This is a genomic window from Nocardiopsis sp. MG754419, from assembly GCF_018207095.1.
Lineage (GTDB): Bacteria > Actinomycetota > Actinomycetes > Streptosporangiales > Streptosporangiaceae > Nocardiopsis.
On the sequence record NZ_QOCZ01000005.1, the window covers coordinates 1 to 103,284 of the forward strand.

General features: G+C 70.7%; 82 protein-coding genes and 3 tRNA genes. 57 read left to right on the forward strand and 28 right to left on the reverse strand.

Going from position 1 to position 103,284, the window contains the following annotated elements:
* The first annotated feature begins 697 nt into the window (after nucleotides 1-697).
* From DSY14_RS01765 to DSY14_RS01780, 4 genes are read left to right on the forward strand one after another with little or no spacing between them, the layout of a single operon-like run.
* A complete protein-coding gene (locus DSY14_RS01765; protein WP_211714630.1) occupies nucleotides 698-3,016 on the forward strand; it encodes a type IV secretion system protein in 2,319 nt (772 codons plus the stop codon).
* Nucleotides 3,017-3,049: 33 nt separating this feature from the next.
* A complete protein-coding gene (locus DSY14_RS01770) occupies nucleotides 3,050-3,718 on the forward strand; it encodes a hypothetical protein (RefSeq protein WP_211714631.1) in 669 nt (222 codons plus the stop codon).
* A gap of 4 nt (nucleotides 3,719-3,722) precedes the next feature.
* The gene (locus tag DSY14_RS01775; protein ID WP_211714632.1) at nucleotides 3,723-4,889 is read left to right on the forward strand and encodes a bifunctional lytic transglycosylase/C40 family peptidase; all 1,167 of its coding nucleotides are present in this window, start codon (nucleotides 3,723-3,725) and stop codon (nucleotides 4,887-4,889) included.
* Nucleotides 4,890-4,891: 2 nt separating this feature from the next.
* A complete protein-coding gene (locus tag DSY14_RS01780) occupies nucleotides 4,892-5,674 on the forward strand; it encodes a hypothetical protein (RefSeq protein WP_211714633.1) in 783 nt (260 codons plus the stop codon).
* An 18-nt stretch (nucleotides 5,675-5,692) separates the two neighbouring features.
* Here the strand turns inward: DSY14_RS01780 and DSY14_RS01785 are convergent, their stop codons facing one another.
* Nucleotides 5,693-6,244: a thymidine kinase gene (locus DSY14_RS01785; protein WP_211714634.1), complete on the reverse strand. Its 552-nt coding sequence runs from the start codon at nucleotides 6,242-6,244 to the stop codon at nucleotides 5,693-5,695.
* A gap of 518 nt (nucleotides 6,245-6,762) precedes the next feature.
* Between DSY14_RS01785 and DSY14_RS01790 the strand changes: the two genes are divergently transcribed.
* The 3 genes from DSY14_RS01790 (at nucleotide 6,763) to DSY14_RS01800 (ending at nucleotide 10,219) form a co-directional block, all read left to right on the forward strand.
* Nucleotides 6,763-7,626, forward strand: coding sequence for an ion transporter (locus tag DSY14_RS01790; RefSeq protein ID WP_374223970.1), 864 nt, complete (start codon nucleotides 6,763-6,765; stop codon nucleotides 7,624-7,626).
* A 557-nt stretch (nucleotides 7,627-8,183) separates the two neighbouring features.
* The gene (locus DSY14_RS01795; protein WP_211714636.1) at nucleotides 8,184-9,467 is read left to right on the forward strand and encodes an MFS transporter; all 1,284 of its coding nucleotides are present in this window, start codon (nucleotides 8,184-8,186) and stop codon (nucleotides 9,465-9,467) included.
* Nucleotides 9,468-9,799: 332 nt separating this feature from the next.
* Nucleotides 9,800-10,219, forward strand: coding sequence for a YciI family protein (locus DSY14_RS01800; RefSeq protein ID WP_211714637.1), 420 nt, complete (start codon nucleotides 9,800-9,802; stop codon nucleotides 10,217-10,219).
* A 312-nt stretch (nucleotides 10,220-10,531) separates the two neighbouring features.
* Here the strand turns inward: DSY14_RS01800 and DSY14_RS01805 are convergent, their stop codons facing one another.
* Nucleotides 10,532-12,520, reverse strand: a complete 1,989-nt coding sequence (locus tag DSY14_RS01805) for a tetratricopeptide repeat protein (RefSeq protein WP_374223971.1) — start codon at nucleotides 12,518-12,520, stop codon at nucleotides 10,532-10,534.
* A gap of 503 nt (nucleotides 12,521-13,023) precedes the next feature.
* On the opposite strand from DSY14_RS01805, the gene DSY14_RS01810 reads away from it, so the two are divergent.
* Nucleotides 13,024-14,079, forward strand: coding sequence for a zeta toxin family protein (locus DSY14_RS01810; protein ID WP_211714639.1), 1,056 nt, complete (start codon nucleotides 13,024-13,026; stop codon nucleotides 14,077-14,079).
* 151 nt (nucleotides 14,080-14,230) lie between these two features.
* On the opposite strand, the gene DSY14_RS01815 is transcribed toward DSY14_RS01810, so the two are convergent.
* Both DSY14_RS01815 and DSY14_RS01820 read right to left on the reverse strand, forming a co-directional pair.
* Nucleotides 14,231-15,199 (reverse strand): hypothetical protein, encoded by a 969-nt coding sequence (locus tag DSY14_RS01815; protein WP_211714702.1) that lies wholly within the window; start codon nucleotides 15,197-15,199, stop codon nucleotides 14,231-14,233.
* Between the two features lie 97 nt (nucleotides 15,200-15,296).
* Entirely contained in the window at nucleotides 15,297-16,490 is a 1,194-nt protein-coding gene (locus DSY14_RS01820) for a DUF695 domain-containing protein (protein ID WP_211714640.1), read from the reverse strand.
* Nucleotides 16,491-16,556: 66 nt separating this feature from the next.
* On the opposite strand from DSY14_RS01820, the gene mnmA reads away from it, so the two are divergent.
* From mnmA to gatA, 8 genes are all read left to right on the forward strand, one after another.
* Nucleotides 16,557-17,654, forward strand: a complete 1,098-nt coding sequence (gene mnmA / locus DSY14_RS01825) for a tRNA 2-thiouridine(34) synthase MnmA (protein WP_249187174.1) — start codon at nucleotides 16,557-16,559, stop codon at nucleotides 17,652-17,654.
* Between the two features lie 114 nt (nucleotides 17,655-17,768).
* Nucleotides 17,769-18,302, forward strand: coding sequence for a DedA family protein (locus DSY14_RS01830; RefSeq protein WP_211714641.1), 534 nt, complete (start codon nucleotides 17,769-17,771; stop codon nucleotides 18,300-18,302).
* 76 nt (nucleotides 18,303-18,378) lie between these two features.
* Nucleotides 18,379-19,029 (forward strand): HAD family hydrolase, encoded by a 651-nt coding sequence (locus tag DSY14_RS01835; RefSeq protein WP_211714642.1) that lies wholly within the window; start codon nucleotides 18,379-18,381, stop codon nucleotides 19,027-19,029.
* An 18-nt stretch (nucleotides 19,030-19,047) separates the two neighbouring features.
* Complete coding sequence (locus tag DSY14_RS01840; protein ID WP_211714643.1) at nucleotides 19,048-20,082, forward strand: methionine synthase; 1,035 nt, start codon at nucleotides 19,048-19,050, stop codon at nucleotides 20,080-20,082.
* Between the two features lie 53 nt (nucleotides 20,083-20,135).
* The gene (ligA, locus tag DSY14_RS01845) at nucleotides 20,136-22,370 is read left to right on the forward strand and encodes an NAD-dependent DNA ligase LigA (protein ID WP_211714644.1); all 2,235 of its coding nucleotides are present in this window, start codon (nucleotides 20,136-20,138) and stop codon (nucleotides 22,368-22,370) included.
* Between the two features lie 115 nt (nucleotides 22,371-22,485).
* Complete coding sequence (locus tag DSY14_RS01850) at nucleotides 22,486-24,531, forward strand: bifunctional diguanylate cyclase/phosphodiesterase (protein ID WP_211714645.1); 2,046 nt, start codon at nucleotides 22,486-22,488, stop codon at nucleotides 24,529-24,531.
* Nucleotides 24,532-24,646: 115 nt separating this feature from the next.
* On the forward strand, nucleotides 24,647-24,946 hold the full coding sequence (gatC, locus tag DSY14_RS01855; protein WP_211714646.1) for an Asp-tRNA(Asn)/Glu-tRNA(Gln) amidotransferase subunit GatC: 300 nt from the start codon (nucleotides 24,647-24,649) through the stop codon (nucleotides 24,944-24,946).
* On the forward strand, nucleotides 24,947-26,443 hold the full coding sequence (gene gatA, locus DSY14_RS01860; RefSeq protein ID WP_211714647.1) for an Asp-tRNA(Asn)/Glu-tRNA(Gln) amidotransferase subunit GatA: 1,497 nt from the start codon (nucleotides 24,947-24,949) through the stop codon (nucleotides 26,441-26,443).
* A 325-nt stretch (nucleotides 26,444-26,768) separates the two neighbouring features.
* Here gatA and DSY14_RS01865 read toward each other — a convergent pair whose 3' ends face one another.
* From DSY14_RS01865 to DSY14_RS01880, 4 genes are all read right to left on the reverse strand, one after another.
* Nucleotides 26,769-27,932 carry a thioester domain-containing protein gene (locus DSY14_RS01865; RefSeq protein ID WP_307851100.1) on the reverse strand — a complete coding sequence of 388 codons (1,164 nt, stop codon included), beginning with the start codon at nucleotides 27,930-27,932 and terminating at the stop codon, nucleotides 26,769-26,771.
* A 274-nt stretch (nucleotides 27,933-28,206) separates the two neighbouring features.
* Nucleotides 28,207-29,421, reverse strand: coding sequence for a thioester domain-containing protein (locus DSY14_RS01870; RefSeq protein WP_307851101.1), 1,215 nt, complete (start codon nucleotides 29,419-29,421; stop codon nucleotides 28,207-28,209).
* A gap of 415 nt (nucleotides 29,422-29,836) precedes the next feature.
* Nucleotides 29,837-31,048, reverse strand: a complete 1,212-nt coding sequence (locus DSY14_RS01875) for a thioester domain-containing protein (RefSeq protein WP_211714649.1) — start codon at nucleotides 31,046-31,048, stop codon at nucleotides 29,837-29,839.
* 365 nt (nucleotides 31,049-31,413) lie between these two features.
* Nucleotides 31,414-32,577, reverse strand: a complete 1,164-nt coding sequence (locus tag DSY14_RS01880) for a Cys-Gln thioester bond-forming surface protein (RefSeq protein ID WP_211714650.1) — start codon at nucleotides 32,575-32,577, stop codon at nucleotides 31,414-31,416.
* A gap of 248 nt (nucleotides 32,578-32,825) precedes the next feature.
* On the opposite strand from DSY14_RS01880, the gene gatB reads away from it, so the two are divergent.
* The 14 genes from gatB (at nucleotide 32,826) to DSY14_RS01950 (ending at nucleotide 55,184) form a co-directional block, all read left to right on the forward strand.
* Entirely contained in the window at nucleotides 32,826-34,337 is a 1,512-nt protein-coding gene (gene gatB, locus DSY14_RS01885) for an Asp-tRNA(Asn)/Glu-tRNA(Gln) amidotransferase subunit GatB (protein WP_211714651.1), read from the forward strand.
* A gap of 340 nt (nucleotides 34,338-34,677) precedes the next feature.
* Nucleotides 34,678-37,383: a GGDEF domain-containing phosphodiesterase gene (locus tag DSY14_RS01890; protein WP_211714652.1), complete on the forward strand. Its 2,706-nt coding sequence runs from the start codon at nucleotides 34,678-34,680 to the stop codon at nucleotides 37,381-37,383.
* A gap of 599 nt (nucleotides 37,384-37,982) precedes the next feature.
* Nucleotides 37,983-39,743 carry an acetolactate synthase large subunit gene (locus DSY14_RS01895; RefSeq protein WP_211714653.1) on the forward strand — a complete coding sequence of 587 codons (1,761 nt, stop codon included), beginning with the start codon at nucleotides 37,983-37,985 and terminating at the stop codon, nucleotides 39,741-39,743.
* A gap of 17 nt (nucleotides 39,744-39,760) precedes the next feature.
* Nucleotides 39,761-40,285 (forward strand): acetolactate synthase small subunit, encoded by a 525-nt coding sequence (gene ilvN / locus DSY14_RS01900; protein ID WP_211714654.1) that lies wholly within the window; start codon nucleotides 39,761-39,763, stop codon nucleotides 40,283-40,285.
* 35 nt (nucleotides 40,286-40,320) lie between these two features.
* Nucleotides 40,321-41,316 (forward strand): ketol-acid reductoisomerase, encoded by a 996-nt coding sequence (gene ilvC / locus DSY14_RS01905; RefSeq protein ID WP_211714655.1) that lies wholly within the window; start codon nucleotides 40,321-40,323, stop codon nucleotides 41,314-41,316.
* A gap of 242 nt (nucleotides 41,317-41,558) precedes the next feature.
* A complete protein-coding gene (gene serA / locus DSY14_RS01910; protein ID WP_211714656.1) occupies nucleotides 41,559-43,148 on the forward strand; it encodes a phosphoglycerate dehydrogenase in 1,590 nt (529 codons plus the stop codon).
* Between the two features lie 458 nt (nucleotides 43,149-43,606).
* Complete coding sequence (locus tag DSY14_RS01915) at nucleotides 43,607-45,598, forward strand: glycosyltransferase family 2 protein (RefSeq protein ID WP_211714657.1); 1,992 nt, start codon at nucleotides 43,607-43,609, stop codon at nucleotides 45,596-45,598.
* The gene (locus DSY14_RS01920; protein WP_211714658.1) at nucleotides 45,595-46,239 is read left to right on the forward strand and encodes a hypothetical protein; all 645 of its coding nucleotides are present in this window, start codon (nucleotides 45,595-45,597) and stop codon (nucleotides 46,237-46,239) included. The genes DSY14_RS01915 and DSY14_RS01920 overlap by 4 nt, the downstream gene beginning before the upstream one ends.
* A 761-nt stretch (nucleotides 46,240-47,000) precedes the next feature.
* Complete coding sequence (locus tag DSY14_RS01925; protein WP_211714659.1) at nucleotides 47,001-48,065, forward strand: 3-isopropylmalate dehydrogenase; 1,065 nt, start codon at nucleotides 47,001-47,003, stop codon at nucleotides 48,063-48,065.
* A gap of 220 nt (nucleotides 48,066-48,285) precedes the next feature.
* Nucleotides 48,286-49,401, forward strand: a complete 1,116-nt coding sequence (locus tag DSY14_RS01930; protein WP_211714660.1) for a branched-chain amino acid aminotransferase — start codon at nucleotides 48,286-48,288, stop codon at nucleotides 49,399-49,401.
* 572 nt (nucleotides 49,402-49,973) lie between these two features.
* Nucleotides 49,974-51,584, forward strand: a complete 1,611-nt coding sequence (gene cimA / locus DSY14_RS01935) for a citramalate synthase (protein ID WP_211714661.1) — start codon at nucleotides 49,974-49,976, stop codon at nucleotides 51,582-51,584.
* A gap of 325 nt (nucleotides 51,585-51,909) precedes the next feature.
* Entirely contained in the window at nucleotides 51,910-52,857 is a 948-nt protein-coding gene (locus tag DSY14_RS01940) for a carbohydrate ABC transporter permease (protein ID WP_211714662.1), read from the forward strand.
* Entirely contained in the window at nucleotides 52,854-53,747 is an 894-nt protein-coding gene (locus DSY14_RS01945; RefSeq protein WP_211714663.1) for a carbohydrate ABC transporter permease, read from the forward strand. Before DSY14_RS01940 ends, DSY14_RS01945 begins: the two co-directional genes overlap by 4 nt.
* Nucleotides 53,748-53,777: 30 nt before the next feature.
* Nucleotides 53,778-55,184 (forward strand): ABC transporter substrate-binding protein, encoded by a 1,407-nt coding sequence (locus tag DSY14_RS01950; protein WP_211714664.1) that lies wholly within the window; start codon nucleotides 53,778-53,780, stop codon nucleotides 55,182-55,184.
* Between the two features lie 132 nt (nucleotides 55,185-55,316).
* On the opposite strand, the gene DSY14_RS01955 is transcribed toward DSY14_RS01950, so the two are convergent.
* Both DSY14_RS01955 and DSY14_RS01960 read right to left on the reverse strand, forming a co-directional pair.
* Nucleotides 55,317-55,781 (reverse strand): Rieske (2Fe-2S) protein, encoded by a 465-nt coding sequence (locus DSY14_RS01955; RefSeq protein WP_211714665.1) that lies wholly within the window; start codon nucleotides 55,779-55,781, stop codon nucleotides 55,317-55,319.
* Between the two features lie 105 nt (nucleotides 55,782-55,886).
* Nucleotides 55,887-56,651 carry a DUF3152 domain-containing protein gene (locus DSY14_RS01960; RefSeq protein ID WP_211714666.1) on the reverse strand — a complete coding sequence of 255 codons (765 nt, stop codon included), beginning with the start codon at nucleotides 56,649-56,651 and terminating at the stop codon, nucleotides 55,887-55,889.
* A 197-nt stretch (nucleotides 56,652-56,848) separates the two neighbouring features.
* Between DSY14_RS01960 and DSY14_RS01965 the strand changes: the two genes are divergently transcribed.
* The 6 genes from DSY14_RS01965 to DSY14_RS01990 all read left to right on the forward strand — a co-directional run bounded on the left by DSY14_RS01965 (nucleotide 56,849) and on the right by DSY14_RS01990 (nucleotide 60,669).
* Complete coding sequence (locus DSY14_RS01965; protein WP_211714667.1) at nucleotides 56,849-57,649, forward strand: fumarylacetoacetate hydrolase family protein; 801 nt, start codon at nucleotides 56,849-56,851, stop codon at nucleotides 57,647-57,649.
* 85 nt (nucleotides 57,650-57,734) lie between these two features.
* A complete protein-coding gene (locus tag DSY14_RS01970) occupies nucleotides 57,735-58,640 on the forward strand; it encodes a GDSL-type esterase/lipase family protein (RefSeq protein WP_211714668.1) in 906 nt (301 codons plus the stop codon).
* Between the two features lie 61 nt (nucleotides 58,641-58,701).
* Nucleotides 58,702-60,150 (forward strand): glutamate--tRNA ligase, encoded by a 1,449-nt coding sequence (gene gltX / locus DSY14_RS01975; RefSeq protein ID WP_211714669.1) that lies wholly within the window; start codon nucleotides 58,702-58,704, stop codon nucleotides 60,148-60,150.
* A 133-nt stretch (nucleotides 60,151-60,283) separates the two neighbouring features.
* Nucleotides 60,284-60,355, forward strand: a tRNA-Gln gene (locus DSY14_RS01980).
* A gap of 50 nt (nucleotides 60,356-60,405) precedes the next feature.
* A tRNA-Glu gene (locus tag DSY14_RS01985) sits at nucleotides 60,406-60,481 on the forward strand.
* Between the two features lie 112 nt (nucleotides 60,482-60,593).
* Nucleotides 60,594-60,669: transfer RNA gene (locus DSY14_RS01990), tRNA-Glu, on the forward strand.
* Between the two features lie 46 nt (nucleotides 60,670-60,715).
* Here DSY14_RS01990 and DSY14_RS01995 read toward each other — a convergent pair.
* The 3 genes from DSY14_RS01995 to DSY14_RS02005 all read right to left on the reverse strand — a co-directional run bounded on the left by DSY14_RS01995 (nucleotide 60,716) and on the right by DSY14_RS02005 (nucleotide 64,442).
* The gene (locus DSY14_RS01995) at nucleotides 60,716-61,318 is read right to left on the reverse strand and encodes a TetR/AcrR family transcriptional regulator (RefSeq protein ID WP_211714705.1); all 603 of its coding nucleotides are present in this window, start codon (nucleotides 61,316-61,318) and stop codon (nucleotides 60,716-60,718) included.
* A 264-nt stretch (nucleotides 61,319-61,582) separates the two neighbouring features.
* The gene (locus tag DSY14_RS02000) at nucleotides 61,583-63,316 is read right to left on the reverse strand and encodes an SDR family oxidoreductase (RefSeq protein WP_211714670.1); all 1,734 of its coding nucleotides are present in this window, start codon (nucleotides 63,314-63,316) and stop codon (nucleotides 61,583-61,585) included.
* A gap of 439 nt (nucleotides 63,317-63,755) precedes the next feature.
* Nucleotides 63,756-64,442: an IclR family transcriptional regulator gene (locus DSY14_RS02005; protein WP_283091572.1), complete on the reverse strand. Its 687-nt coding sequence runs from the start codon at nucleotides 64,440-64,442 to the stop codon at nucleotides 63,756-63,758.
* A 172-nt stretch (nucleotides 64,443-64,614) separates the two neighbouring features.
* Here DSY14_RS02005 and leuC point away from each other — a divergent pair, with 172 nt between their 5' ends.
* From leuC to DSY14_RS02020, 3 genes are all read left to right on the forward strand, one after another.
* The gene (leuC, locus tag DSY14_RS02010) at nucleotides 64,615-66,012 is read left to right on the forward strand and encodes a 3-isopropylmalate dehydratase large subunit (RefSeq protein ID WP_211714672.1); all 1,398 of its coding nucleotides are present in this window, start codon (nucleotides 64,615-64,617) and stop codon (nucleotides 66,010-66,012) included.
* A 29-nt stretch (nucleotides 66,013-66,041) separates the two neighbouring features.
* Nucleotides 66,042-66,638 (forward strand): 3-isopropylmalate dehydratase small subunit, encoded by a 597-nt coding sequence (gene leuD / locus DSY14_RS02015; RefSeq protein ID WP_211714673.1) that lies wholly within the window; start codon nucleotides 66,042-66,044, stop codon nucleotides 66,636-66,638.
* A 359-nt stretch (nucleotides 66,639-66,997) separates the two neighbouring features.
* Nucleotides 66,998-67,279 carry an HU family DNA-binding protein gene (locus DSY14_RS02020; protein WP_014910144.1) on the forward strand — a complete coding sequence of 94 codons (282 nt, stop codon included), beginning with the start codon at nucleotides 66,998-67,000 and terminating at the stop codon, nucleotides 67,277-67,279.
* Between the two features lie 130 nt (nucleotides 67,280-67,409).
* On the opposite strand, the gene cofC is transcribed toward DSY14_RS02020, so the two are convergent.
* Nucleotides 67,410-68,057: a 2-phospho-L-lactate guanylyltransferase gene (gene cofC, locus DSY14_RS02025; RefSeq protein ID WP_211714674.1), complete on the reverse strand. Its 648-nt coding sequence runs from the start codon at nucleotides 68,055-68,057 to the stop codon at nucleotides 67,410-67,412.
* A gap of 152 nt (nucleotides 68,058-68,209) precedes the next feature.
* Between cofC and DSY14_RS02030 the strand changes: the two genes are divergently transcribed.
* Genes DSY14_RS02030 through DSY14_RS02045 form a run of 4 tightly spaced genes read left to right on the forward strand, consistent with a single transcriptional unit; the run spans nucleotide 68,210 to nucleotide 72,525 of the window.
* Nucleotides 68,210-69,052 (forward strand): 1-acyl-sn-glycerol-3-phosphate acyltransferase, encoded by an 843-nt coding sequence (locus DSY14_RS02030; protein ID WP_211714675.1) that lies wholly within the window; start codon nucleotides 68,210-68,212, stop codon nucleotides 69,050-69,052.
* Nucleotides 69,049-70,113 (forward strand): NAD(P)H-dependent glycerol-3-phosphate dehydrogenase, encoded by a 1,065-nt coding sequence (locus DSY14_RS02035; RefSeq protein WP_374223972.1) that lies wholly within the window; start codon nucleotides 69,049-69,051, stop codon nucleotides 70,111-70,113. Before DSY14_RS02030 ends, DSY14_RS02035 begins: the two co-directional genes overlap by 4 nt.
* A gap of 11 nt (nucleotides 70,114-70,124) precedes the next feature.
* Complete coding sequence (locus DSY14_RS02040; RefSeq protein ID WP_211714677.1) at nucleotides 70,125-71,342, forward strand: PLP-dependent aspartate aminotransferase family protein; 1,218 nt, start codon at nucleotides 70,125-70,127, stop codon at nucleotides 71,340-71,342.
* Between the two features lie 58 nt (nucleotides 71,343-71,400).
* Nucleotides 71,401-72,525 (forward strand): D-alanine--D-alanine ligase family protein, encoded by a 1,125-nt coding sequence (locus DSY14_RS02045; RefSeq protein WP_211714678.1) that lies wholly within the window; start codon nucleotides 71,401-71,403, stop codon nucleotides 72,523-72,525.
* Between the two features lie 153 nt (nucleotides 72,526-72,678).
* Here the strand turns inward: DSY14_RS02045 and DSY14_RS02050 are convergent, their stop codons facing one another.
* From DSY14_RS02050 to DSY14_RS02075, 6 genes are all read right to left on the reverse strand, one after another.
* Nucleotides 72,679-73,488 carry an EI24 domain-containing protein gene (locus DSY14_RS02050; RefSeq protein WP_211714679.1) on the reverse strand — a complete coding sequence of 270 codons (810 nt, stop codon included), beginning with the start codon at nucleotides 73,486-73,488 and terminating at the stop codon, nucleotides 72,679-72,681.
* A gap of 10 nt (nucleotides 73,489-73,498) precedes the next feature.
* Nucleotides 73,499-75,298, reverse strand: coding sequence for a thiol reductant ABC exporter subunit CydC (gene cydC / locus DSY14_RS02055; RefSeq protein WP_211714680.1), 1,800 nt, complete (start codon nucleotides 75,296-75,298; stop codon nucleotides 73,499-73,501).
* Nucleotides 75,295-77,022, reverse strand: coding sequence for a thiol reductant ABC exporter subunit CydD (gene cydD / locus DSY14_RS02060; protein WP_211714681.1), 1,728 nt, complete (start codon nucleotides 77,020-77,022; stop codon nucleotides 75,295-75,297). The genes cydC and cydD overlap by 4 nt, the downstream gene beginning before the upstream one ends.
* Before the next feature lie 178 nt (nucleotides 77,023-77,200).
* Nucleotides 77,201-78,238 (reverse strand): cytochrome d ubiquinol oxidase subunit II, encoded by a 1,038-nt coding sequence (cydB, locus tag DSY14_RS02065; protein WP_211714682.1) that lies wholly within the window; start codon nucleotides 78,236-78,238, stop codon nucleotides 77,201-77,203.
* Nucleotides 78,239-78,250: 12 nt separating this feature from the next.
* The gene (locus DSY14_RS02070) at nucleotides 78,251-79,696 is read right to left on the reverse strand and encodes a cytochrome ubiquinol oxidase subunit I (RefSeq protein WP_211714683.1); all 1,446 of its coding nucleotides are present in this window, start codon (nucleotides 79,694-79,696) and stop codon (nucleotides 78,251-78,253) included.
* A gap of 231 nt (nucleotides 79,697-79,927) precedes the next feature.
* Nucleotides 79,928-80,650, reverse strand: coding sequence for a DUF305 domain-containing protein (locus DSY14_RS02075; protein ID WP_211714684.1), 723 nt, complete (start codon nucleotides 80,648-80,650; stop codon nucleotides 79,928-79,930).
* A gap of 89 nt (nucleotides 80,651-80,739) precedes the next feature.
* Here DSY14_RS02075 and DSY14_RS02080 point away from each other — a divergent pair, with 89 nt between their 5' ends.
* A complete protein-coding gene (locus DSY14_RS02080; RefSeq protein ID WP_211714685.1) occupies nucleotides 80,740-81,510 on the forward strand; it encodes a DUF3105 domain-containing protein in 771 nt (256 codons plus the stop codon).
* A gap of 91 nt (nucleotides 81,511-81,601) precedes the next feature.
* On the opposite strand, the gene DSY14_RS02085 is transcribed toward DSY14_RS02080, so the two are convergent.
* Complete coding sequence (locus DSY14_RS02085; RefSeq protein ID WP_211714706.1) at nucleotides 81,602-82,060, reverse strand: DUF3515 domain-containing protein; 459 nt, start codon at nucleotides 82,058-82,060, stop codon at nucleotides 81,602-81,604.
* Nucleotides 82,061-82,092: 32 nt separating this feature from the next.
* Complete coding sequence (locus tag DSY14_RS02090) at nucleotides 82,093-82,326, reverse strand: Lrp/AsnC family transcriptional regulator (RefSeq protein ID WP_211714686.1); 234 nt, start codon at nucleotides 82,324-82,326, stop codon at nucleotides 82,093-82,095.
* 160 nt (nucleotides 82,327-82,486) lie between these two features.
* On the opposite strand from DSY14_RS02090, the gene DSY14_RS02095 reads away from it, so the two are divergent.
* The gene (locus DSY14_RS02095; RefSeq protein ID WP_211714687.1) at nucleotides 82,487-83,473 is read left to right on the forward strand and encodes a thiamine-phosphate kinase; all 987 of its coding nucleotides are present in this window, start codon (nucleotides 82,487-82,489) and stop codon (nucleotides 83,471-83,473) included.
* Between the two features lie 140 nt (nucleotides 83,474-83,613).
* Entirely contained in the window at nucleotides 83,614-84,264 is a 651-nt protein-coding gene (locus tag DSY14_RS02100; RefSeq protein ID WP_211714688.1) for a cellulose binding domain-containing protein, read from the forward strand.
* 185 nt (nucleotides 84,265-84,449) lie between these two features.
* Here DSY14_RS02100 and rpmB read toward each other — a convergent pair whose 3' ends face one another.
* Nucleotides 84,450-84,635 carry a 50S ribosomal protein L28 gene (gene rpmB / locus DSY14_RS02105; RefSeq protein WP_013151263.1) on the reverse strand — a complete coding sequence of 62 codons (186 nt, stop codon included), beginning with the start codon at nucleotides 84,633-84,635 and terminating at the stop codon, nucleotides 84,450-84,452.
* A gap of 406 nt (nucleotides 84,636-85,041) precedes the next feature.
* Between rpmB and recG the strand changes: the two genes are divergently transcribed.
* From recG to DSY14_RS02160, 11 genes are all read left to right on the forward strand, one after another.
* The gene (gene recG, locus DSY14_RS02110; RefSeq protein ID WP_211714689.1) at nucleotides 85,042-87,261 is read left to right on the forward strand and encodes an ATP-dependent DNA helicase RecG; all 2,220 of its coding nucleotides are present in this window, start codon (nucleotides 85,042-85,044) and stop codon (nucleotides 87,259-87,261) included.
* A gap of 224 nt (nucleotides 87,262-87,485) precedes the next feature.
* On the forward strand, nucleotides 87,486-88,055 hold the full coding sequence (gene rsmD / locus DSY14_RS02115) for a 16S rRNA (guanine(966)-N(2))-methyltransferase RsmD (protein ID WP_211714690.1): 570 nt from the start codon (nucleotides 87,486-87,488) through the stop codon (nucleotides 88,053-88,055).
* A 135-nt stretch (nucleotides 88,056-88,190) separates the two neighbouring features.
* Nucleotides 88,191-88,667 carry a pantetheine-phosphate adenylyltransferase gene (coaD, locus tag DSY14_RS02120; RefSeq protein WP_211714707.1) on the forward strand — a complete coding sequence of 159 codons (477 nt, stop codon included), beginning with the start codon at nucleotides 88,191-88,193 and terminating at the stop codon, nucleotides 88,665-88,667.
* A gap of 278 nt (nucleotides 88,668-88,945) precedes the next feature.
* Nucleotides 88,946-89,494 carry a DUF177 domain-containing protein gene (locus DSY14_RS02125; RefSeq protein WP_211714691.1) on the forward strand — a complete coding sequence of 183 codons (549 nt, stop codon included), beginning with the start codon at nucleotides 88,946-88,948 and terminating at the stop codon, nucleotides 89,492-89,494.
* Nucleotides 89,495-89,624: 130 nt separating this feature from the next.
* Nucleotides 89,625-89,801, forward strand: a complete 177-nt coding sequence (gene rpmF / locus DSY14_RS02130) for a 50S ribosomal protein L32 (RefSeq protein ID WP_013151268.1) — start codon at nucleotides 89,625-89,627, stop codon at nucleotides 89,799-89,801.
* A 347-nt stretch (nucleotides 89,802-90,148) separates the two neighbouring features.
* A complete protein-coding gene (gene rnc, locus DSY14_RS02135; RefSeq protein ID WP_211714692.1) occupies nucleotides 90,149-90,940 on the forward strand; it encodes a ribonuclease III in 792 nt (263 codons plus the stop codon).
* A 3-nt stretch (nucleotides 90,941-90,943) separates the two neighbouring features.
* Nucleotides 90,944-91,795 carry a bifunctional DNA-formamidopyrimidine glycosylase/DNA-(apurinic or apyrimidinic site) lyase gene (mutM, locus tag DSY14_RS02140; RefSeq protein WP_211714693.1) on the forward strand — a complete coding sequence of 284 codons (852 nt, stop codon included), beginning with the start codon at nucleotides 90,944-90,946 and terminating at the stop codon, nucleotides 91,793-91,795.
* 160 nt (nucleotides 91,796-91,955) lie between these two features.
* Complete coding sequence (locus DSY14_RS02145) at nucleotides 91,956-92,243, forward strand: acylphosphatase (RefSeq protein ID WP_211714694.1); 288 nt, start codon at nucleotides 91,956-91,958, stop codon at nucleotides 92,241-92,243.
* A gap of 354 nt (nucleotides 92,244-92,597) precedes the next feature.
* On the forward strand, nucleotides 92,598-92,789 hold the full coding sequence (locus tag DSY14_RS02150; RefSeq protein ID WP_211714695.1) for a hypothetical protein: 192 nt from the start codon (nucleotides 92,598-92,600) through the stop codon (nucleotides 92,787-92,789).
* Nucleotides 92,790-93,165: 376 nt separating this feature from the next.
* Nucleotides 93,166-96,711 (forward strand): chromosome segregation protein SMC, encoded by a 3,546-nt coding sequence (smc, locus tag DSY14_RS02155; protein WP_211714696.1) that lies wholly within the window; start codon nucleotides 93,166-93,168, stop codon nucleotides 96,709-96,711.
* 127 nt (nucleotides 96,712-96,838) lie between these two features.
* Nucleotides 96,839-97,225 (forward strand): hypothetical protein, encoded by a 387-nt coding sequence (locus DSY14_RS02160; RefSeq protein ID WP_211714697.1) that lies wholly within the window; start codon nucleotides 96,839-96,841, stop codon nucleotides 97,223-97,225.
* A 42-nt stretch (nucleotides 97,226-97,267) separates the two neighbouring features.
* On the opposite strand, the gene DSY14_RS02165 is transcribed toward DSY14_RS02160, so the two are convergent.
* The 5 genes from DSY14_RS02165 to DSY14_RS02185 all read right to left on the reverse strand — a co-directional run.
* Nucleotides 97,268-98,269 carry a glycine betaine ABC transporter substrate-binding protein gene (locus DSY14_RS02165; protein ID WP_249187176.1) on the reverse strand — a complete coding sequence of 334 codons (1,002 nt, stop codon included), beginning with the start codon at nucleotides 98,267-98,269 and terminating at the stop codon, nucleotides 97,268-97,270.
* Between the two features lie 29 nt (nucleotides 98,270-98,298).
* On the reverse strand, nucleotides 98,299-99,093 hold the full coding sequence (locus DSY14_RS02170; RefSeq protein WP_211714698.1) for an ABC transporter permease: 795 nt from the start codon (nucleotides 99,091-99,093) through the stop codon (nucleotides 98,299-98,301).
* The gene (locus DSY14_RS02175; RefSeq protein WP_211714699.1) at nucleotides 99,090-100,256 is read right to left on the reverse strand and encodes an ABC transporter ATP-binding protein; all 1,167 of its coding nucleotides are present in this window, start codon (nucleotides 100,254-100,256) and stop codon (nucleotides 99,090-99,092) included. Before DSY14_RS02175 ends, DSY14_RS02170 begins: the two co-directional genes overlap by 4 nt.
* Complete coding sequence (locus tag DSY14_RS02180; RefSeq protein WP_211714700.1) at nucleotides 100,249-100,899, reverse strand: ABC transporter permease; 651 nt, start codon at nucleotides 100,897-100,899, stop codon at nucleotides 100,249-100,251. Before DSY14_RS02180 ends, DSY14_RS02175 begins: the two co-directional genes overlap by 8 nt.
* A 357-nt stretch (nucleotides 100,900-101,256) precedes the next feature.
* Nucleotides 101,257-103,284 (reverse strand): S8 family serine peptidase (locus DSY14_RS02185; RefSeq protein ID WP_211714701.1); only part of this gene is annotated, 2,028 nt, incomplete at its 5' end.

Below are 103,284 nucleotides of genomic sequence, written 5' to 3' on the forward strand. Positions count from 1 at the left end.
GTCCGTGGCGTGAGCGGCCCTCAGAGCGCGCAGAGGTGCCAGAGAGGCCATTCCGCCCGTGCCCCGTCGACGGGGTCGTGTGCGTCGATGTGGCGCCGTGGAGAGGAGTCGTCGTGCGACGCCCTGCCACTCCGTGCGGTCGCCCGAGTCTCGTGGAAGGTGCGGCTGGAGGTCCCTCGGGGCTCATCGTGTTCGGAGGGAGCACTGAGACCGCGGAGGAACGGCGGGGCCCTGGGGGCGCGGAACCGTTTCGGCCCAACGTCAATATGGGCTGAGGATCTCTCGGAAGGGCGGATAGGGACGCGGTACCAGTCCGATAGGTTGCGCTATGTCCACTTTCCCTCTCAAAAGGGGGTGTGACGCGTCTCATATGCCTCGACGGGTCAGCAAATTGTGGCCTTGCGGTTTTGGGGAGTTCCGGATGTCCGTTCGGCGTCCTTACCTGCGCAAACGTCCCCGAATCGGTGAATCGTCCACTGGCGGTGGAGTGGTCCTGAGGTGTCACGGAGAAAACGACTCGCGTTGCACCCGACTCACGGCCCCGTGATGACGCACCATAGAGGATGGGGTAAAGACATGCGGGGGCCTTGTGGTCGTGGCGGGCCGCGTGCCGAACGGTGCGTAGGCGTGTGTGCGGCGTGAGGCCTTCTGGTCTGCCATCGACCCCGGACGAACACACGACGCAGGAGCTCAGCAGATGACGCATCAGCACGTCCACCGGCGGGGATGGCGACGCCTCCTGATGACGTTCCTGATGCTCAGCGGGTTCATCCTCCTCCCACTGACCAGCGCGACCGCGAACCCCCTGTGCCCCGGGCAGCCGGCCCCGGTGCCGGAGTCGGCCGATAGTGGGTCCGATGGCTTGTTGGTGCCGCCCAGGTCTCAGTCGGCCATCGAAGGGGCGCCGGACGGTCTGCCACCTGATGCCAGCATGTACGGCCAGTACGGGACGGCCGGGCAGCAGTGGCACATGATCACCGAGTCCTGCGTCGACGGGATCGCGAACGGTGCCCAGGCAACTCTGGCGAACTCCGCCTGGGACCTTTCGAAGACCATCAACCAGTCGACCATCACCGTGTACCAGGCGGCGACCTCCGACGGCCTGCTCGCCAGTTTCACGGAGACCGTCGAGAGCGTCGTCATCGCTCTACGGGAAGGCGTGTGGCGTCCGCTGATTCCGACCATCGTCATTCTGGGGGCGATCTGGCTCGGGTGGTTCGGTCTGATCCGTAAGCGGATGACGCTCACCATTGAGTCCACCATCTGGATGGTGGCGGCGACGACGCTCGGGATGTGGATCCTCATCAACCCCGCACAGGTGATGGGGTTGGGCAGCAGTTTGGTGAACTCGGGTACTCAACTGGTGACCAGTGTCGTCGGTCAGGTGCCTTACGGCGGAGGTTCTGGCACCTGTCCTGCCGGAGCTGAGCCGCCGGAGCGGGCCGACTGGGAGTCCGAGTCCGACTTCCAGGTGCGCCGAAACGCTGACATGATGTGGTCGAGTCTGGTCTGTCAGCCCTGGGTCGCGGGTCAATTCGGAAGCGGAAGTCTTGCGGAGGACGTTGCGATCGACCATTCGATGGACCTGATCGCGGCCCAAGGGGTCAGTCGAATCGAGCAGCAACAGATTCTAGACGAGGAACTTGATGCCGCTTCGCTTTTCACGGAAAAGCAAGAGGCTTATCAGGCTATCTCCTCTGATATCGAGTCAACGTATCCGAGCGTTTATCCCGTGTTCTCTGGCGAGGATCAGGCAAGTCGCATCGGTGTCGCGACCCTGGCCCTCTTCGCCTCGCTCTTTGCAGGCGGATTGATTCTTGCCGGTTCGGTGGCGCTTATTGTTCTGAAAATCGGATTCATGTTGCTCTTCATGCTATCTCCGATTTTCCTGCTCATCGGTATTCATCCTGGCTATGGGCGTATGGTCTTGCTGCGATGGGTCGAGCTGATGGTGGGCTTCCTGCTCAAGCAGATCTTCGTGGTCCTGCTCATCGCCTTGCTGGTGATGAGCTACGGCATCGTCATGTCGACGAGTCTGGGATGGGGGCTGCAGATGATCCTGCTGGCCCTCTTCACTCTGGCGCTCTTCATCTACCGGAAGACCTTCGTCTACCTGTTCGCCTCGGTGAACGCGAACACCTTCACCTCGCGGATCGTCAACGACGCGGCGCGCAGCCAGGCGCTCGGAGGTAGCGCGGCCGTGCTGCCCCCGGTCGCCTACCTCAAGGCACAGAACTGGGGCCGTCGCAATGCCGGGTTGGTCGCGGGTGCCGCGGCGGGTGTCCCCGCCAATGGGACCCCCGCTCCCGGCGCGACCACCGACGCCCGGGCCACGGAGGACGCCCCGGGAGAGGTGGGGGAGCCCGTCCGAGCGCGGGGCGCGGGTGGCTACGGTCGGGTGCGGGGCAACGAGACCGCGCCTCCCCTCAACGTCAACCGGCGCGGTGCCCCGGCCACGAGTCGGACTACGAGTGGTGGCCGTACGTCGGACCAGGCCCCCAGCCTCTCCGGTAACGCGAACTCGGGGAATGGGAACATACCTCCTCGGCCCACGGGCGGATACACCGGCACCGGGGACAGCGGCTGGGCCGCGGTCTTCGGCCCCGGGGGCAGGAACGACGCCCCGGCTCGCAACCAGTCCGGTGGTTCGGGCGGGGGCGGAGGGTTCGGTGGTGTCGCCGGAAACTCCCGGGCCGCCGGTGCCGAGCGTTCTGAGCCGAGTACCGGGCGGGGCATCTTCAACGGCCGCGAGGACACCCCGGCACAGGGCAATATCGGGAGCCGTGGTTCACGGTGGGGCAGCCCCAGGGAGAAGCGGGAACGGCCGGCGCCCCAGCGTCCGTCCCGTCCGGCCCCGCCGCCCGCGGGTGGTGGCCGAGGCGACCGCGAAGGTGGTTGGCTGTCCGGGTCCGACCGGCGCCGCGACAGTGCTCCCATCACCCCGTTCTGGGGCGAGGGCGGCAACTCCACGCGGGACCGCAAACGCGATGTGCCCTTCTGGCTGAACGACGACTAGTCCTCCGAGTAGACGACAAGGCAACGGACGACCATGCCCAACCCTCTCCCCGAACGCGCACAGCGGTGGATCGTGATCGGTCTCATCGTGGCCTTGGCCGGGTTCGGGATCTACTTCAGTCTCGGCGGATTCGGCGGGGAGGACCAGGAGGCCTCGGAACTTCCCCGGGAGACCGCTCCCTCAGTGGAAGAGGGAGACGCGCCCGGCACCCCCGGCGGACTGGCCACGGTGCCACCGAGCCCCATTCCGACCACCGACGTCGACGACCAGGACGTGCTCGGCTGGTTCCCATTCACCGAGGCGGAGTTCCAGGCCGCCGGGGCGACGGCCACGGCCTTCACCGAGGCCTACGGCACCATCGACTACTCCGGATCGCCGGAGACCTACTACGCGTCGATGGAGGCACTGGCCACCGACGAGTACGCGGAGGTGCTCTCGGACGCGAACCGGGTCGGGGCCTTCTGGGAGGAGATGAGCGAGGCGGAGGCGGTCGCCCAGGGGCGGGCCGAGGTGGAGTCCGTTCGCACCTTCGGCGCCGACTCCCTCACGTTCGTGGTCACCGCCCAGTCCATCACCGAGACGGGTGACGCGGGGTTCGACGAGGACTTGGGCGAGTTCGCCGTCACCGTGCTCAAGGACGGCGGATCCTGGGCGGTCTTCGACTTCCAGCCCGCCGACGCGGGCCAGTTCGGAGAGGAGTAGCCACGTGCTCTGGCAGCGGCAAGCCCCATTCCCTGAGGCGAACGGTTCGTGCCTGGCCCGCGCGGGGGTGATCGCGGCGGTCGGTGTCGCCGGTCTGGTCTTCCTGACGTTGATGGTGGTTCCGGCGATCACCAACAACGACGTCGGATCCTGGCTCGCGTCCGGAGTGGTCTGTGGCCCCAACGCCGACGCCGACCAGCCGGACAGCAGTGAGTACGCCATGGACTCGATCCCCGAGAACTACCTGGAGCTCTACCGTGAGGCGGGTGAGGATCGCGGGGTTCCGTGGAACATCCTCGCCGGGGTCGGTCAAGTCGAGTCCCATCATGGGCGTTGGGACGGACCAGGGATCACCGAAGGGCACAACGACTGGGGCGCCTCGGGCCCGATGCAGTTCGGATCCCTGGACGGCTCCGCGGCGGGCAACAGTTGGGGCGGCGAGCCGATCCAGGCCGTGGAGGATCGCCCGGAGCAGGGATACGGCGTGGACGGCAACGGTGACGGGATCGTCAGTGTCTACGACCCGGCCGACGCGATCCCCGCCGCGGCCGACTACCTCCTGGCCCACGGGCTCGAGGACGACGTGCGCCGCGCGATCTACGGCTACAACCACGCCTGGTGGTACGTGGACGATGTCCTGGAGTGGGCCGACCGCTACGCCGAGGGCGACTTCGACACCACCGACTCCATTCGTTCGGCGGTGCTCTGTCAATTGGACGAAGAGGGGGCGCCCATCGGACGTGCCCCCGACGAGCTGACCCAGGCCGTGGTCGACTGGGCTCTGGACCAGCGCGGAAAGCCCTACATCTGGGGTGGTACCGGTCCCGCCGGCTACGATTGCTCCGGGTTGACGATGAAGGCCTACGAGAGCATCGGGGTGACGGTGCCCCGGGTCTCGCAGGACCAGTGGAGTTTCGGCCCGGAAGTGCCGATGGGCGAAGAACAACCCGGGGACCTGGTCTTCTTCGATGTGACGCGGCCAGGTGAGCCTCCGGGCCCGGGGCACATGGCGATGGTGATCGGCGATGGCCTGATGGTCGAGGCGTGGTGCACCAACTGTGGACCGATCGCGGTGCGCGAGTACGATGACCCCAATCGCGCGGACATCGTGGGTTTCACCCGTCCGCTCGAACACCCCGAAGTGAAGGCCCAGCTGGAAGCGCAGGCTTAACCGTGTCGGATACGGCGACTGAAGACCCCTCCGAGCGCGAGGCACCGGCCACAAAGGGACTGCACGGTTGGAAGGCCGCTGCGGCGATCTTCGGCTGTGGCTCGATCGCCGCCTTCGGTGTTTTCGGAGTGATCGTGGGTGTGCTCAGCCTGTTGATCAATAGCGCGTCTTCTGGATTCTCGGGATCGGAAGAAAGTGCACTGACCGGGACGCAGTCAGCTCAACCCAGGGAAGAGTTGGCGCCAGGGGCGATGAACCTTTGTGATGACTATCTGCCGAGTATTTCTGAGATCAGCATCAATGAGACCTGGAATAGTAGCCACTTCGATGAGGCTGAAGACGCCTCCTATGAACCCTCCCAGGGGAGAATGGTTTCGGGCGAGTGTCGCTTTACGATCGCACCGCAATATGGCAGTACCGCACTCTGGGATTTCGAATTCGAGTTTGATGCGGTGATCCAGAGTGCTGATTCGGGCAGGGATCAGGCTGCATCTGATAATTTTGCAGATAAAATATCTTCAGTAAGCGAAGAATTTCAGAGTTTGCAGAATCAGGATTCTCATGACTGGACTCAAGATGTCCAGTCCTTCTACGGGACAGATGAGTCCGGCGCGTCTCAGTATCTCGTTGTCGCGCAGACGCGCAGTGCGACGTACGAAATTCGGTTCACGGGAGACACCAGCGGCGTCGAGGCTGGAGAGGTGCCGGAGTTCGACTTCGAGCGTCAGGCACGCGACTTGGTGAACAGGCTGGATGGCAGGCTCTACAGGGTCATCCCTGCCTGAAGTCAAATCGAAGCCCGGTCAGGCGACGCCGGCCATGAAGTGGTGGCGGCACAGGGTCGTGTACGACTCGTTGCCGCCGATGTGGACCTGTTCGCCCACGTACACCATCACGCCGTCCACGACCCTCGCGTTGTGCGTGGCGCGGTTGCCGCACCAGCAGCGCGCGTAGACCGGCAGGATCTCTATCTTGTCGGCGAGCTCCACCAGACGTTGTGAGCCCGGGAACAGCTGCCCCTGGAAGTCCGTGAGGATGCCGTAGCAGTAGACGTCGATCCCCATGCCGTCGACCACGCCCGCGAGCTGGCCGACCTGCTTGTACGACAGGAACTGTGCCTCGTCGCAGATGACGTACGGGGCCTTGCGGTCGGCGATGTCGTCGTACAGGTCGAGGGTGTCCCCGACCTCGACCGCGGGGGACTTCAGGCCCAGGCGGGACGAGATGATGCCGGAACCGGCCCGGTCCTGCTTCGTGTACAGAACGCCTTCGCCGCCGCGCGAGTGGTGTTCCTGGAGCGCCATCGTGCTCTTGCCCGAGTTCATCGAACCGGTGAAGTACTTCAGCTCCGCCATGTCTCTTCCTCGGCCGGGGGCGCTGGGCAGGGGCGCCCCGGTACTTCGCCGAGGCCAGAGGTGAACATACCAGCGGCGCACCCCGCCCACTCCACCCGATCCGCGCCCTCGCGCGACCGCGCTCGGGTCGCTGTGGGGCCCGTGGGCCGCACGCGTCGTGCGGGGTCCCGTGGCTGGGCGGTTTCACCTCGGGCGAGGGGCAGTGAGGGGCCGAAGTCGCGTCCGCGGTGTGGTGCACGGCACCTGTGGGGGCGGTGGCGGGTGATCCGTTCGAGACGCGTTCGTCGCCGGTCCGTCGTACCTTCCGGGGGTGCTGTCGGTCGCCGGGACGGGGACCCTCGCACCCGTGATGGGATGGGTGTTCTTCGTAAGGGGAGAGGCACCGCGAAGCGCGAACAACTGCTTCGATATGTTTGGTGCACCTTGTCCCAATTCAAGGGCTCAGCGTCGAGGGGGATGCGACATTGCGGCGTGGTCAGGTCACACGAATAGTGGAGAGCCGTTGGTTCTCGAATGCCATGTTCATGGTGATTCTGGTCAATGCCGTGATATTGGGATGGGCGACTTACGGGGGTTCGGTGCTTCCGTATCTCCTCGTCGCCGAGCGGTTCATCATCGGCCTGTTCGTCGTCGAGATGCTCCTCAAGCTCTACGCCTGGCGGGGGAGCTTCTGGAAGGACGGCTGGAACTGGTTCGACTTCGCCGTGGTCCTCGTGTCGCTGATCCCGGCGGCCGGGCCGTTCGCGGTGCTGCGGATCCTCCGCGTACTGCGCATCCTGCGCCTCATCACCGCGGTGCCGCAGATGCGGCAGATCATCGGCGCGCTCTTCCGGGCGGTTCCCGGGATGGGCACGGTGATCGGGTTGCTGCTCATCGTCATCTACGTGTCGGCGATCCTGGGCCAGCAGCTGTTCGGTGAGGCGGTGCCCGAGTTCTTCGGTGACCTCGGCACCACGCTGTACACGATGTTCCTGCTCATGACCACGGAGAACTGGCCGGACGTCTCGGACGCGGTGCTCGAACACCACCCGCAGGGGTGGCTCTTCTTCGTGCTGTACATCGTGCTCACCGCGTTCATCATGCTCAACCTGGTCATCGGTGTCATCGTCACCGCGATGGAGCAGGAGTTCAGCAAGAGCCGTTGGGAGGAGGACCAGCAGTTGGAGCTGGTCCAGCACAACGCGGTGATGACCCGGCTGGCGGAACTGAGCGCCCAGGTGCGTCATCTCGAGGATCGGATCGCGACCGGCTCGCCGCACCCCGACGGTTCCGCGTCCACCGAGTCCGTCGCCGCGCACGGCGACCACGGGGTGCCCTCCGGGTCGCCGGGGGACGGCGCTGGTCCCGAGGCCGAAACCGGGGAACGCGACGCGTCCGGCTGAGAAATGCCGCCGCGAAAAGGTGCAGGAAAAGGGGCCCACCGGGAAAACGAGTAGTGAAACCCCGGTGGGCCGTCCCTACCCTCGCTAGGAATTATGGACGACCGGAGGGGGTGTGCGCGAGGGTTTGATGGAACCCTTGTGGGTTTTCCTTCCTGGGATCGCCCGAACGGGGGCGAAGGAGACAAGTCTCCGTTCGCGCACCCTGGGAGGATCGGTGTCGAATGTCGGGGCCGTGACCCCTCGGATCCCGTGCCTCCGCCTTACCCGCGGTGACGCACATCGGGACCTCCGTCCCGAACGGGGTCGGGTTCCTGTTTCTCGGAGTCTCGGGACCATGGTCGAGATCCGCGCGCGTTGCTCGGTTCGACGGTCGCGAGGACCCGTGCGGCCGATCCCGGATCGTGAGACGTGAGAGGCGCGCCGCCGTTCTCACCGGCCTCGACAACAGTGGCCGAGCCGTGATCGGGCCTTGACCGGAGGCGACGGGGAACCGGCCACCATGAGTCCGGGCCGGATCCCACGGCCCTCACCCCCCTCACGTCCCGAAAGGCCCCCTCGTGCAGAAGGCCACCCCCGCTCGCGGCCCCGGTCTCGGGCGGAACTTCCACCGGTTCTGGCTGGGAAGCCTGGCCGGCAACCTCGGGGACGGGATGATGCTGATCGCCCTGCCCCTCGCCGCCGCCCTGATCACCGACGACCCTCTGCTGGTCTCCGGGCTGATCGCCTCCCGCTACCTGCCCTTTCTGCTGTTCGGCCTCGCGGCGGGGGTGATCGTGGACCGGGTCGACCGCGTGCGGCTCATGGTGGCCGCCAACCTCGTGCGGACCGGTGCGCTCGTCGCCCTGGCGGTGGGCATCGCCACCGGCCACGCCGGCCTCTGGGTGCTGTACGCGGTCATGTTCATCGTGATGACCGGTGAGGTGTTCCACGACCTCGCCGGCCGGGCCCTCATGCCGGATCTCGCACCGGCCGGCACCATCGACCGGGCCAACGGGCGGATCGAGGGCGGTCGCACCGTCACCCAGGACTTCGCGGGGGGACCGCTCGCCGGTTTCCTCTTCGCGATCGCCGCGTTCGCGCCCATCGCGGTCAACGCCGGTGCCTACGCCCTCGGTGCCCTGGTCCTGCTCGGCCTGCCCCTGGCGGTCCGCCGTGTCCCCGGCCACGAGGAGCCTGGCACCGTGCGGGCCTCGCCCCTGGCCGACCTGCGGGAGGGGTTCGCGTTCGTCTTCCGGGGCAGCTCCCTCGGCCCGATCCTCCTGTTCAATCTCGCGCTCAACACGGCGTTCACCGCGTTGATGGCCGTCATGGTGCTGATCGCCCAGGATCACTTCGGTGTTCCCGCCGCCCTGTACGGGGTGTTCCTGGGGTCCTCCGCCGTGGGCGCGCTCCTGGGCGCGACCACCGTCGGCCTTCTCGTCGCCCGTGTCGGCCGGTTCCGCCTGGAGCTGGTCCTCATCAGCGCCACCGGGCTGTGCTTCCTCGCCTTCGGGGCGGCCCCCGACGCCTACGTCGCCATGGCGGCCTGGATGCTCCTGGGTTACGTGATCACCTCCTCCAACATCGTGATGCTCGGCGCCATCCAGCTCATCGTCCCGGGCCACCGGCTCGGCCGGGTGATGTCGTTCGTCCAGGTGTCGGGAACCGCCTTCGGCCCGGTGGCGGCCCTGCTCGCCGGTGCTCTGGGCCGGGTGGAGCTCCACTACGTGCCCCTCGCCTCGGGTGTCCTGGTGCTGGTCTCCCTGGCCTTGGCCGCCCCCGCGCTGCGCCGCGTGGTCACCGAGGCCGACCGGATCGAGACCGCACGGATCGCCGACGGCGCCGACCGACACGAGGGGTGACCACTCCCGGCCGGCCTGTTCGCGCCTTCGACGCCTCCCGCGCCGGGGGTGGGAGCGTTCCGAGGGGTGGCCGGCGGACACCGACCGAGCCCTCGGGGAGCCCCGAGTGGCGGACGCCGCCGGCCGACCAGGACCGGGCCGGCGTGTGGTGGGCGCTTCCCCACACGCCGGCCCGGGTTCCGCGCGGCGCGCACCGGTCCACCGGCACACGGCCCGGGGCGACACGGAGCGCTCACGGAGCGACCGCCGGAGCCGCGTCGATCGGTGCCGTGCCCGTGCGAGCCGGGCGTGAGAGGGCCGGAACGGGCCCGAGAGACACAGGGAGATCGACCATGAAGTACATGCTGATCATGCGGGCCACCGAGAAGGGCTACGCGCGGATGAGCGAGTTCGACTTCGACGAGATGCTGGAGACGATGGGCCGGTTCAACGAGGAACTCGCCGAGGCCGGTGTGCTGCTCGCCGCGGAGGGCCTGCGGGGGCCCGAGGAAGGTGCCGTGGTCGACTACGCCTCCGAGCCGCCGACGGTGACCGACGGTCCCTATGGCGGGGCCAAGGAGCTGTTCGGTGGCTTCTACCTGTTGAACGTCGCCTCCAAGGAGGAGGCGGTCGACTGGGCCCGGCGGATGCCCGCTGCCGGTTCGGGGTTCAAGACCGAGATCCGTCGGGTGAGCACCATCGACGAGTTCCCGCAGGACAACCCGTGGATCAAGAAGGAACGGGAGTGGCGCGAGGCGCACGGTCAGCTCTGACCGGTCGCCGCGGCGGGGCGGCGAGTGAATCCACCCTTCGGGAGGTCGACGCCTCGGACCGGTGGAGGACCCGGACCGAGGGATCCGGGGTCGGGTGACCGTTCGGCGAGGTCACGCGGCCCCGGAGCCCGGCCGGCCGTCGCCGCGGGCCACGCGACCGTCCCGTACCGGAGCGCGGGATCGACGCGGCGGTCCGCGCGGACACCGATCCGGGAAACGTCGATACGCCACCGCGTCCCGCCGGCCGCGCCGCCGGGCCCGCGCTCTCCACGTCCCGGCGGGGCCGCCCGCGCCGGGGCGACCCCCGCCGGCTCAGCCGCGCAGACGTTCGGCGGACCGGGGCCCGGTCGGCTCGTCGCCGGGGAGGCCTCCATGGTCGTCCTCGGCGCCGGCGCCCACGGAGGTCGGTGCGCCACCGGTTCCGGTGGACCCGACCCCGTGCCGCTCTTCCTCGGCGCGGATCCGACGCTCACGGAGCAGCCTCTCCCATCGACGCCGCGTCGCCACCGTGTCCGGGTGGTCGGGGCCCAGCACCCGGCGACGGTCCCGCCACACGAGTTCCAGCTCCCGCGCCGCCCGTGCGGGCTCGCCGGCCCGCGCCCGTCGGCACGCGAGGTCGTGTCGACAGCGCAAGGTCGCGGGGTCGTCGGCGCCCGACACCTCCGCGTGGACGCCCGCCAACCGCTCCAGGTCCTCGACGGCGCCGCGCGCGTCACCGGCCGCTCCGCGCCAGTGAGCGAGATTGTGCAGGGTGATGAGCGTGCTCGGGTGGTCGGGGCCCAGCCGCGCGCGTTGCTCCTCGAGCAGCCGTCGCGCGTCGGCGGCGGCTCCGATCGGATCGCCGGCGTCGGCGCGGCACAGGGTCAGGGCACCGCGGACGCAGAGGACCTCCGGCCGGTCCGCGCCCGGCCACCGACGCAGGTCGTGCAGCAGGTGTCGGAAGCGGACCGTGGCACCCGTCAGGTCTCCGGCCCACGCCCGTAGGTAGGCCAGCGAGTACCGGGCGCGCAGGGTGGTCGGCCCGTCGGGGCCCTCCACCACCAGGTGCCGTTCGTAGGTCTCCTCCAGCGCTCTGTGGGACCCCTCCAGGCACATCTCGCGGTAGGGGAGCGGGCCCTCCGCCGCGCCCGCCCACAGGGGCGTGCGCGTACGGAACAGCAGGGGGTGCGGCTCGACGTCCCACAGTGAACCCTCCGGGGCCCGGGCGCGCAGGGTCTCGGTACTGGCGAGGAGCCGCCACTCCAGGGGCGCGCCCCGGCAGGTGTCCGGCCACACGGTCATGAGCCCGTCGGCCGCGGTGCGCACGCTCTCCTGCCCGGGTGGGACGTGGGGGTGGTCGTGGGCGGCGATCACCAACGGGGTGTCCCGGGTGATCAGGTGCAGGCGTTCCAGGGACGCCAACGCCAGCCGGACCTCGTGTTCGGCCAGCCGGCGCGGTGGGTAGACGCGCCGCCCGAGGTGGGTGCGGAACGGGCGGGACACCAGGACCTGCTCGGGCGCGGCCAACGGGCTCAGCAGGGAGATCAGGCCCATGAGGGGGCGGGCCACGCCGATCGGCCGGTGGCGGTCGGCGCGGGCGAGGGCGGGTTCGCGAGCGTCCCGTGAGTCGGCGATCAGCTCCAGGTAGGCGGCGCAGGAGGTGCGTCGGTCCGCCATGTACGCCACGGCCTGGCCCAGAGCGAGCGGGTGCCGGTCGAGGACCTCCGCGAGAGCGGTGAGCTCGGTGAGCGTGTGCGGGACACGGGCCTCGGTGAGGGCGGCGCGCAGGTACCCGCGGGCCTCGGCCTCGGTGAAGGGGCCCACCTCGACCACGGGTCGGTGGCCCGGCGAGAGGTCCGCGCGGGAGAGGCGGGTCGTGACGATCATCCGGCCCCGGTCGTGCCCGGTGGCCGGCCACAGGTCGGCGCACGCGTCCGGGTCGGTGAGGTGGTCCCACACCACCAGTCGGCGCCGTTCCACGCCCTGCGGTGGCTCGCTCCACCAGGACAGGAACCGTCCGGCGGCCAGTTCGGGGTCGTCGGGGCAACGGTCGAGCAGACGACGGGCCGCGTGGGCGTAGGCGAAGACGACCCCGTCCCGGGACGTGGCGTCGGCCCAGACCACCAGGGCGTCCGGAGCGGCGGACAGCAGGGCGCGGGCGTGGTGGGCCGCCGCCTGGGTCTTGCCCGTCCCGGCCGACCCCGTGAGCACCTGCTCCTCGTCGAGCGGCGGATGGTGCTCGCGCGGTTGGAAGTGCGCGACCGGTTCGGGGATGGGAACGGGTCCGTTCTTGTCGCCGTGTCGGGGAGCCAACAGCCACACCCTTCCCAGGGTTAGGGGGTTTCGGTCGATCCAGTTCCCCTCACGCAGGGGAGTCAATCCCATCGTTTTTGTTAGCCCAGGTCGCCGAGTCGGCGTGCCCGAAACGTGACCGAAAACGGACGGGAGGGGCGATCGAGCACCCCGAAGCCGGGACATCCGCGCGTCCCCCTCCGTGTGGCCCCGTCCGCGTCCCTGCGTCGCGCGGTCCACGCCCCGGTTCCGGTCGGTGCCGTCATGCCCGTGCGGCCGGTGCGTGGCCCTGGGGACGGGCCGGCGCGCGCCGACGGCCGTGTTCGCCGCCGGGGGAGGGGTTCCGTGGCGGTCCACGGCGTCGACGCCGACCCACGGGACGGCCGGGCACGGGCGAGCGCGCCGAACCGCGCGGGGGCGCACGACCGGGCGGCCCGGCCCCGGGCGGTCGGTCGCCGCCTGACCGCACCCGGCCACGCCGAGCCACGCCGGGGCTCTGGTCCCCCGACCTCACCCCGGAGTAAGAAAGGCGCATGACCGTCCAACGGGAGCGCCGGGAGCGCCTTCTCGGTGCCATCCGGCTCGTCCGCGTGCTCTACCAACAACTCGCGGCGACCGCCGAGGACGGCTCACCCGAGCAGGCCGACTACGAACGCGGCGTGCTCTTCTACGTCGATGTCGAACGCCGCGCCCACCTGTTCGGTGAGGAGGCCCGGGACGTGGTGCTGCGCGAGTATCCGCTCCTGGCCGAGGAGTTGTCCGTACTGCTGCGCCGACGCGGCGAGCGCGCTCTGAGCACACGTGAACGGGAACTCGTCGTTCGCCGCCGCCGGATCGCGCTGACCCCGGTCGCGCCGCGACGGCGGGAGCCGGGAGAACACCCCCGGGTGTGGTTCCTGGGCGGCCAGCCGGGCGCGGGCAAGGCCTCACTGCGGGAGGTGCTGCGCGACCGGTCGGGGGCTCCCGGCACCGTGGTGTACGACCCGGTCGACGACGTCGAGGCCCACCCGCTGTTCGCGCAGATCTTCGCCGACGACCACCTCGCCGCGGCGCGTGTGGCCGCCGACGACCTGGACCCCGCGCTCGCGCGCGCGTGTCTGGAGCACATCCGTTCCGGCCCCTATGACGCCGTGGTGGTGGACCCGCTCGGCGACCTCGACGGCGCGCGTCGGCTCGTCCGTCCCTTCGCGGAGGCCGGTTACCGCGTGGGCGTGGTCCTGGTGGCGGTCCACGACTCGGTCAGTCTCCTGGGACTGGCACGGAGGTTCCAGCGCGGGTTGGCGGAGCAGGGGTTCGCCCGCTGGGTGGATCCGGAGGAGCACCATCGCGCGTACACGGCCCTGCCCGCGGTGGTGCGGGGCCTGGAGGAGGATCCGGCGGTGCACGCCGTTTGCGTCGTCGACCGGGACGCGAGCGTCGTCCACCGTAACCACCGTGCGGCCGACGGGGCGTGGGCGTACCCGCCCGGCGCGGCGGAGGCCCTGATCGCCGAACGGGATCGACCCCCCACCGAGGCGGAGACGGCCCGTTTCCACGCGGAGTTGACCGCGCTGCGGTCCCCCTCCGATGACGGCGGCCCCGAAGGCTGAACGGCGCGTCCGCGGGAACCCGGGTTCACGACGGGATGCGCCCCGCTCCGCCTCAGGCGCACGATCTCGGAGAGCGGTCCGATCCGCCGCCCCGGGGCGTTCCGAAGGGCGTACGCGGCCGTCCCGTCGCGGCCGGGCCGACGGCGCCCCCTCACTCCCTGACGATGGTCTGGGCGAGGTCCCGGCGTTCGTCGGGGTACTCCAGGCGCAGCGCCTCGGCCACGATGCGCAGGTCCCGCTCACCGGTGGTGCCCAGCGGCTGCACGGAGGCGATGGCCCCGTCCGACAGCCGCGCGCGCACCTCCGCCGGGGCGCCGCGCCGGGGTTCCCGCGCGCCACGGTGCACCCACACCAACCCACTCTCCTCCAGACACTCCACGCCCGTGAAGTCGCAGTCGGCGAGCACGCCCCGTCGGTTCTGTTCACTGGACCAGCTGATCACGTGCACGCCCCCGGAGTCCTCACCTCCGCGCACGTAGGTGACCCGCAGTCCCTCACGCACCTCGTGCACCCGCACCGGCGACCATCCGCGATGGTCCAGGACGGCGATCCGGTACTGGAAGTCCTGGACCTGGGCGAGCGAACGCTGGTCCGCGTACTTGTCCCGCATCACCTCGGAGGCCAGGGGCAGCATCGCCAGGGCCGCCACCGCCACGGCCAGACCGGGAAGCACACCCGGTCGCCAGGGGGCCGGAGTCCGGAACGTGAGCGTGCAGGCGCCCATGGCGACGGTGGTCACCAGCGCGGTGACCGCCGCGGAGTTCGCGGCGATACCGCCGGGCAGCGGGGTGAACGAGGGGGCGAGCAGCGCCAGCGTCACCGGCACGGCCAAGGCCGTGCCGACCACCAGCGCCGCCGTCGCCGTGGCGTACGCGAAGCCCGTACGCGCCAGCCATCGACGGGCCAGCGACCACATGATCAGGATGCCGCCGACCGCGACCGGGGTGAGCACCAGGGCCCCGAGGCTCACGCCGCTCAGGGACAGGGCGCGCTGGATGTTCCAGACCCCGATGGGGAACAGCGCCATGGTCGGGGCCGCCACCAGGCACAGCACGAGGATCGAACCGACCGCGGCGATCCGAGATCGGTCCGTGTTCGCGCGTGGTGGGACACCATTCATCAAACCCGGACCATCCTCCTGGCGGAAGGGCCACGTTACGCCTCTTGGTGCCGGGGCGCCAGATGAGCCGCCCGGGGATCGGCCGAGACCGCGTCTCTCAGCGGCCCAAACGCCGCACGTAGGGGCGGCGGGCCGCGTCGAACTGCGCCCACTTGGGGTCGAGCTGGGTGCGCAGTTGGATCTTCCCCTCGGGCCAGTCCATGAGCGCGGTCTCGAACTCGGGCAGCACCCCGGACTCCGGGTCGAGGTAGTAGACGTACATCCGTTGCCCGGAGCCGGTCTGCTGCATGAACAGGGCGCCGTTGTCGCCGAGGATCCCGGCGATCCGGGCCTCCAGTTCGGCGAGGGCCGTGGTGGAGGTGTCCTGGGGCAGCCGGTCCGCGTCGGCGTGCGTGTAGGGCGCCAGTACCTGCACGAACAGCGACAGCGCGGGGAAGTCGCGACGGGTCACGGGGTGGCGGAGCAGGATCTCCACCGCGCCCTGCAACGGCAACCGGCCGTGCAGGGTCACCCACCCGTCGGTGCCGCCGAGCAGGTCGCCCATCTGCTTGGCGACGGCCGGCATGGAGGTGGGCGAGAGCGGGTCCAGGGGGCGTTCGTCGAGGGGGGCGACCCGGCCCACCCAGCGCACCACCTCGTCCTCGCCCAACGCCAGCAGGGTGACGTGGTCGGCCAGGGCCTGTCGGGTCTCCGTCGACAGGAACATGTTGTCGGGGTGGTACACGCCCACGTCGATCCTGCCGTTGCCCTGGTCGACGCGCATCGACACGGACACGTGCGACAGGTCGAGTTCGTGGTCGTCCCAGCGCACCGTGGTCGAGAGCCGGTCATGGTCGGCCGGAAGGACCGGCCGGAAGATCCACTGGGCGTCCTCGGGGGCCGAACGGGACCATCTCTCGGACAGGACGCGCGCGTCCTCGGAGGCTCCCGGGCGGAGCGTCATCGCGTAGGCGGGCGCGTTCGTGAACCTGGAGGGGTCGTCCAGCGCGGCGAGCTGTTCCAGCAGCTTGGCGGGGTCGATGTCGGTCGACAGGTCCATGTCGTCGAGTCCGCCGCTCTGGGGCTCGGGGGCCTTGCCGACCTCCCAGTCCAGGTCCGGATGGATCGCTCGGAGCAGCGTGGTGACCTTCTCGGACACCTCGGCCGGGACGGGCGTGTCGGAGTCCACGGACTCGGCCAGCGCCGAGCGCACGGAGGACCATGCGTCCCAGAACGCGGTCACCGCGGCGGTGGCCGCGGAGGCTGCGGAGTCGGTGGAGTCGTTGGAGCGGCGACGACGGAACAGAGCCATGTGTCGATTTTCGCAGAAACCGACGAGTACCTCCGCCGTCCCCGTGCGCATACCCTGGACACCACTATGACTTTGCGTGTACTGGCCGCCATGTCCGGCGGGGTCGACTCCGCGGTCGCCGCCGCCCGCGTGGCCGAGGCGGGATACGACGTCACCGGCGTCCACCTGGCCCTTTCCAAGAACCCACAGTCCTACCGCACCGGCGCCCGTGGCTGCTGCACGGTGGAGGACTCCCACGACGCCCGCCGCGCGGCGGACGTCATCGGCATCCCCTTCTACGTATGGGACATGTCGGAGGAGTTCGACCGGGAGGTGGTGCAGGACTTCGTCGCCGAGTACGAGGCCGGCAACACCCCCAATCCGTGCCTGCGCTGCAACGAGAAGATCAAGTTCGAGGCCGTGCTGGACCGCGCGGTCGCGCTGGGCTTCGACGCCGTGGCCACCGGCCACCACGTGCGCAAGCTCGACGGACGTCTGGTGCGCAGCGTGGACGAGGCCAAGGACCAGTCGTACGTGTTGGGCGTGCTCGACGCGGAGCAGCTGGAACACGCGATGTTTCCGCTGGGCGACTGCACCAAGGAGGAGGTGCGCGCGGAGGCGGAACGGCGCGGGCTGTCGGTGGCGGACAAGCCCGACAGCCACGACATCTGCTTCATCGCCGACGGTGACACCGCCGGGTTCCTCAACCGTCGGCTGGGGGAGAAGCCCGGGCCGATCCAGGACGAGGAAGGCAACGTGGTCGGCTCTCACCGTGGATCGCACGCCTTCACCATCGGCCAGCGCAAGGGCCTGGGGCTGGGCGGGGCTCCGGACCCGCGCTACGTGCTCTCCATCGAGCCGGTGAACAACACGGTGACCGTGGGCCCGCGTGCGTCGCTGCGGGTGGACGAGATCGTGGGACGCCGGCCGATCTGGAGTGGTGGCGCGCCGCTCACCGCGCCGACCGAGTGCCACGTGCAGTTGCGTGCGCACGGAGAGGTCTACCCGGCCACGGTGTGGCAGCGGGAGACGGACGAGGGGCCCGAGCTCCTGGTCCGCTTGGCCGAGCCCGCCCAGGGTGTGGCCTCCGGCCAGGCCGTGGTGGTCTACGACGGCGACACGGTGCTGGGGTCGGCGACCATCGCCGCCACGTCGCGCGCCGACGCCCGACCGGTCGACGTCTGACGTCGCGTCGGTCACGTCGAGGCCACCAATCGGGTTCTGCGACCTTCGCCTCTTGCCGAACTTAGGTTAGGCAATGCAAAGTTGGTGGGGTCGAGGTCAGTAAGGGGTCGTTCCATGCCGCAGTTCGCGTTCCTTGAGGGTCAACCCTTCTGGGTCGTCTACGTCACCCTGCTCGTGGTGATCCTCCTGCGCGCCCCCGCCACCTACCTGCTCGGCCGCGGCATCGGCGCGGGGGTCAACCGGGGGCGGATCGGCGCACGCCTGGGCCCCAGACTGGACGCGGCCAAGGCGCGCATCGACCGCTACGGCGCCCCGGTGGTCACGCTCGGCTTCTTCACCGTGGGCATGCAGACCGCCATCAACTTCTCCGCCGGGGCGGTGCGCATGCGCTTCCCCGTCTACTTCGCCGCGGTGTTCGTCGGCGGGTTGGCCTGGGCGGGCCTGTGGGGCACGGTCATCTCCGGGCTCGTCGGCACCTGGTTGGTGCTGTTCCTCAACTCGCCCTGGACCGCGATGGGCGTCGCGGTCCTCGCCCTGCTGGTCGTCACCGTCCTGGTCCTGCGCCACCGCCGACAGCGGGCCGGGGCCGACGAGGACGACGCACCCGCCTCCGCGCGGGAGGAGCAGGCCCCCGCCGAGGCCGCCTGAGCCGCCGTCGTCGTCCGGGCGGCGACCACCCCGGCCCGTGGCCCGACGGTCGTCGAGCGACCCCTACGGTGGTGCCATGCGTATTGCGACGGACGCGGTCCTGTTCGACATCGACGGCACACTCGTGGACTCCACCCCCGCGGTGGAGCGCACCTGGCGCCTGTGGGCGGAGGCCCACGGCGTCGACCCCGACGCGGTCCTGGCGGTCTCCCACGGTCGACGCTCGGAGGACACCATCGCCCTGTTCCTGCCCGACGACCGGGTCCAGGACGCCGCCGACGAGCTGGAGGAACTCGAACTCGCCGACGTGGACGGGGTGGTGGCCCTGCCGGCCACCGGGGAGTTCCTCGGCGCCCTGCCCGACCACCGTTGGGCGGCCGTGACCTCCGGCGGACGCCGGCTCATGCGCACGCGCCTGGCCACCGCCGGTCTGCCCGTCCCCGGAGTCCTCGTCGCCGCCGAGGACGTGAGCGTCGGCAAGCCCGACCCCCAGGGCTACCTCAAGGCCGCCGCCGCGCTCGGATACGCCCCCGAACGCTGCCTGGTGGTGGAGGACGCGCCCGCCGGGATCCGGGCGGGAGTGGCCTCCGGAGCCACCGTCCTGGCCGTGGCCACATCGCACGAACGGTCCGCGCTGGAGGGCCTGGGCGCCGTCGCTGTCGTCGACGACCTCACCTCCTGCGCACTGGAGACCACCCCCGACGGCGCGGTGCTCACCCTGCGCTGAACCCGTGTTGCTCTAACCTTGGGCAACGTGAGTCAACAGCAGCCCTACCCCTGGCCCTCCGCGTCCGCCACCGGCGTCGGTTCCTGGCCCGGTGAGGACCCCGACGAGGCCATGCGCACCGTCCTCGGCGAACTCCCGGACCTGCCGCACCTGCCCGAACTCCCCGGGCGGGGCGCCGGCGCCGACATGATCGGCCGCACCGCCGGACTCCTGGTCGAACTCCCGGTGGAGGTCCAACCCACCGGATGGCGGGTGGCGGACACCCCCGGCCGTGACCTGGCCCGCGCGGGCGGTTTCCTCGCCTACGACCTCGACGCCCTCACCGAGCACGCCCACACCTACGAGGGATCGCTGAAGATCCAGGTGGCGGGGCCGTGGACCATGGCGGCGTCGGTGGAACTGCGCAACGGTCAGCGGCTGGTCTCCGACCCCGGAGCCGCACGCGACCTCGTCGAGTCGCACCTGGAGGGGGTGCTCGCGCACCTCGCCGACGTGCGCACCCGTGCGCCCCACGCCCGCGTGATCGTGCAGGTCGACGAGCCGTCGCTGCCCGCGGTGCTGGTGGGGTCGCTGCCCACCGCCAGTGGGTACGGATTGCTGCCCGCCGTCGACCGGGTCCGGGTGGAGACGGTGCTGCGCTCCCTGTTCGCCGCGCTCACCGAGGCGGGCGCGGTGCCCGCCGTGCACTGCTGCGCCCCGTCGGTCCCCGTCGACCTGCTGCGCCGCAGCGGCGCCGGCGCCATCGGCCTGGACGCGCACGTGATCGGCCGCGACCACGACGAGATGATCGGCACCGCGGTGGAGGACGGCGTGGGCTTCATGCTCGGCGTCGTGCCCTCCGTGGACGGCCCGGAAATGTCGGACCCGGCGCGTAACGTCGACCCCGTACGCGAGCTCTGGAACCGGTTGGGGTTCGGACCCGACCTGCTGTCCCGCGCGGTGGTCGCCACGCCCTCCTGCGGGTTGGCGGGCGCCTCGCCCCGGCACGCCAGAGCGGCCCTTCGCGCCGTCCGAGACGGGGCCCGCGTCCTGCGGGACGAGCCTCGCACGTAGCCCGACCTCCCCTGGACACCACACCCCCCACGAGAACAACCAGAAAGGCTGCAGTGAGCGCGCCCGACAACACCACCGTCCCTGACGAGGAACGCGCCCGGCACGCCGAGTTGTGTCGTGAGCTGGACGACCACAGCTACCGGTACTACATGGGCGCACCGATCATCTCCGACGCCGAGTACGACACGCTCATGCTCGAACTCCGCGACATCGAGGACCGGCATCCGATCCTCATCACCCAGGACTCGCCCACCCAGAAGGTCGGGGCGCCGATCAGCGTCGACTTCGCCGAGGTCGAGCACCTGGTGCGGATGGAGAGCCTGGCCAACGCCTTCGACTTCGAGGAGCTCGACGCCTGGGCCGATCGAGCGTCGGCCGAGGTACCCGTCGACGCCTACCTGTGCGAGCTGAAGATCGACGGACTGGCCGTGGACCTGGTCTACGAACAGGGCCGCCTGGTGCGGGCCGCCACCCGCGGCGACGGCCGGGTGGGTGAGGACATCACCCTCAACGTGCGCACCATCGGTGTGGTCCCCGAGCGCCTCGACGAGAGCGTGCGCCCCGCCCCCGCGCTGCTGGAGGTGCGCGGCGAGGTCTTCCTGCCGGTCGAGGACTTCCAGCGGCTCAACGCGCGCATCGCCGACGAGGGGAGCCACGCGCCGTTCGCCAACCCGCGCAACGCCGCCGCCGGTTCCCTGCGCCAGAAGGACCCGCGGGTGACGGCCACCCGGCCGCTCACCATGATCCTGCACGGGGTGGGCGCCTACACCCCGGCGGCCGACGGTGGCGAGGAGGTCGTCTTCACCAGCCAGTCGCAGGCCTACCGGTTGCTGGGGGAGTGGGGGCTGCCGCTCAGCGACCGCTACAAGGTGCTCGGCACGATGGCCGGGGTCCGCGACTACGTGGCCTTCTACCAGGAACACCGGCACGACCCCGCCTACGAGATCGACGGCATCGTCATCAAGGTGGACGACTTCGCGCTCCAGCGCAGGCTCGGTTCCACCAGCCGGGCACCACGGTGGGCGGTCGCCTACAAGTACCCGCCCGAGGAGGTCACCACCAGGCTGGTCGACATCAAGGTGGGTGTAGGGCGCACCGGGCGGGTCACCCCGTACGGCGTCATGGAACCGGTGGTGGTCGCGGGCTCGGAGGTGGAGTTCGCGACCCTGCACAACGCCCAGGAGGTGGCCCGCAAGGCGGTGCTCATCGGCGACGTCGTGGTGCTGCGCAAGGCCGGCGACGTCATCCCCGAGATCGTCGGTCCGGTCACCGACCGCCGCGACGGCTCCGAACGCGCGTTCGTCATGCCCGAGCACTGCCCCGAGTGCGGCACGAAGCTGGGGCAGCAGAAGGAGGGCGACGTCGACCTGCGCTGCCCCAACGCCCGCTCCTGCCCGGGCCAGCTGCGCGAACGCGTCGCCTTCATCGCCGGACGCAAGGCCCTGGACATCGAGGCCCTGGGGTACGTGGCGGCCACCGCGCTCACCCAGCCGCTGGAACCGTCCGAGCCGCCGCTCCGGGACGAGGGGGACCTGTTCGACCTCACCGTCGAGCAGCTGCTGCCGATCCGCACCCACGTGTTGGACCCGGACACCACCGAACCCAAGACCGACCCCAAGACCGGAGAGCCCAAGGTCGTCTCCTTCTTCGCCAATCTCAAGGGCGAACCGAAGAAGACCGTCGAGAAGCTCTTCGACCAGTTGGAGGAGGCCAAGAAGAAACCGCTGTGGCGGGTGCTCGTCTCGCTGTCCATTCGGCACGTGGGTCCGCGCGCCGCCGAGGACCTGGCCCGGCACTTCCGGTCGATGGACGCGATCCGCGACGCCACCGAGGAGGAGCTCGCGGCGGTGGACGGCGTCGGCCCGACCATCGCCCGGTCCGTGCACGCGTGGTTCCAGGTCGACTGGCACGCCGAGATCGTCCGTAAGTGGGCGGCGGCCGGTGTCCGCATGGAGGACGAGGGCCAGGCCCTCGGGTCGCGCCTGCTCGAAGGGGCGACGGTGGTGGTCACCGGGTCCCTGGAGGGGTTCACCCGTGACGGGGCCAAGGAGGCCATCGCCGAGGAGGGCGGTCGGGCCACGGGCTCGGTCTCCAAGAAGACGTCGTTCGTGGTGGTGGGCGACGCACCCGGCTCCAAATACGACAAGGCCGTGAAGTTGGGCGTTCCGGTGCTGGACGAGGCCGGGTTCCGCATTCTGCTGGAACAGGGCCCCGAAGCGGCCGAGAACGTGCGTATCAACCCGCCGGAGGAGTCGAAGGACGACGTGGCCGACGAACAAATTGGTTAACGCATAGTTCATGCCGTACGACAGTTGGTGACGAAAGCCCGTAAGCTGGGCGCCAACTCCCCGGATACGGACCTGGCCGTATCCGGGTTTACGGTCATGAAGCTCGAGGACACGGATGAAGGATCCCATCGGTACCCGTGACATCGGGCCGCGTGTCGGAACCCCGCTGTGGCTCTACATGGTGGGGGCCACCGCCGCGGGTGCGTTCCTTCTCGGTGTCTCCGTCCTCGGCCTCGGCCCGGACCAGCTGTTCCTGCACGCGCGGGAACCTCTGGTCTGGGTCATGCTGTGCATGGTGGTGCTGGGCGAGCTGAGACCCATCGCCATGCCGGGCCAGGCCCCCGGTTCCGGGGCGCCGACCTCGCTGCCCTTCACCTTCGCCCTCGTCATCTTCTACGGCCTGCCCATCGCCGCGCTCGTCCAGTGCACGGCCACGGTCGTCGCCGGGGTGGTCCGCACCCACGCGGCGCACCGAACCGCCTTCAACGCCGCCCAGTACGTACTGTCCCTGGGGGTGGCCGACGCCGTCCTGCGCCTGGTCATGCCGGGCATCATCACCACCCCCGGGGTGCCGGTCGGCGGCGAGATCGCCGCCGTCGCCCTGGCCGGGGCCGCCTCCTTCACGGTCAACCGCATCCTGGTCCTGTGCGCCGTGGCCATGCACGAGCGGGTGCCGCTGCGCCAGGTGATGTTCAAGGGGCTGCGCCAACAGATCCTCGTCTCGATGGTCCTGCTCAGCCTCGCCCCGCTCATCGTCATCGCGATGACCCACTCGGTGCTGTACGTGCCGCTGTTCGCCTTGCCCCTGGGCGCCCTCTACACCAGCTCCCTGCTGTTGGTGAAACGCGATCACCAGGCCAACCACGACGAACTCACCGGGCTGGCCAACCGTAAGCTCCTCACCGTCCGCTCCCGTCGGGAGATCGTGCGGGCCCACCAGAACGGCGCCCGCGTCGGTCTGCTCCTGCTCGACCTGGACCGTTTCAAGGAGGTCAACGACACCCTCGGCCACCCCACCGGCGACCGACTCCTGCAGACGCTCGCTCACCGGCTCACGCACAGCGTGCGCCCCAACGACCTCGTGTCCCGACTGGGCGGGGACGAGTTCGCGATCCTGCTGCCCCAGGTCCGCGACACCGAGTCCGCGCGCGAGGTGGCCCTGCGCCTACGCGGCGCCCTCGCCGAACCGGTGCGCCTGGACGGCATGGACTTCGACCTCCAGGTCAGCACCGGCATCGCCCTGTACCCCGACGACGCCACCGATTTCGAGTCGCTCATGCAGCGGGCCGACGTCGCGATGTACGTCGCCAAGTCCGACCGCACCGGCGTGGAGAGCTACGACCCCGGCAAGGACCGCAACTCCACCGCACGCCTGAGCATGTACAGCGAACTGCGGCGGGGGCTCGCCGAAGGCGCGCTGGAGATGCGCTACCAACCCAAGATCGGACTGGCCGACGGCCTGCCCGTCGGTTTCGAGGCCCTGGCCCGATGGCGGCATCCGGCCCGCGGCCTGCTCACCCCCGACGAGTTCCTTCCGGTCATCGAGCACTCCAACCTGTTCCGCGCCTTCACCGCCCAGGTACTCGACATCACCCTCGCCCGGTCGGCCCGCTGGCACGCCGAGGGCCTCAGCCTGCCGGTGTCGGTGAACCTGGGGGTGCGCGAACTCCTGTGCCCCGACCTGCCCGAGACCGTCGCCGCGGCCCTGCGCGAGCACGGGGTGGCCGCCGAACGGCTGGTCCTGGAGGTCGGCGAACAGACCCTCATCGCCGACCCCGAGGCCGCGACCGCCGCGGTCGAGCGGCTGCGCGGACTCGGCGTGGGTCTGGCCCTGGACGACTTCGGTACCGGGCACTTCACCCTCGCCCAACTGGTCGGACTGCCCCTGGACGAGGTGAAGATCCACGAATCGTTCACCGCGCGCCTGGCGGACGGCGACTCGCACGGCCACACCGTGGTGCGCGCCTCCATCACCCTGGTCCGGGCCCTCGGCATGCGCGCCACCGCCGAGGGCGTGAGCACCGCACCGTTGGCCGAGGCCGCGCGGGAGAGCGGCTGCCACGCGGCCCAGGGCCACCACTTCGCCGCACCCATGGACCCTCGCGAGGTCCTGCCCTGGTGGTCCGCCCACGGCACCGAGAACTCGACCCGCTCACAGTGATCTCGCAGGCCGAGGTGTCATCGGCCTCAGGTGCCGGGGAACCGGACCGCCTCATGGGTCGGGGCCAATAGGATTGGGCTGATCACCCGTCCGCCGAAGAAACGGTTCTCAACTGATGACCGCCATCACCCGCGATGAGGTCGCGCACCTCGCCCGGTTGTCGCGGCTGGCGCTCGACGAGAGCGAGCTCGACACGCTCGCCGCCCAGCTCGGTGACATCCTCACCGCCGTGGCCAAGGTGCAGGAGGTCGCCCAGGGCGACATCCCGCCGAGCTCGCACGCCCTGCCGCTGACCAACGTCTACCGCCCCGACGAGGCCCGGCCCGGCCTCACCCCCGAGCAGGCCCTGGCCGGAGCGCCCGCGGTGGAGGACCAGCGTTTCCGGGTCCCGCGGATCCTTGGGGAGGAAGAGTAGATGAGCGAGGTCATCGGTCTCGGCGCCGCGGAACTCGGCGCCGCCATCAAGACGGGCGAGGTCTCCTCCGAGGAGGCCACCACCGCCTATCTCGACCGCATCGCGACGGTCGACGGCGACATCCGGGCGTTCCTCCACGTCGGCCGGGAACAGGCCCTGGAGCAGGCCCGCGCCGTGGACGCCCGGCGGGCCGAGGGCGCCGAACTGGGCCCCCTCGCCGGTGTGCCGGTCGCGCACAAGGACGTGTTCACCACCCGGGACATGCCCACCACCGCCGCCTCCAAGATCCTGGAGGGGTGGCGTCCGCCCTACGACGCCACCGTCACCGCGCGTCTGCGCGAGGCCGGGATGGTCATCCTGGGCAAGACCAACATGGACGAGTTCGCCATGGGCTCCTCCACGGAGAATTCGGCCTACCAGGTGACCCGCAACCCCTGGGACACCACACGGATCCCCGGTGGTTCCTCCGGCGGTTCGTCGGCGGCCGTGGCCGCGTTCGAGGCGCCTCTGGCCACCGGTACCGACACCGGCGGCTCCATCCGCCAGCCCGCCGCGGTCTGCGGCCTGGTGGGCGGCAAGCCCACCTACGGCGGTTCCTCCCGCTACGGGATGATCGCCTTCGCCTCCTCCCTGGACACCCCGGGCCCGTTCGCGCGCAACGTGCTGGACGCCGCCCTGCTCCATGAGGCGTTCTCCGGTCACGACCCGCGCGACTCCACCTCCATCGAGGCCGCGGTGCCGCCGGTGGTCGAGGCCGCCCGCAACGGCGACGTCGAGGGTCTGCGCGTCGGCGTCGTCAAGGAGCTGGACAACGACGGCTTCCAGCCGGGTGTGCGACAGCGCTTCCGCGAGACCGTGGAGCTGCTGGAGTCCCTGGGCGCCAAGGTCGTCGAGGTGTCCTGCCCCAGCTTCGACGCCGCCCTGAGCGCCTACTACCTCATCGCGCCCAGCGAGTGCTCGTCCAACCTGGCCCGTTTCGACGCCATGCGGTACGGCCTGCGGGTGGGCGACGACGGCACGCGCAGCGCCGAGGAGGTCATGTCGCTGACCCGTGCCCAGGGCTTCGGCCCCGAGGTCAAGCGTCGGATCATGCTCGGCACCTACGCGCTGTCCAGTGGCTACTACGACGCCTACTACGGCAGCGCCCAGCAGGTCCGCACGCTCATCAAGCGCGACTTCGACGCCGCCTTCGAGAACGTGGACGTGCTGGTCTCGCCGACCACGCCCACCACCGCCTTCCCGATCGGTGAGCGTTCCGAGGACCCGATGGCCATGTACCTGGCCGACCTGTGCACCATCCCGTCGAACCTGGCCGGGAACGCCTCCCTGTCGGTGCCGTGCGGGCTGGCCCCCGAGGACGGCCTGCCGGTCGGTTTCCAGGTCATGGCGCCGCCGCTGGCCGACGACCGCACCTACCGGGTCGCGGCTGCGGTCGAGCGCGCCCTGACCGGTCGGGACGGCGCGCTCATCGCACGCAGCCCCTACGCCGTGGCCTAGCGTCTGTGCATCGCACCACGGCGGGTCCGCAGGGTTCCCGCCGTGCGGTCGGGCGTTCGCACGTCGGCCGCGACGCCGGCGGACGCCCCGCGCGCACGGCCCGGCTCCGATTCCCGGAGCCGCGGCGGTGAACCGTGGCGGGTGCCGAAGGCCGTTGGTGGGGGACCGGCCGGTCCCGTGACCGGCCCGTGCCGCTCCTCGCGGAGCGCCGGACCGACCGTTCGACCGGTCCCGGACCGGCAGGAGCCCGCGCCCCTCGACGGCCCTGTCGTCCCCGACCCGTCCAGGGCAGGGAGAGCCCTGGGGCGCACGGCCTGGATCGGGCCTACTCGGCCGCTCCGGCCCGGCGTCGGCGGGCCAGGTGCAGGGCCGTGCCACCACCGGTGAGCGCCACCGCGGCCGCGGCGGCCAGGGCGACCAGCGTGCCGCCGGTGAACGGCAGACCGTTGTTGGTGGGCACCGAGGCCTGATCGGCGGCCGGCGACGGGTCGGGCTCGGCGGTCGAGGCCATCTCGGGCGGGGTGCCGCCCGCGGCGTCCCAGGCGACCGTGGCGATCTCCCCGATGAGGATCTCGCTGTCCTCCGCCGTGATGAGCGTCTGGGTGGGTTCGTCGTCGTCCTCACCCTTGAACAGACGGCCGGTCTCCACCGCGGCGGTGGTCTCCAGGACGAGGGTGGCCTCGCCCGCGTCCGCGTCCGCCGGAACGGAGAAGGCCACGACGTCGCCGTCGGACACCTTCTCGACGGTCTCGCCGCTGTCGGCGTCGACCAGGACGACCCCGTCCGGTCCCTCGACGGTCACCGGGATGCTCTCCCCACTGGTCTCCACGGTGAACGCGCCGATGGAGTCCCCGGCCAGCCCCGAGTCCACGTCCGGACTGATCGTGAGCGGTGAGGCCGGTTCGTTCGGCAGGTCCACGGCGTTGTCGATCAGGTGGTGGTAGAGGTGCGTGACGTTGCCCGCGTTGACGTTCACGTCCAGTTCGGGCCCCTTTTCGACCCGTTCCAGGTCGACGCCGTTGCTGAAGTGCCAGATGGCGGCCTGGGTGGCCGTGAGCGCCTCGGACTCGGTGAGTCGGGCCACCTCGGCCTGCTTCTGGAGGTCCTCGACGTCCACCACCGGATAGGAGTTCTTGAGGATCCAGTGCACCTTGCCGGGCTCGGCGAAGTCGCCCTGCCCGGGGTAGTTGTCCCACTGGTCCTCGCGGTACCAGGCGTCCTCGACGAGCCCGGTGCGCACGTCGATGCAGTAGGCGGTGAGCTGTTGGTCGCTCTCCTCCAAGTGGACGTTGAAGGTCGCGGTGGTGGTGTAGGGCTCGCCCTCCATGGTGACGGCGTGCCCGTGCTCGGTGACGCCGGTGTAGCGTCCCTCGACCGAGCCTCGGTAGGGGGTGGTCTCCGCGGTGGCCGGTGTGAACGCCATGAGCACGAAGAGTGCGGCGGTCGCGGTCGCGCGGATCGTGAGCGCTGATGAGGTGCGGAGGGACACGGTGTCACGTCGCTTCCTGGAGGTGTGAAGACGGTGAGGTTTTCACAGCGACGCCCCCCGAACAACGAGATTCGGCGAATGTGGCCGCTATCAGCCAGGTAGGACGTGACGGGTAAACCGATCGTCGCGTTGGGTAATGGGTCGTATGCGAAGGATGTCCTTCGAGGCGCCTCCCGACGCGGAGGATGCGGGGACACGACCCCGGAAACGGCGAGGGCCCGCCCCCGTGACCAGGTCACGAGTGCGGGCCCTCGGGCGTGCGCGCGGCTCCGGATCAGACCTCGGAGGCGTCCGCGGCGGCCTTGCGCTTACGGCTCAGGTACAGCGCGGCGCCGCCGGCGCCCAGGGTGGCGATACCGGCCGCGACCAGGCCGGCGAGCGCGCCACCGGTCACGGGCAGCGTGGGCTCGTCATCCTTGCCCGGGGCGGGCTTGGTGTCCTCGGGCTCGTCGGTCGGGGTCGGCTTCCCGCCGGGCTCCTCCGTGTCCGGGGTGGGCTCCGGGGTCGGCTCCGGGTCCGGGGTGGGCTCCGGCTCCGGCTCGGGCTCGGGGCCGTCCACCGCACCCCAGCTCGCGGAGACCGACGCGGTGACGGTGGCCTCGCCGTCGTCGGCGGTGATGAGGGTCTGCGTCTTGGTCCCATCGCCCTGGAAGAGACGACCGGCGAACACGGTGCTGGTTCCGGTGAGGGTGAAGCCGGCGGTGCCGGGCTCGGCGTCCTCGGGAACGGCGAAGCCGAGGACGTCGCCATCGGTGACGGTCTCGACGAGTTCGCCGGTCTCGACGTAGACCAGCGAGACGCCCTCGGGGTTGTCGGCGGACTCGACCAGCTCCAGTGCTTCGGCGTCGGTGGTGACGGTGAACTCACCGACGATCTCGCCGGCGGTGCCCTCGGCCGTTCCCGGGTCGATCTTGAGGGCGGGCTCGGGCTCGGTGAGGTCCTCGGCGTTGTCGACCAGGTGGTCGTACACGGCCCGGATCCGCGGCTCGATGTTGCGGTCACGGGTCCCGTCGAGACCCGTGAACTCGCTGCCGTTGCTGAAGTGCCAGATGGCGGCCTGGGTGCCGGCGATCGCCTCGGCCTCGGTCAGGCGCGGCTGACCGGCGGCGGTGCGCAGGCCGGCCAGGTCGGTCTTGGGGAAGCCCTGCTGGAGAACGGAGAGCACCTTGCCGGACTGGGCGACGAATTCACCCTCGCCCGGGTAGTCCGCCCAGTCCCCCTCGACGTAGGGAACGGAGCCCATGTCCAGGGGGATCGGCGTCTCCAGGTCGATGCAGTAGGTCCGGAGCTTGCCGCCCTCGGCCAGGTTGAGGTCGAACAGCTTGGTGCCGGATACACCTTCTTCGCCGTTCATCTTGATGGAGATGCCGGACTGGCCCTTGTAGTTGTACGTTGCCTTGGTGCGCTCCGCCTCGTCGGCGGCGGCGGGGGCGGCCATGCCGAAGGCGAGAAGCGCGGCGGCCGCGGTCGGCAGGACGGCGCGACGCACTCGGGGGAGAGTGGAAATCTGAGTCAACGTTGATCCCGGTGATCTCGTAGTGAGCCTGAACGGCATCCGCCGGAAATGGGGATCCGTGTCGGACGGGGGTCGGGCGTGGCCGGGGGCCACGGCCGTCAGGCGGGGGTGCGGCTTCCGGCGCGGAGGTGTAGGGACCTCTGGGGCGGCCGGGAAGGGTCCGCACGCATGAGACGGATGATGCGGACGTTCGGATTACAGGTTTCGGACAACTTTTTTGGGGAATCGCGCGAGATTGCGAAGCATCGTCCGCTACCAGCGCTTTTGTCCGATCACGATTCCGTGATCCGAGCGACACGAAGGGCCCGCCACCCCTCGAACGCGATGTTCGAGGCGGAGACGGGCCCTCCTCACGCGGGACTCACCCGCGAGTGTACGGCGAGAACGCTCAGGCGTCGTCGCCCGCGGCCTCGGTCTTGCGCTTGCGGCTCAGGTAGATCGCCGCGCCGCCGGCGCCCAGGGTGGCGATACCGGCCGCGACCAGGCCGGCGAGCGCGCCACCGGTCACGGGCAGGGTCGGCTGCTCCTCCTTGGGCGGAGCGGGCTTCTCCTCGGGCTCGGTCGGCTCGTCGCTCGGGGTCGGCTCGTCGCTCGGCTCGGGGGTCTCGGACGGCTCGTCGGTGGGCGGCGGCGGGGTCTTGCCACCCTCACCCTCGGTCCACTCGACCCGCGCACCGGCCTGGACGGTGACCTCGTCCTCACCGGCGGTGATGAGGGTCTGGGTCTCCTTGCCCTTGCGCTCGTCCTCGCCCTTGAAGAGGCGACCGACCTCGGTCGTGGTGGTGGCGGAGACGGTGAAGCCCGCCTCGCCCGGCTCGGCGTCCTCGGGGACGGCGAAGCCCACCGTGTCGCCGTCGCCGACGGCGTCGACCTTCTCACCGGTCGCGACGTCGACCAGTTCCACGCCCTCGGGCGCGTCGAGGTCGAGTGTGACCTCGCCCGCGTTGGTGGTGACGGTGAACTCACCGACGACCTCGCCGGCGGTGCCCGCGGCGTGGTTGGGCTCGACCTCCAGGGTGGCGTCGGGCTGCTGCTCGACCGGAACGGCCTCCGCGAGGAGGTGGTCGTACAGGGCGCGGACGTTCTCCTCGGACTCACCGTCCTTGGTGCCCTGGAACTCGTAGCCGTTACTGAAGTGCCAGACCGCCGCCTGGGTGGCCGCGACGGCCTCCTTGACCGTCAGACCCTCGATGCCGGTGGCGCCGGCGATGGTCTCCACGTCCACGTGCGGGTAGGAGTTCTGCAGGACCCAGTTGACCTTGGCGGAGTCGAAGTCGCCCTTGCCCGGGTACTCCTCCCAGTCGCCCTCGACGTAGGAGGTCTTGCGGATGCCCGTGTCGTGGTCGATGCAGTACGTGCGCAGGGTGCTGCCGTCCTCGCGCACCAGCTGGTAGACGCGGGTGACGGTGGTGCCTCCGAGGCCCATGTCGACGGGGATGCCGTCCTCGATGTCGCCCTGGTATTCGGCGCGAATGGCGCCCTCGTAGGGTTCCGCCGGTTCGGCGGCCGCGGGGGCGGAAAGGCCGAAGGCGAGAGCCGCGGCGGCGCCGACGGCGAGAACCGCACGGCCGGCGTTTCGGGGGAGAACAGACTGGCTCACATTGTGTCCCGGTTATCTAGGGGTTACCGGATGGCTCACTCGTGCGGCGAGACCACCGGGTGCGGGGGCGGTCGCGATGGCCGGCGACGGGCAGGGGCCGTAAGGGCGGGGACCCACACGGGCGCCTGCCGTTCACTGTGATGGAGCGGGAGCGGCTCCAACACGAAGGGGGTTCGTGTTCGTCGGGGTCGCGATCCGCCCGGCCGATACTAGCGACCCGAACATGGGCTTCCAACCCGGTTGGCGGAAATTGTGGACAGCTGTCGTTCAGATCACGACAAGTCCGCATTACAGAGCATGTGTCGAACTCTGAAGAGAATTCTCGGTCCAATGCCGGTCCCTTTTCGGGATCGCCCCGGTTTCCCCTACCGGCGTTTTCTTCCCAGAACCAGGATGAGCAGGCCGGACACCACGAGTGCGCCCGCGATGACCAGGAGACCGGACAACCAGGTGCCGGTGAACGCCAACCCCTCGTCGGGGTTTCGGTCATCGGTCTCCGGGACTTCCGTCACCGCTTCGGGTTCCTCGGTCGGCTCCGCGTCGAGCGGTGCCGGCTCCTCCGGCGCGACGGTCATCGGCTCGTCGTCGACGTCGCCCGCGGCCGGTTCCTCCGCATGCCAGGTGAACGTCGCCGTGGTGGAACTGGTCGCCATGCCCGGCTCCGCGGTGACGAGCGGTTGGGTCCGCACCCCCTCGCGGCCGGTGAACAGTCGTCCCTCCTCCAAGGGCACCGACGAGCCCCGTGCGTGCAGGGTGACCACCCCGGCCGGCACCGACGGGTCCACGGCGAGGTAGACCTCGTCGCCGTCCGAGGCCAGGGACACCTCCCGGCCCTCGGAGTCGACCAGCCATGACGCGGGCGCGCCGCGTACCGACAGCCGCACCGGCTCCTCGCCCGCGCTGGTGATCGTCAACGGGCCCAGGGGTTCGGCGGGGGCCACGGCCTCCACATGGGTGGGGGACAGTTCCAGCGACCGGGCGGTGGTGCCGCCCTGCGCAGCGGTGCTGCCCTCGACCAGGTGGTCGAACACGCGCAGGACGTCCTCGGGGTTGGCCTCCCGGTCCGGCTCGGCCCCGTCCAGCACGTGCCACAGGGCCGCCTGGGTGGCGGCGATCGCCGTCTGCTCCTCCAGCAGTGGCACCCCCGTGGACAGGCCCAGGGAGAGCAGCGGCAGGTGGGGGTAGGAGTTGCTCACGATCCAGTTCGCCCGGTCGGCCGGGTCCGTGGCCCAGGCCGTGTCCGTCCACTCGGGGCGGTCGGCCCACGCCGACTCCACGTAGGCCGTGCGGGGGCGCACCTCCTCGTCCGCCACCATCGCGTAGGCGCGCACCGAGTCCTCGTCGGCCACGCGCAGGCTGAACAGCGCCGTGTCCGGTTCCCGTCCGTCGTCGAGCACGACGGGAAGACCCGCCACCGGATCGCGGTCCACGCGGGAGAAATCGTCGGCGTGGACGGGCGAAACGGAGAGGGTGCCGATCAGTGCGGTGGCGGAAAGCAACGCGGCGCACCGACGCAAGATGCCGGACATGCTCAGGCGCTCCCGGGCGAAGGACGATCGGGGCGACCCTGCCCCGACCGGCGAATTCGTGTTTCTGGGCAATTAAGACTAACGGTCCGGCACCCTGAGTGACGGTAGATCACCTCTACAGCGGCCCAATCGTGTGCGGGCCGTGACATCCGTCGGTCCCACCACATCCGTGAACGGGCGCGGAGGGGCCCGCGACCTCGGTAGGCTGACCGGGAAGGTATGTCCTCTACTGAAACGGGTTTGCGGCGATGGCCCACGCGGTAACTCCAAGCTTCGAGCAGGCACTGACCAGGTACGAACCGGTGCTCGGCCTGGAGACCCACATCGAGCTGGGCACCGCCTCCAAGATGTTCTGCCCCTGCCCCACCGCCTTCGGCGCCGAGCCCAACACCCAGGTGTGCCCGGTGTGTCTGGCCTTCCCGGGTTCGCTGCCGGTGGTCAACGAGAAGGCCGTGGAGGGAGCGATCCGTCTGGGACTGGCGCTCAACTGCTCCATCGCCCCCTGGGGCCGGTTCGCCCGGAAGAACTACTTCTACCCGGACATGCCGAAGAACTACCAGATCTCCCAGTACGACGAGCCGATCTGCGTCGACGGTCACCTCGACGTCACCGTCGACACCCCCGACGGCCCCCGCGAGTTCCGGATCGAGATCGAGCGCGTGCACATGGAGGAGGACACCGGCAAGTCCTCCCACGTCGGCGGTTCCACCGGGCGGATCCACGGTGCCAGCCACTCCAACGTGGACTACAACCGTGCGGGCATCCCGCTACTGGAGATCGTCACCAAGCCCATCACCGACACCGGTGATCTGGCGCCCATGGTCGCCCGCGCCTACGCCGCGGAGCTCCGTGACCTCGTGCGCTCCCTCGGGATCTCCGACGTGCGCATGGAGGAGGGCTCCATGCGCTGCGACGTGAACGTGTCCGTCAACGCGATCGGAGCCTCGGAGTGGGGCACCCGCAGTGAGACGAAGAACGTCAACTCGCTGCGCTCGGTGGAGCGGGCCGTGCGCTCGGAGATCGAGCGTCAGGCCGGTGTGCTCGACGACGGCGGTCGCGTCGTCCAGGAGACCCGCCACTTCCAGGAGCACCTCGGTCGCAGCACCTCGGGCCGTTCCAAGGAGGAGGCCCAGGACTACCGCTACTTCCCGGACCCCGACCTGGTCCCGGTGGCCCCGTCCGAGCAGTGGATCGAGGAACTGCGCGCCACCCTGCCCGAGCTGCCCGCGGCCCAGCGTGCCCGCGTGAAGGCCGAGTGGGAGCTCACCGACACCGAGCTGCGCGACCTGGTCAACGCCGACGCCATCGGTCTGGTGGAGGACACCGTCGTCCAAGGCGCTCCCTCGGCGGAGGCGCGCAAGCTGTGGCTGAACGAGCTGTCGCGCCGCGCCACCGAGCAGGAGGTGGAGCTGGGCGCGCTGCCCATCACCCCCGCCCAGGTCGCTCGGATCATCGCGCTGGTCGCCGAGGGTACGCTCACCAACAAGCTCGCCCGCCAGGTGGTCGAGGGCGTGCTCGCCGGTGAGGGCGAGCCCGACGCCGTGGTGGAGGCCCGTGGCCTCAAGGTCGTCAGCGACGACGGTGCGTTGGGCACCGCCGTCGACGAGGCGATCGCCGACAACCCCGACGCCGCGGACAAGGTCCGTGGCGGCAAGGTCGCCGCGGCCGGCGCCCTCGTGGGAGCGGTGATGAAGGCGACCCGTGGACAGGCCGACGCGGGGCGGGCCCGTGAGCTCATCCTGGAGAAGCTCACCCAGTAGTCTTCGGTCGCCGGCGGGATCACCGCCGGCGGTGGACGACGGGGCGAAGACCCGACGGCCGATGGCCGATCCGGGTCCCCCCGGCTCCGTGCGGCGTCGTGGGGCCGTAGGGCCCCGCGACGCCGATCCCTTTCGTAGGGCGCAGAAACCCGAAACCGAGATCACCGAGAGTAGTCGTTCCGTCGTCATCTCTCAGCCGGTCCTCAATCGCCGTGTGACCTTGGTTGCGTAGGGTGTCCACGCACGGGGGGTGCGTGCGGTCCACCGCGTCCTGAGTCGAGTGATCACGAGGTGGGTACTCCATGTCCGAGGAGAGAGCCTGGCGCAGGGGAGGCCCCTGATGGGCTTCAAGGCACGCCGCCTGGCGGTGTTCGGGCTCGGGGCGCTCTTTCTCCTCTACCTCCTGGGGACGCTCATCCCCGCGGGGGAGAGCACACTGGCGGACACGCTGGGCCAATGGCCCGGAGCCGTGGTCGCCGGCGCGGCGGGTGCGTCCCTGCTGCTCGCCTCCCGGAGGTGGGCCCGCACCGGGGCCGACCGGGAGGCCCACGTCGACGGCGCCGACGGCTCGGCCGCGCTGCGGTTCCTCGGGTTCGCCGCCCTCGCCTGGTGCGCGGGTGCGCTCACTCACGCCATCACACGGACGTTCAGCGCCGGTTCGGTCTTCTCCCTCACCCTGGGTGATCTCTTCGCGTTGGGCGCGCTGCCACTCTTCGTGATCGGTTTCACGCGGTTCGCACCCTGGCCGGGCGGACTGCGCACGGCCACGCGGCACATCACCGACAGTTACGTGTGCGCCGCCGCGGTCTTCTCCGTCGTGTGGATACTGCTGTTCTCCCCGCTGTACGAGGAGTTGGGCGAGGGCGCGGGGCTGCTCGGGTTCGCGTTGGTGTACCCGGTGGCCGACATCGTGGTCCTGTGCCTGCTCATCCCGCTGGTGTTCATGTCGCCGCACAGCACGCGCCGTGCCGTGTTGGTGGCCATCGGCGCCCTGGTCTTCATCGCCGCCTCCGACATGATCGGCGCGGTCACCCGTCTCACCGGGCCGCCCGTGGCCGGCGGCATCGAACAGCCCGTGCGCTTCCTCGGCTTCGCCCTGCTGGGCGCCCTGCCGTGGCTGGTGGAGCACCGGCCCGGGGCCCGGCCGCGCCGGATCACCGGGCGCGGGCTGTACCGGTTCGCGCCCGAGTTCGCCGCCCTGGGCGCGGTCCTGGTGGCCACGCTCGTGCTCACCGTGGGGTCGCTGCGCCTGCCCGACGTGGCCCCGGTGCTGCCGCTCGCCGCGGGGACCGCCGTGGTCGTGCTGGTGGTGCGCGTGCTGGGGATGCTGGAGGAGAACGCCACCCTCACGCGCATGGTCCGCAACCGGGAGGGGCACTTCAACGAACTGGCCCGCAACAGCGGCGACGTCATCCTGGTGCTCGACCGCGACGGTGGGGTGTTCTACCTGAGTCCGGGCACGGCCGAGGCGTTCGGCTACCGGCTGGACGACGTGCTGGCCGCCCCCGTCACCACGCTCATCCACCCCGAGGACCTGTCCCGGACCAAGGTCGCCTCCGACCTGTTCTACCAGCGCAACGGTCAGGGTGTGCACCTGCGGCTGCGGGTGCGCGCCGCCGACGGCACCTGGCGGCACACCGAGTCGACGGCCTCCCTGTACGAACAGCCCGGAGAACCCGACCGGCTGCTGGTGACCACGCGGGACATCAGCGCGCAGGTGGCGCTGCAGGACCAGGTGGAGCACCTGACCTTCCACGACGGCGTCACGGGCCTTCCCAACCGGGCCTACCTGGAGGAGCGGGCCAGCGACGTCCTGGCGCACCGCGCGATCAACATCGAGCACGCCGGTGACGTCGCGGTGATCTTCCTGGACCTGGACGGCTTCACCGCGGTCAACGACTCGGCCGGGCACGTGCGCGGCGACCACATGCTCGGGCAGGCCGCGCGGCGGTTGCGCGGCGAACTGGACTCCAACGCGACGCTCGCGCGCTGGGGCGGAGACGAGTTCGCGGTCCTGGTCGAGGACGTGCCCAAGGCACAGCGCGTCGTGGACCTGGCCGAACGCCTGGGCCGGGTGATCGCCTCCGAACCCTTCCAGGTGGCGGACCGGGACATCGTGCTGACCGCGAGCATCGGCGTGGCCTTCGCCGAGCCCTCCACCGACAGCGGCGAGCTGCTGCGCAACGCCGACGTGGCGATGACCCGGGCCAAGGAGCGCGGTGCGGGCAACGTCGAGGTGTACGCGGCGCACATGCACGACATGGTCGTCTCCCGGCTCGAACTGCAGATCCGCCTGCGTCAGGCACTGAGCAACGGCGAGTTCCTGCTGGAGTACCAGCCCATCGTCGACCTGGGGACGTCCCAGGTCACGGCGGTGGAGGCGCTGGTGCGCTGGGACCGCGACGGCGAGATCGTCGGTCCGGACGCCTTCATCGGTGCGGCCGAGGAGTCCGGACTGATCGTGCCGCTGGGGGAGTGGATCCTGCGGGAGGCCTGCGAGAAGGTCGCCGTGTGGCGGGTGTCGGACTGGGACATCGGCCTGTCGGTCAACCTGTCCGTCAAGCAGGTGTTGTCGCCCCGCTTCGTGCGGACCGTCGAGGGGGTGCTCGCCGAGACGGGCCTGCCCGCCGAGGTGCTGACCCTGGAGGTGGACGAGGAGGTCCTCCTCAACGACCAGGACGAGGCGGTCCGACGCCTCGGTGAGCTCCGGGACCTGGGTGTGCGGCTGGCCATCGACGACTACGGCATGGGGTACGCGTCCCTGGCCCACCTGCGTGAGCTGAGTGTGGACGCCATCAAGATCGACCCGTCGTTCATCGCCGACCTGGGCCGCGACGACACGGTCACGCTGCTCACGCACACGATCATCCAGCTCGGCCGCGACCTCGGCGTCCAGGTGGTGGCCGAGGGCATCGAACGCCCCGAGCAGTTGGAACAGCTGCGGGTCATGGGCTGCGACCACGGTCAGGGCTTCCTGGTGGCCCGTCCCATGCCCGCGGGCGGTGTGGAGTCCCTCGTGGGCGGCGAGGCCGGCGTGAACCTGTAGGGCGCCCACCGCCGCATGCGGTGTCCGGGGCGCCGGTGGGCCCGGGCGGGCACCCGGAGGCGCCCTCGCCGTGTCTCGGGGCGCGCCCTGGGGTCCGCGTTCGCGTGCCTCCGGGCCCGCGCGGGCCGCGACCCTCGGCCCGCCCGTCGACGCCGGGGTACCGGGGCCCATCGCGCACGCCGGTGAAGAATCGCCCGCTATGGACTGTTCAGTCCCCCTAACGACCGATGTGTCGTTGCCCTGTGACGTGTTCTGCGTTACACCCGGTGCGGGCCGTACGTGTATTCGTGCAGGTCGGAGTGGTTTCGCGGGGAAGGGGGTTGCCGTATGCTGACATCGACGTCTCGAATAGTGAGACATTATTAAGTTCTGGTTGACGGGTGCCCGCTCTTTCGGCCAATGTTGTCAGCGTGCAGAACAACTCCCTGATTCTCGTACTTGGTCGGCGCGCAGCCCACTGAGTTTCTTCTGCTGCGCGCCACCCCTCGACCGCCACCGGGCGGTGGGGGTTTTTTTATTGCCGCACCAGGCCACGAGAACCGGAACCACCACCTCCAGAGCCTCACCGCAGCTCTGGGCCCTCGCTGAAGGATCTTGAGATGACCGAGCAGATGACCGGCGCCCAATCGCTGATCAGGTCGCTGGAGCACGCCGGCGTTGACACTGTCTTCGGGATTCCCGGCGGCGCCATCCTCCCCGCGTACGACCCCCTCTACGACTCCGCCAGGGTGCGTCACATCCTCATGCGGCACGAACAGGGAGCCGGGCACGCGGCCGAGGGCTACGCCTACGCCACCGGACGTCCCGGAGTCTGCATGGCCACCAGTGGACCCGGTGCCACCAACCTCGTCACGCCGCTCGCCGACGCCCACATGGACTCGGTCCCGATGGTCGCCATCACCGGCCAGGTCGCCTCGCCGATGATCGGCACCGACGCCTTCCAGGAAGCCGACATCTGCGGCATCACGATGCCGATCACCAAGCACAACTTCCTGGTCAAGGACGTGCGGGACATCCCGCGCACCGTCGCCGAGGCCTTCCACATCGCCTCCAGCGGACGTCCCGGTCCCGTCCTGGTCGACGTCTCCAAGGACGCGCTCCAGGCCTCCGCCGACTTCGTCTGGCCCGAGCGGCTGGACCTGCCCGGCTACCGCCCGGTCACCAAGCCCCACGGCAAGCAGGTCCGCGAGGCCGCCCGCATGATCGCCGACGCCAAGCGCCCCGTCCTGTACGTGGGCGGCGGTGTCCTGCGCGCCGGCGCCGCGGCCGAGCTGCGGGTCCTGGCCGAACTCACGGGCGTTCCCGTGGTCACCACCCTGATGGCCCGGGGCGTCTTCCCCGACTCCCACCCCCAGCACCTGGGCATGCCCGGCATGCACGGTGACGTCGCCGCCGTCGGCGCACTGCAGAAGGCGGACCTCATCGTCGCCCTGGGCGCTCGCTTCGACGACCGGGTCACCGGCCGGCTGGACAGTTTCGCGCCCGACGCCAAGATCGTCCACGCCGACATCGACCCGGCCGAGATCTCCAAGAACCGGCACGCGGACGTCCCCATCGTCGGTGACTGCCGCGAGGTCCTGGCCGACCTGGTCGTGTCCGTGCGCGCCGACCAGGAGAAGGGCCGCCAGGGTGACTACGAGGCCTGGTGGCACCGGCTCGACCAGCTGCGCACCACCTACCCCAAGGGCTTCGACACCCCCGACGACGGCACCCTGTCGCCGCAGGGCGTCATCCAGCGCCTGGGCCAGGTCGTGGGCCCCGAGGCCACCTACGTCGCCGGTGTCGGTCAGCACCAGATGTGGGCCGCGCAGTTCGTCGACTACGAACGCCCCGGCGCGTTCGTCAACTCCGGTGGTCTCGGCACGATGGGCTTCTCCGTCCCCGCCGCCCTGGGCGCGAAGGTCGGCGACCCCGACCGCGTCGTCTGGTCGATCGACGGCGACGGGTGCTTCCAGATGACCAACCAGGAGCTCGCCACCTGCGCCATCGAGGGCATCCCGATCAAGGTCGCCGTGGTCAACAACGGCAACCTGGGCATGGTCCGCCAGTGGCAGACGCTCTTCTACGAGGGTCGCTACTCCAACACCGACCTGCAGACCGCGCCGCGGGACGAGAAGGTCCGCATTCCGGACTTCGTCCGTCTCTCCGAGGCCTACGGTTGTGTGGGACTGCGGTGCGAGCGCCCCGAGGACATCGACGCCACCATCGAGAAGGCGATGTCCATCAACGACGTCCCCGTGGTCGTCGACTTCAGCGTCAACCACGACGCCATGGTCTGGCCGATGGTCGGTCCCGGTGTCAGCAACGACAACATCCAGTACGCGCGCGACATGGCGCCGAACTGGGAACACCAGGACTAGGAGAAGGCCGAACCACCATGAGCCGTCACACGCTTTCCGTTCTGGTCGAGGACACCCCGGGCATCCTGGCCCGGGCCTCCGCCCTCTTCTCCCGTCGTGGTTTCAACATCGACTCGCTCAGTGTCAGCACGACCGAGTACCCCGGACTGTCCCGCATGACGATCGCGGTCAACTGCGACCTCCACCCTTTGGAGCAGGTGACCAAACAGCTCAACAAGCTGGTGAACGTCGTCAAGATCGTGGAGATGGACACCACCGCGTCGGTGCAGCGCGAGCTGCTCTTGATCAAGGTCAAGGCCGACGCGTCCAGCCGCACCCATGTGCTTCAGACGGCCGAGCTCTTCCGCGCCCACATCGTGGACGTGAGCCCGGACGTCGTCGTCATCGAGGCCACCGGCGACCCCGAGAAGCTCGATGCCCTGGTGAAGAATCTGGAACCCTTCGGAATCAGGGAACTGGTCAAGTCAGGGCTGGTCGCCCTGGGCCGTGGCCCGCGTTCCATCACGGACCGCTCCTTGCGAGCGATCGAACGCAGCGCCTGAGCCCCCGTAACACAGGAATCAAGGAGTAACCCCAAGTGGCAGCAGAGATGTACTACGACGACGCCGCGGACCTCGCGCTCATCCAGGGCAAGAAGGTCGCCGTGATCGGCTACGGCAGCCAGGGGCACGCCCACGCGCTGTCGCTGCGCGACTCGGGCGTGGACGTCCGTATCGGTCTGGCCGAGGGCTCCAAGAGCCGCGCCAAGGCCGAGGAGGAGGGCCTGCGGGTCCTCAGCCCCGCGGAGGCCACCCGCGAGGCCGACGTCATCATGATCCTGGTCCCCGACCACATCCACCGCGACCTGTACGCCCAGGAGATCGCGCCCAACCTGGAGGCCGGCAACGCGCTGTTCTTCGGGCACGGGTTCAGCATCCGTTACGGCCTCATCCAGGCCCCCGAGGGCGTCGACGTCGCCATGGTCGCGCCCAAGGGCCCCGGTCACCTGGTCCGCCGTCAGTACGAGGCCGGGCGCGGTGTGCCCTGCCTCGTCGCGGTCGAGAAGGACGCCAGCGGACAGGCCTGGGACCTGGCCCTGTCCTGGGCCAAGGGCATCGGCGGCACCAAGGCCGGCGTCATCCGGACCACCTTCACCGAGGAGACCGAGACCGACCTGTTCGGTGAGCAGGTCGTGCTCTGCGGCGGTACCGAGGAGCTCGTCAAGGCCGGTTTCTCCACCCTCGTCGAGGCGGGCTACCAGCCGGAGATCGCCTACTTCGAGTGCCTGCACGAGCTCAAGCTCATCGTCGACCTCATGTACGAGGGCGGCATCTCCAAGATGAACTGGTCGGTGTCGGACAACGCCGAGTACGGCGGCTACACCCGCGGTCCGCGTCTGATCACCGAGCAGACCCGCGAGGAGATGCGCAAGGTCCTCGGCGAGATCCAGGACGGCACCTACGCCCAGGAGCTCATGGCCGAGTTCGACGCCGGTCAGCCGACCTTCACCAAGCGCCGTGAGGCCGAGCAGGGCGAGCAGATCGAGAAGGTGGGCGCCGAGCTGCGTCCGCTGATGAGCTGGCTCAAGGCCTGAGAGTGACCGCTTCGGGCCCGCGCCGTGCCGCGGCCCGGGTTCGGGCGCCGGCGGGTGACCGCCGGCGCCCGAACGTACAGCAGGGGGCGGGGGGAAGGGTGACGCATCTTTCCTCCCTCTTTCCGGCCCTCGACCTGAGGGCTTCCCTACCCCGCTAGTAGACTTTGGACCGGCCGTCACACCCGATTCGGGCAGCGCCTCCACCTGCGCGATCGGGTCGCATCACCCGAAAAGGAACCGTTGTGACCAAACCCGTCGTACTCGTCGCGGAAAAGCTCTCGCCCGCCGGAATCGCGCTCCTCGAAGACGACTTCGAAGTGCGCCATGTGGACGGTGCGGACCGGTCCCAACTGCTTCCGGCCCTCACCGGCGTCGACGCCCTGATCGTGCGCAGCGCGACCCAGGTGGACGCCGAGGCCGTCGCCGCGGCCGACCGCCTCCAGGTCGTGGCCCGCGCGGGAGTCGGTCTGGACAACGTCGACGTGGACGCCGCCACCAAGGCCGGCGTGCTCGTCGTCAACGCCCCCACATCCAACATCATCAGCGCCGCCGAGCAGGCCATCAACCTGCTGCTGGCCAGCGCCCGCAACACCGCCCCCGCCCACAACGCGCTCATCAACGGCGCGTGGAAGCGCTCCGAGTACACGGGTGTCGAGCTCTACGAGAAGGTCGTGGGCGTGGTCGGCCTCGGCCGCATCGGCGCCCTGGTCGCCCAGCGTCTGTTGGCGTTCGGCACCAAGGTCATCGCCTACGACCCGTTCGTGCAGCCGGCCCGCGCCGCGCAGATCGGCGTGGAGATGACCACGCTCGACGACCTGCTGGAGCGCGCCGACTTCATCACGATCCACCTGCCCAAGAACAAGGACACCCTGGGTCTCATCGGTGACGAGGCGCTGACGAAGGTCAAGCCCTCGGTGCGGATCATCAACGCCGCGCGCGGTGGCATCCTCGACGAAGGCGCCCTGTACCGGGCCCTCGCGGAGGGCCGCGTGGCGGGTGCGGGCATCGACGTGTTCGCCAAGGAGCCGACCACCGACAGCCCGCTGTTCGAGTTCGAGAACGTCGTGGTCGCCCCGCACCTGGGCGCCAGCACCGCCGAGGCACAGGAGAAGGCCGGTACCCAGGTCGCCCGCTCGGTGAAGCTGGCCCTGTCCGGCGAGTTCGTGCCGGACGCGGTGAACGTGCAGGGCACCGGTGTGGCCGAGGAGATCAAGCCGGGGCTGCCGCTCACCGAGAAGCTGGGCCGGGTGTTCACCTCGCTGGCCGGGGCGCTCGCCGCCCGCATCGACGTCGAGGTGCGCGGTGAGATCGCCCGTCACGACGTCAAGGTGCTGGAGCTGGCCGCCCTCAAGGGCGTGTTCACCGACGTGGTCGAGGACACGGTGACGTTCGTGAACGCGCCCCTGCTCGCCAAGGAGCGCGGCCTGGAGGTCAACCTCGTCACCAGTGACGACAGCACCGACTGGCGCAACCTGATCTCGGTGCACGGTGTGCTGGCCGACGGCACCCGCGTGTCGGTGTCCGGTACGCTCACCGGCCCCCGCCAGGTCGAGAAGCTGGTGGAGATCAACAACTACACGATGGAGATCGGCCTCGACGAGCACATGGTGTTCCTCTCCTACGAGGACCGCCCCGGCATCGTCGGCAAGGTCGGCGCGCTGCTCGGCGACGCCGAGGTCAACATCGCGGGCATGCAGGTCATCCGGGACAAGGAGGGCGGCAAGGCGCTGATCGCGCTCACCGTCGACTCCGCGGTGCCGGACGGGATCCTCGCCTCGATCGCCGCGGAGATCGAGGCGGACATCGTCCGTCAGATCGACCTGGAGGACTGACCCTCCGAGCGGAACGTCCCGATCGCCCCGTGCACGCCCGCTTTGTCGGTAGCCGGGGCGGTGGGGACGACCGCCCCCATCCTGGAGTCATCCGAGGCGTCGGCGCCTCGATGTGGGATGGGGGTACCCGTGCACCGTCGTCGATCGCGTCCGTTTCCGTTCGTGTACGCCGCACTCGGGGTTCTGAGCGCCCTGGGCCGCGGCGTCGTGTTCCCGGGGGTCGGCGACCTCGGTGCCGCCCGGCGCCCGTGGGCCGTGGACGCGGCCACCGTGCCGGCCCGGCGCACACCTCCCGTCCGGGGAAGTCTCCGGGGGCCGTTCCGTCGGCCCGACCGATGGGTGTGCGACCCCGCCGAGGGGCTTCGCGCCGGCGGTGACGCTGTCGCCGGGTGCCCGTCCGGACCGGTGCGGGCGCGCGGTGTCCGGGTACGGGGCGCGGGGTCCCCGCAGGGGCTCTCATGAGCCCGTGGCTCTGCTCCGAGGCGTTGCGCCGCCGTTCCCCCGGACCCGTGCTGTACTGCCACATCGGTGTCGGTTCCGGGGACGTACCGACCGGCCGTGCGCTCGATCGACGTGATCGTGTGATCGACCTCGACCGCCGCCGCGTCGGCGAAGCGGAGGTCGCGCCGGAGGCCGAGGCCGGCGCCGAACGCCCCCGGGTGGGCACGGTCGTGTTGGTCGCCGCCACCCCCACCGACCTGCGTCGGGCGGTGCCCGCCGTCGCGGGTCTGCCCGAGGCGGCGCGCTTCGTGGTGGTGCTCGTCGCCGCGGCCGCGCACCTGGGGCCGCCGGTCCCGGTGGTGCCGGGGAGCGGCGGCTGGGAGGGGCTGCTCGACCTGCGCGTGCGCCGTCTCCCCGACACCGGCTGGGAGACCGAGTTCTTCTTCGCCGATCCGCTGCCGCCCCTGGCCCTACTCCAGACACTCGCCCGAGGGGTGACCGGGGGCCGACCCGGGCCGGCCGTCACCCCCGTGGGCGGGGTCCGCGGCGGGGCGACCGGACTCTGGCGCCCGGGCGACCCGCGCGCGAGCGGCTCCGATCGGGTGGACGTCCTGCTGGACACCGAGGAACCCCCACCGGACGCCCGGGTGCACGAGGACGAACCGGACCTGGTCCGTGAGCGTCGATGGACGCCGGCGCAGACCTCGTGGTCGGCCCTGGAACGACCCGTCGCCCCGGGGGAGCCGCCCCGTCGGTTCGCGGTGGACGACGTGCCGCCGGTGGACGAGCAGACGGTCAACCCGATCGGGTTCGCGCGTCGACCCACCACGGAGACGGGACGCCTGTTCGCCCGCGACGGACGTTGGGTCCTGCGGGCCGCCGGACGGGATCGGTGGGAGGTCCCCGAGGACGGCGCGGTGACCGACACCGTCGTGGAGTCCCTGCGCGACCTGCGCGGGGTCCGGCTGACGTGGGATCGGCACACCGGGCCGCTGGCCGCGGCCCGCGCGGTCGTCGGGCTGGCCGCCGCGGGCGTCCCGTTGTTCGGTGCGGAGCCGCCGGACTGGGCGGGCTGTCTGGGGCCGGAGCTGCGCACGCTGCTGACCTCGGTGACCGCCCCGGACCTGCGTGACTCGTTGCGACGCGAGGAGCACAGCGTCCGGCTGCGTCGCTGCGCGCTGCGCGTCCATGGGACCAGGGCGCGCTGGCGTGCGCTCGGCACCGCCCTGGGTGCGCCCCGCTCACCGGAGCCGAAGGTGTCGGTCCTGCTGTGCACCCGTCGCCCGGAGATGGTCGGCTTCGCTCTGCGACAGGCGGCCCGCCAACGCGACGTCGACCTCGAGGTGGTGCTGGGGCTGCACGGGTTCGGCATGGACCTCGCCGTGGTGCGGGAGGGGGTGGCCGCGTTCCGGGCCACGGGCCGGCACCTGGAGGTGGTCGAGGCCGCCGCCGACCTGCCGCTCGGTACGGTCCTCAACACCGCCGCCGCTCGGGCGTCCGGAGACGTGCTCACGAAGATGGACGACGACGACTGGTACGCCCCCCACCACGTGTCCGACCTGCTGCTGGCCCGCATGTACGCGGGTGCGGACATCGTGGGCAACGCCGTCGAGTACGTCTACCTGGAGGCGCTCGACCTCACGCTGCGCCGGGACGTGTCCGGTGAGTGTCTCGCGCGTCGGACCGCGGGGGGATCGCTCACGTTCGACCGCCGCACATGGGAGGAGGTCGGGGGGTTCCGGCCCACCCCGCGCGCGGTCGACACCCACCTGCTGACCGCCGTCCGGCTCCTGGGCGGGCGGATCTATCGGACGCACGGGCTCAACTACATGATGCGCCGCAAGGCCGGCGGCCACACCTGGACGGTGGGCGCGGGCTACTTCCTCCGGCTCGACGCGGAGCGGCAGGCACCGGGGTGGCGCCCCAGCGCACTGATGGAGGCCGACCCGCGGGATCGCCCGAGCCGGGACGGGCGTGCGCCGACGGACGTCGCGGAGGTGGGGTGGTGAGCGTGCCGGTGGAGGCGTTGGTTCCGGTCGAGGGCGCCGAGAGCGGCCCGGTCGAGGTGACGGTGCGGTCGCTGCTGGCCGGCCGGGGGCACGAGGTGCGTGTGGGCCTGGTCGGCGCCGCCCCGGGCACCGACGCGGCCGGGCCGCGTGCTGGGGACGGGGCGGACGAACACCCCCTGCTCGCGTGGTCGGAGCGCTACCGGGACGAGCCCCGGGTGCGGTGGCTGTCGGAGGGGGAGCGGACACGCGCGGAGCCGAGGTACGTGCTGTGGGTGCGCCCGGGCACGGAGCTGGCCGACGACGCCGTGTACACGATGGTCCGGGTGGCCGAGCGGTACAAGGTGGCGCTGGTCCGATCCGTGCTGCCCGGGGAGGACCCGGACGGGCCGCGGTTGGAGCGGTGCGTCGAGGGTGCGTCGGGTGTGCACTGGGTCGACGGTGCCCTGCTGCTCGCCGCCTCCGACCGACCGGAGGAGGCCGCGGGAGAGAGCGCCGTCCCCGACACGGGGGGCGAGGGCCGCCTGGAGCGGTGGGAACGCGAGTCCGCCGCCCATCGGGCCAGGGCGATGCGACTGGAGCGACGGTATCGGTGGCTGACCCGGACCCGTCCGGGGCGCCTGCTGGTCGGGCTTCTCGGGTGAGTCGGGCCGGACGAGAGGGGAGAGCGCCATGGGGGAGCCGAACGGGCCGGATCCGGACTGGGAGCGTCGGTGTCGCAGAGCGCGACGCGCACGGGACTCCGCGCGGGCGGAGGCGGAACGGTGGGAGCGCCGGATCGCGGCGTTGACGCGGGGACGGTGGACACGTCTGCTGCTGCTCGGGACCGGACGAAGGGGTTGATCACCGGCTCTGACCGGCCATGACACGCAGTCGTCTCGCATAGTGAGAAAGTCTGGTCATATAGTTGGACATCCGATAGTCTGAAGTCCTAGGAGTTAGTGGTCAGGGTTCACGGCCGGGCACCACGATCCGTCCGCCCGTCGCCCACCGCCACTCTCATAGGCCGCCTGCGGCGCACTGTGCGTGCGCCCACTCCCACCCGAGTCCACGCAGGCGACTCCGGCAGGCGATCCCGCCGGGGCGAACTCCTTGTCCCCTTCTTTCTCGTGGACACCGTCGCCCACGCCCGTCCATGGCCATGGCCGCGTCGTACGCACAGGCCATCGCACAGTGCAACCGGAGGATCACATGTACGACATGATCGAGTACCCGTCCGCGCCCGACACCGAGGACGAGATCGCCCGTGCCCTGCAGGACGCCCTCAATCGGCGCGACTGACCGCGTGGCGGGTGGGCGACTGTACCGGTCGGTCGGACCGGTACAGTTGTCTCACCTACTGTTCATCTGATCTCGCCATGTGAGAATCGCGGGCGGGACCACGTCTGAGTTAGAGGCAGTCCGTATGGCAGCGCGCACCGTGAAACTGGCCGTCATCCCCGGCGACGGAATCGGCCCCGAGGTCGTCGGCGAAGGCCTCAAGGTGCTGGGGGTCGCCGCCGCCCAGCACGACCTGGCCATCGAGACCACCGAGTACGAGCTCGGAGCCCGGCTCTGGCACCGCACCGGTGAGACGCTGCCCGACTCCGTGGCCGCCGAACTCAGCGGACACGACGCGATCTACCTCGGCGCCGTCGGCGACCCCACCGTTCCCAGCGGCGTCCTGGAGCGCGGTCTGCTGCTGCGCCTGCGCTTCGACTTCGACCACTACGTCAACCTGCGCCCGGTCCGGCTCTACCCCGGTGTGGACAGCCCCCTGGCGGGTGTGTCCCCCGAGGACATCGACATGCTGGTCGTGCGCGAGGGCACCGAGGGCCCCTACGCCGGCGCCGGCGGTGTGCTGCGCAAGGGCACCCCGCACGAGATCGCCACCCAGGACAGCGTCAACACCCGCTTCGGTGTCGAGCGCGTGGTCCGGTTCGCCTTCGCCAAGGCGGCCGAGCGTCCCCGTCGCAAGCTGACCCTGGTGCACAAGGACAACGTCCTCACCTTCGCCGGCGAGCTGTGGCAGCGCACCGTCAAGGAGGTCGGGGCCGAGTACCCGCAGGTCTCCGTGGACTACTGCCACGTCGACGCCGCCTCGATGTTCTTCGTCAACCAGCCGGGCCGCTTCGACGTGGTCGTCACCGACAACCTCTTCGGCGACATCATCACCGACATCGGTGCCGCCATCACCGGCGGGATCGGCCTCGCCGCCAGCGGCAACATCAACCCGGACAACACCTTCCCCAGCATGTTCGAGCCGGTCCACGGTTCGGCGCCCGACATCGCGGGCCAGGGCAAGGCCGACCCGACGGCCACCGTGCTGTCGGCCGCCACCCTGTTGGAACACCTGGGGGTTCCCGAGGCCGCGCGCCGGATCGAGGCGGCGGTCTCCTCGGACCTGAAGACCCGCGCCCACAGCGACGCGGTCCGGTCCACCTCGCAGATCGGCGACGACCTCGCCGCACGAGTAGCCGAGCAGGGCTGAGGCGAACGCTTCCGGCCCTGCCTCGCGACACCGGGCGCGGCCGAGGAGCTTCAGTCACGTACAGACCCCAGGCCACGGGCGCGTCCGGTGTACACCGGCGCGCCCGTCGTCCGTTCGACCCATGTGGAACCGGTCTGGCACCGGGTGCGTACTTCCGACAGACTAGATTCCAGGTCGGCGGCGCTGCCGACCCGTTGCACCCGAGAGGACCACCGACAACATGAACAACAACACCACCACCACTGGGTTGACGTTCGACATCCGGCTCTCCGACCGGCGGAAGACCCCGCAGGAGCGTGAGGCACTGCTGGAGAACCCCGGGTTCGGCCAGGTGTTCACCGACCACATGGTGAGCATCCGCTACACCGAGGGCACAGGGTGGCACGACGCCAAGCTCGAGCCGTACGGGCCGCTGAGCCTGGACCCGGCCACGTCCGCCCTCCACTACGCACAGGAGATCTTCGAGGGCCTCAAGGCCTACCGTCACCCGGACGGTTCGCTCGCCTCCTTCCGGCCCGAGGCCAACGCCGCCCGGTTCAACCGGAGCGCCGCGCGCATGGCCATGCCGGAGCTGCCCGAGGAGCTCTTTCTCAAGTCCATCGAGCTGCTCCTGGAGCACGACGGGGCGTGGGTTCCGACCAAGGAGTACTTCAGCCTCTACCTGCGCCCGTTCATGATCTCCACGGACGTCGGCTTGGGGGTGAACAACCCCTCCCGCACCTACGTCTACCTGCTCATCGCCTCCCCGGTGGGTTCCTACTTCTCCGGTGGCGTCAAGCCGGTCACGGTCTGGCTGTCCAAGGACTTCACCCGCGCCGCCCCCGGCGGCACGGGCGCGGCGAAGTTCGCCGGTAACTACGCCGCGAGCTTCCTGGCCCAGGCACAGGCCGTCGAGAAGGGCTGTGACCAGGTCGTGTGGCTGGACGCCCGCGAGCACCGCTGGGTCGAGGAGATGGGCGGCATGAACCTGTGGTTCGTGTTCGGGGAGGGTGAGAACGCGCGCCTGCGCACGCCCCCGCTCACCGGCACCCTGCTGCCGGGCATCACCCGTGAGTCGTTGCTGACCCTCGCCCCGGACCTGGGTATCCCCGCCGAGGAGGAGCCGCTGTCCATCGAGGAGTGGAAGGCCGCCGCGGAGTCGGGCGAGATGACCGAGGTGTTCGCCTGCGGCACCGCCGCCGTGATCACGCCCGTCGGCCACGTCAAGAGCGACGACGGCGAGTTCACCATCGGTGACGGCACGCCGGGGCCGATCACCATGCGCCTGCGCGAGGAGTTGGTCGGTCTGCAGACGGGCCTGCGCACCGACAAGCACAACTGGATCACCCGCTTCTAGGTCGTCCTCGGTCACCTGACGGCACGGCGGCGGCCTCCGGCTCCTCCCCGGGTGTGGGGAAGCACGGCCGGCCGACGCGCGAACAGAAGAGCATCACCTGCGTTCCACCGTGCCCGGACGCACCGTGGGCCGCCCGGAGGATCCCGGGCGGCCCACGTCGTTTCCCACCGGCGTCGCCTGCTCCCGTGGTCGCGCCCGTCCCGGCCGACGCGCGCCCTTCCGGCTCGCGCCCCGCGCGTGGACCGCGGTGCGTCGCGGGGTCGTGCCCGGCGACGACACTGGCCCTCGGGCACGCCGTCGAGCGTCGGCCCGAGATGTCCGAACTGAGAAATAATCGTCTCGCAATATGAGATGAACCGGCTCCGAGGTGCATCTCTTCGGGAACCGTGTGGCACACTGGCCTCATGCCGTCCCAGGTCGTGATTATTCCGGGGCGCGCCGGCTGACGACTTCCCGCGATGACGCAGGGAACCACACTCGGACCCTGCCGGCGCGCTGACCTCTCGTGTCCACGAGGGGTCTTTTTTGTTGGCCGGGACCGCCGCACACATCCACCTTCGGGAGTTCCACCCATGAGGGACGACAGTTTCCACGTCTTCGACACCACCCTCCGCGACGGGGCCCAGCGCGAGGGGATCAATCTCCGGGTCTCCGACAAGCTGGCCATCGCGAAGCTGCTGGACGACTTCGGGGTGGCGTTCATCGAGGGCGGTTGGCCGGGATCCAACCCCAAGGACACCGAGTTCTTCCAGAGGGCTTCACAAGAGCTCGATCTGGAACACGCGCGACTCACCGCGTTCGGCGCGACCCGCCGTGCCGGTGTGCGGGCCGCCGACGACCCACAGGTGGCCGCCCTGCGCGACAGCGGCGCGTCGGTCGTCACTCTTGTCGCCAAGAGTGACGACCGCCACGTCGAACGTGCCCTGCGCACGACCCGTGACGAGAACCTCGCCATGGTCGCCGACACCGTCTCCCACCTTCGCGAACACGGACAGCGCGTGTTCGTGGACTGCGAGCACTTCTTCGATGGGTACCACCACGACCCCGCTTACGCCCTGGCCGTGGTGCGCGCCGCGGCCGAGGCCGGCGCCGACGTGGTGGTCCTGTGCGACACCAACGGCGGCATGCTGCCCGGTGACGTCACCCGGGTGGTCACCGAGGTGCTGGAGGCCACCGGCGCCCGCCTGGGCATCCACGCCCAGGACGACACGGGCTGTGCCGTCGCCAACACCCTGGCCGCCGTGGACGCGGGCGCCACCCACGTGCAGTGCACCGCCAACGGTTACGGCGAACGGGTGGGCAACGCCAACCTGTTCTCCGTGGTCGGCGCCCTCTCCCTGAAGTACGGCCGGGACGTGCTGCCCGAGGGCTGCCTCGGCGAGATGACCCGGGTCTCCACGGCGATCGCCGAGATCGTCAACCTGGCCCCCGACACCCACCAGCCCTACGTGGGGGTGTCGGCGTTCGCGCACAAGGCGGGTCTGCACGCGTCGGCGATCAAGGTCGACCCGGACCTGTACCAGCACACCGACCCGGAGCTGGTCGGCAACCGGATGCGCATGCTCGTCTCGGACATGGCCGGGCGCGCGTCGATCGAGCTCAAGGCCCATGAGCTGGGGCTGGACCTGTCCGGGGACCGTGCGCTCTCCGGCCGGGTCGTGGAACGCGTCAAGGGGCTGGAGCTGTCCGGTTACAGCTTCGAGGCGGCCGACGCCTCCCTGGAGCTCCTGCTGCGCGAGGAGATGGGCGAGCCGGTCCGCTACTTCGAGACCGGGTCCTGGCGGGTCATCACCGAGCGCCGTCCGGCCTCGGGCGCCGGCCCGCTGTCCGACGACTACGAGAGCCTCACCGAGGCCACCGTCAAGGTGCGGGTCAAGGGTGAGCGGGTCATCGCCACCGCGGAGGGCAACGGCCCGGTGAACGCGCTGGACCGGGCGCTGCGCAGCTCGATGGAGAGCGCCTACACCGCCTTGGGCGGGTTGGAGCTGACCGACTACAAGGTCCGCATCCTGGAGGGCGCCTCGGGCACGGACGCCATCACCCGCATCCTCATCACCTTCAGCGACGGCGCGGAGGAGTGGACGACGGTGGGTGTGGGGCCCAACGTCGTGGACGCCTCCTGGGTGGCGTTGGAGCAGGCCATCACCTACGGGCTGCTGCGGCAGGGATATCCGCGCGGCTGACGCTCGGGCGGATGACGGAAGCGTCACGTTCTCCGTCATCCGCCCGCGCCCGTCGCCGTTCCCGTGCAGGTCACAGACTTGAAACTTACTTACGGGTAAGAAAGTACTGTCCGTAAGGTCATAGCCAGTGTGTCCTGAGCCACTCGATACTGCGAACTTTCGATGAGTTCGCGATGGACGAGTGGTGATAGATGTCGGACATAACCGTTGTGCGCCTCGCCGTTGGCGTGCTGTTCTCCCTCCCGCGAACCGCAGGTCATCCGTCCCCTGAAGACTGCGGGACGTGTCCTCACCCACGATTCGCACACGGGGTGGAGGTAACGGCGTGACCACCGGCCCGGCGACCGACCGGCCGGTCGTGTCACCGCCATCCCCCAGACCCCCGCGCACACGCGCCCGATCCGGAAGAGACGCTCTCCTCGCCTGGGGCTTCCTCGGCCCCTCCGTGGTGGTCTTCGCGCTCTTCCTCGTCTATCCGTTGGGCCGCACCGTCTACCTGTCCATGCACGGGAACGACATCATCGGCCGCCCCAACCGCTTCGTCGGGCTGAGCCACTTCGCCGAGATGGCGTCGCCCGAGTACGTCCAGGTCCTGGTCACCACCCTGCTCTTCACCGTCGGGGTGGTCCTTCCGGGGGTGGCCGGCGCACTGGTGATCGTCCTCCTGCTGGAGGGGGTCCTGCGCGGACAGAAGTTCCTGCGCGGTGCCTTCGCGCTCCCGTTCGCGTTCTCCGTGGCCAGCGCCTCGGTGATCTTCGCGGTCTTCTACAGTCCCGGCAACAGCGTGCTCAACGGCATCCTGTACCGCCTGGGGCTGGACCAGGTCCCCTGGCTGACCTCCCAGGAGATGGCCCTCTGGTCCATCGTCATCACCACCGTGTGGATGAACCTGGGCTACGGCGTGCTGGTCCTGGCGGCCGGCATCGGATCCATCCCCAAGGAGATCAACGAGGCCGCCCGCATCGACGGCGCCACCGGGCCGCGCCTGGCCTGGGACGTCACCGTCCCGATGCTCGGTCCCCAGCTCTTCTTCCTGATCGTCATCTCCACGATCAACGCGTTGCAGAGCTTCGGGCAGATCCACATCCTCACCGGCGGCGGGCCGGTCGGTTCCACCACGACCCTCGTCTACTCCGTCTACCAGGACGCCTTCGCCTACGGCACGAGCGACTTCGGCCGGGCCAGCGCACAGGCACTCGTCCTGCTGCTGGTGGTGCTGGTGTGCACCGTCGTCCAGTTCGGCGTCATCGAGCGGAAGGTGCACTACTCATGACGACCGTCGTTCGTGACGTCGCCGACGACCCCGTGCGCACCGCGCCCACCCGGAACCGGCACCGGCTCACCGCCGGTGTCGTCACCGGCCGGGTCCTGCTCTACCTGCTGCTGGCGGCCTTCCTCGTCCCCGTGATGTTCCCCGTGTACTACGTCTTCGCGGGCACGTTCATGGAGTCGCGGGACCTGTCGGCCTTCCCGCCCCGGCTGCTGCCCAGCGGCCTCCACCTGGAGAACGTCCGGGGGGCCCTGGACGCCGTCCCGATGCTGCGCATGTACGGCAACTCGCTGGTCATGGCGGGCATCATCACGGCGAGCCAGCTGTTCACCTCGGCCCTGGCCGCGTACGCGTTCGTGTTCCTGCGCTTCCGCGGCAGCGCGGTCGTGTTCGCCCTGTTCCTGTCCACGCTCATGGTCCCGGCCGAGGCGACCTTCATCCCCAACTACCTCACCATCACCGGATGGGGTCTGGGGGACAGTCACGCGGGCCTCGTCCTGCCGTTCCTGGCCTACGCCTTCGGCACGTTCCTGCTGCGTCAGAGCTTCAAGCAGTTCCCGCGGGAGCTCTACGACGCCGCGCGCATGGACGGTATGGGCCACCTGCGGTTCCTGTGGACCATCCTGATGCCGCTGAGCAAGCCGGCACTGACCGCGGTCGGCATGTACGTGTTCATCACCAGCTGGAACATGTACTTCTGGCCGCTCATCATCACCCGCAGCGCCGACATGCAGACCCTGCAGATCGGCCTCAACAGCCTCAAGGTGGGGGAGTACTCCAACCCTGGGCTCCTCCTGGCCGGCGCCGCGCTGTCGGTCCTCCCCACACTCGCCCTCGTGATCTTCGGACAGCGCTTCATCGTCCGGGGTCTCACCGCGGGCGCGGTCAAGTAGGGCGTGAATCACCTAGTGGAGACAACAGAGATGACAACCTTCCCCCGACGGCGAGGCGTCAAGGCCGCCGCCCTGCTCGCGAGCCTGGGCCTGCTGCTCAGCGCGTGTTCCGGAGACGACGGAGCCGGAGGCGGTGGCGGTGACCTCAGCGCCCCCGGTCCGGAGGTCCTGGACGACCTCGACGAGGCGGTCCAGGTCGAGTTCTGGCACAGCATGGACGCCACCAACGGACAGGTCCTCGACGAGCTCATCGAGGGCTTCAACGCCGAGAACGAGGGCCGTGTGCAGGTCACCGGCTCCTTCCAGGGCGACTACGACACCGCCCTGGCCAACCACCGCGCTGCCATCCAGCAGGGCGACACCGCCGAGCTCATCATGATCTACGACCTGGGCACGCAGTTCATGATCGACTCCGGCCAGACCGTGCCGGCACAGTCCTTCATCGACGAGGACGGCTACGACACGGCCGAGGTCGAGGAGGCCCTCCTCAACTACTTCACCGTCGGCGGCGAACTGCGGTCCTTCCCGTTCAACAACTCCACCCCGCTGATGTACATCAACCGGGACGCCTTCGAGGAGGCCGGTCTCGACCCGGACTCCCCGCCCACCGACCTCGCCGAGATCCGTGAGGCCGCCGAGGACCTCACCATCACCGACGACGACGGCACCGTCGTCCAGTACGGGTTCGGCGCCGCCGTCTACGGGTGGTTCATCGAACAGTTCATGGCGCGTGCGGCCGTCCCGTACTGCGACAACTCCAACGGTCGCGACGGACGTGCCACCGAGGTGCTCTTCGACGACCCCAAGATCGTGGAACTGGTCGAGTGGTGGGACGGCATGATCGAGGACGACCTCGCCGTCCAGATCGGCCGCAACACCGACGACGGTGCGGCCGCCTTCACCTCGGGTCGCGCCGCCATGACCCTGGAGTCGACCGGCTCCCTGGGCGGCTACATCGAGCAGTCCGACTTCGAGGTCGGCGCCGGGTACTTCCCGCTGATCGGCGCGGACGACCCCGGCGGCTCGATCATCGGTGGCGCCTCCCTGTGGATCAACGGTGAGGGGCACAGCCCGGAGGAGGTCCGCGGCTCCTGGGAGTTCGTGCAGTACCTGCTGACCCCCGAGTCGCAGTCGGTCTGGCACGCGGGCACCGGTTACCTCGCGGTCAACACCGAGGGCTACAACGGCCCCGAGGCGCAGGAGCGCGCCGAGGAGTTCCCGCAGTTCTCCGTGGCCGCGAACCAGCTCGCCGACTCCGAGATCAACGAGAACACCGCCGGCTGCATGATGGGCGTGATGTCCGAGGCCCGCGTCGCCGCGGAGGAGGGGTGGGAGACCGCCCTGACCAGTGACGCCACCGCGGAGGAGGCCATGGCCGACGCCGCCGGGGGCGTCGGACGCACCATCGAGGAGTACAACGCGTCCGTGGAGGAGTGAGTCACACGGTGCCCGCCCTCCCCGGCGGGCACCGCGTGGTCCCGACGGGTGTCCCGACGCCGTGAGGCCGGGATCCCGCGAGCGCGCGGCGGGGCCGCGGCGTACCGCCGCGGCCCCGTCTCGTGTTCCGGGTCAGGACAGGACGATGTCGTCGCCGTCCACGCGGACCTGTACCTCCTCCAGGGGCGCGTCCGCGGGGCCCTCCGTGGGGGAACCGTCCTCGATGGAGAAGAGGCTGCCGTGGCAGGGGCAGTGGATCTGTCCGTCGACCACCTCGTCCACCGCGCACCCCTGGTGGGTGCAGGTGGTGGAGAAGGCGCGGAAGACGCCCTCCTCGGGCTGGGTCACGACGACCTCGTGCTCGCTGAGGATGGTGCCCTCGCCGACCGGCACCTCGCCGGTGGTGGTGAGCGGCGTGTCGGTGGCGCCGTCGCCCTCGGAGCCGCCACCGCCCGCCGGGGTGTCCTCGGTGGCCTCCTCGCCACCACAGGCCGTCACCACCCCCACCACGGCGCCGCCTCCGGCGACACCGAACACGGATCGTCTGGACACCTCGGGTCGGACGGTCTCGGGGGTGGACTCGCTGCGGTCGCGCATAGTGGCCTCGCTCTCTCGACATCGGACGGCCCTGCGGGGGGCCACGCCCCATGCAACACGGTGGAGGCGGTCCGTGTCAGTAGATCCGTGCGAGGTTCGTGCGGCTCACTCGGCGTCGGGGTCGACCCAGCCGTTGGCCTCGCATCCCTGGAGACCCAGGGTCTGCTGTTGCATCACGGGGGCGTCCTCGCCCTCACCCGGGCAGTCGACGTGACCGTGGCCCAGGGTGTGGCCGACCTCGTGGTTGATGAGGTAGATCCGGTAGGTCTCCAGGTCGTCGTCGAAGTGCTCCACGCCTGAGACCCAGCGGTTCTGGTTGATGATGGCGCGGTTGCCGTTGGCGCAGGAGACGAACCCGTTGGTGCGCAGCGGCGCGCACATGCGGTCCACCGTGTCGGGCGCGGCCAGCAACACCCGGAAGTCGGCGTCGTCGCCGTCCACGCGCTGGAGCGAGCGGTCGCCGCTCTCCCCCCAACTGCGCGGGTCGCCCAGGATCTCCTCGACCGCGTCGACGAAGTCCTCGTTCTCGCCGGGCAGGCCCTCCTCGACCTCGACGGCGAAGGTGGTGAGCGATCCCTCGCCCATGACCTCGCCCTCGCCCTCCATGACCTCGATGTCGCCGTCGGCGGAGTCGACCTCCTCCTCGACCGAGCGCAGCAGGACCGGCGGCTCCTCCTCGGGGGAGGCCGAGGCGCTCGCGGAGGGCGTTCCCGCGGGGTGGCGGCGGCTGCCGTCCGGGTCGCCGTCGCCGACGGGACCCTGCGCGGAGGTCTCCTCCGGAGGGTTCGGGTCGGAGCCGGGGGCGGGCACGCTGACCATCAGTACCGCGGAGGCACCGGAGACCAGGCACAGGCCCAGCGCCAGCCCCATGGGGCTCCTGCGGCGCCGGCGGTGCCGGGCACGGGGGCCACGTGAGCGCACGGTCCTCCACCTCTCGACGATCGACGGATTCCAGCATGCCAGAGTTCCGGCCCGTCACGGAGCAGGCCTGCGGACGCGGCCGATCTTCGGGCGAGGCTACGCTTCACTCGGACAGTGAGTCGTAGAGGGCTGCTTGGAGGAATCAGGTGCGTATCGCGCGTTTCGCGGCCGGTGACGAGGTCGGTTTCGGTCTGGTCGAGACGGACACGGACAGCGGGGAGGACTTCGTCGCCCGGCTGACCGGACACCCGCTGCTGGGGGACATCAAGCTCACCGGTGAGCGCGCCAAGCTCTCCGACGTGCGGTTGCTCTCGCCGGTGCTGCCGACCAAGGTCGTGTGCATCGGTAAGAACTACGCCGAGCACGTCGAGGAGATGAAGGACATCACGGGGGAGACCACCGACGAGCCGGTGGTGTTCCTCAAGCCGTCCACGGCCGTCACCGGGCCCGGGGACCCGATCTTCCACCCGACGGTGACCGAACGCGTGGACTTCGAGGGCGAGATGGCCATCGTCATCTCCCGCCCCTGCCGCGAGGTGCCGCGCGAGCGCGCCAAGGACGTCATCTTCGGTTACACGGTCGCCAACGACGTCACCGCGCGCGACCTGCAGAAGACGGACAAGCAGTGGACGCGCGCCAAGGGGTTCGACTCCTTCTGCCCGATCGGCCCGTGGATCACCACCGGACTGAGCATCGAGGAGGCCGAGAACCTGCGCGTCACCACCACGGTGGACGGAGAGACGCGTCAGGACGGACGCACATCACAGTTCATCCATGACATTCCGGGCATCATCTCCTACGTCACCTCGTTCATGACCCTGCTTCCGGGCGACGTGGTCCTGACCGGTACGCCCGCCGGTGTGGGCCCCGTGCAGGTCGGCCAGGAAGTGGCCGTCACGGTGGAGGGCCTGGGCACCATCGCCAACCGCGTGGTGCACCGGGACTGATCCCGAACGAGCCGTGCGCGGGCGAGGGCCCGCGCACGGTCCACCCCGTCGGGCCGCGTGCCCCGACCGAGCGAAAGGACCCGTCGTGGCCTCCGGAAGCCGTCGTCTCCTGCCTTTCGCCTTCACCGGTGCCCTCACCCTGGTCCTGGCCCTGGTCGGCTCCGGCCTGTGGTTCCTCGTCAGGCCCCTGTCCGACCCCGGGCGCGAGGGCGACGGCGACGAGGATCGGAACGGCCAGGTGCGCCTCATGCTCGCCGGGGACTCCATGACCCACGGCGCCGACGGCGACCGGACCTGGCGCTACCACCTGTGGAACCACCTGGAACCGCACGTGGACGGTCTGGACTTCGTGGGTCCCTACACCGCACCCGCCACCCCCGAACAGATCGTGCCGCCGGAGATGGTGGGGGCCGATCCGAGCGAGGGCGACCCCGACAGCGTCGACTACCGGGATCCCGACTTCGACCAGGACCACAACGCCCGCTGGGGGCGCACCCTGGCCGACGCGACGACCACCATCACCTCGGACGTGGCCGAACACCGGCCGGACGTGCTGTGCGTCATGATCGGGCTCAACGACCTGCTGTACCCCGTCACCGACCGGGAGATGGAGGAGCGCATCCGCGCCTACGTGGAGGGCGCCCGCGAGGCGAACCCGAACATCCGCGTCCTGTTCGCGCAGGCGTTGCCCATCACCATGGCCGAGCGTGACGAGGGCTTCGCGCTGCGCCTCTACGTGTACAACGAACTCGTCCACAAGCTGACCCGGGAGCTGTCCAGCGCGCGTTCGCCGGTGGTGGGCCTCGACCTGGCCGGCGCGGAGTCCTGGAACGTGGAGACCGACACCTACGACGGCACCCACCCCAACGACGCCGGGGAACTCAAGATCGCGGCCGGGTTCGCCGACGCCCTGTCCGACGCGTTCGGCCTGGGTCCGGGCTACCCGCGACCGCTGCCCATCGCCCCCGTGCCGAGCACCGACACCTCCTGAGTAGCCCCACCGATCCCCGAGTCCGCAGCTCCGTGACCGGGCCACCGCTACCCTGGGGCCCGTGACTGAGACTCCGATTCGTACCCGCTTCGCCCCGTCCCCGACCGGCATGTTCCACGTCGGTGGCGCCCGTTCCGCGCTCTTCAACTGGGCGCTCGCACAGCAGCAGCCCGAGGGCCGCATGGTGCTGCGCATCGAGGACACCGACGCCGCCCGCAACCGCCCCGAATGGACCGAGGGCATCATCCGCGCGATGTCCTGGATCGGCATCGACGAGAGCGACCCGCACTTCGAGGGCCCCTACTTCCAGTCGTCCTACGTCGACCAGCACCGCGAGACCGCGCAGGAGCTGTACCGCTCCGGCCGTGCCTACTACTGCGACTGCACCCGCGAACAGGTGCAGGAGCGCCGTGACAACCCGCACCTGGGCTACGACGGCTTCTGCCGCGAGCGCGGCCTGGAGCCGGGCCCCGGTCGGGCCCTGCGCTTCCGTGTGCCCGAGGGCGGCCCCACCGTCGTGAGCGACCGGATCCGCGGTGACGTGGAGTTCGACCACGCCGCCATCGAGGACTTCGTGATCGCCCGCGCCGACGGTTCCCCGCTGTTCGTGCTGGCCAACGTCCTGGACGACGTCGAGATGCGCATCACGCACGTCATCCGCGGCGAGGAGCACCTGTCCAACACCCCCAAGCAGCAGTTGCTGTGGGAGGCGCTGGGGCTCACCCCGCCGGTGTGGGCGCACCTGCCCGTCATCGTCAACGAGCAGCGCAAGAAGCTGTCCAAGCGCCGGGACAAGGTCGCCCTGGAGTCCTACCAGGAGGAGGGCTACCTGGCCGAGGCGATGGTCAACTACCTGATGCTGCTGGGCTGGGCGCCGGGTGACGACCGCGAGATCATGCCGTGGTCGGAGATGATGCCGCTGTTCCGCGTCGAGGACGTCAACAGCTCCAGCGCGTTCTTCGACGAGAAGAAGCTGCGCGCCTTCAACGGCGAGTACATCCGCGCGCTGACCGTCGAGGACTTCGTGGCCCGCTGCCGGCCGTGGCTCACCGGGGAGGACACCCCCTGGGACGCGGACGACTACGACCCCGAGGTGTTCGCCGCGGTGGCCCCGTTGGCGCAGAGCCGCGTGGCCGTGCTCGGCGAGATCGTCCCCAACGTGGACTTCCTGTTCCTGAAGGAGCCCGTGGAGGACGAGAAGAGCTGGAAGAAGGCCATGAAGCCGGGTGTGGGCCGGGAGATGGTGGAGGCCGCCCTGGCGCGCTACGCCGACCCCGAGCTGCCCTGGACCGCCGACGCGCTCAAGACCGCCACCGAGGAGACCGGTGCGACCCTCGGGCTGAAGCTGGGCAAGGCCCAGGCCCCGGTGCGCGTGGCCGTCACGGGCCGGACCGTCGGGCTGCCGCTGTTCGAGTCCCTGGAGCTGCTGGGCCGCGAGCGGGTGCGGGCACGCCTGGAATCCGCCCTGGAGAGGCTGCGCCTGGAGGAGAAGGCGGACCAGGAGAGCTGATCCGGACGGGGTGGTCGGGCCCACAGGCCCACCGCCCCGTTTCCGGTTCGCGAGCACTCGGAATGTCCGCTAGAGTTGTCCACGTCGCCGAGGGGGACAGGGAAGCGAAAGCGACCGGGTCCTCCCAAAGCATTGGCCTATGGTGTAATCGGCAGCACGACTGATTCTGGTTCAGTTAGTCTAGGTTCGAGTCCTGGTAGGCCAGCAACTTCATCGCCTCGGGTGATGAAGGCACGGTCTTCGGACCTGAAGTGCGCCCCCGTCGTCTAGTGGCCTAGGACGCCGCCCTCTCAAGGCGGTAACGGCGGTTCGAATCCGCTCGGGGGTACCAACAGGGAGAGGTTTCCACGCTGTGGGAGCCGTCTTCCTGAGCCGGTGCTTGTCATCGGTGTCCGGTTCGCGCAGGTATCATGGTTTTCGTGATCCACGCGGATCGTGTCCGGGCCCCCGTCGTCTAGTGGCCTAGGACGCCGCCCTCTCAAGGCGGTAACGGCGGTTCGAATCCGCTCGGGGGTACCAGTGAAGGCCCCACCCGGTTCGGGTGGGGCCTTCGTCGTTCCCGGGGTCAGCCCGCGGTGGCGGTCAGCCGCTCCCGCTCCTGCGGGGGACCGCCGGCGGAGCCCACCATGGCCACCAGCTGATCCACCAGCCACCCGGCCAGTTCCCCCCGGTCCATGTCGCGCTCGCGCAGCCACGACAGGACGGCGGTCTCCACCACCGACACCCAGCAGCGCAGGGCCAGCGACAGCCGCGGCGAGGGGTCCACGATCCCGGCCCGACCCAGAATGAGCGCGCGCACGGCCCGGCGGACCCGTTCGATCTCCGCCTCCGTCTCCTCGGTCGCGATGACCGAACCACCGTTGAGCAGGGCGGTGTAGGAGGGGGCGTAGGCCGCCGAGAAGGCGATGAAGGCGTCCAGGGCCGCACGGACCTGTGCCAACGGCGGCAGGTCCGCTGGCGGCTCCAACTCCTCCAGGAGCTCCGACATCGCCCGCGCCAGGGCCGAGCGGCGGAGTTCCGCCATGTTGGGGAAGTACCGGTAGACCAGGGCCCGCGAGACGTCGGCCTCCTGGGCGATCTCCTCGGGGGTGACCTCACCCGGTGGGCGTCGGGCGAACACGCGCAGCGCCGTGCGGATGAGGTCCTCACGGCGTTGCTGCGGCGCCATGCGGCGTGGCCGCCGCCCGGCCTCCGGCCCGTGGGCCGTGACCTCCGTGCCCGTCACCCGCGCCCGGTGACGGTCGGTTCTCGGGGACACCACCGTTGTCGCGCACCTCCTGGAACGCTCCTGGTCCGATGCTTCGAAACTACCGCCCGGTCGCGCCCGCGCCCAGGGCGGAACACGAACGCCCGGCGTCCCGGGACGCACGGGGTGGGTGGTTCCCGTGGCCCGAGGCTTCCCGGGGGAGGGCCCGGAGCGCGGCCGCGGGGCTCAGAACGGCGGAGTCGCCCGCGCGTAGCCGCGCAGGGCGGCGGGGGACAGGCGCGACAGCGCCAGACCGAGGTGCGCCTCGGTGGTGACCGGGACGAGGTCGGGGTCGTGGGCCAGGGCGTCGAGGACGCGGCGGGCGGCGCGCTCGGGGGTGTAGCCGCGCAGCCGGAAGAGCCGACGGAGGCGGACCCTGGTCCGCTCCGGCTCGCCCATCCCCGACAGACGCGCGCGGGCGACGATGTCGGTGTCGACGAGACCGGGACAGACCGCGGTCACGGTCACCCCGCGCCCGGCGAGCTCTCCCCGCAGGGAACGGCTGAGCGCCAGCACCGCGGCCTTCGTGGCGGAGTAGGCGCCGTAGACCCGCGAGGGCATGTAGGCGGCGGCGGAGGCGGTGTTGACGATGCGGCCGCCGCCCCCGGCCGCGACCATCATCGGGGCGAAGGCGCGACAGCCGTGGATCACGCCCCACAGGTTCACGTCGACGACCCGCGCGAGGTCCGCTGTGGTGGCGTCCAGGAACGGCCCGGCCACCCCGACGCCGGCGTTGTTGACCACCAGGTCGGGGACCCCGTACTCCGCGCGCACGTGGGCGGCGAGCGCCTCCATGGCGGGGCCGTCGGTGACGTCCACGCGTCGGGCGCCGGATCCGGGCGTGACCCGCGAGCACAGCTCGGCGGTGCGTTCGGCGGACGGACCGTCGATGTCGACGGCGACGACGCGGGCGCCCCGCGCGGCGAGTTCCAGGGCCAGACCCCGACCGATGCCGCTGCCGGCCCCGGTGATCACGGCGACCTGTCCGGCGAAGGCGCCGCCGCGTCGACGGACCCGGGCCGCTGTGGCGGGCCGGGCCGCTCGCGGCGCCCCCGCCTCGATCTCACCGACGAGGGCGCGGACACGCCGGGCCACCGCCTCGGGAGCCGAACGCAGCGACCAGTGGCCGCCGTGGAAACGGTGGAAGCGGAAGTCCGCCACGCGGCGGCCGGCATCGGACTGGAGTTGTTCGACCACGAACGCGTCGTGGGTGGGGGCCAACACCTGGACGGGCACAGTGGTGCCGACCGCGGTGGGCCTCGCGACCCGGCGCGGCATGTTGGCGCGATACAGCTCCAGCCCGTTGAGGTAGTCGCGGGTGGTGCGCCGGGCCGGGACCCGCGGTCGTCCGCCGAGGCGTTCGAGTCCGGCCAGGGCCGCGCCGCCCACCCCGCTCAGCCAGGTCGCCTCGGGGAGTCCCGGCAGGGTGAAGAACCCGATGTAGCCGGAGCGCGCGAGTTGGCGCAGGACCGTGCGGACACCGTCGGGAGCCTCCCGTGTCCACCGCCCGATGTGGTCCAGGCTCGGGCCGGACACCGAGGAGAAGGAGGCGAACCGGTGCCCGTGCTCCGGCTCCGTGACCGCGTGCCAGCCCTGGATGGAGCCCCAGTCGTGGGCGACCAGGTGGACGGGCCGGTCGGGGCTGACCGCGTCGGCGACGGTGCGCAGATCGTCCGCGAGCCGGTCGAGCAGGTAGCCGGAGCGGTCCTCGGGGGCGGTGGACCGCCCGGCGCCGCGTACGTCGTAGGTGACGACGTGGTGATCGGTGGCCAGGTCGGCCACGAGGGCGTCCCACACGGTCGCGTTGTCCGGGTAACCGTGGACCAGCACCAGCGTGGGTCGGTCGGGTGCGCCGTACGTGTAGACGGCCAGGCGTTGGCCGTCGGGCGTGGTGACGTGGCGGTGGGGCCGGGTGCTCATGGGGTCGTGTCCTCCTCGGTGACGCCGGGGGGCGATCGGAACCGACGCCGGGGACGTCGGTCCGCCGGGCCGGGGACGCTGCCGTGGCCGGGGGTGATGGCGCGGGCCGTCCGGGCGCGGGGGAGCGTCGTCGGGCCGGTCGGCGCTTCGGCGGCGAGGCGCGTCCCCTCGGCCGACCGGGGTCCGTCGTGGGTGCCGACGGGCGTCACCACCGCCTCCGGGGCCGGTGGCGGTCGGGCCGCGGAGCCTCGGGTCCGGGCTCGGCCGGGTCCGGACCCGTGGCCCCGGTCACGCTCTCGTGCGGCATGCCGTCATGTTAGACAGGGTGTCAACAAGTGTCCACGAGCCGGCTCCGGGCGGGTGGAGCGGCGACACGACGAGGGCGGCACCCGCGTCGGGTGCCGCCCTCGTGCCGGGGCGCGTGGTACGAGGGAGGGGGTCAGTGCCCGCCCTCGTAGGTGTGCAGTGACTCGCTGATCTTCTCCGCCGCCGACACCACCGCCTGGGAGTGCATGCGCCCGGGAGAGCGTGTCAGCCGCTCTATCGGGCCGGAGACCGACACCGCGGCGATCACGCGGCCGCCCGGGCCCGCCACCGGCGCCGACACCGAGGCCACGCCCTGTTCGCGTTCGGCCACGCTCTGGGCCCAACGGCGACGGCGTACCTGGGCCAGACTGGCCGCGGTGAAGCGGGCGCCCACCAGGGAACGGCGGATGCGGTCAGAGTCCTCCCAGGCGAGCAGGACCTGGGCGGCCGAACCGGCGTTCATCGGCAGTTCGCTGCCCACGGGCACGGTGTCCCGCAGGCCGCTGCTGCGCTCGGAGGCGGCCACGCACACGCGCAGCTCGCCCTGACGACGGTAGAGCTGCGCGCTCTCACCGGTGAGGTCGCGCAACTGGACCAGGACCGGCGCGGCCACGGCCAGCAGACGGTCCTCGCCGGTGGCGATCGACAACTCGCCCAGGCGCGGCCCGAGGACGAAGCGGCCCTGGCTGTCCCTGGTCACCATGCGATGACGTTCCAGTGCGACGGCGAGACGGTGGGCGGTGGGGCGGGCCAGGCCGGTGATCTGGACCAGTTGGGCCAGGGACGCGGGCCCCGACTCCAGGGCGTCGAGGACGGACATGGTCTTGTCCAGGACACCGACACCGCTGGATGAGCTAGAGTTGTCCATGGCTTGATATTGCCGTCTCGAAATATGGAATGCAAGTCGGGCCGAAGTCCGCGCGACGGTCCCGGGTACGTCAGTGGTACGGCGGGACCGTAGACCCGAGAAGACACGAGAGAGGCGATCTCCCATGGCACGCACGATGGCCGAGAAGGTCTGGGAGGAGCACGTCGTCCGACGTGCCGAAGGCGAGCCGGACCTGCTCTACATCGACCTCCACCTCGTTCACGAGGTGACGAGCCCCCAGGCCTTCGAGGGGCTCCGTCTGGCCGGTCGCCCCGTCCGCCGTCCCGACCTCACCATCGCCACCGAGGACCACAACGTCCCCACGATGGACCTCCTCGCGCCCATCGCGGACCCGGTCTCGCGCAAGCAGGTGGAGACACTCCGCAAGAACTGCTCGGACTTCGGCGTGCGCCTGCACCCCATGGGCGACATCGACCAGGGCGTCGTCCACGTGGTGGGCCCCCAGCTCGGCCTCACCCAGCCGGGGATGACCGTGGTCTGCGGCGACAGCCACACCAGCACCCACGGCGCGTTCGGCGCGCTGGCCTTCGGTATCGGCACCAGCCAGGTCGAGCACGTGCTGGCCACCCAGACGCTGCCGATGCAGCCGTTCAAGACGATGGCGGTCACGGTCGACGGCACGCTCCGGCCCGGGGTCTCCGCCAAGGACATCATCCTGGCCGTCATCGCCAAGATCGGCACCGGCGGTGGCCAGGGCTACGTCATCGAGTACCGGGGCGAGGCCATCGAGGCCCTGTCCATGGAGTCCCGGATGACGGTCTGCAACATGTCGATCGAGGCGGGCGCCCGCGCCGGCATGATCGCCCCGGACCAGACCACCTTCGACTACGTCCAGGGCCGCCCGCACGCGCCGCAGGGCGCCGACTTCGACGCGGCCGTGGAGCACTGGAAGAGCCTGCGCACGGACGAGGGCGCCGAGTTCGACGCCGAGGTGGTCCTGGACGCGAGCGAGCTCAGCCCGTTCGTCACCTGGGGCACGAACCCGGGTCAGGGTGTGCCGCTGGACGCCTCCGTGCCCGACCCCGCCTCCTACGAGGACGCCTCGGCGCGCGCCGCCGCGGAGAAGGCCCTGGCCTACATGGACCTGACCGCCGGCACGCCGATGCGCGAGGTCTCCGTCGACACGGTCTTCCTCGGCTCGTGCACCAACGGGCGGATCGAGGACCTGCGGGCCGCCGCGGACATCATCCGTGGCCGCAAGGTGGCCGACGGCGTGCGCATGCTCGTCGTCCCCGGCTCCATGCGGGTCAAGGAGCAGGCCAACGAGGAGGGCCTGGGCACGGTCTTCGAGGAGGCCGGCGCCGAGTGGCGTGAGGCCGGCTGCTCGATGTGTCTGGGCATGAACCCCGACCAGCTCAAGCCCGGAGAGCGCAGCGCCTCCACCTCCAACCGCAACTTCGAGGGACGCCAGGGCCGCGGTGGCCGTACCCACCTGGTCTCACCGCAGGTCGCCGCGGCCACCGCGGTCCGCGGCACCCTGTCCTCCCCGGCCGACCTGTAGTCGCCCCGACCCGTATAGGAGAGTCCTCCATGGAGAAGTTCGACGTCCACACCGGTCGGGCCGTGCCGCTGCGCGCGAGCAACGTCGACACCGACCAGATCATCCCCGCCGTCTACCTCAAGCGGGTCAGCCGCACCGGTTTCGAGGACGGCCTGTTCGCCGAGTGGCGCCGGTCCGACCCGGACTTCGTCCTCGACCGCCCCGAGCACCAGGGGGCGACCGTGCTGGTGGCCGGTCCCGACTTCGGCACCGGTTCCTCCCGTGAGCACGCCGTGTGGGCCCTGCAGGACCACGGGTTCAAGGCGGTGCTGTCCTCCCGCTTCGCCGACATCTTCCGCGGCAACTCGCTCAAGGGCGGTCTGCTGACGGTTCTCCTGCCCCAGGAGGTCATCGACCGCATCTGGGCGGCCGTGGAGGCCGACCCCACCGTCGAGATCACCGTGGACCTGCTGGAGCGCCGGGTGCGTGTGCCGGCCGCGGAGGTGGAGGAGTCCTTCGAGCTGGACGACTACACCCGCTGGCGGCTGCTGGAGGGTCTGGACGACATCGCGCTGACGCTCCGTCACACCGACGACATCACCGCCTTCGAGGGCACCCGGCCGTCCTGGAAGCCGGTCACGATCTAGTCGCGAACCGGGCCGGAAGGCCCGTCAGGACACGGGATCGAGGGTCGCTGTGACGCAGCGCACCCTCGGTCCCGAATAATTTTACCTTTACTTGACGTGAGCATTCGCTTACCGACTTTGTGTCCTTAAGGCCGGCGACCGGGGAGCCCGGAATCCGGTTATACGTAGGCTTTTGAGGCCCACAGAAGAGGGCAAAAGGGACGCGTTCTCTGCTCCGTCTCCTCTGTCCCTTCCGTTGCGGAGCGTGACATCGCAGGTCGGGAGGGGACCGACACGCCTTCCCCACGGGCGTTTGTATTTGTGTAAGGGGCGCTGCTTCCCCTAATTTCGTGCGAGCAAGGGGGAACCGGAGGAACCTTATGAACAAGCGTGACCTGATCGACGCGATCTCCGACCGTCTCGGAGACAAGAAGACCGCGACCGAAGCGGTCAACGCTGTGCTTGAGACCATTCAGGCCACTGTGGCGTCGGGCGACAAGGTCGCCATCACGGGCTTCGGCGTTTTCGAGAAGTCCGAGCGTGCGGCTCGCACCGCGCGTAACCCCGCCACCGGCGCCACCATCAACGTCCCCGCGAGCTTCGTTCCGAAGTTCCGCGCCGGCGCTGACTTCAAGGCCCTGGTCAACGGCGACAAGAAGTAGTCTCCTCGCCACCGGCGAGAAGACGTACCCGCCCGGGTCCCTTCAAGGGGCCCGGGCGGAGTGCTGTCCAGGGTCGTGCGCGGGGCTCCGCTCCGGCCCCTCCACGGCCCTCAGGGCGCCGTGGGGCGCCTCACAGGGCCCGTTCCGGCGCAAGGGGCACCACACGCCCCGCCAGAGCGCGTGTGCGCGGTCCCAGGCCCAGCATCGCCGCGGCCGTCAGGTCATCGGGGGTGTCCACGTCCCGGCGCACCGATTCCACGTCCGGTGGAGACAACTCCCGCGCCCCGCCGTCCAGGTGTCGGGAGCGCGAGGCCCCCTCGAAGGCCGGTGCGAACGGCCGGCCCGGAGCGGCGGCCAACAGGGTGGTGCCCACCCGTGGCGTGTCCGCCAGGAAGGACCGCTCGTGGTCGGCCGCGATGGCCAGAACACGCTCCAACTCCGCCGTGCGCAACGCCGGCAGGTCCGCCGACAGCGCGCACAGGCCGATCTCGGGGCGGTGCGCCCGCGCGGCCCGCGCCCCGTGCTCCAACGCCGGGTTCAGGCCGCCCTCGGGCTCCCCGGACACCACGACCGCCCCCAGCGCCGCCAACGCGACGTTCGCGCGCGCGTCGTCGGTCACCACGAACACCGTGCCCACGGACGGGCAGGCGCGGGCCGCCGCCACGGTGTCGCAGGCGATCGCGAGCGCCAGGTCCTCGCGCAGGTCGCCGGCGGCCCGGGCCAGTCGACTCTTGGCCAGACCGAGGTGCTTGACTGGGACGATCAGGGACCAGCGCACCCCGGGTCGAGAGGACCCGCCTCGCTCTCCACTGCCGGTCACGGTTCCCCCGGAACTTGATACGGCGACGACAGTGACGAGGGTAGATGTTCGGGGACCGGCGCGGCGCGGACACCCTAGACTGAATCGGTTGTGTCGAAGTGAGGAGTCCCGTGGCCAAGCAACGAGAATCGCGATGGGTCAAGTGGGTCGTGTCCCGGATCGTCCGTATCGTCCTCTGGTTGGTGACCAAACCGGAGTGGAAGGGGACCGAGCACGTCCCCGCCCAGGGCGGCGCGATCATCGCGACCAACCACCTGTCCGTGACCGACCCGCTGACGGTCGCCCACTTCCTCTACATCGGTGCCCGACGCTGGCCCACCTTCACCATGAAGGACGGCGTCATGAAGATCCCCGTGGTCCGCTCGGTCGCCAGGAGCACGGGGCAGATCCCGGTCAAGCGCGGCGGCGCCGACGCCGTGAAGGCGCTGGGCGAGGCGGAGAAGGCCTTGGTCCAGGACGGCTCGTCGGTGATCTTCTACCCCGAGGGCACCTGCACGCGTGACCCGCACCTGTGGCCGATGACCGCCAAGAACGGCGTGGCCCGCCTGGCGTTGTCCACCGGCGTGCCGGTCGTGCCGGTCGCCCACTGGGGCGAGCAGCACATCCTGCCCTACGGCGAGAAGAAGCCCCGCCTGCTGCCGCCGCGCAAGCGCGTGCAGTTCACGGCGGGCCCTCCGGTGGACCTGGCGGAGTTCCGGGACCAGCCGATCACGGCCACCGTGCTGGACGAGGCCACCCGCAGGATCATGGCCGACATCACCGCCCTGCAGGCGGAGATCCGCGGCGAACAGCCGCCTGCCGAGCCCTTCGACTTCAGGAAGGCCCGCAAGGAGCGGGCCGCGGTCGAGCGCGGCGAACCCGCCACGGACGACCAGGGTGCCGCCGCCGAGACCGAGCGGCCCGCGGTCGAGACCACCGACGGCGACAACGGGAAGAACGACACGGGGGCATGAACCACTACATGAGCGATGACAAGGTGAAGGTCGCGGTCCTGGGCGGCGGGTCCTGGGGGACCACGTTCGCCAACGTCGTCGCCGACGCCGCCGACCTCGCCCGTAAGTCGGGGGAGGGGCGCACCGTCGAGGTGGTCCTGTGGGCGCGCCGGAGCTCGATCGTGGACGCGATCAACGAGTCGTCGGAGAACCCCGACTACCACCCCGGTCTCATGCTCAACGCCGGGTTGCGCGCCACCGTCGACGCCACCGAGGCGCTGGCCGGCGCCGACGTCGTGGTGCTGGCCGTTCCCTCCCAGTCCCTGCGCGGCAACCTCACCGCCTGGAAGGACGCCTTCCCCCGCGAGGCCGCGGTGGTGAGTCTCATGAAGGGCGTCGAGCTCGGCACCCTCATGCGGATGAGCGAGGTCATCGGCGAGGTCCTGGAGCTGCCCGCGGAGCAGATCGGCGTGGTCTCCGGCCCCAACCTGGCCCGGGAGATCGCCGAACGCCAGCCCGCCACCGCGGTCGTGGCCTGTCCGCACGAGCCCACGGCCGTGCGCTTGCAGTCGCTGTTCAAGTCGGCCTACTTCCGCCCCTACACCAGCACCGACCTGGTGGGTGTGGAGATCGGCGGCGCCATGAAGAACGTCATCGGCCTGGCGGTGGGCGTGGCCGAGGGCATGGGGTTCGGTGACAACACCAAGGCCTCGCTCATCACCCGCGGCCTGGCCGAGACCACCCGACTCGGCGTGACGCTGGGCGCCGACGAGCACACCCTGTCCGGCCTGGCCGGCATGGGCGACCTCGTCGCGACATGTTCCTCCCCGCTGTCGCGGAACCGGACCTTCGGTGAGAAACTGGGCGCCGGCAAGACCCTCGAACAGGTCGTCGCGGAGACCCGCCAGACGGCCGAGGGGGTCAAGTCCTCCGAGTCGATCCTCGAACTCGGCTGGGCCCACGGGGTCGACATGCCGATCACCGAGGCCGTCGTCAAGATGATGCACCACGACCTGAGCCCGGCCCAGGCGCTCGCGGAGTTCATGTCCCGCAGCACCAAGCCGGAACGGTACGGGGTCTGAGAGCGAGCACGATGTCACACACACCTGGGTCCGGGACCGCCGGCGAGCACACCAGGGCGGTCTCCCTCCCGGAGGCGCCCGTCCCCGCCGAACGCCCGATGCGGATGCCCGTCCACCGCGCCACCACCTACGCGTTCGACACCTCACAGGGGTTCGCCGACGTCCTGGCGGGCGCGCGGGACGGCTACTCCTACGCGCGCATCGACAGCCCCACCGTGGACGCCTTCGCGGACGCGGTCGCGGCCCTGGAGGGCGCCGGTCTCCCGGACCGTGTCCGCGGTCAGGCCTTCGCCTCCGGAATGGCGGCGATCAGCACTGTACTGCTGGCCCTCACCGAGTCGGGGGCGCACGTGGTGGCGTCCCGTTCCATCTACGGCAACACCCACTCGTTGCTGGACCGCCTGCTGCGCCGGTTCGGCGTGCGCACGGACTTCGTCGACATCACCGACCTGGACGCGGTGCGCGCCGTGGTCACCCCGGACACGCGCGTGGTGTTCACCGAGACGCTGTCCAACCCCGCCATGACCGTCTCCGACCTTCCCGGGTTGGCGCGGATCTCCCGTGAGGCCGGTGCCGCCCTGGTGGTGGACTCCACGTTCGCCTCGCCGGCAGTCTGCCGCCCCCTGGAGTTCGGGGCGGACGTCGTCGTGCACTCGGCCACCAAGTACCTGGGCGGGCACAGCGACACCACCGGCGGCGTGGCCGTGGCCTCGCCCGAACTCATCGAGCGGATCCGCTCCGCCCGCATCGATCTGGGCCCGTGCCTGGCCCCGGACGAGGCCTACCTGCTGCACCGTGGACTGGAGACCCTGCCGCTGCGGGTCGCGCGCCAGTGCGCGACCGCGTCGGCGTTCGCCGCCGCGCTGGAGGGCCACCCGTCCGTGGCGCGGGTCGACCACCCCTCCCTGGTCGCGCACCCCGAGCACGACCTGGCGGGCAAGCTGTTCGACGAGGGCCGCTACGGCGCCGTGGTCACGGTGCACCCTCGCGGGGGTCGCGACGACGGCATGGCCTTCGCCGACCGGTTGCGGGTGGCCACCATCGCCGCGTCCTTGGGCGGTACGCACACCCTGGCCGGGCACGTGGCCTCCACCTCGCACCGCAACATGACCGAGGCCGAACTGACGGCCGCGGGCATCTCCCCGGGCGCGGTACGGTTCTCCATCGGCTTGGAGGATCCCCAGGACCTCATCGACGACGCCCTGGCGGCGCTCGACGGGGGAAACTGACACACGGGACATTCCACGTGTTCCGGTTTCATCGGTAGGCGAGATAAGGTCTGGCAGCATGTCGTCCGAGCAGCGCAAGATTCGGGTCGCCGTCGTCTTCGGCGGTCGTAGTTCCGAACACGAGATCTCCTGTGTCACCGCGGGCAGCGTCCTGTCCGTGATCGACACCGACCGTTACGAGGTCGTCCCGGTCGGGATCACCCCGTCCGGTCACTGGGTGCTGACCTCGGGCGATCCCGAGAGCCTGCGCATCGACGCGCAGTCCAAGGCGCTGCCGTCGGTCGCCGAGGGCGGCACGGAGCTGGCGCTGCCCTTCGACGGCCCCGGTCGACTCATGACCGTGTCCCCGGACCAGGGCACCGGCCGGCTGGCCGAGGTGGACGTCGTGCTGCCGCTGCTGCACGGCCCCTTCGGTGAGGACGGCACCATCCAGGGGCTGTTCGAGATGATGGGCGTGCGTTACGCGGGCGCCGGGGTGTTCTCCAGCGCCGCCGCCATGGACAAGGTGTTCATGAAGGCCCTGCTCGTCGGCAACGGCATCCCCACCAGTGACTTCGTCGCCATCACCGGACGCGCCTGGCGCGACGAGCGCAAGAAGGTCCTGGACGACATCGCCGAGCTGGGCGAGACGGTGTTCGTCAAGCCGGCGCGCGCCGGCAGCAGCGTCGGCATCACCCGGGTCAGGGACTCCTCCGACTCCGACGCCGTCATCGCCGCCGTCGAGGCCGCCCGCGAACACGACCCCAAGGTGCTCGTGGAGGCCCAGATCGTCGGCCGCGAGATCGAGTGCGGTGTCCTGGAGGCCGAGGACGGCGGCACGCCGGACGTCTCCCTGCCCGCCGAGGTGCACGTGGCCGAGGGCTTCGACTTCTACGACTTCGAGGCCAAGTACCTGTCCACGAGCAGTCTGACCATCCCCGCCGAGATCCCGGAGGAGGCCGTCGTCCGTCTGCGACGGATGGCCGCCGACGTGTTCGAGGCCATGGGCTGTGAGGGCCTGGCCCGGGTGGACTTCTTCTACACCGAGGACGGCCGCATCCTCGTCAACGAGCTCAACACGATGCCGGGCTTCACCCCGGCCTCGGCGTTCCCGCAGATGTGGGAGGCCACGGGCGTGGACTACGCGACCCTGGTGGAGCGCATGATCACCACGGCCCTGCGTCGCGACCCGGGCCTGCGCTAGGAGCCGGTCGGCGAAGAACGGGGGCGGGCGATCACACGGTCGCCCGCCCCCGTTCCGTGTTCGGCCGATCCTCCACGGGCCGGTGACGGCCCCCGGGACACCTCACGTCCGGGAGGTGTCCCGTCGACGGGCGTGCGCGGTGACTCCGGGTCCTCAGGACACCTCGGGAGGGGCCTGCGGCGCCCCGTGCGGGGACCGCCGCGGAGACTCCGGCTCTTCGGAGAGCAGTTCCCGGGCGAGGAGCGTGCCGCCGGCGGTCGCGGCGGGGAACACCGCCACGGCCACGAACGGGATCGCCAGCAGGAAGTACGTGGGGACGGCGAAGCCCAGCACCCGCCAGCGACGGCGGGCCATGTGACGGCGGCGGTCGCGGATCCGCAGCATCCCCCGGCGGTCGAAGGCGCTCGCGGTGAGTTCGACCCCCAACAACCAACCGCCCGTCACCGCGGTCAGCACGGGACCGACCATCCAGCCGATCAGCGGGATCAGCCCGAGCAGGAACGCGCCGACGGTCACGGTGAGGGAGACCAGCACGATGCCGACCGACTGGCGGACGGAACGCACGGCCGAGGACACCAGGGACTCCTCCGGTGCCTCCGGGGCCCCGCCCAGTTCCTCCTCGACCATCTCGGCGATCTTGTCGTAGATCGGCGCTCCGAGGGCCAGGGTTACGGTCGTGAAGGCCACCACCATCACCAGCACCGACCCGGCCAGCAGGCCGAGTGAGAGCGCGCCGCGCAGTAGCCCGCGCCAGGTGGCGTCCCAGTCGGAGGCGAACGGCGTCGACCACGCCACCAGGTCCTCCAGGTTGAGGACCAGGGTCACCAGCACCGCCACGAACAGCAGTGACGTGATCAGGGCCGGCAGGGCGCCGAGCAGGAACAGGCGTGGTCGGCGCAGGACGATGCCCAGGCCACGGAGCAGGGTGCCGAACCCGGCGAGGGCTTCACGTACGGGATTCACACGCCGAACCCTAGCGCCCGGAGACCGTTCGGTACCATCCGGGCTCGGACAGCAGTTCGGCGTGGGTGCCCGACTGCAACACCCGACCGTCGCGGACCACGTGGATCCGGTCCACCCGGTCCAGCCCGGTGAGGTCGTGGGTGATGAGCAGTGTGGAGAACCCCTCCGTGGCGTCGAGCAGGTCTGCGACCACGGCGTCCCGGGTGTCCGGGTCCAGGTGCGCCGTCGGCTCGTCCAGCACCAGCACCCGGGGCGCGGCCAGCACCGCGCGGGCCAGGGCCAACCGTTGCACCATGCCGCCGCTCAGACCGAGCCCGTGCGACCCGACCCGGGTGTCCAACCCCAGGGGCATCGCCTCGACCTCACCGGCCAGGCGGGCCCGGCGCAGGGCCTCCCACAGCGCGTCGTCGGAGCAGCCGGGCCGCGCCAGGCGCAGGTTCTCGCGCAGGGTCGAGCCGAACACGTGCGGGTCCTGCGGTACCCCGGAGACCACGCACCGCACCTCGTCGGCGGGGAGTGCGGTGATGTCGGCACCGCCGACCTCCACGCGCCCGCCGTCGGGGTCGCGGAAGCGCAGCAGGACCGACGCCAGGGTGCTCTTGCCCGCACCGCTCGGCCCGATCACGGCCACGGTCTCGCCTGCCGCGATCTCCAGGTCGACCCCGTCCAGGGCCCACGGTTCCTCGGGCCCGTACCGCACCCGGAGGTCGCGGACACGGACGGGGACGGCGGCGTCCGGATCGACCACCGGAGCCTCGCGTTCCGAGGACCCCTCACGGTGGGGATCCTCGTCGAGGGACGGCCCGGCCAGAGAGGGCGGTGTGTCCAGGATCCCGAACAGCCGCTCACCCGACGCCCGGATCGAGCCCAGGCGTGCGGCGACGGCCGGCAGGGGTGCGACGATCTCGAAGGCGGCCAGCGTCGTCAGCACCAGCACGGCCAACGCGGTGGGGCCGATCGCGCCGTCCTCCACGGCCGTCACCCCCAGGAACAACGCCCCCCACACGGTCATCCCGGTGATGAGGGCGGTGAACCCGGCGCTCAGCCCCAGGGTGGCGGCGTCGCGGCGAGCCACCCGGGTGAGTTCGGCGTCCGCCTCCATGACCCGGGCCACCTGTTGGTCCATCGCCCCGTAGGCGACCAGGTCGGGTGCGCCCTGGAGGGTGTCCACCAGGGTGGTGGACAGGACACCGCGCGCCGCCGCCTCGCGCCGTCCCGGTCCCCGGCCCAGTGCGGCCGCCATGAGCGGGACCGCCAGACCCGCGAGCAGCAGACCCCCGGCCAGCAGCAGCCCGCCCGGCACGTACACCACGGTCAGGAACAGCACGGTGGCGCCGCCGGTCACCACGGACACCAGCGGCGGGGTGAGCCCGCGCACCAACAGGTCGAGCGTGGTCTCGGTGTCGTTGACCAGACGGGAGACCAGGTCCCCGGAACGGAACCGGCCGAACGGCTCGGTCCGCGCCAGCCGTTCGTAGACCCGCACGCGCACCTGGGCGAGGGTGCGGAACGCGGCGTCGTGGGTCACCAGACGTTCGAGGTAGCGCGTCACGCCCTTGCTCACACCGAGGGCGCGGGTGGCGACCACGGCCACGCTCAACGCGGTGATCGAGGGATGGTTCGCCGCGGTGGCCAGCATCCACGCGGCCACGCCCAGCAGGGCCACCCCGGAGCCGGTGGCGGCGGCCCCCAACAGCACGCCGAGGGCGAAGCGGGCGCTCCGCGGCCGGGCCAGACCGATCATCCGGAGCAGGGGGTCCCGACGCCGTTCGCGCGCGTCGACGGCGACATCGGTGGGCGGGGCGCTCATGGTGCGACCCTCTCGCTGAGCAGGGGCAGGTGGGCGGTGCGCAGGTGGGTCCCGGACACGGAGGCGGCCCAGCCGGTGTCGTGGGCGACGATCACGGCGGTGCGCCCCTCCAACAGCCGGGCCACCGCGGTGCGCACCGCCGCGGCGTTCTCCGGGTCCAGATGGGCGGTGGGCTCGTCCAGCAGCACCAGGGGCGCGTCCCGGCACAGTGCCCTCGCCAGGGCGATGCGTTGGCGCTGACCGGCCGACAACCGTGCTCCGCGTTCACCCAGCCGAGTGTCGTAGCCCTGGGGCAGGGCGCGGATGAACCCGTCGGCCTCGGCGAGCCGCGCGGCCTCCCGGACCCGCGCGAGATCGGCCTCGGGGGCCCCGAGTCGGATGTTGTCGGTCACCGACACGTCGAACAGGTACGGGTGCTGCGGGACCCAGGCGATGCCCGCGCGCCAGTCCTCGACCGGCACGTCCTCGAACGGGGTCCACGCGCCACCGGGGGCGCGCACGGAGATCCGGCCCTCGGTGGGCGTGTTCAGGCGCAGCAGCAGGGACAACAGGGTGGTCTTGCCCGATCCGCTGGGGCCGGTGAGCAGCAGGTGTTCGCCGGCGTGGAGGGTCAGGTCCACTCCGGCCAGGGCGGGGGCGTCCCGTCCGGGGTGGCGCATCCCCACCGCCTCCAGCCGCAGGTCGCCGCCGGCCGCCGGGGAGGCCTCGCCGGTAGGGGGCGGGGCCGGACGGTCGGAGTCGTGGCCGCGCTCGCGTTCCAGCTCGGTGAAGACCTGGTCGGCCGCGGCGATCCCCTCCATGCTGGCGTGGAACCGGGCGCCGACCTCGCGCAGCGGCAGGTACGCCTCGGGGGCCAGGATCAGGACGAGCAGGGCGGTCTGGTAGTCCATGTGGCCGCCCAGCAGGCGCAGCCCGACCTCCACCGCGACCAGGGCGACGGCGAGGGTGGCGAGCAGTTCCAGCGCGAAGGCGGACAGGAACGCGATCCGCAGCGTGCCCATGGTGGCCTTGCGGTGGTCCTCGCCCACCTGACGGATGATCGCGGCCTGGGCCTTGGCCCGGCGGAACACCGCCAGGGTCTGCAGCCCCTCCACCACGTCGAGGAAGTGGCCGCCCAACCGGCTCAGCAGTTTCCACTGACGGTCGGTGCGCTGCTGGGTGTGCATGCCGATCAGCGCCATGAAGACGGGGATGAGCGGCAGCGTGACCAGGATGACGATCCCGGAGATCCAGTCGGCCCAGAACACCACGGCCAGGACGGCCAGCGGCACGATCGCGGAGAGCACCAGCTGGGGAAGGTAGCGGGAGAAGTACTCGTCGAGGGCGTCGAGTCCGCGGGTGGCCAGGGTGACGAGTTCCCCGGCCCTGGGCGCGCCGTCCTCGCGGTCCCCGCCGTCGGCCAACCACACCCTGCCGGAGCCGGTCACGTGGGAGACGAGTCTGCGGCGCAGCTGCGACTTGGTGCGGGCGGCGCTGTGCAGTGCGGAGGTCTCGGCGACGTACGACAACAGCGCGCGGGTGAGGGCGACCGCGGCGACCAGGCCGATCATCGGGCCGAGGACGTCCATGCCCTCCCCGGCCCAGGCGCCCGTGATGACGCGGGCCAGGAGCCAGGCCTGGGCGAGGATCAGGCCGGTGATCAGCACGCCGCCGGCGACGGTGACGGCCAGGTGGACGCGGACCGCGCTCGCGGTGCGGACCAGACGCGGATCGAGCGGTTTCATGCGCGGGAGACCTCGTGTGGACGTCGGGACGGTCCCGTGCGGGCGGGACCGCGATGGCCGGAGAACGCTGGGTCGCGGTACGGGCCCAGTATCGCCCCCGTGGCCCGGACGGCGCCGTACCCCCGGCCTCCGGGGCGATACGGAGGCGGAGGTACGGGGTCGTGGGTGCCGGGCGGGGTCAGGCGGTCTTCTCGGGTGCGCCCTCGCTCTCGACCGTGGCCCCGGTGATCTGTTCACCGGTGACCCGCTTGCGGAACACCCAGTAGCTCCAGGCCTGGTAGCCCAGGACCACCGGCAGGAACACCACGGCCACCCACGTCATGACGGTCAGCGTGTAGTCGCCCGAGGACGCGTTGGCGACCGTCAGGCTGAACGCCGGGTCGGTGGTGGAGGGCAGCACGTTCGGGAAGAGCGATCCGAACAGCGCGGTCACCGCCGTCAGGATGGTCACGGCCGTGGCGAGGAAGGACCATCCCTCCCGACGGAACCAGACCGCCGCGACCCCGCCCACCAGGGCCGCGGCGGCGATGAGGACGAGCGGCAGGGTCCAGGGCGCACCGTGCGCGGACTGGGTCCACAGCAGGAAGCCGGCTCCGGAGGGGACCGCGACGCAGGCGGTGTACATCGCGGCCCGCCGGGCGCGGATCCGGACCGGCCCGTCGGTCTTGAGGGTCAGGAAGACCGCGCCGTGCAGCGTGAACAGCGACAGGGTCGTCAGCCCGCCCAGCAGGGCGTACGGGTTGAACAGGTCGAGCAGGGACGCGGTGACGATCTGGTCGGCGTCCATGGCCACGCCGCGGACGATGTTGGCGAAGGCCACGCCCCACAGGAACGCGGGTGTGGCGCTGCCGAAGAAGATCGCCCGGTCCCACCAGTCCTGCCAGCGGGGGTCGTCGCGCTTGCCCCGGTACTCGAACGCCACACCGCGCAGGATGAGCGCGATGAGGATGAGGAAGAACGGTACGTAGAACCCGCTGAAGAGGGAGGCGTACCAGGCGGGGAAGGCGGCGAACATGGCGCCGCCGGCGGTGATCACCCACACCTCGTTGGCGTCCCAGACCGGGCCGATCGAGTTGATGGCGACCCGACGGTCGGTGGAGTTGCGCCGGCCCATGAAGGGCAGCAGGGTGCCCACCCCGAAGTCGAACCCCTCCAGGACGAAGTAGCCGATCCACAGCACGGCGATGGCGATGAACCAGATGACGGCCAGTTCCATGGTCTACGGCTCCTAGTAGCTGAAGTGCGGGATTCGGGACTCGTCCTCGTCGTTCTCCAGGTCGGGAACGAGGTGGGACGGGCCCTTCTTGACGTACTTCCAGAGCAGTCCGGCCTCCACCACGAACAGGAGCCCGTAGACGGCGGTGAAGATCCCCAGGCTCATCGCGACGGTGCCCAGACTCACGCCGGGGGAGACGCTGTCGGCGGTGAGCAGCTCACCGTGGACGGTCCAGGGCTGGCGGCCCATCTCGGTGAGCACCCACCCGAAGATGTTGGCGAGCAGGGCGGCGGGCAGCGCGATGATCGCGCCGTAGTAGAACCACTTGCTCCGTGGCGTGCGTTCTCGTCCGCGGGTGAGCCACAGGCCCAGCGCGGCCATGCCCACACCGAACATCCCCAGCCCGATCATCAGGCGGAAGGACCAGTAGACGACGAACACGTTGGGGATGTAGTCGCCCGGTCCGTAGAACTCCTCGTAGGCCTCCTGGAGGTTGTTCATGCCGTGCACCTCGCCGTCGAAGTGCCCGGTGGCCAGGAAGCTGAGGACGTTGGGGACGGTGACGTCGATGGGGTTGTAGCGCGCCTCGGTGTCGCCGATCGCGAAGGTGGAGAACGGGGCGCCCTCCTCGGTGTCCCACAGTGCCTCCGCCGCGGCGAGCTTCATGGGTTCGTACTCCGCCGCGAGCTTGGCCTGATGGTCGCCGGAGAAGATCGTGAGCGAGGCGGCCAGGAGGGTGAAGACGAGGCCGACCTTGAGCGTGGACCGGAACAGTGCGAAGTCCCGCGCGGGCGGAGTGACGCCGACGTCACCCGTGTCGTTGTGTCCGATGTTGCGCCAGAGCTTGAAGGCGCTGACCGCGACCACGAACAGTCCGGCGGTGATGAACGCCGCCGAGACGGTGTGGAGGTAGGTGGACCAGGCCTGGTCGTTGCTCAGCACGGCCCAGATGTCGTTGAGCTCGGCGCGGCCGGTCTCCGGGTTGATCTCGAAACCGACCGGGCGGCGCATCCAGGCGTTGGCGGCGAGGATGAAGTAGGCCGACAGGTTGGTGCCGATGGCGACCATCCAGATGCAGGCCAGGTGGACCCCGCGGGGGAGTCGGTGCCAGCCGAAGATCCAGAGGCCGATGAAGGTCGACTCCAGGAAGAAGGCCAGCAGAGCCTCCATCGCCAGGGGCGCCCCGAAGACGTCGCCGACGAAGCGGGAGTACTCGCTCCAGTTCATGCCGAACTGGAACTCCTGCACGATGCCGGTGACCACGCCCATGGCGAAGTTGATGAGGAACAGCTTGCCGAAGAACTGCGTGGCCTGCAGGTACTCGTGTCGTCCGGTCTTGTACCAGAAGGTCTGGAGCACGGCCACGATGAACGACAGGCCGATGGTCAGGGGCACGAACAGGAAGTGGTAGATCGTGGTGACCCCGAACTGCCAACGCGCCAGGTCTAGTGCTTCCATGCCAGCCTCTCTGGTACCGACTGCCGGTAGTACTACAAACTGTAGTGCTACTTGTCGTCGTAATAGAGGCGGGTCCCCTGTGAAACAGGGCTCATCGTGGTCGATCCCGACGCCGTGTCGCGTGTTGTTCACCGTGGAGGTGTCATCGCTGGTGGTGGAGGGTGCGGGGATCCGGAGTCCGTGCGCGGTCCGTGCGCGCCGGTGGCCTTGGCCACACCCGCCGCGTCCGCGTCAGCCGCGCATCTCCAGGAGCCGTTCCATGTTCTCCACCTCGGAGAGCTGGGCGTCGACCATGCCCTGGGCGAAGTCGACGACGAGGTCCTCGCGGCCCAGCTCCACCTCGGCCTCGGCCATCTCGATCCCGCCGAGGTGATGGGCGATCATCAGCTCCAGGAAGAGCACCTCGGCCTCCTCGCCCTCGGCGTCGTCCAGTTCCACCAACTGCTCGCTGGTGGCCAGACCCGGCATGTCCTCGGGCACCTCGCCCTCACCACCGCCGTGGTCGTGCCCCTCCATCCACGTCATCGGCGGCTCGGAGGCGCGGGCGCTCAGACCCCACACGGCCAGCCAGCCCTGCATCATGCCGATCTGCGCCTGCTGGGTGCGGGCCATGTCCGTGGCGATGGTGTGGAGCTCCACGTCCTCGGTCTTGTCGAGGATGACCATCGACATGTCCACGGCCTGCGCGTGGTGTGCGCTCATGTCGCGGAGGAAACCGGCGTCGGCACCGGTGTCCAACGGATAGGAGGGTCGGCCCAGAAGGAAGCCCGCGGCCAGGGCCAGCGCGACCAGGATCACGGTCATCCACAGGGGAGTGGAGCGTCGGGCGCGAGGCGTGGGGTCGGCCTGCGCGGTCGCTCCCGAGAACCCCGCGGGCGGCGCCCCGTCGTCCTCGTGTCCGCCCGTCTCGGCGTCGCCGCCGTCGCCGGAGTCCGCCCCGGTCACATGCCCCATTCGAACCACCCTGGTCAAATCGCCCAACTCTGGTGCCAAAGTAGAGGATAGGAAAGTCCTGTACGACCACATGTATCTCAGGAGTCCCAGTGGCCAAGAAGTCGAAGGCGGAGGAGCGCCGCGCCCGTGCGGCCGCGCTGCGCGAGGAGCAGCGCAAGAAGGAGCGACGCAACAAAGCCCTCAAGGTCGCGGGTGCCTCCGTGGCCGGTGCCGCGGTCCTCGGCCTTCTGGGCACGGCCATCTTCATGGAGCTGCGCAGCCGCAACATCGACGGTGTCGCAGAGTACACGATCGACGAGTACAACCACGTCGCCACCGGAGAACGTGTCGACTACGAGCAGTCCCCTCCGGTCGGCGGGCAGCACTGGAGCAGCTGGCAGAACTGCGGTGTCTACCCCGAGCCGGTCATGCCGGAGTTCGGTGTGCACTCCCTGGAGCACGGCGCCGTGTGGATCACCTACGACCCGGAACTCCCCCAGGACGAGGTGGACGCTCTGGAGGGGTTCTACAACCCCGGCGACTACCTGCTGATCACCCCCTACGAGGGTGACATGGACGCGCCGATCGTGGCCTCCAGTTGGGGTCGTCAGATCACCGCCGAGAGCGCCGACGACGAGAACCTCGCCCGCTACGTGCAGATGTACGAGCGCGGCACCGACGTCCCCGAACCCGGTGCCGCCTGCTCGGGCGCGGTCCAGGAGACCGCCCCCCAGGTCGAGGCGCAGATCGCCGCGCAGGGTGAGGAGGCCGAGGCGCTGGAGGAGGCCGACAGCGACGAGGAGGGCTCCGACTCCGACAACCAGGACACCGACGCGGGTGACGGGGACGCGGCGGAGGACACCGAGGAGGAGTCCCGGTAGACCCGGCCGTTCCGCGTTTGACCCCAGGGCGTCGTACGTACGGGGGCGCGGGCGGCGACACCGCCGTTCCCGCGCCCCCGACGACGTTCCGTCAGACGCCGCTGTCGGCGCGCTCCTCCAGATGTTCGGCGACCAGTTCGCTCACTTCCGACAGCGCGCCCGCGGGGGCACCGTACGACGTGGGGATGGTCAGCTCGACGTAGGCCTCGCGCTGGACCGCGACGAACATGGTGGGCGCGTCCTCCGGCTGCGGCAGCCAGAGCACCTCACCGACCTCCTGGAGCAACGAGTCGATCTCCAGCCCGGCGGGGCGGGGAACCCCGCAGCGCAGGCCGATGGGCGGGTCGCCCCAGGCCGCCATCACGTCCGACTCGGGACGGATCGTGGCGCGGTCGGCGCCGAGGAGGGTGTCGGGCAGGTCGGCGACGAGGTCGGCACAGGGCTCGGCCGTGTTCGGTTGGGCCTCGAAGGGCTGCATCTGGACCGTCTGCCCACAACCGGCCGCCAGCAGGACGACGACGGCGGCCGCCCCCCAGTACCGTTTCAGCACAAGCAACCTCGCTCCGTCGACGCGGTCGACACTCAGATGTTGACGATGGGACAGGTCAGGGTCCGGGCGATCCCGTCGAGCCGTTGGATGCGGGCGACCACGAGGGCGCCCAGGGCGTCGATGTCCTCGGCCGCGGCCTGAACGATCACATCGTAGGGACCCGTGACGTCGTTCGCCTGCTCGACCCCGTCGATCCCACGAATGTGCTCCGCCACCTCGGCGGACCGGCCGACCTCGGTCTGGACCAGGATGTACGCCTGCACCATGTTGTCTACTCCTTCGTGCTGTACGGGGGTGTGCCGAGAGCGGGCGTCGTCCGAGCCCCGGCACGGCCGGAGCACGACCATGACGAACGGAAGACGAACATAAGGCCCGACCGCCGGGTCCGGGACCTCTGCGCCGGAGCGTCACCGTACCCTGATCTTCGTGTTGAGCACCATTGGGGGTCTGGGTGAGTTCGCTCTGATCACACGCGTGACGAGCCGCTTCCCCACGACGGACGATGTCATCCTCGGTCCCGGCGACGACGCCGCGGTCGTGGCCGCGCCCGACGGGCGTACGGTCGCGACCACCGACCTGCTGGTCGAGGGCCGCCACTTCAAACGGGAATGGTCGAGCGCCCGTGACGTCGGACACCGCGCCGTGGCGCAGAACTACGCCGACGTCGTCGCCATGGGCGCGCGTCCCACCGGCATGCTCATCGGGTTCGCCGCCCCGCCCGAGCTGCCGGTGGAGTGGGCCGAGGAGTTCACCGCGGGGGTGCGCGACGAGTGCGAGCTCGCCGGGGGAGCGGTGGTCGGCGGCGACATGGTGGCCTCGGAGGTGTTGACCATCGCCGTCACCGCCCTGGGCGACCTGGAGGGTCGTGCCCCGGTGCGACGGGACGGCGCCGGACCGGGCGACGTGGTCGCCTACACCGGACACCTGGGGTTGTCCGCCGCCGGCCTGGCCCTCCTCGAACGGGGGATCGACGGTCCCGACGCCTGCCTGCGCGAACACCGCCGACCGAGCCCTCCCTACGGCGCCGGTCCGGAGGCCGCCCGGCTCGGGGCCACCGCCATGCTCGACGTCAGCGACGGACTCCTCCAGGACCTCGGGCACATCGCCCGGGGCAGTGGCGTGGGTATCGATCTGGACGCGGACGCGCTCCGACCCGAGGCCTCACTCCTCGAAGCGGTGGGAGTACTCGGCGTCGCGGTGGGAAAGGTGGAGGAGACCGCTCTTCGATCGATGCTCGCGGGGGGAGAGGACCACGCGTTGGCGGCGACCTTCCCGGCCGAGGTGGACCTTCCGGAGCATTGGCACCGGATCGGTACCGTCGCGGAGATCTCGGGGGAGGGGGCCGCTCCCACCGTCACCGTGGACGGCGCGGTGGTCGAGGGCGGCGGATGGGATCATTTCCGTCAGGAGTGAGCCCGATTGGATTTGTCCTGTTTGGCCGACACGCTAGGCTGTTCCATCGCGGCCGGGGGCGCCCCACCGGCCACGCGATTCGAGTACCGGGGCCCCGGTGGGGAGACCGAGCAGCGTCGAGAGGCGGTTGATGAGGCGGTATGGCTAGGCGGCATGGTGCCCGCCGTGGAGCCCACCGCAGCGAACCGGAGAACGCCGGTCCCCTGCGGAGGTTCGGCGGTCTTCTCGAGAGCACGGTCCCGAAGCGCGTCGAACCCCCGAGACTGTTGAACGTCCTCGTCGTCTCCGGCGTCATCCTGGGCCTGCTGCTCTTCGGATACAGCACCACCCAGATCTACCTGCAGTTCGGCGGCGCCCCCGGCGCGACCGAGGCGCCCGGGCCGCGGGACGGGGCCGAACCGGGCCACGACACCTCCTCCGCCCCCGAGCAGGACCCCACCCCCGAGCGGGGCGGCAGCGGGCCGCAGACCCAGGCCGGGACCGAACCGACGACGGTCGTCTACCGGGTCCTGGAGTCCACCCCGGTCGGGTTCACCGGACACGTCACCGTCACCAACACCTCGTCCGGCACGCTGGACGCCTGGGAACTGGCGCTGGCCTTCGAGAGCGCCGAGATCACCGAGGTCCGTGACGCGGACTGGGAGTCGTTGGACGACGGCATCCTGGCCCGCAAGTCCGGTGCCGAGGCGGCGCTGGAGCCCGGGGAGTCGGCGACGCTCACCTTCGACGCGGTGGGTACCGTGCAGAGCCCGGTCCGGTGCTCGCTCAACGGGCACGTCTGCGATCTCTGAGCGTCCCGGGATCCCAGGGGTCCGTCGAGACCTCGCGATCCCCGCACGACCCGTGTCCACCTCGGTCCCCGGGGCCACCGGCCTCTCCGGTCGCGCCCGCTCCGCGTGGATCGACCCCGTGCATGACGAAGGCCCCCCGACCGGAGCCGGAGGGCCTTCGATGAATACAGACAGGGGCGGGTTCCCTAGCGGGTCACCTTGCCGGCCTTGATGCACGAGGTGCACGCGTTCACACGCTTGGGCGTACCGCCCACGCGGGTGCGAACGGTCTGGATGTTGGGGTTCCAGCGGCGGCGGGTGCGACGGTGCGAGTGGGAAACACTGTTACCGAACCCTGGTCCCTTGCCGCAGACGTCGCAGACGGAAGCCACGGTAACTCCATTCAAGCGCTCGGGATCGCGCACGTCGCCGCACGCGAAGGTTCATCCGACCGGGAGAGGTCGGGCGGACAGGCTGGCGCGGACGCCAACCGTGGAAGACTACACGAAGGAAGAGACCGAAGGTGGATCAGGACCACTGGACGGCATCCGTTCGCGCAACGGTGGAAGACGGTGCGGCCGAAGCCTGGAGCACCACCACCGGAGCATCGAGCTCAGCCACACGGGCATGGCGAAAACGCGATGAACTCTGACGAGTATACCCCTGTCGGGAGGGGCGACGGCCCACCTTCCCGACCGCCACCGATCACGGGCCACCGCCGTCACCGGGCCCCGCCCGTCACACCGGCGGTCTAACGTGGCGAGTGGATCGACGCACGAGTCCAGGACGGGGACGACAGTGAGCACCTGGGATGAGCCGCTGCGCAAGGGACCGCTCGGCGGCAGGACGGCCAAGGCCCTGGCCGAGAAACTCGACCTGCACACCCTCGGCGACCTGCTGCGCTACTACCCGCGCCGGTACGACCGCCGGGGCGACCTCACCGACCTGGCGCTGTTGCGCGAGGGCGAGGACGTCACCGTGCAGGCCCAGGTGCTCGACGCTCGGCGGCGGACGATCCCGGCCCGTCAGGGGCGCCGGCGCATGGACATGATGGAGGCCACCGTCACGGACGGCACCGGCCGCCTGCACCTGACCTTCTTCAACCGCGGCTCCTACCACCAGACCGCGCTGATCCCGGGGCGCCTGGCCATGTTCTCCGGCCGGGTCTCCACCTTCAAGGGGCGCCGCCAACTCGACCACCCCGAGTACGTGCTGCTCGACGAGGAGGGTCTGGACGGCGAGGCCGCCCGCGCCTACGCCGACGAGATCATCCCCGTCTATCCGGCGGTCAAGGGCCTGGACTCGGCCACCATCGCCCGGTCGATCGGTGTGGCCCTGGACTACGCCGTGGACATCCCCGACCCACTCCCTCCGAAGCTGCGCGCCGAACAGGGGCTGCTCGACGTCCACGAGGCCCTGACCCGCATCCATCGGCCCGAGGACCTGGACCGGCTCAGGCCCGCGCGTCTCCGGCTGAAGTGGGACGAGGCCTTCGTGCTGCAACTCGCCCTGGCCCAGCGCCGTCGAAAGGCCGAGGAACTGCCCGCCGCGCCCCGTCCGGGGACCAGCGGCGGCATCCTCGACGCCTTCGACGCGCGGTTGCCGTTCACCCTCACCGAGGGCCAACGGGAGGTCGGCGAGGCCCTGGCCGCGAGGCTGGACGCCACCCACCCCATGCACTGTCTGCTCCAGGGCGACGTGGGCGCGGGCAAGACCCTGGTGGCCCTGCGGGCGATGCTGCGGGTCGTGGACTCCGGGGGACAGGCCGTCCTGCTCGCCCCCACCGAGGTCCTCGCCCAGCAGCACCACCGTTCCATCGGCGCCATGTTGGGGGACCTCGGCCGGGCCGGGCAGATCGACGGCGCCGAACACGCCACCCGGGTGGCGTTGCTGACCGGTTCGATGGGCGCCGCCGCCCGCAGGGAGGCGCTGTTGGACGCCGCCTCGGGCGCCGCCGGGATCGTCGTGGGCACCCACGCCCTGCTCCAGGAACACGTGTCCTTCGCCGACCTGGGGCTGGTGGTCGTGGACGAACAGCACCGGTTCGGTGTGGAACAGCGCGACGCCCTGCGCGAGAAGGCGACCGACGGCCGCCCCCACGTTCTGGTGATGACCGCCACACCGATCCCGCGCACGGTCGCGATGACCGTGTACGGGGACCTGGACGTGGTGGCGCTCACGCAACTGCCCGAGGGGCGTTCGCCGGTGTCCACGCACGTGGTCCCGGCCGGCGAGAAACCCCACTTCCTCGCCCGTGCCTGGGAACGGATCCGCGAGGAGGTCCACCAGGGGCGTCAGGCGTTCGTGGTGTGCCCCCGGATCGGTGACGGCACGGACGGTTCCGGTGGCGGCGAGACCGGCGACGAGGTGGACGCCCCACCGGAGGGCGCGCCCCAGGGAGCCCGGCCCCCGCTGGCCGTGCTGGAGCTGCTGGCCCGTCTACGGGAGGGGCCCCTGGCGGACGTGCGCGTGGAGGCCCTGCACGGCCGGATGGCACCGGAGGACAAGGACGCGGTCATGCGCCGGCTCACCTCCGGCGAGACCGACGTGGTGGTCTCCACCACCGTCATCGAGGTGGGTGTGGACGTTCCCAACGCCACCGTCATGGCGATCATGGACGCCGACCGGTTCGGGATCTCCCAGCTGCACCAGCTGCGCGGACGGGTCGGCCGTGGCCGGCTGCCGGGCCTGTGCCTGCTGGTCACCGAGGCGGAGGAGGGCGGTCCGGCCCGCGCACGGTTGGCCGCGGTGGCCGCCACCACCGACGGGTTCGAACTGTCCCGCGCCGACCTGGAGATGCGCCGCGAGGGCGACGTGCTGGGCGACGCCCAGTCGGGCGCCCGTTCCCGACTGCGCATGCTCACCCTGGTCCACGACGAGAAGCTCATCGGACGGGCCCGGGAGGCGGCCGGACTCTATGTGGCCGAGGACCCGACGCTCACCGCGCACCCGCCGCTGGCGGACGCGCTCGCCGCCCTGCTCCCGGAGGACCGCGCCGACTACCTCGAGAAGACCTGACCCGGCGGCGGGCCCGGGGCCGTCGGGTCCGGCCGTACGGGGTCGACGTCGGTGGCCGCGCCGCACCGGTGCCGCCCGAGCGACACGGACCGCGCCGCGAGGGGCGGGGCACCACTCCTGCGGGCACGCTCTCCGGGGTCGAACCGGCCGGGGCCTGCCGCCCGCCGGTCCCGTCGCGCCCCGCACACCCCACGCGACCCGTCGGTCCCACTACCGTGGTGCGCATGACCCGCATCATCGCCGGGTCGGCGGGCGGTCGACGCATCGACGCCCCCGACGGCCGCACCACCAGACCCACCAGCGACCGCGCCCGGGAGGCGTTGTTCGCCTCCGTCCGGTCCGACCTGGGATCCCTCGACGGGATCCGGGCCCTGGACCTGTACGCGGGGTCGGGGGCGATCGGCCTGGAGGCGCTCTCCCGTGGTGCCGCGCACGCACTGCTGGTGGAGGCCGACCGCAAGGCGGCACAGGTGGTGCGGGGCAACATCGCGTCCCTGAAGTTGCCCGGGGCGGAGCTCGCCGCGGACCGGGTGGAGCGGGTGCTGGCGCGCGGTCCCCACGGCGCCCCCTACGACCTGGTGGTGGCCGACCCGCCCTACGCGGTCACCGAGGAGGAGCTCGCCGGCGTCCTGGCCGAACTGGTCGGGCGGGGATGGCTGACGACGGACGCGGTGGTCGTGGTCGAGCGTTCCAAGCGCGGACCGGAACCGACCTGGCCGGAGGGGGTCGCCCTGGACCGGAGCCGTAAGTACGGCGAGGCGATCCTCTGGTACGCCCGGGCCGGGGCCGGCTGAGGTCATGTGCGGGTGATCTTCCCGTCCACACTGTGTGTGAATGTGGACACTAAGGGGGAGTTGCCCGAATTGGTGCCGGGGTGAACCCCTACCATCGCGGTACCCGTGAGTAGTTCTGGAGAGGGGCGATCCAACGTGCGCAGAGTCGTCTGTCCGGGTTCCTTCGACCCGGTGACCTACGGCCACATCGACATCATCGGTCGAGCGGCCAAACAGTACGACGAGGTCATCGTCGCCGTACTCGACAACGTCAACAAGCGCGGCCTGTTCACCGTTCCGGAGAAACTCGACATGCTCCGCGAGGGGACCTCCGAGTTCGACAACGTGCGGGTGAGCGAGTTCGACGGGCTGCTCGTCGACTTCTGTCGGGAGAACGACGTCGAGACCATCGTGCGCAGCCTGCGCTCGGTCAGCGACTTCGACTACGAACTCCAGATCGCCCAGATGAACTACCGGCTCTCCGGAGTGGAGACCGTGTTCATGACGGCCAACCCGCAGTACTCCTTCCTGTCGTCCAGCCTGGTGCGCGAGATCGGCCAGCACCGCGGCGACGTCTCCAGCCTGGTCACCCCCTACGTCCAGGGTCGGCTCCAGGAGAAGTACGCGAGGTAGCGGCGCACCACCGCCGTCGCGAACCCCGCCGGCGCCCCGGCCGAGGAGGCCCGAACGCCTCCGGTCGATGCGCCCCCGGGGCCTGATTTGGGTGGTCGGGGACATGGTAGGTAGAATCCAGGTTCGACCATGGGCGTCGCCGGTCTTCGGCGTGCGCTCAGGCCGGTCAGCACCACCGTGAACGACCGACGCACGCGTCGGCGAGCTCGTGCCCGGCCCCCGGAACCTCTCGTGAAAGCGCGATCACCCTGTCTCGTCTAGATGCCCGTGACCCGTACGTGGTCGACACCCGCCCGCTGGGCCGCCAGCCGGGGTCGATGCGGACCGTCAGCCGTATCGTGACCCTCCCCGAGGGTTTCGAGACGGCCATGGCCAGTGTGCCCAAGGGGCAGGAGATCGAGCTGGACCTGCGCTTGGAGGCCGTCATGGAGGGGGTCCTGGTCACCGGGACCGTCACCGGACGGCTCACGGCCGAGTGCTCCCGCTGCCTCGAACCCCTGTCCGAGGAGCTGGAGGCCGGCTTCCAGGAGATGTACCGCTACCCCGACGACGAGGACGACGCCGTCGGGACCGGTGACGAGGACTCGGGCGACGAGGATGAGGACTACTATCTAGAGGGCGACCTGCTCGACCTCGAACCGGTGGTCCGAGACGCCGTCGTGCTCGCGCTCCCACTCTCGCCGCTGTGCGGCCCGGACTGTCCCGGCCTGTGCTCCGAGTGTGGTGTCAAACTCGCCGACGCCGGACCCGATCACGGGCACGGCGACGGCGTCGACCCGCGCTGGGAGGCGCTCCGCGGCATCGCGGAGGACCCCGGCAGGCAGTGAGCTCGTGAACCGGTCGCCCACGGTGCCCCAGGGCCCGACCGACCGGAGCACACCCTCCCCGCGACAGCGCGCGGGGTGACCAGATAAGCGACCTCCCGCGACCGCGCGGGGGTGACCCAGGAGGATTGAAGTGGCCGTCCCGAAGCGGAAGATGTCGCGGAGCAACACCCGGACCCGCCGTTCCCAGTGGAAGGCGTCGCGCCCGGTGCTGGTCAACTGCCCGCGCTGCCGTGACCCGAAGCAGCCCCACATCGCGTGCCCGACCTGCGGCACCTACAACAACCGCCAGGTCACGAACCCGGCGTAACGATGTACCGGCTCCGGGCCCTGACGCCCGATCCCGGTCTTCGACGAACACGCATCGGGGCGGAACCTCTCGGGGATCCGCCCCGTTGTGCTGTCCAGAAAGGGATTCGGGCGTCCCGGTGTCGCCCGGTCTTTGTAGAGTGATCTCGCACGGCCGGGGAAGTCATCTTTCGCGGCACTCCGACACCGGTGGATTCCGGGTCCGTCGAGACTCCCGAGTTCGTGGTGGCCGCCGGGGGAGCGCACGCTCCCGCGACGATCACCTCGTTTTCGAGCGTCCCGGTCGGGTCGAGGGATCGCCACAGCAGCCGCGCGCTCCGGCGCGCCCGACCAGGGAAGCGAACCCGAGTGGCCAGTCAACTCTCCGCCGCCGAGGCAAAGTCGTTCCACCAGGCGATCGGGGTCGAGGTCGACCCCAGGATCCTGCTCCGCGCTCTCACCCACCGCTCCTACGCGTACGAGAAGGGCGGCCTGCCCACCAACGAGCGCCTGGAGTTCCTGGGGGACTCCGTGCTGGGCCTGGTGGTCACCGACACCCTGTTCCGCAAGCACCCGGACCTGCCGGAGGGTCAGCTCGCCAAGCTGCGCGCCGCGGTCGTGAACATGCGGGCGCTGGCCGACGTCGCCCGGGGGCTGGGCATCGGCGGGTACATCCGGCTGGGCCGCGGTGAGGAGGGCACCGGGGGACGGGACAAGTCCTCCATCCTCGCCGACACCCTGGAGGCCATCATCGGCGCGGTCTACCTCGACCGCGGACTGGAGGTCGCCTCGGGCTTCGTGCACCGCCTCTTCGACCCGCTCATCGCCACGGCGTCGGGGCTGGGCGCCGGGCTGGACTGGAAGACCTCCCTGCAGGAACTCACCGCCGCCGAGATGCTCGGAGTGCCCGAGTACCACGTGGACGAGAGCGGTCCCGACCACCAGAAGACCTTCCGCGCCACGGTCCGTGTGGCGGGGGAGAGCTACGGGCTGGGCGAGGGGCGCAGCAAGAAGGAGGCCGAGCAGCAGGCGGCGGAGTCGGCCTGGAAGGCCATCCGCGCCCGCTCGGACGAGAACGCCGCCCAGAGCGCCGAGGCGCCCGCCAAGGGGCAGGGCAAGGGCACCGGACCCAAGGCCAAGGGCCGGGGCGGGCAGGGCTGAGCGATGCCGGAGCTTCCCGAGGTCGAGGTCGTACGGCGCGGTCTCATGGACCACGCGGTGGGCCGTCGTATCGGCGCCGTCGAGGTCCTGCACACGCGTGCGGTCCGTCGACACGTGCCCGGCCCCGCCGACTTCGCCGCCCGGCTGGAGGGGCGCAGGCCCACGGCGGTGCGTCGGCGCGGCAAGTACATGTGGCTGGTGCTGGACAGCGGCGAGCTGCTGGTGACGCACCTGGGCATGAGCGGCCAGATGCTGGTGCAGCCGCAGGGCAAGCCGGACGAGAAGCACCTGAGGGTGCGGCTGCCGCTGTCCGACGGCCACGAACTGCGCTTCGTCGACCAGCGCACCTTCGGCCACCTGCTGGTGGACGAGCCCGGGGAGCGCGCCGAGGTGCCGGCGTCGGTGGATCACATCGCCCTGGACCCGCTGGACACCGAGTTCGTGCCCGCGGTGTTCGTGCGCACGCTGCGGGCCAAGCGGACCGAGGTCAAGCGGGCGCTGCTGGACCAGTCCCTGATCAGCGGTGTGGGCAACATCTACGCCGACGAGGCGCTGTGGCGGGCCCGGCTGCACTGGGCCCGGTCGACCCGGGGGCTGACCAACGTCCAGGCGCTGGAGCTGCTGGAACACGTGACGGACGTGATGTCCGAGGCGTTGGAAGTGGGCGGCACCACCTTCGACGGGCTGTACGTCAACGTCAACGGCGAGAGCGGGTACTTCGCACGCGGGTTGAACGCGTACGGCCGTCGGGACCGGCCCTGTGGGCGGTGCGGCACCGCGATCGTGCGCGAGGCCTTCATGAACCGCTCCTCGTTCAGTTGCCCGCGTTGTCAGCGCGCGCCGCGATCACGGTGACGCGGAGTGCCCGGTCGTCCGCACCGGGCGCCGGGGCGCGGAAGTTCTCTGGAGAGGTCCCTGGTCGGGGGCCGTCCGGGCGCCTACGCCGACCCCCGTCAGGTCGGTGCGGCGTGTCGGTGATGAAAGTGTCTCGGCAAGGTAAGGGAGAACTCCCGTCATGGGGGAACAGGTCGCACCGGTCCGACTGACCGCGTGGGTGCGGGGTCGCGTCCAAGGTGTGGGTTTTCGCTGGTGGACGCGGTCCAGGGCGCTCGAACTCGGGCTGACCGGAGCCGCCACCAACCTCGACGACGGTCGTGTCGAGGTCGTCGCGGAGGGCTCCGAGGCCGCGTGCGCTGGGCTTCTGGAGCACCTCAGGGGCGGCGGAACACCGGGTCATGTGGATTCCGTGGTCGAACGTTGGTCCGAGCCGGGGGGTTCCTTCGACGGTTTCATCGAGCGATGAGTATGCTGGAAGGGTAACGCGGTACGAGTCACCCACCGTGGAGCGGCGTGTTCACGCCGTCGGCGGAGACTGCGGGCCACGGCGGAGGGGGAGTACCCACCGTCACGGGCCGGTCGCGGCGCCGGGGGTGGAGCTGCTCGTACGGTGCACTACCGCATGCCTCGCGGGATTTCTGCTGGGCTGTGGTCGTTACCGACTGTTGTAATCCAATCTTGACCAGCGACGCGCATGGTGAGACTCTTGAAGACACACCGCGCATTTTCCGCCCGTGACGAGCGGTGTAACGCCGATCGATCGCACGGGGTGTCGCACGTGCGCACCATCACTGGTCACTCAGCGTGGAGGACCTACATCATGGCGAAGGCTCTGTTCGGCCACGTCGGCGGCTCCGACCCTCGGATGGTCTCGGAGATGCGACGGCTTCAGAAGCGGGTACGCGACCTCGAAGACGAGATCAGCCGTCTTCAGTCACAGAACGACCAGCTCAGCATGGCCGTCACCGACGTCGCCACCAGCGCGACCGACCGCGAGCCCGCGCTCGCCTGAACCGAACGACACCACGTCCGACACCCGTACGGGTGGGTGTCGACGCGAGACGTCGATCCACAGACGGGGACGCCGACGACGACCCTGGCGTCCCTGGCCGGATCGACCACCCGTGACACGCCGCTGATTTTCCTTTTCCTTGCGGCATTTTTTACCGTTGTACCCGGCGGGTCGAAGGGTAACCCTGCGTGTTCGCCGGACATCCCCCTGGACGTCGATCCCCCTGAGGGCGGCCACCGTGAGAGCACGGTGGCGCAGTTCATCGGGGCTGGAAGCCCCTAACACCACCCTTCGGTCACCGCTTCGTGGCACCCTTGTTGTCGGCCCCGTGGCGATCGCCCGTGGCGAGAACGGTGACCGTCGTGGGAGGTGTGGGGTGTACCTGAAGAACCTGACGTTGCGCGGCTTCAAGTCGTTCGCGTCGGCCACCACCCTGCGTTTCGAGCCGGGCATCACCTGTGTGGTGGGGCCCAACGGTTCGGGCAAGTCCAACGTCGTCGACGCCCTGTCCTGGGTGATGGGCGAACAGGGGGCCAAGTCCCTGCGCGGCGGGAAGATGGAGGACGTGATCTTCGCGGGTACCTCCACCCGCCAGGCGCTGGGCCGCGCCGAGGTCAGCCTCACCATCGACAACACCGACGGCGCCCTGCCGATCGACTACTCCGAGGTCACCATCAAGCGGACGATGTTCCGCAACGGCGGCTCCGAGTACGCGATCAACGGCGACACCTGCCGCCTGTTGGACATCCAGGACCTGCTCAGCGACTCCGGCATCGGCCGGGAGATGCACGTCATCGTCGGACAGGGACAGCTCGACACCGTCCTGCACGCCGGTCCGGAGGAACGCCGCGCGCTCATCGAGGAGGCCGCGGGCATCCTCAAGCACCGCAAGCGCAAAGAGAAGGCGATCCGCAAGCTCAACGCGATGCAGGGCAACCTGGACCGCGTCACCGATCTCACCGCGGAGCTGCGCCGCCAGCTCAAACCCCTGGGGCGTCAGGCGGAACTGGCCCGCAAGGCCGCCGTCATCCAGGCCGACCTGCGCGACGCTCGCCTGCGACTGCTCGCCGACGACATCGTCACCCTCACCGACCAGCTCGCCAAGGAGGAGGCGGACGAGAAGGAGGTCCTGCAGCGCCGCGGTTCCGCCGAGACCGCGCTGAAGCAGACCCAGGAGCGCGAGGCCGAGCTGGAGGCCCAGGCCACCGCCGCCGCCCCGGCGCTCGCCCGCGCCAACGACACCTACCACGCGCTCTCCCGCCTCACCGAACGCCTGGACGCGGTGCGCGGACTGGCCACCGAACGCCACCGGAACCTGGTCGCCGTGCAGGGCGAGGTCGTCAGCCGGCGCGACCCCGAGGAACTGGAGAGGGAGGCCGAGGAGGCCGCCGCCCAGGAGGAGGAGCTCGAGACCCGTCTCGAAGAGGCCCGCGAGGTCCTGGAGACGAGCGTCACCGAACGCGCCGCCGCCGAGGACGCGCTGCACCGTGAGGAACGTCGGCTGGAGGCGGCGTCCCGCGCCGCGGCCGAACGTCACGAGGGGCTCGTCCGTCTGTCCGCCCGGGTGGAGAGCCTGCGCGCCCGTGTGACCTCGCACGAAGCGGAGATCGGTCGCCTGGAGGAGGCCGCGGCCCAGGCCGCCGAGCGCGCGGCCGCGGCCCAGACCGAGTACGAGATGGCCGCCGAGGAGGCGGCCGGGCTCGACGAGGGCGACGCCGAACTCGACCAGACGCAGGAGCGGTACGCACGACGCCTGTCCGCGGCCGACGCCGAGCTCAACCGCCTGCGCGACACCGAACGCACCGCCGAAGGTGAGCGCACCGCCCTCGCGGCCCGTAAGGAGGCCCTGGAACTGGGCCTGGCGCACAAGGACGGCGCCGGCACCCTGCTGGCCGCCGACCTGCCCGGCATGCTCGGGGGCCTGGCCGCGCTCGTGCAGGTCGAGCCCGGCCACGAGACCGCCGTCGCCGCCGCCTTCGGTGTGGCGGCCGGTGCCGTGGCCGTCCACGACCACGACAGTGCCCTGGCCGCCCTGGAACTCCTCAGGTCCGAGGACGCCGGGCGCGCGGGGATCGTCGTGGCCCGCGCGGTCCCCTCCCGGGAACGTTCCGCGTGGCCGGCGCTGCCCACGGGGGCGCGCTACGCCGCCGACGCCGTCACCGCACCCGATCACCTGACCGGCGCCGTCACGGCCCTGCTGGACCGGGTGGCGCTGGTCGCCGACGATCCCGCGGCACTGGAGTTGGTGTCCGCCCTGCCCGGGGTGCGGGCCGTCACCCCCGCGGGAGACCTGTTCGCCGCCGAGATGGTGCACGGTGGCAGCGCCGCCGCACCCAGCCTGCTGGAGGTGCAGGCCGCGGTCGACGAGGCGTCCGAGCGTCTGGAGGTCGCCACCGTGACCGCCAAACAGGCCGCCGTCGACCTGGAGACCGCCCAGCGCGAACGCGCCGAGATCGCCCGGGCCACCGAGGAGCTCACCGCCCGCCGCCGTCAGGGCGACCGCGCCCGCAACGAGTCCGCCCAGCGCCTGGGCAAGCTCGGTGGCCAGGCGCGTTCGGCCGAGGCCGAGTCCGAGCGGTACGCGGCGGCCGCCACCAAGGCCACCGGTGCGCGCGACGAGGACGCACGCAGACTGGAGGCCATGGAGGTCGAACTCGCCGAGGCGGAGGAGATCGCCGCCGCCGTCGAGGAGGAGGCCCCCGACGCCGACCACCGGGACGAACTGTCGGCCCTGGCCTCCCGTGCCCGCGCCACCGAGATGGAGCGCCGCTTGGCGGTCCGCACGGCCGAGGAACGCGCCCGCTCCATCGCCGGTCGGGCCGACGCGCTGCTCGCCCAGGCCACGGAGGAGCGTCGGGCGGTGGAACGCGAGGCCGAGCGCCGCCGTGACCGTGCCGCCCAGGCCACCGTCGCCGAAGCGGTGGCCGAGAGCGCCCGGTCGGCGGTGCAGCGCATCGCGGTGTCCTCGGCCGCCGCCGAGACCGAGCGCGGCGCCGCCGAGGCCGAGCGGGAGGCGCGTGAGGGCGAGCTCAAGACGGTGCGCGCCCGCGTGCGTGAGCTCTCCGTGGAACTGGAGAAGCTCACCAGCTCCGCGCACAGCGGTGAGGTGGCCCGCGCCGAACGCCGACTCCGGCTCGAACAGTTGGAGACCAAGGCCTTGGAGGAGCTGGGCGTGGACGTGCCCACCCTCGTCGCCGAGTACGGCCCCCGGGTGCCGGTGCCACCGCCCGCCGACGCGGGGGAGGAGGCGGTCCCGCTCCCGTACGTGCGCGAGGTCCAGGCCAAGCGGCTCAGGGCGGCCGAGCGCCGGCTCAACCAGCTCGGCAAGATCAACCCCCTGGCCCTCGAGGAGTTCGCGGCGTTGGAGGAACGGCACGCCTTCCTCAACGCGCAGCTGGAGGACCTGAAGAAGACCCGGCGCGACCTCATGGACATCGTCGCCGAGGTCGACGCCCGCGTGCAGGAGGTGTTCTCCTCCGCCTACCTGGACGTGGAGCGCGAGTTCGCCGCGATCTTCGGCCGGTTGTTCCCCGGCGGCGAGGGCAAGCTGGTGCTGACCACGCCCGAGGACATGCTGACCACCGGCATCGAGGTGGAGGCCCGCCCACCGGGCAAGAAGGTCAAGCGGCTGTCACTGCTGTCCGGCGGTGAGCGTTCGCTGACCGCGGTGGCGTTCCTCGCCGCGATCTTCAAGGCCCGCCCGTCGCCGTTCTACGTGATGGACGAGGTCGAGGCGGCCCTGGACGACACCAACCTCCAGCGCCTGTTGGTGATCTTCGAGGAACTGCGAGCCTCCTCGCAGCTCATCGTCATCACCCACCAGAAGCGCACCATGGAGGCGGCCGACGCGCTGTACGGCGTCACCATGCAGGGCGACGGCATCTCCCAGGTGATCAGCCAGAAGCTCGTGCGTCCCGCCTGACCCCCGGTCGGGCGCGCGGGTCCCCACCGAGCCGGTCGGTGCCGTTCGGCGTGGCCGCGTTCGCGGTCGGCCCCGGGGCGCTCTACCCTGACGATTGCCCCGACGTCCCTCACGAAACGGCCCCTCGTTGTTCTTCATCCCTCTGGCCCTGTGGGCACGGCGACGCATGCGCCACTTCCCCGGCGTCGTGCGGGCCTGCCTGGCCACCGGTGGGTCCGGTCTGTTCACCGTGATGCTGCTGCTCGGCACGTCCTACGGGGCGCAGTCGCCTCCGGGCGAGGAGGGCCGTGTGCGCTGTTCGCCCGTGGTGTGGGTGGGGCCGGCCCTGTGGGACGACCACCGGGACTGGGACGAGGACCTCGAACAGATGCTCCGCCAGGAGTGGGTGGACACCTCCTGCGCCGAACGCAAACTCCGCCGGGCCGGGTGGTCCCTGGCCGTGGCCCTGCCCTCCATGGTGCTGCTCGGCTACGGCGTGGCCCGGCTGCGCGCCGACCGGGGCGAGGAGGTCTGAGGGCCGCCCGGACGGGCGGCCCTTCGACGTGTCCTCACCGGCTCAGCCGATGAAGCCGTGCTGCTGGAGGAAGTACAGGGCGGCCTCGTCCGCGCTCGCCCCGTCCAGGTCGACCATCCCGTTGAGCTCGATGATCACGTCCTCGGTGAGGGCCTCTCCCAGGGCGACGCCGAGCCCTTCCAGGTCCGTGTGCTCCTCCACGGTCTCCTCCCGGGCGGTCAGGGCCGCCGACTGGGTGGTGAAGAAGGTGCCCGAGTCCTCGATCACCCGCAGGTCCAGCGACTCCAGGCGTGCGTCGGTCGTGAAGATCTCCGCGAAGTTGCACGGACTGCCCTTGGCCACGTTGACGTAGTTCAGCGCCAGGTCCATCTGGTAGGTGTCGGCGGGGCGGAACGGTGCCTCGTGGAACTCCTGGAACCTCTCCCACTCACGGTCCATGAACTCGGCGGCCCCGCAGAAGGTCGCCTCGTCGGGATGGGCGCGCACGAACGCGGACAGCTGGTCCAGGGAGTCGACCTCCCCGACCGGGCCGGGGGCGTCGGCCGCCCGCGCGATGCCGTACTGGTTGCCGAACCGGGCCGGGCCCATCCAGACGATCCCGTTGCGTTCCAGGTCGCCCTCGGCGGTGCGCTCGAACTGCTCCTCGCCGTCCTGGATGACCTCGTCCTCCTGGAGGAACTGGGTCCAGCCCGTACCCGCGTACTCCCAGTACAGGTCGACGTCGCCGTTCTCCAGCGCGGTCCGCAGGATGGCGGAGCCCATCAGCCCCGTCCGGTCCTGCGGCGCGCCGCCGGCGGCCTGGAGCGCGTAGTAGGTGATCTTGCCGAGCACGACGCTCTCGGTGAACTCCTTGGAGGAGACCGCCAGGTCGGCCCCGGAGAGGTCGAAGTCCTCCGCGATGCTGCCGCCCCCCAGGTCCACGTCTCCGACGGAGAGCGGAGCGGGTTCGTCGGTCGAGGTCCCGCACCCGGCGGTCGCCAGGAGGAGGGCGGTCATCGCGGCGGCGGTGCCGGTCAGGGCCGGGCTCGGTGTGGGTGGTCTCATGCTGTGCTGCTCCCTTCTTCGATGGTGCGTCACGCGCCGCGCGGACGCAGGAGGTCCTCGACCAGCCCGGCGAGCCAGTCGACGGCCAGGGCCAGGACGGCCACCAGGACGCTTCCGGTCAGCAGCACCGTGTCGCGGCTGGAAGCGATGCCGTTGGAGATGACGTCGCCGAGGCCGCCCGCGCCCACGAAGGTGGCCAGGGCGACCGTTCCCACGGTGATGACCAGGGCGGTGCGGATCCCCGAGAGCATCACCGGCACCGCGAGGGGGAGTTCGACGGACAGCATGACCCTGAGGGGGGTCATGCCCATGCCCCGGGCGGCCTCGATCATCGAACGGTCGACCTGGTCCAGGCCCACCATGGTGTTGCGCAGGACGGGAAGGATCCCGTACAGCCAGACCGCGACGATGACGATGGTCCGCACGTCCCAGGCCACGAACACCACGGCGAACAGGACGATGAGACCGAGGGTCGGCGTGGCCTGTCCGATGTTGGCGACGGCCAGGACCGGGCCCGCGAACCGCCGCGCCCGCGGTCGGGTGAGCAGGATCCCCAGCGGGATGGCGACCGCGAGGATGAGGACCACCACCACGACGCTGAGCGTCAGGTGCTGCACGGTCCGGCTGAGCAGGTACTCGGCGTTGAGGCTGCGCCGTTCGATCCGGTCCAGGTCCTGGGAGCCGACGTACAGGTACAGGCCGCCGAGCACGGCCGCCAGGAGCAGGGGCAGGCCCCAGACGCGTGGTGACGGTGCCGTGCGGCGCGCGGTGGCTCCCCGACGGGGCGGTGCGTCGGCGGAAGGGGGCGGCGCGGTCGCGCTCATCGCGGCTCACCCGACCGACGGGAGGTGGAGCGGGAGACACGGGTGGGCACACCGGCCGCGTCGTCCACGTGGATGAGGTCCTGGATGGTGGGCAGGTCGAGGGTGCCCCGGTAGCGTCCCTGCGCGTCGGTGACCACCACGACGTCGCTGTTGTTGGACAACATCGTGTCGAGCGCGTCGTACAGGGTGTGGTCGGGGCCGACCGGGGCGAGCACCGGCAGGCCGCCCCCGCCCGAGGACGGCAGCCACTCCACGGGCAGCCCGTCGTCCAGCAGGAGCAGGAAGTCGTGGTCGCCCGCGGCGACCGCCGCGGCGCGCTCACTCGCGTCCGCGGAGAAGGGCAGGGTCGGCCAGTCCTCGGCGACGGTCGCGTCGCCGATCCGCGTCAGGGACAGTCGGCGCACGGAGGCGCCCGCCCCGATGAAGTCGCTCACGAAGTCGTCCGCGGGTTCGCTGAGGATCCGCTCCGGGGTGTCGTACTGCACCACCCGGCCGCCCTCGGCGAAGATCGCGATGCGATCGCCCATCTTCACCGCCTCGTCGATGTCGTGGGTGACGAACACGATGGTCTTGCGGATCTCGCGCTGGATCCGCAGCAGTTCGTTCTGGAGGGTCTCGCGGGTGAGCGGGTCGATCGCGCCGAACGGCTCGTCCATGAGCAGCACGGGCGGGTCGGCGGCCAGGGCCCGGGCCACGCCCACGCGCTGTTGCTGCCCCCCGGAGAGCTGTCGGGGATGGAGGTCGCGGTACTCCTCGGGTGCCAGACCCACCATGTGGAGGAGCGCGTCGACGCGCTCGGCGACGCGGGTCCGGTCCCACCCCAGCAGCTTCGGCACGGTGGCGATGTTCTCGGCGACGGTGCGGTGCGGGAACAGCCCGGTCTGCTGGATCGCGTAGCCGATGCCGCGGCGCAACCGATCGGGGTCGACGTGGGTGACGTCCTCGCCGTCGAGCAGGATGCGCCCGGAGGTGGGTTCGATGAGCCGGTTGATCAGCTTCATCGTGGTGGTCTTGCCGCAGCCGGAGGGGCCGACGAACACCACGATCTCGCCCTCCGGTACGTCCAGGGAGAGCGCGTCGACGGCCGGGGCGGTCCGCCCGGGGTAGGTCTTGGTGAGCTCCACGAGCCGGATCATGGGCCGGTCGGTGGTCTGGTCAGACATGGATCATCCCCCGAGAGGTCGTCAGGCGGTTCAGCGCCGCGAAGAGAAGGTCGAAGAGGATCGCCAGCACGATGATGCCGAGCACGCCCTGGAGGGTGAGGTAGACGGCGAACGGGGTGCCGGCGCTGGACAACCCCTGCAGGATGAGGTTGCCGAGGCCGGGACCGTTGACGGCGGCGGCGATCGCGGCGATGCCGAGCAGCATCTGGGCGGCCACGCGCAGGCCCGTGATGATGACCGGCAGGGCCAGGGGCAGCTCGACCCGCAGCAGGACCTGGAGCCGGCTCAACCCCATGCCGCGTGCGGACTCCACCACGGCCGGGTCGATCTCGCGCAGGCCCACGATGGCGTTGCGGAGCACGGGCAGGAACGCGTACAGGGTGAGCGCGACCACGGACGGCGCGGTGCCCAGCCCCAGGGGGGTGATGAGGAGACCGAACAGGGCGTAGGACGGAATGGTCAGGAACACTCCGGCGACCGCCAGGACGGCGGTGCGCGACCGGGCGCGGTAGGTGAGCGCGGCCAGGGGGAGGCCGATGAGGACGGCCAGCCCCAGCCCCTGGAGGACGAGGACGGTGTGTTCCAGGGTGGCCTGGAGGAGGGCGTCGACGTTGCCCGAGGTGTAGTCGAGGAATCCCGTCATTCCGTGGACCCCGCGCGGGGGCGGGACGGTGGTACGGAGGCGTGGTTCACGTGGGGCTCCTGTCGTCGTGATGTGACCGTGGCGACCGGCCGTCGACCGGGTCGCCCTTGGTGGTCTACCGAAGCAGGATCACGATTCGGTCGGTGACGTGCTGATTCGCGCGGGAGTGTGCTCGACGCATCATCGGGGGAGCCCCGTCGCCGGACGCCGGGACCACGTGGTCGTGGGTCGCGTTCGGGCGTCGTGGGGGCGGGCGGGCACCGCCCGCGGGAGGCGCGGGAAGGCCCTGCGGGACGGGGAAGGGCCGCCCTCCCCACGGGGAGGGCGGCCCTCGTCACGCCCGGTCCGGTGCGGTGGTCAGCCTCGGGCGAGGGTGATCACCGGGGAGGTCCACTCCTCCCAGTGGTCGGCGTTGTCGGGGTCGCCGAGCGCCTTCAGGGCCCGGACCTCCAGGCGGTAGTCACCGTCGCGCACGTCGGTGACCCGACCACGGGTGTCGGTCACGGTGCCGTCCCAGGCGTAGGCGAAGAAGGCCGTGGGGGTGGCGCTGCGGTTGACGTGGTCGATCGACACGGCGATGTCGCGCTCCGGGTGGACCGGACGTCCCGTGCGTTCGTCGACCACGGTCATCCTCAGCTTGGAGACGTGGTGGTCGAAGTGCGCGATCACGTACGGCACGTCGGGCAGACCGTCCACCCAGCCCAGGGTGTAGGCCTCACCGTCGGGTCGGTTCTCGTAGCTTCCACCGTTGCCGGCGCAGTCCAGCCCGAAGAACGCCTCGCACTCCGTGATCCTCGTCAGCCACGGCAGGTCGTGCGTGACACCCGCGTCGTCGGTGATCGGGGTCATGGCCTCGATCGCCTGGTAGTCGCCGTTGTAGGCGGCGTAGGGAACGCGGTGGGACACGGGATCGCCCGAGCCATCGGTCGCGGACACCTTGACGTAGCCGCCGTAGATCATCTGGTCGAACTCGTCGGCCGGAGGGGTGACGGTCACGTCGACCGAGACCGAGCCGCCGGCCGGCACGGTCACCTCGTCCGCGCTGAAGACGGCCTCGGCGTAGGCGTCGTTGAAGTCCGGCGCGAACGTGTCGCCATGCGTGCCCAGGGCGGGCTCGTGCTCGATCGCGTAGGTGGCCTCGGCGTCGCCGTCGTTGGTGATGGTGACGGTCTCGGTCACCGGACCCTCGGTGGCGCCCAGGCTGAGCTTGCCGGGGGTCAGCGCGGTCGTGGACAGCACCGTTCCGGGGATGTCGAGCATGCCGGCGCCCTGGCGGTGGACGTTGTCCAGCGCGTCCAGGTCCGGGTTGCCCCACCACGCGGTCGGGTCCGCGGAGTTCTGCAGCACGTCCCGGACGTCGTGGGCGTCCAGGTCCGGTCGGGTCTCCAGGAGCAGCGCGACGCCGCCCGCGACGTGCGGTGACGACATCGAGGTGCCGCTGACCGTCGCGTAACCGCCCTTGGCCATCGGGTAGGTGGAGTTGATCAGACCGCCGGGGGCACCGATGTCGGGCTTCAGGGACAGGTCGGCCGCTAGCCCGTAGGAGCTGAAGCTGCTGATGAGGCCACCGGTCGGGTTGGGGATCGTGGTCTCCTCACCGGTCCAGGTGAGGGTGACGGACTCCCCGCCCTCCAGGAGCTCCAGGAGGTGGGCGCCGGCCTCGTCGGAGACGCCGACGGAGAACGCGTCGCGGTCGACGATGCCGCCGCCCGCGAACATGCCGGGCAGGTTGTTGTAGATCACGACACCGGTGGCGCCCGCGTCGACGGCGGCGTCGTACTTCTCGGTGAAGGTGCACTCACCGCGGACCATCAGCGCGGTCCTGCCCTCGGGGTCGCCCTCCAGTTCGTCGCCCGCGGCCAGGCAGCCCCGGCCCACGTGCACGAGTTCGTCCGTCTCACCGGAGGTGGGCGGCGGCGTCGCGTCGTCCATCTCCATGTAGGCGACGGTCTCGCCGCTCTGGGTGACCTCGGCGGCGGCCGCGCGGATGTGGGTGTTGTCGTAGGCGGCCACACCGATGACGTGCTCGCCCAGGCCGGGCGCGCCCGCCGAGTACAGGCCGGTGGCGCCCTCGTTGCCGATGGAGGCGACCACGACCATGCCCTCGTCGACCAGACGGTCGGAGGCGACCGCGGTCGGGTACTGCGGCCAGGAGTGGGCGGAGCCGACGCTCATGTTGAGCACGTCCATGTCGTCGGCGAGCGCCTGCTCCATCGCCGCGATCATGACGTCGGACGTGGTGGAGCCGGTGCAGCCGAACACCTTGTAGGCGCCGAACACGACGTCGGGCGCCACACCGGAGACCTCGCCCTCGGCGCCGACGATGCCGGCGACGTGGGTGCCGTGACCGTTGCAGTCCTGGGGGTCGTCGTCGGGGGCCGGGTG

What these genes read in the sequence shown, in the direction of transcription:
- DSY14_RS01765 (WP_211714630.1), top strand. Translation starts at nt 698, where the DNA reads ATGACGCATCAGCACGTCCACCGGCGGGGATGGCGACGCCTCCTGATG.
- DSY14_RS01770 (WP_211714631.1), top strand. Translation starts at nt 3,050, where the DNA reads ATGCCCAACCCTCTCCCCGAACGCGCACAGCGGTGGATCGTGATCGGT.
- DSY14_RS01785 (WP_211714634.1), bottom strand. Translation starts at nt 6,244, where the DNA reads ATGGCGGAGCTGAAGTACTTCACCGGTTCGATGAACTCGGGCAAGAGC.
- DSY14_RS01790 (WP_374223970.1), top strand. Translation starts at nt 6,763, where the DNA reads ATGTTCATGGTGATTCTGGTCAATGCCGTGATATTGGGATGGGCGACT.
- DSY14_RS01800 (WP_211714637.1), top strand. Translation starts at nt 9,800, where the DNA reads ATGAAGTACATGCTGATCATGCGGGCCACCGAGAAGGGCTACGCGCGG.
- DSY14_RS01810 (WP_211714639.1), top strand. Translation starts at nt 13,024, where the DNA reads ATGACCGTCCAACGGGAGCGCCGGGAGCGCCTTCTCGGTGCCATCCGG.
- DSY14_RS01815 (WP_211714702.1), bottom strand. Translation starts at nt 15,199, where the DNA reads ATGAATGGTGTCCCACCACGCGCGAACACGGACCGATCTCGGATCGCC.
- DSY14_RS01820 (WP_211714640.1), bottom strand. Translation starts at nt 16,490, where the DNA reads ATGGCTCTGTTCCGTCGTCGCCGCTCCAACGACTCCACCGACTCCGCA.
- mnmA (WP_249187174.1), top strand. Translation starts at nt 16,557, where the DNA reads ATGACTTTGCGTGTACTGGCCGCCATGTCCGGCGGGGTCGACTCCGCG.
- DSY14_RS01830 (WP_211714641.1), top strand. Translation starts at nt 17,769, where the DNA reads ATGCCGCAGTTCGCGTTCCTTGAGGGTCAACCCTTCTGGGTCGTCTAC.
- DSY14_RS01835 (WP_211714642.1), top strand. Translation starts at nt 18,379, where the DNA reads ATGCGTATTGCGACGGACGCGGTCCTGTTCGACATCGACGGCACACTC.
- DSY14_RS01850 (WP_211714645.1), top strand. Translation starts at nt 22,486, where the DNA reads ATGAAGGATCCCATCGGTACCCGTGACATCGGGCCGCGTGTCGGAACC.
- gatC (WP_211714646.1), top strand. Translation starts at nt 24,647, where the DNA reads ATGACCGCCATCACCCGCGATGAGGTCGCGCACCTCGCCCGGTTGTCG.
- gatA (WP_211714647.1), top strand. Translation starts at nt 24,947, where the DNA reads ATGAGCGAGGTCATCGGTCTCGGCGCCGCGGAACTCGGCGCCGCCATC.
- DSY14_RS01880 (WP_211714650.1), bottom strand. Translation starts at nt 32,577, where the DNA reads ATGTCCGGCATCTTGCGTCGGTGCGCCGCGTTGCTTTCCGCCACCGCA.
- gatB (WP_211714651.1), top strand. Translation starts at nt 32,826, where the DNA reads ATGGCCCACGCGGTAACTCCAAGCTTCGAGCAGGCACTGACCAGGTAC.
- DSY14_RS01890 (WP_211714652.1), top strand. Translation starts at nt 34,678, where the DNA reads ATGGGCTTCAAGGCACGCCGCCTGGCGGTGTTCGGGCTCGGGGCGCTC.
- DSY14_RS01895 (WP_211714653.1), top strand. Translation starts at nt 37,983, where the DNA reads ATGACCGAGCAGATGACCGGCGCCCAATCGCTGATCAGGTCGCTGGAG.
- ilvN (WP_211714654.1), top strand. Translation starts at nt 39,761, where the DNA reads ATGAGCCGTCACACGCTTTCCGTTCTGGTCGAGGACACCCCGGGCATC.
- DSY14_RS01915 (WP_211714657.1), top strand. Translation starts at nt 43,607, where the DNA reads ATGAGCCCGTGGCTCTGCTCCGAGGCGTTGCGCCGCCGTTCCCCCGGA.
- DSY14_RS01925 (WP_211714659.1), top strand. Translation starts at nt 47,001, where the DNA reads ATGGCAGCGCGCACCGTGAAACTGGCCGTCATCCCCGGCGACGGAATC.
- DSY14_RS01930 (WP_211714660.1), top strand. Translation starts at nt 48,286, where the DNA reads ATGAACAACAACACCACCACCACTGGGTTGACGTTCGACATCCGGCTC.
- cimA (WP_211714661.1), top strand. Translation starts at nt 49,974, where the DNA reads ATGAGGGACGACAGTTTCCACGTCTTCGACACCACCCTCCGCGACGGG.
- DSY14_RS01945 (WP_211714663.1), top strand. Translation starts at nt 52,854, where the DNA reads ATGACGACCGTCGTTCGTGACGTCGCCGACGACCCCGTGCGCACCGCG.
- DSY14_RS01950 (WP_211714664.1), top strand. Translation starts at nt 53,778, where the DNA reads ATGACAACCTTCCCCCGACGGCGAGGCGTCAAGGCCGCCGCCCTGCTC.
- DSY14_RS01955 (WP_211714665.1), bottom strand. Translation starts at nt 55,781, where the DNA reads ATGCGCGACCGCAGCGAGTCCACCCCCGAGACCGTCCGACCCGAGGTG.
- DSY14_RS01960 (WP_211714666.1), bottom strand. Translation starts at nt 56,651, where the DNA reads ATGGGGCTGGCGCTGGGCCTGTGCCTGGTCTCCGGTGCCTCCGCGGTA.
- DSY14_RS01995 (WP_211714705.1), bottom strand. Translation starts at nt 61,318, where the DNA reads ATGGCGCCGCAGCAACGCCGTGAGGACCTCATCCGCACGGCGCTGCGC.
- DSY14_RS02000 (WP_211714670.1), bottom strand. Translation starts at nt 63,316, where the DNA reads ATGAGCACCCGGCCCCACCGCCACGTCACCACGCCCGACGGCCAACGC.
- DSY14_RS02005 (WP_283091572.1), bottom strand. Translation starts at nt 64,442, where the DNA reads ATGTCCGTCCTCGACGCCCTGGAGTCGGGGCCCGCGTCCCTGGCCCAA.
- leuC (WP_211714672.1), top strand. Translation starts at nt 64,615, where the DNA reads ATGGCACGCACGATGGCCGAGAAGGTCTGGGAGGAGCACGTCGTCCGA.
- leuD (WP_211714673.1), top strand. Translation starts at nt 66,042, where the DNA reads ATGGAGAAGTTCGACGTCCACACCGGTCGGGCCGTGCCGCTGCGCGCG.
- DSY14_RS02020 (WP_014910144.1), top strand. Translation starts at nt 66,998, where the DNA reads ATGAACAAGCGTGACCTGATCGACGCGATCTCCGACCGTCTCGGAGAC.
- DSY14_RS02035 (WP_374223972.1), top strand. Translation starts at nt 69,049, where the DNA reads ATGAACCACTACATGAGCGATGACAAGGTGAAGGTCGCGGTCCTGGGC.
- DSY14_RS02040 (WP_211714677.1), top strand. Translation starts at nt 70,125, where the DNA reads ATGTCACACACACCTGGGTCCGGGACCGCCGGCGAGCACACCAGGGCG.
- DSY14_RS02045 (WP_211714678.1), top strand. Translation starts at nt 71,401, where the DNA reads ATGTCGTCCGAGCAGCGCAAGATTCGGGTCGCCGTCGTCTTCGGCGGT.
- cydC (WP_211714680.1), bottom strand. Translation starts at nt 75,298, where the DNA reads ATGAGCGCCCCGCCCACCGATGTCGCCGTCGACGCGCGCGAACGGCGT.
- cydD (WP_211714681.1), bottom strand. Translation starts at nt 77,022, where the DNA reads ATGAAACCGCTCGATCCGCGTCTGGTCCGCACCGCGAGCGCGGTCCGC.
- cydB (WP_211714682.1), bottom strand. Translation starts at nt 78,238, where the DNA reads ATGGAACTGGCCGTCATCTGGTTCATCGCCATCGCCGTGCTGTGGATC.
- DSY14_RS02070 (WP_211714683.1), bottom strand. Translation starts at nt 79,696, where the DNA reads ATGGAAGCACTAGACCTGGCGCGTTGGCAGTTCGGGGTCACCACGATC.
- DSY14_RS02075 (WP_211714684.1), bottom strand. Translation starts at nt 80,650, where the DNA reads ATGGGGCATGTGACCGGGGCGGACTCCGGCGACGGCGGCGACGCCGAG.
- DSY14_RS02090 (WP_211714686.1), bottom strand. Translation starts at nt 82,326, where the DNA reads ATGGTGCAGGCGTACATCCTGGTCCAGACCGAGGTCGGCCGGTCCGCC.
- DSY14_RS02100 (WP_211714688.1), top strand. Translation starts at nt 83,614, where the DNA reads ATGGCTAGGCGGCATGGTGCCCGCCGTGGAGCCCACCGCAGCGAACCG.
- rsmD (WP_211714690.1), top strand. Translation starts at nt 87,486, where the DNA reads ATGACCCGCATCATCGCCGGGTCGGCGGGCGGTCGACGCATCGACGCC.
- mutM (WP_211714693.1), top strand. Translation starts at nt 90,944, where the DNA reads ATGCCGGAGCTTCCCGAGGTCGAGGTCGTACGGCGCGGTCTCATGGAC.
- DSY14_RS02145 (WP_211714694.1), top strand. Translation starts at nt 91,956, where the DNA reads ATGGGGGAACAGGTCGCACCGGTCCGACTGACCGCGTGGGTGCGGGGT.
- DSY14_RS02150 (WP_211714695.1), top strand. Translation starts at nt 92,598, where the DNA reads ATGGCGAAGGCTCTGTTCGGCCACGTCGGCGGCTCCGACCCTCGGATG.
- DSY14_RS02165 (WP_249187176.1), bottom strand. Translation starts at nt 98,269, where the DNA reads ATGAGACCACCCACACCGAGCCCGGCCCTGACCGGCACCGCCGCCGCG.
- DSY14_RS02170 (WP_211714698.1), bottom strand. Translation starts at nt 99,093, where the DNA reads ATGAGCGCGACCGCGCCGCCCCCTTCCGCCGACGCACCGCCCCGTCGG.
- DSY14_RS02175 (WP_211714699.1), bottom strand. Translation starts at nt 100,256, where the DNA reads ATGTCTGACCAGACCACCGACCGGCCCATGATCCGGCTCGTGGAGCTC.
- DSY14_RS02180 (WP_211714700.1), bottom strand. Translation starts at nt 100,899, where the DNA reads ATGACGGGATTCCTCGACTACACCTCGGGCAACGTCGACGCCCTCCTC.